This window comes from Streptomyces endophyticus, assembly GCF_035798155.1.
Classification (GTDB): domain Bacteria; phylum Actinomycetota; class Actinomycetes; order Streptomycetales; family Streptomycetaceae; genus Streptomyces; species Streptomyces endophyticus.
Window position 1 is genome coordinate 1 of sequence record NZ_JAOZYC010000088.1, and the last position, 112,888, is coordinate 112,888.

Below are 112,888 nucleotides of genomic sequence, written 5' to 3' on the forward strand. Positions count from 1 at the left end.
TGGCAACCGACGACAACGCGGCAGATGCGCGTGCCAGGGCCCGCGACTCCGGCAAGATCCGTCAGAAGGGCCCTAGCGATGTGCACGGGTGCGGGCAGCCTGCGGCCCGCACCCGCCGTGGCGGGCAGCGAGTGGCCCTTGCCTGCCGGCTCGCGCCGTGCGGGCCCGGCGGTCGCGCCAGCCACCTTCGATGCGGGGCACGGCTGCCAGACGCGGGCGGCTCCCGTGGTGCGCGGCCCAGCGCGCATGCTGCGCAGCTCGGCTCCCGTGATGCGCGGCTCAGCGCGCGTGACGCGCGGCCCAGCGCCCGTAATGCACGGCTCAGCGCGCCGGGAGGCAGCACCCGGGTTCCTCGCAGAGGTCACGCCGTCCTCCCCGTCGCCGCCGCCATCACGGACTCCTCGTTCGCCTCGGCGCGCGGCAGCTCCGCGGAGAGCCGTCCCTCGTGCATCACGAGCACCCGGTCGGCCATGCCGAGGATCTCGGGCAGGTCGGAGGAGACCATCAGGACGGCGACGCCGTCGGCCGCGAGCGAGGACAGCAGGCGGTGCACCTCGGCCTTGGTGCCGACGTCGATGCCGCGCGTGGGCTCGTCGACGATGAGCACCTGCGGGCCGGTGGCGAGCCACTTGGCGAGGACGACCTTCTGCTGGTTGCCGCCGGAGAGCGTGCCGACGACATCGGCGAGCCGGGCGTATTTGACCTGTAGCTTCACCGACCAGTCGAGGGACCGGCTGCGCTCCGCCTTGCGGTTCATGAGGCCCGCGCGGGAGGTGTCGGCGAAGCCGGTGAGGCCGATGTTGCGCTCGATGGACATGTCCATCACGAGGCCCTGGGCCCGCCGGTCCTCGGGGACGAGCGCGAGGCCCGCGTGCATCGCGAGGCTCGGCGCGCCGGGCTTGAGCTTCTGGCCGAGCACCTCGACCTCGCCGCCGTCGAAGCGGTCGACGCCGAACACGGCGCGGGCCACCTCGCTGCGGCCCGCGCCGACGAGCCCGGCGAGGCCGACGATCTCGCCGCGCCGCACCTCGAAGGACACGTCGGTGAACACACCTTCGCGGGTCAACCGGCTGACCTTGAGGGCGACTTCGCCGAGTTCGGTGTCCTGCTTGGGGTACAGCTCGTCGAGGTCGCGGCCGACCATGCGGCGCACGAGGTCGTCCTCGGTGAGCCCGTCGACCGGCTCGCTCGCCACCCACGCGCCGTCGCGCAGTGTCGTCACCCGCTGGCACAGCTCGAAGATCTCCTCCAGGCGGTGCGAGATGAACAGCACGGCGGCGCCCTGCTCGCGCAGCGTGCGGACGACGCCGAACAGGCGGGCCACCTCGCTGCCGGTGAGCGCGGCGGTCGGCTCGTCCATGATCAGCACGCGGGCGTCGAAGGACAGCGCTTTGGCGATCTCGACGAGTTGCTGGTCGGCGATGGACAGTCCGCGGGCCGGCTGGTCCGGGTCGAGCTCCACGCCGAGCCGCTTGAACAGGGCGGCGGTGGCCTCCTTGACCGTGGTGTGGTCCACGCGGCCGAAGGAGCGGCGCGGCTGGCGGCCCATGAAGATGTTCTCGGCGATGGACAGGTCGGGGAAGAGCGTCGGCTCCTGGTAGATGACGGCGACACCGGCGTCGCGGGCGTCGGCGGGGCCGTGGAACTCGACCGGGGAGCCGTCGAGCAGAACCGTCCCGGTGTCCGGGCGGTGCACCCCGGCGAGGGCCTTGATGAGCGTCGACTTTCCCGCGCCGTTCTCACCGGCGAGGGCGTGCGCCTCGCCGGCACGCAGGCTCAGTGACACACCGCGCAGGGCGCGCACGGCACCGAAGGACTTGCTCACCCCCTCCAGGGCGAGCACCGGAGTCGTCTCCGGTTCAGGTGGCGTCATGACAGGTCTCCAGGGGTCGAAGGTCACCCGACGTGAAATGTTTCAGTGAAACGTTCCGGAAGCTAGCCACGCCCCGGCGCCTCGGTCAAGGGGTCTGGGCGGCCCGAATACGTCGACGTACGAAACGATTCCGTAACGCACAAGAGTCGTCACGCACCCCCTTGACGCACCTCACGAGGGGGACTAGCTTCGCTGCATAATGAATCGATTCACAGACGATTCAGCTGTCGGCTCGCAGACCCGTGTACTCAGAGGTGGACATGCCTGACATCGCTGCCGTGAAGGCCGCACTCGCCAACCAGCGGATCGAGACGCCGTCCTGGGGCTACGGCAACTCCGGCACCCGGTTCAAGGTGTTCGCCCAGGCCGGTGTGCCGCGTACGCCCCGCGAGAAGCTCGACGACGCCGCGAAGGTGCACGAGTTCACCGGCATCGCCCCGAAGGTCGCGCTGCACATCCCGTGGGACAAGGTCGACGATTACGCGGCTCTCTCGGCGTACGCGAAGGAGCGCGGTGTCGAGCTCGGCACCATCAACTCCAACACCTTCCAGGACGACGACTACAAGTTCGGCAGTGTCTGCCACCCGGACCCGAAGGTCCGCCGCAAGGCGCTCGACCATCTCCTTGATTGCGTCGACATCATGGACGCCACGGGTTCCAGGGACCTGAAGATCTGGCTCGCCGACGGCACCAACTACCCGGGCCAGGACGACATCGTGGCCCGCCAGGACCGCCTCGCCGAGTCCCTCGCCGCCGTCTACGAGCGGCTCGGCGACGACCAGCGCCTGCTGCTTGAGTACAAGTTCTTCGAGCCGGCCTTCTACACGACGGACGTGCCGGACTGGGGCACCTCCTACATGCAGTGCCTCAAGCTCGGCGACAAGGCGCAGGTCGTGGTCGACACCGGCCACCACGCGCCGGGCACCAACATCGAGTTCATCGTGGCGCTGCTGCTGCGCGAGAAGAAGCTGGGCGGCTTCGACTTCAACTCCCGCTTCTACGCGGACGACGACCTGATGGTGGGCGCCGCCGACCCGTTCCAGCTCTTCCGCATCCTGCACGAGGTCGCGAAGAACGGCGGCTTCGACCCCGAGACCAACGTGGCGTTCATGCTCGACCAGTGCCACAACATCGAGGCGAAGATCCCGGCGGTCATCCGCTCCGTGATGAACGTGCAGGAGGCCACCGCGAAGGCGCTGCTCGTGGACCGCGAGGCGCTGAGTGCCGCGCAGGCGACGGGCGACGTCCTGACCGCGAACGCCGTGATCATGGACGCGTACAACACCGACGTGCGGCCGCTGCTGGCGGAGTGGCGCGAGGAGCAGGGACTCGCGGCGGACCCCGTCGCCGGGTACGCCGCCTCCGGGTGGCAGGAGCGGATCGTGGCCGAGCGGGTCGGTGGGGAGCAGGCGGGGTGGGGCGCGTAACCGTCTTCTCGTCGTTCGGCTCACTCAACTCCTCAGGTACTTAGGACCTTTCATGGCTACGCACCCCCAGGTCGCCGCCCTCATCGACCGCTCGAACCGGCTCGGCGCCGACCCCCGCAACACCAACTACGCCGGCGGGAACACCTCCGCCAAGGCCACCGAGACGGACCCGGTCACCGGCGGCGACGTCGAGCTGATGTGGGTCAAGGGCTCGGGCGGCGACCTGGGCACGCTCAAGGAGGCCGGGCTCGCCGTCCTGCGCGTGGACCGGCTCAAGGCGCTCACCGAGGTGTACCCGGGCGTGGAGCGCGAGGACGAGATGGTCGCCGCGTTCGACTACTGCCTGCACGGCAAGGGATGGCTCCCGGGGGGAGAAGGCACAGCGCCGTCCATCGACACGGCCATGCACGGCCTGGTGGACGCGGCGCACGTCGACCACCTGCACCCGGACTCCGGCATCGCGCTCGCCTGCGCCGCCGACGGGGAGAAGCTGACCGCCGAGTGCTTCGGCGCGAAGGTCGTGTGGGTGCCGTGGCGGCGCCCCGGCTTCCAGCTCGGCCTGGACATCGCCGCGATCAAGGCCGCCAACCCGGAGGCCATCGGCTGCATCCTCGGCGGCCACGGCATCACGGCCTGGGGTGACACGGCCGAGGAGTGCGAGGCCAACTCGCTGTACATGATCCGCACCGCGGAGACGTTCCTCGCCGAGCGCGGCAAGGCCGAGCCGTTCGGCCCGGTCGTCGACGGGTACGCGGCCCTGGGCGCGGCCGAGCGTCGGGCACGGGCCGCCGAACTGTCCCCGCTCATCCGGGGGTTGGCGTCCACGGACCGCCCGCAGGTCGGCCACTTCGACGACTCGGGCCCCGTCCTGGACTTCCTGGCGTCCGCCGAGCACCCGCGCCTCGCCGCGCTCGGCACCTCCTGCCCGGACCACTTCCTGCGTACGAAGGTCCGCCCGCTCGTCCTCGACCTGCCGCCCACCGCCGAACTCGACGCCGTGGCCGAGCGGTTGAGGGAGCTGCACGCCGACTACCGGACCGAGTACGCGGCGTACTACGAGCGGCACGCGAACCCCGACTCCCCCGCGATGCGCGGCGCGGACCCGGCGATCGTGCTCGTGCCCGGTGTCGGCATGTTCTCGTTCGGCAAGGACAAGCAGACGGCGCGGGTGGCCGGTGAGTTCTACCTCAACGCGATCAACGTGATGCGCGGCGCGGAAGCCGTCTCGACGTACGCGCCGATCGAGGAGTCGGAGAAGTTCCGCATCGAGTACTGGGCGCTGGAGGAGGCCAAGCTCCAGCGGATGCCGAGGCCGAAGCCGCTCGCCACGCGGGTGGCCCTGGTGACGGGCGCCGGCTCCGGCATCGGCAAGGCCATCGCGCACCGGCTCGTCGCCGAGGGCGCGTGCGTGGTCGTCGCCGACCTCAACGCGGACGGCGCGGCGGCGGTCGCCGAGGAGCTGGGCGGCCCGGACAAGGCGGTGGCCGTGACGGTCGACGTCACGTCGGAGGAGCAGATCGCGGACGCGTTCAAGGCCGCGGCGCTGGCCTTCGGCGGTGTCGACCTGGTCGTCAACAACGCGGGCATCTCCATCTCGAAGCCGCTCCTGGAGACCACGGCCAAGGACTGGGACCTCCAGCACGACATCATGGCGCGCGGTTCGTTCCTGGTCTCGCGCGAGGCGGCGCGGGTGATGCGGGTGCAGGACATGGGTGGCGACATCGTCTACATCGCCTCCAAGAACGCGGTGTTCGCCGGCCCGAACAATGTGGCGTACTCGGCGACGAAGGCGGACCAGGCCCACCAAGTGCGGTTGCTGGCGGCCGAGTTGGGTGGGGACGGGATCCGGGTCAACGGGGTCAACCCGGACGGCGTGGTGCGCGGGTCCGGGATCTTCGCCGGGGGCTGGGGGGCGAAGCGCGCCGCGGTGTACGGGGTGGAGGAGGAGAAGCTGGGCGAGTTCTACGCGCAGCGGACGCTGTTGAAGCGGGAGGTGCTGCCGGAGCATGTGGCCAACGCGGTCTTCGCGTTGACCGGGGGGGACCTTACGCATACGACCGGGTTGCACGTTCCGGTGGATGCGGGTGTGGCGGCGGCGTTCTTGCGCTGACCCGTCGTGGGCGCGCTCGACCGTCCCGGCGCGCCCACCCGCACGGGGCTCCGCCCCGGACCCCGCTGCTCAATCGCCGCAGGGGCTCCACATACCCACCCGCGGGACGGCGCACGCTCTCGCCGCCTTGGGCAGTCTGCCGCCTGGGGCGGCAGGGTGGGCAAGGCGGCACCCCGGTGCCGCGCACGAAGACGGACGGCGCCACCCCCACCGCGCACTGACAAAGGCCAACCCCATGCCCACCACCCCCTACGCCGCGATAGACCTGGGCGCCTCCAGCGGCCGGGTCATGACGGCCCATGTCACCCCGGACACCCTGGCCCTCACGGAGGCCCACCGGTTTCCGAACACGCCGGTCCGCACCCCCGACGGCCTGCACTGGGACATCCTCGGGCTGTACGCGGGGATCCTGGAGGGCCTCCGGAGGACCGGCCAGGTCCGCTCGATCGGCATCGACAGCTGGGCCGTGGACTACGGCCTGCTCGACGCGGACAACGTCCTCCTCGGCAACCCGTACCACTACCGGGACACCCGCACGGACCACGCCGCCGAGAAGCTGTGGGCGACCATCCCGCCGGAGGAGCTGTACGCGGCCACCGGCCTCCAGTACGTCCCGTTCAACACGATCTACCAGCTCACGGCCGCCCGCGACACGGTACAACTCGCCGCCGCCCGCCGCCTGTTGATGATCCCGGACCTCCTCACGTACTGGCTGACCGGCCGGCAGGGCACCGAGCTGACCAACGCCTCCACCACCCAGCTCATCGACCCCCGCACCGGCGACTGGGCCCACGACATCGCCGCCCGCGCCGGCATCGACGTGAAGCTCTTCGCCCCGATCCGCCGCCCCGGCGACCCCGCGGGCGAGCTCCTCCCCCACGTCCTCGACGAGGCGGGCCTCACCGGCCCCGTCCCGGTGACGACGGTCGCCTCGCACGACACCGCATCGGCCGTGGCCGCGGTCCCGGCGACCGAGGAGAACTTCGCGTACATCTGCACCGGCACCTGGTCCCTCGCCGGCCTCGAACTGGACGCGCCCGTCCTCACGGAGGAGAGCCGCGCCGCGAACTTCACGAACGAACTGGGCATCGACGGCACGGTCCGCTACCTCCGCAACATCATGGGCCTGTGGCTGCTCCAGGAGTGCCAACGCACCTGGAACCAGCCGGACTTGACCGCACTTCTCGACGAGGCCGCGAGGGCGACCCCGCTGCGCTCGGTCGTCGACGCGGGCGACCCCGCCTTCCTGCCGCCCGGCGGCATGCCGGACCGGATCGCCGCCGCCTGCCGCGCCACCGGCCAGCCGGAGCCCCGCACCCGCGCCGAGATCACCCGCTGCATCCTCGACTCGCTCGCCCTCGCCCACCGCCGCGCCATCGAGGACGCGGCCCGCCTCGCCGACCGCCCGGTCGACGTGGTGCACGTCGTCGGCGGCGGTGCCCGGGGCGCCCTGCTGTGCCAACTGACCGCCGACGCCTGCGGGCTGCCGGTCGTGGCGGGTCCCGCCGAGGGCGCCGCGCTGGGCAACGTACTCGTTCAGGCGCGGGCCGACGGGGTCATCGGCGACCGGGCCGCGATGCGCCGGCTCGTCGCGGACACCCAGCCGCTCGCGCGCTACGAGCCGAGCGGCGACCGGGCCACGTGGGACGCGGCAGCGGCACGCGTCCGCACCCCGTGACCAGCCCCCGTTCACGACGTACGCTGCACCCGTCCGATGATCACCCGTCACTCCTCACACATCACCCACAGCCCAGCCGCGCCACCCGAATCCGACCGACCGAAGGGGCCCCGATGCGTGTCGCGCTCTTCCTGACCTGTGTCAACGACACGCTGTACCCGGACACGGGCCGCGCCGTCGTCAAGCTCCTCAACAGACTCGGCGTGGAGGTCGACTTCCCCGCCGCGCAGACCTGTTGTGGTCAGCCGCACTACAACACCGGATACCGCCGCGAAGCCGAACCACTGGCCACCCACTACGCCGACACCTTCGGCCCCGGCCTCGCCTCGGGTGATTACGACGCAATCATCACGCCGTCCGGATCGTGCGCGGCGATGGTGCGCGAGCTGTACCCGCGGATGGGCGAACGGGCCCGTTCGGAGGGCCGCGGCGACACCCTCACCACGGCCCTCGCGCCGGTGGTCCCGAAGACGTACGAGCTGACCGAATTCCTGGTCGACGTGCTGAAGGTGACCGACGTCGGCGCCTACTACCCGCACACGGTGACCTACCACCCCACCTGTCACGGCCTGCGCTCGCTCGGACTCGGCGACCGGCCCACCCAACTGCTCAGCAAGGTCAAGGGACTTGAGCTGGCCGAGCTGCCGGGCGCGGCCGAGTGCTGCGGCTTCGGCGGCACCTTCGCAGTCAAGAACGCGGACGTCTCCGCGGCGATGGGCACCGACAAGGTCCGCAACGCCGAGTCGACGGGCGCGGAGGTGCTGTGCGCGGCCGACAACTCCTGCCTGATGCACATCGGCGGCACCATGTCCCGCCTGAAGGTCGGCATGCGCCCGGTGCACATCGCCGAGATCCTGGCCGCCACGGAAGAGGAGCCCCTGGTATGAGCGGCACTTTCGTCGGGATGCCGGCCTTCCCGAAGGCCGCGCACGACGCCGTACGCAACACCACCCTGCGCGCGAATCTGAAGCACGCCACGCACACCATCCGCGACAAGCGCGAGCGCGCCGTGGCCGAACTCGACGACTGGGCGCACCTGCGCCAGGCCGGCAAGGAGATCAAGGACCACACCCTCGCCCACCTGGAGCACTACCTCCTCCAGCTGGAGGAGTCGGTCACGGCCGCCGGTGGCACCGTGCACTGGGCACGCGACGCCGACGAGGCCAACCGCATCGTCACCGCGCTGGTCAAGGAGACCGGTGAGTCGGAGGTCGTCAAGGTCAAGTCGATGGCCACCCAGGAGATCGGCCTCAACGAACACCTCGCGACCGAGGGCATCAACGCCTACGAGACCGACCTCGCCGAACTCATCGTCCAGCTCGGCGACGACAAGCCCTCGCACATCCTGGTCCCCGCGATCCACCGCAACCGCGGCGAGATCCGCGACATCTTCACCCAGGAGATGGCCAGTTGGGGCCGCCCGGCCCCGGAGAACCTGACCGACACGCCCGCCGAGCTGGCCGAGGCGGCCCGCCTGCACCTGCGCGAGAAGTTCCTGCGCGCCAAGGTCGGCATCTCGGGCGCCAACTTCATGGTCGCCGAGACCGGCACCCTCGTCGTCGTCGAGTCCGAGGGCAACGGCCGGATGTGCCTGACGCTGCCCGAGACACTGATCTCGGTCGTCGGCATCGAAAAGATCGTGCCGACCTGGCAGGACCTGGAGGTGTTCCTCCAGACCCTGCCGCGCTCCTCGACGGCCGAGCGCATGAACCCCTACACCTCCACCTGGACGGGCACCACCGACTCCGACGGCCCGCGCTCCTTCCACCTGGTCCTGATCGACAACGGCCGCACCGACACCCTCGCCGACGAGGTCGGCCGCCAGGCCCTGCGCTGCATCCGCTGCTCCGCCTGCCTGAACGTCTGCCCCGTCTACGAGCGGGCCGGCGGCCACGCCTACGGCTCCGTCTACCCCGGCCCCATCGGCGCCATCCTCAGCCCCCAACTCCGCGGCACGCAAAGCGAGATCGACGCCTCGCTCCCGTACGCGTCCTCGCTGTGCGGGGCCTGCTACGAGGTGTGTCCCGTCGCCATCGACATCCCCGAGGTCCTCGTCCACCTGCGCGAACGCGTCGTGGCCGGCGGACCCGCCACCCGCAACGGCAACAAGGTCATGCTCCGCCCGGCCAAGGGCCACGCCGCCGAACGCGCCGCGATGCGCGCCGCCACCTGGGCCTTCACCCACCCGGCGGCCCTCGCCACCGGACAGCGCCTGGCCTCGCGCACGCGCCGCCTCCACCCCCGCACCCTCCCCGGCCCCGGCAAGGCCTGGACGGCCACCCGCGACCTGCCCACCCTGCCCGCGGAACCCTTCCGCGACTGGTGGAAGCGGACCAACGGCGGAAAGGACACCACCAAGTGAGCAGCAGAGACGTCATCCTGGGCCGGGTGCGCCGCGCCCTCGGCGGCCCCGTCGAGGCACCGGACTCGTACGCCACCGCCATCGACCGCGGCTACCTGCGCGAACACGGCACCCGCAGCACCGAGCAGACGGTGGAACTCCTCGCGGAGAACCTCGCCGACTACCGGGCCATCGTGCACCGAGCCACCAGCGAGGAGCTGCCGGCCACCATCGCGCGGCTCCTTGCCGGACACGGGTCGCGGACCGTGGCGGTGCCGCCCGAGCTTCCCGAAGCGTGGCTCGCGCACACCAAGACCGAGCGCGTGGCCGATGACCCGAAGCACACCCCCGCCGAACTCGACCAGGTCGACAGCGTCGTCACCGCCTGCGCCGTCGCCGTCGCCGAGACCGGCACCATCGTCCTCGACGGCTCCCCCAACCAGGGCCGCCGCCGCATCACCCTGGTGCCCGACCACCACATCTGCGTCGTCCGCGTCCCCGACCAGGTGGTCTCCTCCGTCCCGCAGGCCCTGGAACGCCTCGACCCCACCCGCCCCCTGACCTGGATCTCGGGCCCGTCCGCCACCAGCGACATCGAACTCGACCGGGTCGAAGGCGTGCACGGACCCCGCACCCTGGAGGTCGTCCTGGTGAGCGGCGGCTGAGGGGCGAGGCTAGCGTTGGTGGCATGATCCGGTTCGACCATGTCACCAAGCGGTACGCGGACGGCACGACGGCGGTGGACGACCTCTCGTTCGAGGTGAACGAGGGTGAACTGGTCACGCTCGTCGGCCCTTCCGGCTGCGGCAAGACCACCACGATGATGATGGTGAACCGGCTGATCGAGCCGACGTCGGGTCACATCCACGTCGAGGGCGAGGACATCTCCGGCGTCGACCCGGTGCGGCTGCGCCGCCGCATCGGCTACGTCATCCAGCAGGTGGGACTCTTCCCGCACCGCACGATCCTCGACAACACGGCGACCGTGCCCGCGCTCATCGGCTGGAAGAAGTCGAAGGCCAGGGCGCGCGCCGCCGAGCTGCTCGACCTGGTGGGCCTGGACCCGTCCACGTACGGGAGCCGCTACCCGGAGCAGCTGTCGGGCGGCCAGCGCCAGCGCGTCGGGGTGGCCCGCGCGCTCGCCGCCGACCCGCCGGTCCTCCTGATGGACGAGCCGTTCGGCGCGGTCGACCCGGTGGTGCGCGAGCAGTTGCAGGACGAGTTCCTGAAGATGCAGGCCGCCGTCCGCAAGACGGTCCTCCTTGTCACGCACGACATCGAGGAGGCGGTGCGGCTCGGCGACCGCATCGCGGTGTACGGGCAGGGCCGCATCGAGCAGTACGACACGCCGGGTGCGGTGCTCGGCTCGCCCGCCACCCCGTACGTCGCCGAGTTCGTCGGCGCGGACCGGGGCCTGAAGCGCCTGTCGGTCACCGAGATCGAGCCGGTCGACCTGGAGCAGCCGTCGGTGGCCCGCTTCGAGGAGCCGCCCGCTCGCGCCGCCGCCCGGATGCGCGAGGACGGGGTGCGGTGGGCGGTCGTCCTCGATGAGGGCGGTGACCTGCACGGTTGGGTCGGCGTCGACGAGGCGTCACTGGCCGGTCCGGACGGTCGGGTCGGCGATCTGGCGCACCGGATGCGGGCGTGGGTGCCGGTCGGCGCCCCGCTCAAGCAGGCGTTCGGCGTGATGCTCCAGCACGACGCGGGGTGGGTCGCGGTCCTCGACGGCGCCCGCTTCCTCGGCGTCCTGACCCCGGCCAAGCTGCACGAGGCGCTGCGGCGGTCGGTGGACGCGGACGCGCAGGGCGTGGCGCGGGACGAGGTGGAGTTCGACTCGGTGGCGGACGCGTGACCAGGCACCACGGACACGGCCGAAGGTAACCCTAACGTTGAGGTTGAGAGTCTGGCCCGTGGCTGTTCATCGCCCGCAGATTCTCGTCCTGTACGTCGCCGTCGATCGTCCGGTCGGGGCGGTACACGTTCAGCTCCTCGGCCGACCTCCCGCTCGTGATCTCCTGCGCGGCAAGCCGGCCGAGCACCGGGGCGAGCGTCACCGCGCTGTGCGACACCAGGTGGTACAGGCCGGGCGCCGCCTCTGCCTCGCCGACCAGCGGAAGCCCGTCCAGCGGCACTGGTCGTACGCCGATGCGCGCGTCGGCGATCCGGGCTTCGCCCAGGCCCGGCACGACGGTGCTCGCGCGCCGGTGCAGCTCGGAGGGCAGGCCGTCGGTGGCCGTCCCCTCCAGGCGCGCGTCGACCTCCCACGACAGGGCGAGCACCCCGCCGTCCGCCGTGGGCCGCAGGTCGATGCCGGGCGCCGAGAGGATCGCGGTCAGTGGCTCCTCGGCCAGCGGCGCGCTCTCGGCGACGAGTCCGGGCACGTGCCGCAGCGGAAGGCGGGCCCCGGCGAGCGCGGCGATCTGGTCGGCGGCGGGCCCCGCGCAGTTCACGACGGTGTCCGCGCCCCAGCTGCGCTCCCCCGACTCCGCCCCGACGACCCGCGCGCCGCTGCGGAGCAGGCCGGTGACGCGGGTGCCGTAGTGCGCTTCGGCGCCGTGCCTGCGTACGGCCGCGTCCAGCAGGGTGTGCACCAGGCGCGGCGCGTCGAACCAGGCGGTGCCGGTGTGCACGACGACCTCGTCGACGGTGCAGGCGGCCGGGTCGACGGCGGGTGCGAGCTCGCGCAGTTCGGAGGCCGGGGCGGTGCGGCAGTCGTGTCCCCATTCCCGTACGCGTGAGGCCCGTTCGTGCAGGGTGCGCTGCGCGTCGTCGCTGTCGGCCCACTGCACGAGCGGCACGGGATGCCGCCAGGTGGGCCCGTCGAGTTCCTCGGCGAGGGCGCGGTGGCCGTCGGAGCCCTGGCGGTTCAGCCGGTAGTAGGTGTGCGGGGTCTTCAGGTGGGTGACGTCGGCGGCGAAGGTGGCGCTGGAGGTGCCGGAGGCGGGGTCCGCCTCCTCCAGGACGACGACTTCGACGCCCGCGCGGGCGAGGTGGTAGGCGACGCAGGCGCCCAGGACGCCCGCTCCGACGACGACGGCTCGATTCATACGGCTTCCTGTACGTGTCGCTGGTCCGGCCGGTGTGTTCTCCGGCCTCCCGGTTTCCCAACCGGGCCGCGCACACACCTCTCAGCCGCCCTGCCGCAGCAGTCCCTTGTCCTCCAGGTAGGTCCGCGCGACGTCCTCGGGCAGCCGGCGCCAGCTGTCGACCTGCTGGTTCATGGAGGCGAGGTCGTCGGTGGTGAGTACGGAGTTGAGCGCGCCGAGCGCCTTCGCGACCTTCTCGTTGCCGGCCCTTGAGCGGTTGACGACGGGCACGAGGTAGTCGGCGTTCTGCAGCTTCTTGTCGTCGTCGAGCAGCACGAGCCCGAAGTCTCCGAGGGTGGCGTCGGTGGTCGTGGTGAGCACCATCTGGTCCTGCCCGTTCTGCACGGCGTTCTTGGCCTGCGTGGTGCCGACGCCCTTGGGGTCGATCCCGGTGACGTCGATGCCGTAGACCTTCTCCAACCCCGGCTGGCAGTACGGCCGCTGTACGCATTCGTCCCCGGCGGCGATCCGCACCTTCAGCCCGGAGGCGCCGAGGTCGCTGAGCGTCTTGAGCTCATGCTTCTTCGCGTAGGCCTCGGTCACGGCGAACGCGTTCTGGTCGACGGCCTTCCCCGCGTCGAGCACATCGAGCCCGCGCGGCGCGGCGAGCGCCCGCAGGCTCTTCATGGTGGCGTCGAGGTCGGGCGAGCCGACGGGTTTCGCGTCGGCGCCGTGGGCCTTGGCGTTGAGCCAGTCGGCGAAGGTGGCGGCGTACTCGGGCACGACGTCGATCTGCCCGGATTCCAGAGCGGGCTCGTACAGTTCGCGGTTGCCCACGGACAGCAGCTCGGTGTCGTAGCCCGCCTGCTTCAGCAGCAGCGCGTACATGTTGGCGAGCAGATCGCTCTCGGTGAATCCGGCGGACCCGATGACGAGGTGCTTGCTGTCACCGGGCGGCGCGGTCACCTCGCCGCGGTCTTCAAGCGAGGGCCCACTGGCACACCCGCCGACGAGCAGCACGAACCCCAGGAGCAGCGCCACCCGACGCAAGAACCCGCCCATCAGGCCCTCCTCCCCCGCAGCCACCCGGGACCGAACCGCTCGGCGAGCTCGAACAGCGCCTCGACGACGAGCGCGAAGACGGCGACGAGCACGGCGCCCGCCACCACCTGCGGCGTACTGGCGAGGTTGAACCCGGCGGTGATGATCCGCCCGAGGCCGCCGCCCCCGGCGATGGCGGCGATGGTGGCGGTGGCGACGAGCTGCACGGCGGCGATCCGCACACCGTTGAGGATCATCGGCAGCGCGAGCGGCACCTCGACCCTCAGCAGCATCTGCCGCCCCGTCATCCCCATGCCCCTCGCGGCCCGCACGACCTCCCGGTCGACGCCGCGCATCCCGACGTACGCGTTGGTGAGCAGCGGCGGCACCGCGAACAGCACGAGGGCGACGACGGTGGGCCCCTCGCTGTACTGCCCGAGCGGCGTGAGCAGCAACAGCACGAGGACGGCGAAGGTGGGCACGGCGCGCCCCACGTTGGCGATGTTGACGGCGAGCGCCCCGCCCTTCCCGAGGTGCCCGAGAACAAGTGCGATGGGCAGCGCGATGAGACAGCTGATGACGAGACAGACGACCGTCAGGGTCACGTGCTGGGCGAGCCGGTGCCAGATGCCGTTGTCGCCGGCCCAGTGCGCGGAGTCGGCGAGCCAGTTCCAGGAGTCGGAGAGGAGGTTCACGCGCGACTCGCTCTCGTCCAGGGAGTGAGCACCCGCCCGATGGCAAGCAGCACCACGTCGGCGACGAGCGCGATGACGACGCACAGCACGGAGGCGGTGAGGACCTGTGCCTTGAAGTACGTGTTCATGCCGCTGTAGATCAGGTTGCCGAGACCTCCGTAGCCGACGATGGCGCCGACGGTCACGAGCGAGACGGCGGACACGGTGGCGATGCGCAGCCCGGCAAGGGCCGCGGGCAGCGCGAGCGGCAACTCGACGGTCAGCAGCAGCCGGATCGGCCCGTACCCCATGCCGCGCGCGGCCTGCCGGGTGTCCTCGGGCACGGACCGCAGCCCGGCGAGGATGTTCCGTACGAGGAGGGTGAGCGAGTAGAGCACGAGCCCGGCGATCACAAGGGTGGCGGACAGCCCGTACACGGGCAGCAGCAACGAGAACATCGCGAGCGACGGGATCGTGTAGAGCACGGTGGTCAGGGCGAGCACGGGCCCGGCGGCCCACCCCCACCGCCGCGCCAGGAGCGCCAGCGGCACGGCGATCACGACAGCGATGGCCACGGCCACGACGGTGATCTCCAGATGCTGCACGGTGGCGTCCACCAGCATGTGCCGACGCGTGCTCAGATACTCGCCGCAGATCCAGTCGTTGCGGGCGAGACAGTCGTCGGGCGGCGAAGTGCCGGGCCCACCGTTCACGAGGCGCACCCGACCATTCCAGTGCCTGGCCCCCGACTCGGCGCGCCGAGTGACCCGTACGGGCGGCGCTCCGGTTTCCCCGGGCCGCACACCTGACGCGGCGCGGCGCCGGGGCTAGGGTCTGCCTCATGAGCAATCTTGACCGCGAGCCAGTGCCCTCGGTGTGCGGCGGACGTGGCTTCGTCGTGGCGGAACCGGTCCGTGAACTCCTCAGCCCGCGCCGCGTGCGGCTCGGCGGGTCCACGGAGGTGCGCAGGCTGCTGCCGAACCTGGGCCGCCGCATGGTCGGCGCGTGGGCCTTCGTCGACCACTACGGCCCGGACGACATCGCGGACGAGTCCGGCATGCAGGTGCCGCCGCACCCGCACATGGGCCTGCAGACGGTGAGCTGGCTGCACGAGGGCGAGGTGCTGCACCGCGACTCGACGGGCAGCCTCCAGACGATCCGCCCCCGCGAACTGGGCCTGATGACGTCGGGCCGCGCGATCTCCCACTCCGAGGAGAGCCCGCGCGCCCACGCCCGTTTCCTGCACGGGGCCCAGCTCTGGGTGGCGCTCCCCGACTCCGACCGCCACGTGGACCCGCACTTCGAGCACCACGGTGCGCTGCCGACGGTGACGGCGCCCGGCCTGACGGCCACGGTCATCCTCGGCTCACTCGACGGCGCGGCGTCCCCCGGCACGACGTACTCCCCCATCGTGGGCGCGGACCTCACCCTCGCCCACGGCACGGAGACCCGCCTCCCCCTGAACCCGGACTTCGAGTACGCGGTCCTGTCGATGTCCGGCGAGGCCCACGTCGACGACGTCCCCCTCGTCCCCGGCTCGATGCTCTACCTCGGCTGCGGCCGCACCGAACTCCCGCTGCGCGCGGCGTCGGACGCGGGCCTGATGCTGCTCGGCGGGGAGCCGTTCGAGGAGGAGCTGGTGATGTTCTGGAACTTCATCGGCCGCAACCAGGACGAGATCACGCAGGCGCGGGAGGACTGGATGACGGGGTCCCGGTTCGGCGAGGTGAAGGGGTACGACGGGGCGCGGCTGGATGCGCCGGAGCTGCCGGCTGTGCCGTTGAAGCCGCGGGGGCGGGTGCGCTGATCAGCGGTTTTGCCAGAGTCGCGAAGGCGGATTCGGCCCTCCGGCAGAGCACCCTGCCGTCCAGCGCCCCATCGACCGCTAGTTCCGCCTTCAACCGCATGCAGGCATAGCCAGGTGCGGCGCCATGTCTAGCCAGACGGATGCTGGCTCAACTGACGGCTCGCCAGATCCTGGATGGCTCCCTTCACTGGGCTGAGCCCGCGCTGCTTCGGCAGATTGGTGGCCGCGTCGCGACGGAAGGGCGGATGCGGTGCGACGGGGCCGTCCGTGGAGTCTGCCGCTGGAAGACCGCGTACTGCTCGTGACAACGTACTGGCGCACAAACTTGACGATGCGCCAGCTTGCCCCGCTCTTCGGTATCTCGAAGTCCGCGGCCGACCGCATCATTGACCACCTCGACCCCCGGCTCGCGCTCCAGGCTCGTCGGCGGTTCCGCAAGGACACCGTGCTCATCGTGGACGGCACTCTGTGCCCACTCGCGACCATGCGATCGCCGAACAGCCCCAAAACTCCCGCTACTCGACTGCCCATCAGGCCCGACCGATCCGACTCCATGAGTGCACTGCGCTTGACACGTCTCGACGATCCAGAGACGGGGCAGCAGCACGAACCCGGTGGCACCCTTGGGGCGGGCGACGGTCTTGACGGTCATATCGAGGGTGGTCTTGGCCCAGGTGATCAGGGTGCCCCCGTAGGCACGATCGGCCCAGGTGGTGTTGAGATGTTCCGCGCGCAGGCGGGTCAGCGCGACCCGCCTGCCCGGATCGTAGCCGGGGGAGGTCCTGGCGACGGTCGCTGATCTTGTCCCCACCTGCCCCCTGGTCCGGGGGCAGGTCACGTACTGCTGAACAGCCGGTCCAGATGGACGTCGATCGCGGCGAGCGCGTCCTGGGGCTCGATCACGTCGAGTTCGATCAGGGAGGTGAAGCCGGTGAGGGCGAGGAGCAGGTTGGTCTCGGTCGCCGGGTCGCGGCCGGAGTCGATGTGCCCGTCGGCGATCGCCTGGCGGACCAACTGCTCGACGAGGGCCCGCCCTTGGAGGAGGCCGCGACGCGCCTGCTCGTGCACGGCCTGGTCGTGCAGCGCCTCCAGGACGTAGGCGGCGCTCATCCGGCTGGTCGCGCGGGCGTCGGCATGCAGGGGGAGCATTTCCGCGAGCGTCAGTCGCAGCACGTCACGGGGGTGCGGACGGTCACCGAGCTCTTCGAGCCCCTGGTGCACGCGCACCGAGGTCTGCTCGGATGCGAAGTCCATGGCGAAGGAGAGCATGGCGGTCCGGGAGGCAAAGTAGTGCTGCAGCTGCCCGAGTGACATGCCCGCCTCCTGCGCCACCACGCGCATCGTCAGCTGTGTGACGCCGCGCTGCTCCACCACCCGCCACAGCGCGCGGGCGATCGCTTCGCGGCGCCCCCGGTGATCCACCTGTTTCGGCATCGCCGACCCCTCCCTCGTACGCCCAGAACTGTTCCAATACATTTGACATAATACATCTGACCCATAACCCTGGGACCCACTCGAGGGAGGGAAGGAATCGTCATGTCCGAACAGCCGAAGGTACGGACCACGGAAGGCGTGGTGCAGGGGCTCCGACGACCGGGGCACGCGGTGTTCCGCGGCATCCCCTACGCCCAACCCCCGGTCGGAGCGCTCCGTTTCGCCGCGCCCGCGCCGCCGCACCGCTGGGAGGGGACGCGGCAGGCGGTCGAGTTCGGCCCCGTGGTGCCGCTGTCCCTGCCGATCGACGTACCCCCGCAGGGCAGCGACTGGCTGACGCTCAACGTCGGCACTCCGGATCCCGGCGCGGCGGGACTGCCGGTGCTGGTGTGGATCCCCGTAGGCGGCTACCTCTCGGCGGCGTCGAGCGACCCGATGTTCGACCCGGCAGCGCTGGCCGGGGCGGGAGTCGTCGTGGTGACCATCAACTGCCGCGTGGGCGCGGAGGGATTCGCGTTCCTCGACGACGCGCCGCCCAACCGCGGATTCCTCGACCAGATCGCGGCGCTGGAGTGGGTGCAGCGCAACATCGCCGCCTTCGGAGGCGACCCCGGCCAGGTCACCGTGGGCGGTACGTCCGCCGGGGCGGGGTCGGTCGCCGCCCTGCTGACGATGAAGTCCGCGCGCGGACTGTTCCGGCGGGCCATCGCCCACTCGGTGCCGGGGCTGCACAGCACCCCCGCGCTGGCACGGCAGGTCACCGCCGCGTTCGCGGACCGGCTCGGCGCGACGGCCCCTACCGCCGAGGCCCTGCGCGACATCGACCCATGGCACCTGGCCGCCGAACTCACCTCCTTCAACGCCGGCCTCCACGCGCACCGGGAGAGCTGGGGACGCCTCACGGAGGCCGGCACCGCGCTGTGCCCCGTCGTCGACGGCGAGGTCCTCCCGGAAACGCCCTGGCCCGCGCTGACCGGCGCACGCGCGAGCGGGACCGAACTGCTCGTCGGTCACGCCCGGGACGAATTCCGGTACTTCAGCGTCGTGAGCGGACGGTACGGCACCTTCACCGAACAGGACGCCCACGCAGCCCTGGAACTGCTCGCCCCGCCGCCGGACGGCCCGCGGGCCTACCGTGCCGCGTTCCCGCAGGCGGGTCCGGAGGAGCTGGTGGAGACGGTGTACTCCGACGCCGTCTTCCGCATGCCATCACAGAAGCTGGCCGAGGCGAACGCCGCGGCCGGCGGCACCTCGTACCTGTTCGAACTGTGCTGGACCGCCCCGGCCCTCGGCGGCATCCTGGGCGCCTGCCACAGCCTCGACCTGCCCCTGGCGTTCGCCACGCTGGACAGCCCCGTCGCCGCCCAGCTCATCGGCGAGGAACCTACTCCCGAAGCCGTCGCGCTCTCCCGCGAACTCCAGGACGCATGGGTTCGCTTCATCACCACCGGCGACGCGGGCTGGCCCGCCCACCGGCCCGACGGGCACCTCACCCGCGTCCTGGATGCCGAGCCGAAGACTCTGCCCTACCCCGAACAGGCATCCCGCCGGATCTGGGAAGGCCACTCCCCCACCCCGTTCGATCATTCGTAATCGCCGGGTCGGCTCCTACGACTGCGACGCCGCCACTCACCTGCCCATCGGGGGCAGCGCGAATTGGCGTACAGCCAGGCAACACCCGGCCCGCTTGGCATCAGATCCCACCCGAGAGTGACGGACGACATCAAGAGCCGGGAGAGGCCGACGAGAGAGGGCCAAGGTCCCGGATGATCCCGGCCAGGGCCCGGATGGGCTCGCTCTCCGCCTCCCTCCGCCACTGATGCTCCACCGTCGCCTGGCCCGCGACCATGAGGCACTGCCGGTCGGCCTCGATGCGCCACGGGCGACCCCACGCCGGGCTTCCAGCGGAGGCCGTACACACTGAGCCACCCGCTCGGCTCGGCTACTTGCCGGGGCCGATCAGGTGCCCATCGGAGCAGTTGTTGGCGTGATCGCCCGCATAGTCACCGAGCATGGGGGCGACGGCGACTTCCTGGAGGCAGGTGACCGCGGAGCTGGAGTTCCAGTCGTCCGAGACGCCGACCCCCGATCCCAAGTTGCTGTCGGCGTGGGCAGGTGCGGCGAGTCCGGTCACGGCGAGGGCGAGCCCCGCAACGCTGATGATCTTCTTCATGATCTGTGAACGATGCGCCGGCTCGCCGGTTGCGCCGTCAGGGGCGTTGTCACCCTCACAACAGCGGAGAACCCCCGGCCAACCGGGGGCTGCCCACAGTGCGCCCATGAACCTCTGAGCCCCCCTACTGATCCATGACCTCGCACAGCCCAGCCAAGCTCCCGTCAGACATCGACGACGGCAGCGACCCGGCGAAGTCGGCGCAGGAGCTGTCGACCGAGGAAGCAACAGCCTCCTCAGGTGCTTCGTGGAGTGCCTCAAGCGCAGCCGCGGTGTCCTGGATCCCGTTCGCGGGGTCATCGCCGAGGAGCGTCGCCGCGCATGCGGGGTCCCCAGGAGTGCACGCGGCGTCGGCGGCCGAGGAGGGGGACGCAAGGGACAGCACCGCGCCGGCGGCGACAGCAGCGGTACACACGGCAGAGCGAAGCAGAGATCCACGCATTGAGGGGCTCCATCTGGTCCGAAGAAAGCGCAGGGGCGCGGGGCGCGCCACGGCGGCGCTCCCTGCCGCGGTAACCCTCGTCCCACTGCAGCGGACACGGGTGATCACTCAAATCGCCCCAGGGCCTCGGACAGGCACGCAGAGCAAGGTTCAGTTCACATTCGAACAGAATGAACCTTGCCGCGATGAACATGCCCGCCGCCCCGTTGCCATGGTGGGCGTGCGGGCTTGTGGCGGTCGTCCTCGCCCTGCTGATCGTGGCCATCATCAAGAACGCCCGGGACGTCGACCACATGCAGGGCCCGAACCGATGAGCAAGCCCTTGCGCCTCGTCCTTGCCTGGCACACCAGGGAAGCCCCCGGTCCTGGAGTGGGCCGATCTCATGCGGCCCAGGAGGGGCGAGGCGGCCGGGCTCATACCTGTACCGGGCCTCTCGGGGTTACCACAATGTCGGCTTCCATGACGATGCGGGCAGCCACCCCGTCCGGGGTCATGATCGAGGTGTCGATGACCATGACCGGGATTCGCTTGAGCCGTAGCCACTCGACCGCGTCGTCGAAATACACGGTCTCCATGTGAGTGTGGTTGCCCAGCACGTCCAAATACGTCTGCGCAATTCCACTCCGTCTCCGCCGCACCGCGAGCACGGACGGATCAGCCTTCAGGACCACGCAGAGATCCGGCACGATCCAGGGCTCATGGACCCGCCAAATGTCCTCCAAATTGGCCGCATCGATACGCTGATAGACCAGACATGACGCGATATGCCCGTCGCTCACCACGGTCGCGCCGCGCGCCAGGGACGGGCGCACGATGACACGCTCCTGGTCGTGCCGGTCCGCCGCCAGTCTCTCCGCCATCCGCAGGCCGGAATAGCGATCCGGATTCTTGCGTAGCGCCCGCCCCTCCTCACTGTCGGACGGCTCGGCCACGGCCGTGAACGGTAAGGAGTTGGCGCCGAGCAGCTCGCACACCTGTCTCGCAACCGTCGTGGTGCCGACGCCACGGGGGCCGTCGAGCGTCAAGTGGTATCCGCGCGGACGGCGCGGGAGTCCCAGCTTGGGGAAGATGACCGGTTGTGGCTTCAGCGGCGGACGCATCAAGCTGCTCCTCGGGATCAGAGGGAATCTGCGGTCGATCCTGGGACAGGTAAGGCAGGCCCGAGGACGCCGGGAGAAGGAATCGGCCTCGGAGGCTGGTACCTGTCTGGTGGCCGGGGAAGGCAGCCGGACAGGGGGCATGGGGTGAGTTCCTGCAGCAGCTCGTCGCAGCTCATGCTGCGGAAGGCCTTGAGGCGACGCCACATCTGCGAGGCGAGGAACGTGGACAGGTTCGGATGCCCGTCCGGGAGGGGTCCGTTGGGCTTCGCGACTACGTGCACCCCGCACAGCGGGAAGCTCGCGGCGAGGAACACGGTAGGCCGGGCGTCACGGCCCGGCTCTGCTCGTCCTGGTAGAAACAGCCGTGGTGTGGACGGGAGTCGACGGATCACGAGGCAGGCCCGGTTCTGCGACGGTGGGGCTGCGGATCGCCAACCCCCTGCTCCTGGCCGGCAGCGCCGTCGTGGTCGGCGGCGGGTTCGCCGTGTTCGCGGCGGCCCGGTCGGACCTGGCCGAACTGTTCGCGGCGATGGGCGTGCTCGGCGTCGGCGGCTTCTCGGCCGTGATGCCCGGCGTCAACCTGGCCGTCACAGCCGAGAGCGAGACGTCGAGCGCCATGAGCTTCAACTACGTTGTCCGCAGCGTCGGTTACTCCCTGGGCAGCGCCATCGGCGGCCTGATCCTCGCCACGGGCACCGGCCCCGGCCACCTCTTCCCCGACGACAGCGCCTACACCACCACGGCGCTGGTCGGCATCGGCGCCATGGCGATCACGACGCTGACAGGCCTCGCTCTCGCCCGCCGACGCTCGTCCAAGACCAACCCGTAAGCCAGAATGCACTCATCCCGACACTGGAGGTTCCATGCCCAAGGGCTACTGGGTCAGCGTCTACCGCACCATTTCCGACCCTGAGAAGCTGGCTGCCTACAACAAGCTGGCCGGTCCGGCCGTCAAGGCCGGGGGCGGCCGGGTCCTCGTCCGCGGCGGCCGAGTCGTGGCGTATGACGCCGGAATCGCCGAGCGCACCGTCCTGATCGAGTTCGACAGCTTCGAGCAGGCCGTCGCGGCACGCGAGAGTGCGGCCTACCAGGAGGCGCTGGTCGCCCTCTCCGACGGCGTCGAGCGCGACTTCCGCATCGTCGAAGGCATCGACTGACCGAGGTCCAGTCGGATCTTCACTGAAGTCAGCGTGGTGAGACGTCCTGCTCCAGGATTCGCAGTGAAGGTGACATTTTCCGGAGCAGTCCCGACCCGAGCTGAACGCCCGGCAGATCATTCCGTTGCGACCTCTTAATAGGACTCCGTTAAGTCTGGGTGGATCTTGTTGCTGTTCGCTGCCCGGAATTGGGGAGTGGGCGGTGGCAGGTGGTGCAGGTGCCGGTCCAGCACCTCAGGACGTCTTGGAGCAGGTCGAGGACCTGGTAGTGGGTGAGGCCGGCTTGGGGACTTTTGGGGAGAGCCGTTGTTCGGTGAGGAAGGCATGGGCTGCGGTCACGAGGGTGACGTGGTGATGCCAGCCCGGCCAGGAGCGTCCCTCGAAGTGGTCCAGGCCCAGGCCGTGCTTGAGCTCTCGGTAGTCGTGTTCGACCCGCCAGCGCAGCTTCGCGCAGCTGACGAGGTGCTTCAGCGGGGTCTGGACTGGAAGGTTTGAGAACCAGTATTCGGTGGGTGTTTCGGAGTTCGAGGGCCACTCGGCCAGCAGCCACAGGTCGGGCAGAACGCCGTCCCACCAGCCTTGTTCGGCGGAGGCCCGGGCTCGCAGCGGGCGAGTGATGGAGTTGCTGGCGGGGCGGACACGCAGGGCTGCGAAATGTGAGCGCATCGGACCGTGGGAGCCGTGGCGCCAGGTGATTTCGGTGAAGGCGGACCGTCCCAGGTTGATGGCGTGGGCGGTCACGGCCGGTGGGGCCTGGCGGTAACGGGGCTGGGGCCAGCAGCCGTTGATGCCCTTGCGGGCGGGCGCCTCGGGCACGGCGTCGAGAGGGTGGGCCGTGTCGGAGCGGATGGAAAGCACGTAGTCCAGGCCGCGTTCGGTGAGTTCGTTGCGGAAGGTTGCGTTCGTTCCGTAGGCCGCGTCGGCGAGTACGACGCGGGGCGGGACGCCCCAGCCGGTGAGTTCGTCGAGGATGTCCAGGGCGAGTCGCCATTTCTCGCGGTGTCCGATCTCGGCCGGCACCTTGCAGGCCGCGCGGCGCTCGGCGTCGTCGGCCCACTCCTTGGGCAGGAACAGGCGCCACTGCAGGGGGCACGACGCCGTGGCGGTGCAGGCGTGCACGCTCACCGCGACCTGGCAGTTGGCCCGTTTACCCAAGGCTCCGCAGTACTGCGGAGCGACTGCGACGGACATCCGGCCGTCCTTGGGGAAGGACACGTCGTCGACCACCCACGCCTCGGGGCTGATCCGCGCACTCATTCGCTCAGCGATACGCCGACGCACCGGCAGCGGGTCCCAGGTGGACTGGTTCACGAACTGCTGCAGGTTCTGCTCGTTGCCGTCCGGGAGCCGCGACGCCATCGCCTGGATCGACTTCCGGCGCCCGTCCAGCATCAGACCCCGCAGATAGCAGTCAGTCTTGTCCCGCTGGTCCTTGCGCGGTGCTGAGGCAAACGCATCGGCGACGAAGAAGGCCAACTTCGCCCGGACACGGTTCACTTCATGTGCTTCCACCTATCCAACGTGCTCCCGAGCAGGCTAAACGGAATACCTAACGGAGTCCTATTAATTTGCGCCTAAGGGCCGAAAAGGCCTCCTCAACGCATCAATCCGCGTGTTGGAAAGGGGAGCCACCTGCGCCCGCCACGGGGTCGAGCTCTCGTCGCGCGCGCCAAGACCTCGCGGAGCGGCACGGGCTTTTCGTGCCTTGCCCTTTTCTTGTCGGCTGTCTGACTGACTCATCGCCTCGTCCCTTCCTCACCTGAAGGAGGTGCCGGTCGTGGCAGTTGGCCAACAGGGCTCCGCCCATCACCAGGCCGGGCACGACAACCGCCCGCTCCCGCTGATCGCCAGCCAACCAGGACGCGGGGCACTGTCGGCGAGGCCCGAAGCCTTCTGCCTGGACGGTCGGGAGGCGGGTGCGGGCTGGACTCTGGCGTGTATCTGGATCGCTCCGCCGGCCTCAACCCGGGCAGTTGGGCACTCGCTATCCGGGCGAGCCGGGCGAACTCCAGGGCGAGGCGCTGTCGAGCCTTCTTCAAGATCTCGCGACGGTCGATCTCGAGCGCCCGCACGTGCTGGTGCGGCTGCGGTGGGCTGCTTGCTGTGCCGAATTGGCCGCGCTGTGCGAGGCATTGGCGGCACCCACCCCGGTCACTCCCGGGTTCTCGTCGTGCCCGTCAGCTCCGCCCTGGGGCCACCCGGACCTCGCACTCGCCGACGCGGTGCGCGCTGCGGTCCTGAATTGGATCGGCCCAGACTCGAGTCGGACCTGGTCTCGGACCGGTCGCCGGGGCGGTACGTCAGCGGGGCCAGAGCGTTGCTCCGGTACCGCCGATGCCGCGTGTGCGGTGCCGCTGCGGCCCGCCAGGTGGCGGGACGAGGTCGAGGCCTGACGTCCTATGCGGGCTCGTGTCGCGGACTTTTCATCTGAGGGGATCTACCCCCCTATGCCACCCCTTGCGCGTCTGCCCCGCTCCAGGAGGCCCGCCATGACCAAGGTTCTGCTTCAACTGCCTTTCTGGTTCCGCCCCTTCGCCGGGAGTCCGGACTCAGTCCGGTCCAGTTCCATCCAGTCCGCCACCGAGTCCGATGGTGTCCGATCCGACACCGCCGAGTCCGATGCGGTCCGGTCCGAGTCCGGGTCCGACCCTCGCCGACGACGGTCCGGACCGCGTCGCGGTGTCCGGCTGTTGGTCGCCGTGGCCGTGCTGTCGGTCGTGTGCGCGGCGTACGGCGCTTCCGCATACGCCGCCGGTCCCGACTCCTACTTGGCGTTGGCCAAGTCCGTGAACGAGATCCTCGACAACATCCGTAACTGGATCATGGGCATCCTCGCCGGCCTCGCAACGGTGTTTCTGACCGTCGGCGGCGTCCGCTACGTCATGGCCGGAGGCGACCCCGGCGAGGTCGAAAAGGCGAAGACGGCCTTCAAGAGCGCGGGATGGGGCTACGGCCTGGCCGCGCTCGCCCCGCTCGTCGTGGAGATCCTCAAAGGAATCGTGGGCAACTGATGGCCGCCTCAGTGTCTTCCGCATCTCTCGTGCCCGGCCGCCGCCCTGCGTGCGCGACTCGTCCTGCCCGCCCTGGGCGCCTTCGCGCCGCCGGGCGGCGATATCGGCGTACAGCGATCGTGCTCGTCACCCTCGCTCTGGCGGTCGGCACCCTCCTGGCACCCGCCCAGGCCGACCCCAGCCCCACACCGACTTCCCGTCCACCCTCCACCTCGCTCCCAGCGGATCCACGCTCCCCGGCGCCGTCCAACACCCCGTCCCCCTGCACCTCACCACACTGCATCCGCACGCCGACGACGAATCCCGGCAAGCCGGAACCGACCGCGGAACCGACCCCGACCGAACCCAGCAGCCAAGGCATCAGTGCACCGGGCGGCATCAGCGGATGGATCGCCAAGGGCATCACCAGCGCGCTCAATTCCTTCTTCCGCGGCATCGTCGACGCGGCCCTCAACCCGTTGCTCGACCTGCTCGGCAGGACGCTGCTGACCACCCCGAGCCCCTCGTCCTTGCCACGCCTCGGCGAGCTGTGGGCGAACTCCTGGCAGATCGCGATCGCCTGCTACGCGCTGCTGGTGACCGCGGCCGGCGTGGTCGTCATGACGTACGAATCCGTGCAGACCCGCTATTCCCTCAAGGAGGTGGCGCCGCGCATCCCGCTGGGGTTCCTCGCTGCCGGGCTGTCGCTGTTCCTCGCGGGCAAGGCCGTCGATCTGGCCAACGCCCTCTCCGTGGCTGTGATGGGTGGCGGCGTGGACACGGGCACGGCCGGCGCCGCTCTCCAGGCCTACGTCTTCGCGGGCCTCAACGCCAACACCGGCAGCGTCTTCTTCGTCCTGATCGGCTTCGCCATCGCCGGCACGCTGGTGGTGCTGCTGGTCGGCTACGTTGTCCGGCTCGCCCTCACCGTGATCCTCATCGCCGGGGCCCCGCTGGCCCTGATGTGCCATGCGCTGCCGCAGACCGAAGGCGTCGCCCGCTGGTGGTGGAAGGCGTTCGGTGGGGTCCTCGCCATCCAGATCGTCCAGTCCCTCGTGTTGATCACTGGGCTGCGGCTGTTCCTCACGTCGGGCGGGTTCGCCGTGTTCGGGGGCGGTCGCAGTGGCCTGGTGGATCTGCTCGTCGCGTTGGCTCTGTTCTACATTCTGTTCAAGGTTCCGTTCTGGGTGCTCGGCTCGCTGCGGGGCGGTCATGGTCGCCGCTCAGTCGTCGGCGGTCTCGTACGCGGCTATCTCACCTATCGGACCTTCGGGGCGCTGCGCGGCCTCACGGGTAGGGCCGGTGGTCGGGGCACGGGCGGAGGGGCGGGGCCTTCGCCCTTCAGTGGCGGCCCGGCCGGCCCACCCAACTCCCCACCGCCGTCCGGAATTTCGCCCGCAGCGGCCCTACGACGCACCCGCGAGGCGGCACGTCTCTCGCAGCCGACACCGAGCAGCGCGATTGCCCGAGGCCCGCAGCGGGCGGCCCGGCTCCCGTCGTACGGTCCGCCGGCACCGGGCGCACGCGCGCAAGCCGGGGGTTCCGCGCGCGCCGATGGCGGGCCTCCGCCCCTGCCTACGTTCCGGAGCCCCGGCGAACCGGCCGCGACTGACAGCCGCCCGGACGCGTGGCGCCGCCCAAGTCACCCGCCCGGCACGCCGGCCTTCCGGGCTCCGGTCTTCCCTGCCCGGGGGCTGCCCGCTCGGCAACCACCGGGCGCAGGCAGCACTCCCACAGGTCCCGGGGCACGCCGCCCCGTCCCGTGGCCGAGCATCCCACCCAGCGTGCGGCCGATGCGGGCCAACAGGCCCCCCGCACCCGCCACATTCCGTCCCCCGATCCCCGAGAACCCAAGCGGTGCCAGGCCACTGCCACAGCGCCCTGGCCCACCCCCACCCACGGCGTTCCGTGCTCCCCCGTCCGCTCTCCGGCCCACACCCACACCCACACCCGCCAGCAGCCACCCGCGACGCCGCCTCCCGCCCCCGCCCCACACAGGAGGTGAAAACCCATGAGCGTCCCCAACTCCCCCTCACCCACCCGCTACTCCGTGCGCATCCCCGCCGACGTGGACCGGGAAGACACCGTTCTCGCGCACCTCACCGCCCGCCAGCTGCTGCTCCTGTCCGTCACCGGGGTCGTGCTCTACGGGCTGTGGACCGTGTCCCGCCCCTTCGTCCCGGTCGCCGTGTTCCTCGTCGTGGCCCTCCCCGTGGCCGGCGCCGTCGCCATCCTGGCCCTGGGGCAGCGCGACGGCGTATCGCTGGACCGGCTCCTCCTGGCCGCGATCCGGCAGCGCACGACACCGCGCCACCAAGTCGCCGCGCCGGAAGGGATCCACCCACCGCCTCCCTGGCTCGCCCGATCCGCCACTGCCCCCGACGGACGGAGCCTGACGGACACCCTCGCGGTGCCGCTCCAGTTGCCTGCCCGTGACGTCACCAACACCGGAGTCATCGACCTCGGCCCGGACGGCCTCGCCGCGATCGGCGTGTGCGGCACGGTCAACTTCGCGCTGCGGACCGCCACCGAACAGGAGGCACTGGTCGGCGCTTTCGGCCGCTACCTCCACTCGCTCACCGCCCCAGTGCAGATCCTCGTACGTGCCGAACGCCTCGATCTGAGCGCGCAGGTCGCCGAACTGCGCGAGTGCGCACCGGCCCTGCCGCACCCGTCCCTGGAAGCAGCGGCACGCGAGCACGCCGACTATCTCGTCACTCTCGCCGACCGCGTCGACCTCCTACGGCGTCAGGTGCTGCTCGTGCTGCGCGAGCCCCTGCTCTCCCATCCCGGGGTTCCGGCCGAGGGCGACAGCGCAAGGCCCCGTGCGCTCACCGCGCGTGCGCGGCGCAGGCACGCCCGCCGTCCCTCTGCCAGCGACGCGACGTGGCGCGCGGCCGAGGCCCGCCTGGCACGTCGACTCACGGAGGCCGTGGAGCTGCTGGGTCCCATCGGCATCACCGTCACACCACTGGATGCGGGCCAGGCCACCGCTGTTCTGGCGGCCGCCTGCAACCCGGACGGGCTCCTGCGCCCGTCCTCCGCGCTCGCCGGCGCCGATGAGGTCATCACCGCAACCGCCGTCCCGTACGAGGATCGTGAGGGGAGGGAACCCCCGTGAAGCGCACCCGCGCTCGCGCCCGTACCCGCCCAGCCGCAACCGGCCGGTCAGCGACGGAGCAGGGAGCGGCCGGCGGCACCGCCGCCTTCACCCCCGATGCCCTCACCGTCGCACCCCGGCACCTGGAGGTCGGTGGTGACTGGACGGCGTCGTTCGCCGTCACCGGGTTTCCGCGCGAGGTTCAACCCGGCTGGTTGCAGCCGCTGTTGACGTACCCGGGACGGGTGGACGTGGCCCTGCACATCGAGCCGATCGACCCGGTCACCGCCGCGCAGCGACTGCGCCGGCAGCTGGCCAAGCTCGAGTCCGGCCGCCGCTACACCCAGGACAAGGGCCGGCTGCTCGACCCGCAGGTCGAGGCGGCAACCGAGGACGCCTACGACCTGAGCGCCCGTGTGGCCCGCGGCGAGGGAAAGCTCTACCGGCTCGGCCTGTACCTGACGGTGCACGCGGGCAGTCGCGACCAACTCACCGACGAGGTCGCCGCGGTGCGGTCGCTGGCGGCAAGCCTCCTCCTGGACGCGAAGCCCACGACATACCGGAGCCTGCAGGGCTGGCTCACCTGCCTGCCCATGGCCCTGGACCTGATCAGGATGCGGCGCACCTTCGACACGGCGGCGCTGTCGGCGGCCTTCCCCTTCACCAGCCCCGATCTGCCGCCGCCCGACCCGACCTCCGTCGCCGCGCCGAGCGGAGTGCTGTACGGCTACAACGTCGGCAGCCAGGGACTCGTCCACTGGGACCGGTTCGCCCTCGACAACCACAACGCGGTCGTCCTGGGCCGCTCCGGCGCCGGAAAGTCCTACCTGGTCAAGCTGGAGGCGCTGCGCTCGCTGTACCGCGGGATCGAGATCCACGTGATCGACCCGGAGGACGAGTACGCGCGGCTCACGCAGGCCGTCGGCGGCGCCTATGTGCACCTGGGCGCGGGCGACGTCCGCGTCAACCCGTTCGATCTCCCCCTGCGCACCCGGCCCGACGGGCGGCTCAGCGCGCCCCGGGACGCTCTCGTACGCCGGTCGCTGTTCGTGCACACCGTCCTGTCCGTGCTGCTGGGCGGCACACCAACCCCGGCGGACCGCGCGGTACTCGACCGCGCCATCGCGGCCACCTACCAGCGGGCCGGGATCACCGCCGATCCGCGTACCTGGACCCGGCCCACTCCCCTGCTCGCCGACCTCGCCACTGTGCTGCAGCAGACGAAGGACCGGGCGGCGACCGGCCTGGCGGACCGGCTGCACCCCTTCGTCCGGGGCGCGTTCTCTGAGCTGTTCGCGGGCCCGACCACCACGCGCCCAGAGGGCCACCTCGTCGCGTTCTCCCTGCGGGACCTGGCAGACGAACTCAAGCCCATCGGCACCCTGTTGACCCTCGACACGGTCTGGCGGCACGTCTCCGACCCGGCACTGCGCCGACCGCGCCTCGTCGTGGTCGACGAGGCCTGGATGCTCATGAAGGAGCCCGCCGGGGCCGAGTTCCTCTTCCGCATGGCCAAGGCGAGCCGCAAACACTGGGCGGGACTGACCGTGGCCACCCAGGACACCGCCGATGTCCTCTCCACCGACCTGGGCAAGGCCGTCGTCGCCAACGCCGCCACCCAGATCCTGCTGCGCCAGGCACCGCAGGCCATCGACGAGATCACCCACGCCTTCAACCTCTCCGACGGTGAACGCCAGTTCCTGCTGACCGCCGACCGCGGGCAAGGCCTGCTGTCCGCCACCCAACGCGTGGCCTTCCAGGCCGTCGCCTCCGCGACGGAGCACTACCTGGTGACCACCGACCCCGCCGAACTCGCCGCGTACGAGGAGCAGGACTCCCGGTACCCGCGCAACGACGACAGCGTCTCGATCGAACTCACCACCGAGGAAGGCGATTTGAACGACTCCCCCATCGACGACGAGGACTCGCTCGATCTCGGCCCTGCCTGAACAGTGGCCACCCACGCAGGCTGATCACGCCTCCATCCCCACACCCATCCAGGATCCGCCACCCACCAGGAGTCTTCCGTCATGTCACCGCCCGGTGCGTCCCCGATCGAGGACTACCTCCGCGATCCGCAGGGCGCCGTCCACGCCGTACTCGGCCTCATCGAACGATGGGGCGCGCAGTGGGGGCCGGTTGCCGGAGCCGCCACCGTCCTCGGTGTCGCCGGCGCGGTCGTGGCCCGCTCCTGGTGGCGGCGCCGTCATCGACGCGTGCTGGCCACCCGCGCCCGCGTGATCGCCATCCTCTCGCCGCCCACAGCCGACCCGGACGGCGCGGCCGCACTCTGGGCGAACCTCGCGGGCCTCCTCGGAACCTCCCGGCGTCGACGTCTCACCGGACGGGCTCCCCACGTGGCGTGGGAATACGTCTTCGACCGGGAGACAACACAACTCCAACTGTGGGTGCCGGGCACAGTGCCACCGGGCCTGCTCGAGCGTGCCGTCGAGGCCGCCTGGCCCGGCACCCGTACCGACACCCACCCCGCACAGCCCCCGCTCCCCCGAGTCGCCCCGAAGGACCGCCAACTCAGCGTCGCCGGAGGCGAATTGCGGCTGGCCCGCAGCGACGCGCTGCCGCTCCGCTCCGACTTTCCTGCCGACCCCCTCCGCGCCCTCTTCGGCGCCACGGCCGACCTCGCCCGGCAGGAGCAGGCAGTCGTCCAGATCCTGGCCCGACCGGCGACCAGACGCCGGGCGCGCCAGACACACCGTGCGGCCCGGCGCGTAGGGGCCGGGCACTCCCCGCACCGCATCGGCCGCCTCCTCGATCTCCTGACGCCGGGCCCCCGCACACGCAAGCACACCGGCCCCAAGATCCCCGACCGGCAAGCGGCACTGGAGACGTCCGCCCAGGACCGCGCGATCGTCACCAAACAACGCGGTCCCTTGTACGAGGCCCTGCTCCGCTACGGCATCACTGCCACCGTCCCCGCGACGGCATCCACCGCCGACCGGGAGCGCACGCGGGGCCGTCTTCGGGGCCGGGCATACGCCATTGCCGGCGCGTTCGCCCCGTTCACCGAGCACAACCACTTCCGCCGCGTGCGGCTGCGGCGCCGGCTGCCTCGCGTAGCCGAACGGCGCCTGGACCGGGGCGATTTGATCGCCATCCCCGAACTGTCGGCGCTCGCGCACCTGCCGTGGGACCAGACGGTGCCCGGCCTGCAACGAGCGGGCGCCCGCTCCGTGCCCCCACCGCCCGGTATTCCGGTCACAGGATCGACCGTCCGCCCGCTCGGCCGCACCGACACGGGACCACCTCGCCCGGTGGGGCTGTGGGTGGCGGACGCCCGCCACCACCTCCACGTGCTCGGAGCCACCGGGGCGGGCAAGTCCGAACTGCTCGCCCGCATGGCACTGGCCGATGCCGACGCCGGACGCGGCGTCGTAGTGATCGACCCCAAGGGTGACCTGGTCACCGATGTCCTGGCGCGTCTGCCGGAGCAACTCGGCTCCAAAGTAGCGCTGTTCGACGCCGACAGCACGGACCGCCCGCCCATTCTCAACCCTCTCGAAGGCGAGGACGTCGCGCACACCGTCGACGACGTCGTCTCCGTCTTCTCACGGGTCTACGCCGCCTCCTGGGGCCCGCGCACCGACGACATCCTGCGGGCCGGTCTGCTCACCCTGCGCATGCTGCCCGGCACACCGACCCTCACGGACCTGCCCCGGCTGCTGTCCGTCACCGCGTTCCGGCGCCGCGCCGTCGCCCACATCTCCGACGACATCCTGCGCGGCTTCTGGACCTGGTACGACGCCCTCTCCGAGGCAGGGCGCGCCCACGTGGCAGCCCCGCTGATGAACAAGCTCCGCGCCTTCCTGCTGCGGCCGTTCGTCCGCGCGGCCATGGCCTCCGGGCCGTCCACCGTCGACATGGGCCAGATCCTGGACGGCGGCGTCTGCCTGGTCCGCATCGCCCGCGATTCCCTGGGCGCGGAGACGTCCCGGCTCATCGGCTCGCTGGTCGTCGCCAGGACCTGGCAGGCCGCCACCCACCGGGCACACCTCCCTCCGGCAAAGCGCCGGGACGCCTCGCTCTACATCGACGAGGCACACACCTTCCTCAACCTGCCGTACGCCATGGAGGACCTGCTCGCCGAGGCACGGGGCTACCGGCTCTCGCTCACGCTGGCACACCAATACCTGCGCCAACTCCCCAGGGACCTGGCGGAGGGTGTGAGCGCCAACGCCCGCACGAAGGTCTTCTTCAACGCCTCCCCCGAGGACGCCCGGCACCTTGCCCGCCACACCGAGCCCCGGCTGACGGACCACGACCTGTCCCACCTCGACGCGTTCCACATCGCCGTACGGCCGGTGGTGAACGGCGCCGAGCTGCCCGCCTTCACCGCGGTCACCGAGAAACTCCCACCACCGATCCGCGGACGGGCAGAAGCGATCCGCCGCGCCGCCCGCCGCAACGCCCCGCCGACCCAGGCACCCCAGCCCGCCACTCCACCCCCCGGAACCACACCCCAGGACCCCCGACGTGCGCACTGATCCGCCCCACCACCACGACCACCACGAAGGAGTGCACCGTGAACACCCCACCCACCCCGCAGCGCTCCCTGCGCGCGCACCGCCCTCACCGCCCCGCTCCGCGCGCCGCCACGAACGCCGAGTACATCGCCCGCCTCGCCGGGCGCCTCACCGAACGCGACCAATGGCTGGCCCGCATGCTCTACGAGCACAAAGTCCTGACCACCGGCCAGATCACCCAACTCGCCTGGCCCTCCACCCGCAGCGCGAACCTGCGGCTGCTCCGCCTCTACCAGTGGCGCGTCGTGGACCGCTTCCAGCCATTCGCCACCTACGGATCCGCCCCCATGCACTACGTCCTCGACATCGCCGGCGCCGCCGTCCTCGCCCGCCAGGACGGCCTGGAACAAGACGAGTTCGGCTACCGCCACGATCGGGCGCTCGGCCTCGCGCACTCCCTGCGCCTGGCCCACACCGTCGCCACGAACACCTTCTTCACCACGCTCGTCGATCGCTCCCGCCACTCCGGCAACGGCGGCCGGCTGACCGCCTGGTGGTCCGAGGCACGCTGCCGCGGCTTCTTCGGTGACATCGTCCGCCCCGACGCGTACGGCCGGTGGCGCGAGCGGGGCGCCGAGTTCGAATGGTTCCTCGAATACGACTGGGGCACCGAACGCCCCGCCGACCTCGTGGGCGAAAAGCTGCCAGGCTACGCACACCTCGCCGCCACGAGCGGGATCACCACTCCGATCCTGTTCTGGACCCCGACCGCACGCCGCGAGGAGCGTGTGCGCCGTGCCCTCGACATCGCCGCCGCCCTCTTGGAAGAACCATCTCTGGTCCCCGCGGCCACCACCTGCACCGACCTCGTCCCCGGCGAGGAATGCGCCGACCCCGCGGTACGCAGGTGGCTGCCGCTGGGCGCCCCGACATCGGACCCCGGACTCCGCCTGTGCCTGACAGAACTCCCCACCGCCTGGTCCGAACTGCCCGCCCCCGGCACCGCAGCGGCCGCTCGACAGCCCGACCCCGAGGAGGACCCTGAGGACCACGAAGCCATGCCCGGGCCCCCGCGCCCGCCGTCACCGCAGCCGCCCAGCACGCCCACCGGCCCTCGCCCGCGCAAAGTGCCGTGATGCGCGCCGCGGGCAGTCTCCTGGGCGTGACCGCGGCCGGCATCGTCCTCATCGCCGTGGTCGCCGGTGCAGGCGCGGGCAGCCTGCTGGCCCCCTTCGGCGCCAACGCTCCCGGCGCCCACGCCCTGTCCGACATCCCGGCCCGCTACCTCACCCTGTACGCGAATGCGGCAGCCACCTGCCCCGGTCTGGACTGGTCGGTCCTGGCCGCCGTAGGCAAGGTCGAGTCCGACCACGGCCGCTCCCCGCTGCCCGGGGTCAGCAGCGGCGCCAACTCCGCGGGCGCACGCGGCCCGATGCAATTCCTGCTCCCCACCTTCACGGGCGTCATCGCCCGGCACCCCGCCCTCCGGCAGGGCCCAAGAGCCCCGTCCCCGTACGACCCGGACGACGCGATCCCCGCCGCAGCCGCCTACCTCTGCGACTCCGGCGCCCGGCACGGCGCGAACATCACCCGCGCCCTGTGGACGTACAACCACGACAACGCCTACGTCGCCCAAGTCCTCGCCCAGGCGGAGCACTACCGCCACCGCACGCCGAGCCCCGCGGCCGCGCGTGCGATCGACTACGCCCAGGCCCAGCTCGGGCTCCCGTACACCTGGGGCGGCAACGGCCCTGAGCGCGGCGACGCTGGCTTCGACTGCTCGGGCCTGACCCGCGCCTCGTACGCGGCGGCGGGCATGGATCTGCCGCGCACAGCCCAGCAGCAGTACGCGGCCGCTCATCCCCTGCCCTCCCACGCACCCCTGCGGCCGGGCGACCTCGTCTTCTACGGGACCGACCGCGCGCACATCACCCACGTCGGCCTCTACGTCTCAGCCAACCGCATGATCCACGCACCGGGCCGCAACAAGCCGGTCAGGATTGCCCCGTACCGGTATCGCGGGGACAACTATGTGGGGGCCGCACGACCTACGCTGCCCACGCCGTTGCCAGAGCTCAGAGGTTCGCCCGGCGGCGCGGCAGCCGTTCGTTGAGCCGGAGGACGTGGCCGCACCGCCGGGGCACGAGGCGAGTCACCACACGCGGAACCCGTCCCGGTGCTGGGCCCGTTGCAGATAGGCGATCCATTGGGTCCAGTAGTCGAGTTCCTCGGCGTCACCGCCGACGATCACCTTGACCTCTTCGGCGTTGTGGACGCGGTAGCTCTCCAGTGCCGCGGCGATCTCCTCGGGGGTGACCAGCCAGCCGTCGTTCGAGCAGAACTTGTGCAGCGCGATGCCGAAGGCCGGTTCGAGGTGCCAGGACAGGTGCGCATGAAGTTGCTTCCAATAGGCCACCACCTCCGGGCGGACGGGAAGCCCCGACCCTGGGGTCCGGTCGCCAAAGGCCTCGATCTCCTCACGGGAGACTCCGTCAGGCTCGTGCGGGAAGGGCGGAGCTTCATAGCCGGTGACCACCATGCCGAGCTGTTCCATGACCTCGCAGTAGTGGGACATCCCCCAGATGTTGAGCCGGAAGTACGAGGTGTCGGCCTCCCTCAACGCCTCGTACGCGCGCTCCACTTCCTCCTGAGCTGTCACGCAATCGGCATGGCCGGGCGGCAGGTTGAGCGTGTCTCGCGCCCTGACCGCCGCATTGAACGCCTCCTCGGCCGCGCGGACCGTGGCGGCCTCGTCGTCGGGCACGGTCTCGATGAACATGTCGTAGCCCATGGTGGGCTCCTTGAGTGATCGGGTACGGCAGGTGCCCGGCACGGCGCGCGGCCGACGCCGGGCGGGGGCGGCTACCAGACGCGGATGCCGCCGTGGTCGCGGGCCTTGGCGAGCACAGCGAGCCATTCGACCCACCAGGGCAGCCCCTCACGGGCGTAGGCCTGCGCCTCCGGCGTGGCTGATGTCCACCACCCGAGCGCCGAAGCGATCTCGTCGGGTGTGACGAGCCAGCCGCCGTGGCTGAGCTTGTAGCAGGGAATCCCGGCCGGATCGTCCGCCTGCCCGTCGAAGAGGGCACTGACCGCGTCGGCGAACTGCTCAAGTTCGGGCGGGGCCTCGGCGGAGTCCGCGGCCAGGAACTCCGTCACGCGCGCGGCCGTGGTGCCGTGGTCCTCCGGGTGCGGTTCCCGTGGCGGGCTCAGGTGCTCGATCATGCCGAGCGCGTCCATGACCTGGAGCATCATGGCCAGTCGGGTGCACTCCACCCGCAGGGGCCTGCCCTGCGGTGCATCCTCAAGTTCCAGTTCGAAGCACATGGTTGACCTCCTTTGATGTTCGGGGTGTCAGTGGTCGGGGAGGCCGCGCCCCGGTCATCGGGACTCTGGGGCGGGACGCGGCCGGTCGGTGGGCTCACACCGTCCGCAGGCGCATGAGGCGCTCATGGGCCCGGGACTTGGTCTCGTCGTCGGTGCCTTCCAGCAGCGCCGTGGCGCGGGCGATCTCCTGCGTCATGGTCTTGCCGGGGCGGCGCGGGGCGACGTGATCGAGGTAGTCGGTCAGCGTGCGCTCGGCCGCGTAGGCGGTGCGCCCGATCCGCTGGGCCTCGATGGTGAACATGTCGGCGAGCAGGTCGCGACGCCGTTCGTCGGCGCGCACGGTGCGGACGCTCGCCTCATCCTTCGACGGCCACAGCTCACCGACGAGCCGGTCGAATGCGTCGATCGCGAGATCCGTCCGCGCGAGCGCCGTTTCCTCGGCCGCCCACTGCTCGTAGTAGGCGATGGACAGCTTGAGGGTCCGCCGGGCTTCCTTGATCCGGTCGGTGGCGGATTTGGTGTGCCGCACGGTCCACCGCGTGTACGCGTCGCGAACGGCGAACCGCTCGGTGTTGCCGCACACCGGCCGCCACGGCGTGACGACGGCGGTGAACGGGGAACGCCCGTCGTGGGAGTTGATCACAGCGACGAACGGGGTGATCTCGTCGTTGATCCCGTCGGCGTCGATCGTGATGGTGCGCGGCAGCCGGATCGAGACGAACACCTTGCGGCCCTCGCGCAGCGCTCCGGCGGATTCCCAGATGACTCCGAAGTCGTTCACGAGTTGTTGCAGGAACTCGAATCCGGACCGGTTCTGGATCGGCGCGTACTGCGCGCCGACCACGCCGAGCGCCGCGCCCGTGTCGTCACGGACGGTGTGGAACTTGCCTGCGTGCTGGCGCAGTTCATCGCGCCACTGGTAGAAGGCGGGGACCCGCTCAACCTGGAAGTCGATCCCGGCGAGGCCGAGCACGGCGTCGATGTCGGTGATCCCGCCGGGGATGACGTTGCCGAGACCGTGCCATGCGGGTGTGGTGGTGTACAGGGCGGCGGTGCCGAGTGAGGTGTCGAGACCATCCTTGCCGATCACCTCGCCCCGGTCGAACCCGACGGTCGCCGCGTAGGTGCCGTCGTCGCGGCGGACAGCTCCGACCTCTGCGATGCGGGCGGTGCGCTCCGCGTAGAACCTCTCGTTGACGTCAGTGGACATTGCTCCTCCTCCATGGTCACGAGATGAGAGGAGTGGACCCGACCTGGATCGAACCGGCGCTGACGTTCGGTTATAAGCCGACCGCTCTACCACTGAGCTACGGGCCCTGTTGTGCGTGAGGTGTTCTGACGGCGCCCGCACTCAGTCGCAGGCAGCCGAGCGGGTGATCGACTCGCGGCGCGCGTGGTGCGGACCGGAGCGCTCACCCCAGGGGTCCACGAGCGCGAACCGGGCGGCGGGAAGACCGAGTTGGTCGGCAAGCGCGCACTCGCGGCACTGGCACGGGAGCGCGAGCCACAGACCGTGATGGCTCTTGATCGAGCCGTGGTAGATCACGAGGTCACCGGGCTCGATCATGTCGAGCGACCGGAACAGCGAATCGGACATGGCGCCCCCTCAGGCAGCCAGAACCGGAAGAGTTGCGGTGCGCGGGTAGATCTCCCACGCGGTGGCGAGCACGTGCGCCTCGCTCGGCCGGTACGCGGCGATGCGGCGGAAGCGGCCATGGATCAGGAGGAAGGCGCAGGTCGGCTCGCGACGGTAGATCGTTCGGTAGGTCTCGGCGGCCACGCGGCCGAATGGGGAGGCGTAGCGCCAATTGGCCGGGAGGCCACGCGCGGCGAGGAATTCGGTGGAGGTTATCCGAGGAGCAGCGATCTCACGAACTGCGGTGCTGAGCTTGACGTTCATCACGAACCCCCAAGACCGGAGTGCCAACTTTCTTGGCACTTTCAGTGTCTCGCTCGGGCCGCTTGATCGCAACAAAGTTGGCAGTGATTCTTTACGTGACGCGCCCGCTTCCCCAGCAGCCGACGTGAGACGATTCCGACCATGACGCCACGTCCCGACCCGCGCGTTGAGGCCCAATGGCTCCGCAAGTTGGAGCGCGCGACCATCGCCCACGAAAAGGCCCGCCGCGCATTGGACGAGGTGATCGCCGACGCTCGTACGGCAGGCGTGCCCTTGATGACCATCGCGAAGCACACGCCGTACAGCCGGGAATGGGCCCGGAAAATCGCGCACCGAATCGATGCGGAACGCACCAGACCCGAACCGACGGACTGAGCGCAACAGCCGACACCCTGGAAGCCGAGACCACGACCGCGCCGCCGGCGCACATGAAGGTGACTATTACTACGCAACAGCATTGAGTTGCGGTCACCAAAGGTAGGGACTTTGCATCGCTGAACTGCGAGTCCCAAGCTGTGCAGGGCTACCGCTCTAGAGGGAAGACCGCTAGGAAGGCCTATTGGTAGCCCCATCGGCGGCGGGGTCGCCTTTCTCCTTTGGGTGTAGCTCTCTTCCGGGGACGGCCCCGATGGTTTGAGCTGGGAGATCGTGGTTGTGGGTGATAGCGGCGTGGTCGGGGTCTCTACCGTGTGGGTGGAGGAGGCGACGCTGATGGGGTCGTTGATCGGGGAGTTGGAGGCGCGGGAGGCGGCGGCCCGGTCCCGGGTGGAGACGCTCGTAGCGGAGCTAACCCGGCTGACGGCCCGTCTGGACGGCTCACGCCCCGACTCCTGGCGCTACCTGGTCGACGACGCCGGCAAGCCGGCGGACGCAACCGGATACCGGTGAGGGGCATCGCCCGCGGGGCTCTTCCGACGTCCGTCCGACTCGCCCGCCGCCCCACATGCGCAGTCGTACGTCAGCCCGCCCGCTCATAGGTAAGGACGGTCTTCGGGTGGTTGCCGATCTTGCGTAGGCGCAGCGGGCCGTCCGAGGACTTCACGTCGAAGGAGTACTCGGTCTCCTTCGGCGGGCAGTTAACGGTCCTGGTGCCCTGATCGAGCTTGAAGTTGCTCATGGACAGGTCGTGCTGGTCGATGCCGGTGACAATGGCGCTGCCCTTGCATCGCGGGCCGGTGCGGGACTCGATGACCGCGCGTGCCCATCTGCCCGACCCGACCTGATGGATGGTCAGCTGCTGGCTGCCGTCCGTGGCTCGCCACCGGCCCACGAACCAGGGGTGGATGGGCTTGTACTTCATGGCCACCTTGGCGAATCCGGAGCCTTTGCGCCAGGTCAGCGTGGCGGTTCTCACCCAGCTGGGAGCGACGAAGTCCACTCGGGCGCCACCGTCGCGGATGCGGACCTTCGGCCAGACGATGGTGTTCTTGGTCGGGTCGGTGGTCCAGGAGGAGAGGTCCCCGGTGGCGACGGCCGCGATCACCTCTTGCGGTTCTTCGCCGTCCCTGCAGTACGCGCCGAAGCCGGCCGCGAGCCACACGGTGTCCCGGTACGCCTTTGCCCTGATGCCGCCGCACGGTCTGGTGCCGGTCTCATAGACCGTCTTCCGGGCGGACCAGGCGTCGTCGGAGGCGTCGCGATGCTGTGCCTCCAGGCCGCGGCGAGTGAAGCGGAGCGACACCTGCCGGCCGTCGGACAATTCGAGGACGGTGTGGTCGTCGTCGTCCTCGACGACCCGTGAATCAGGCTTGTCCTCGGGTTCGCGGTGGGACTTCGTGCGCTTCGTGCTGCTGCCGGACGGTCCCTTGTCCGATTGCTCGGCACAGCCGCCGACGGCTGCGCCGAGCACCAGCACCGCTACCGCCCACGCCCCTGCGCTCTTCGTTCTCATGCCGTGTCAGCTCCCGTGTACGCCGCGCCGCGATGCCCGGGCCGGTGGGTGGCACGAACTCGGCGATGCTAGTCGGTGGGCGGCCCGCCCCGTTCGGCCCCCGGCACGGTGCGGCCCCGGCGGTTCCGTCACTCGTCGAGGACGGCGGCGACCCCACTCGGGCCCGGGCCGCCGCCTCCCGCGCCTCCAACTCCCCGATCAACGACCCCATCACCCACAACCACGATCTCCCAGCTCAAACCTCGGGGCCGCCCCCGGAAGAGAGCTACACCCTTCTCCTTTTCGGCCGCGCACCGAGCCGAGGGAGACAAGCACCCAGCGGGTGGGGCTACCTGCCGAGGAGGACGTCGGCGAGTTCGGGGATCTGCCGCACGGGAAAATGAAGTAGGGCCGCATCGGAGAGTCCGTTTGGCTCCAGGGGGACGTTCATCCGCCAGCATCCGGGGCGCCACCGCAGGCCGACTCGCCTGGCAAACAGCGGCTCAGTGGCCAGCAGATCGACCAGACGCATGGCGTCGAGGAGCGGGAGCTTGAGCAGAGCCCACCCGCGGTGAAAGGCGATGAAGTTCTCAGCCCCGTAGCCCAGGGGGCGGTCGGCCTGGGCACGTACTGCTGCGGTTGCTTCGCCGACGTCCTGGCAGCAGGCGAGCGTACGGAAGCCCAGCCGCCACAGGTCCCGGATCACCGGCACCAACGCTTCGTCGATCTCCACGTGTTGGCCGTCGCGGGTGGTGAGTGTCTCGTAGGGGTGGACGATGGGGTCGGCCATCGTTTGACCTCCCTATCCGTTCTGTCGGTACGCGGCCCACCGGCCGGCCGCGTCCGCAAGATCGCACATCCATGCGATGTCGGGCGCATCCTCGGCGATCTCCGCCCAGAGTCGCGCCTGCGCCTTCGCGAAGACCTTGAGGGCGTCGCCGGTCGCGGTGGACCAGGCGGGAACCTTCGCCGCCCATAGTTCGGCGTCCACAGGATCGTGTCCGGCCGCGACGAGCCAGATGACCCAGTAGGCGGTGTCGATCCACGAAGCGCCGCGGGTGGGCCAGGCCCAGTCGACGACGCGAGCCGCGCCCTCGACGATCAGCACGTTGTCGGGGTGCCAATCGGTATGGAGCAGCGCGTCACCGTTCAGCAGTTCGGCGTCGTCGGGGCCGTCCAGGTAGGCGGCCAAGCGCTGCCCGATCTCCTTGAGGTCGACTCCGGCCGGGGCCTGCACCCCCCAGAGCGTGGTGAGCGCCTCCGCGACGAGCGGCAGGTCCCCGGAGCGCGGGTCGTAAGTGGCGCGGCGACCCTCGATGTACTCGTAGCCGAGCAGGTTCCACTGCTCGTCGCTGATCGTCCAGAGCAGCCGCGGGGCGATGGGAGCCACGTAGGGGTTGATGGCAGCCTCGCGCTGCTGTGTCCACACCCGGGGGTGGTCGCTGCGCAGCCCCTTGACGAAGACGCGCCCGACGCAGGTGTCGAGGGTGACGGCGATCTCGCTGTTGAGGCCGTCGGCGACGCTCATTGCCGCGCGGATGGGCCCGGTGCGAGCCTCGACAGCGCTTCGGGTGGCGGGAGGAAGGTCTTCCCAGTACAGTCTCATGGTCACCACGGCGGGAGTCTAGAGGGATTTAAGCGGTCAGTGAGGCCGCCCGCGCCGCGGGCGGCCGCCGGTTCAACGAGTGGCTCAGTTGTAGGGGTTGTCGTCTCCGCAGCCCCGCATGACATCGCCGCCCGCAAGAATGTCGAGGTCGTCGACAAACTCCACGTCAGCCACCTCCTTGCTCATGCCTTGGCCCTTCTCCTTGTCCTTTTCGGCCGGGCGTTCGGTGATCTCCACGGCAATGGCGCTCATAGGTGTACTTCCTTCCGTCAGGAGTGCTGGCAGTAGCGGTTCAGTGGCGCGTCGGCCCGGCGGTACAGCTTCACGAGGGGCATGCACGTGGTGCACGTCTTGTGCAGGGCACAGCTCGTACAGGCGTCCTGCCGCTGCAGCGCTCGATCGGCGATGGAGCCGAGCCGTGCCAACCCCGCGACCCCCTCGGTGAGCAGAGGGATGGGGTGGTCGCGGGAGACTTTGCAGACGCTCGCCAAGCCGAAGGGAGTCACGTTCAAGGACGTGTGGCCGGCGTCGCATCCGGTGAACGGAGTGGCGGGGCGGGGTTGATTGGGGGCCTGTTCCGTGAGGGGCCCGGAGCCGCCGCTGAAGGTTGGTGACATCTGAGCGTATTCGCGCACGTGAGTCGTGTAGCGGTGGGCGAGCTCCCGCATCGCGTCGGCCTCGTGGATGTTCCGGCGCGTGGTGATCACGCTCAGGGACAGTGGCAGGCCGGCTTCGGTGGCGGCGGCGAGGCCGCGCATGAAGTTCTTGAAGGCACCACGGCGTTGGACGAATCCGTCGAAGGTCTCTGTTGTCGCGCCGTACACGCTCAGCGTGATCCGGTAAGGGCGGCGGGTGGTGAGCAGGTCGAGCATGGGCTGGCGGTGCAAGGTCGATCCATTGGTAAGGATCTCGACCATCATGCCGAGGTCGTAGGCGCGCGCGTACGTCTGCGGGAACAGGCTGTCGATGGTGCACTCGCCGCCGCCGAGTTCGAGCCATACGATCCCGGCGTCACGCAGAATGCTCAGCAGCCTCTCGCGCTGCCCCCAGGCCAGACCCTCATGCCGCTTGGCCCCGTAGACACAGTGGTCACAGTCCCAGTTGCAGCCGTTGTTGACCTCGTAGGAGGCGCGGCCATGCCCATGCGGTGACGGAGCACGCACGAGAAGCGCCTCGCCGGCAGGTCGCCCGTGAAGGTTGAGGCCCCAGCGATGGCTCGCGGCGTCACTCAGCCAGTCGGGCAGTGATCCGTCAGTCGCGGCGAGCTGGCGTATTTCCCGGTAGCGGTGGGACCCGATTTTGATGCCTCGGAACGATCCGGGGCGCAGGACAAGGTGTCCTGCGAGGAATGGGGTCACGATCAGTTCGTAACTGGAGCTGGGCATGGCACGCTCCCTCAAGTCGTCACGGGTCGAGCAACCGCCTCTGGGGCGCGGGCAGATGAGGCACAGGCCTGGCGGTCAGGGGGCGAGGTGGGCACGTACGGTCTTGCCACCCTCTTCCCGAAGGAACCATGAGAGGTCTCCGCCGAGCGCGCGGATGAGGTGCAGTCCCCGCCCGCGTTCATCCTCGACGCCGGCGTCGGCCTGCGGGCTCTCGGAGATGTGCGGGAAGGAAGCGACCGGGTCTGAGACGTCGATGCGGAGCGTGTCGTCTTCCAGGATCGCCAGCTGAACGCGCAGCAGGTGGCCGACGGTTCTGCCGTGACTGATGGCGTTGGTGACGAGCTCGGAGACGATCACGGTGGCGTCGTACTGGTCACCGGCCCATCCCCACAAGGAGAGTTGACGCCGGGTGTGCAGTCGGGCCAGCCGCACGGAGCCGTAGATCATCGTGTAGTCCATCTGCCACTGACAACGGGCCGCCGCGGTGACAACCGGTGTCGAATCCAGCGTTCCCACGATCACAACTCCTCTTGCTTCCAGGTGCCGATGCCCGCGGCTTCGTCGGGCCTCCGACACCAAGAGACTGGACCGGTGGACCGGTCCAGTCAAGCGGAATGGCGCAATTGCCAATTCCGGAAGCAGCCTCAACTCACGGCCTTCGGGGGCCGGTTCGGGAACGGCGAGGTCTAGCGACCGCCGCCCATGGGATACGTCTGCACGTTCTCCCACAAACCCTCGGGCGTTACGCCGAGTTCCACGACCAGAGCCCGCCCCTCGGCGTCCTGCGCGGTGTGCAGGACCTCCGCCACGGCGAACGGCTGCTGACGCGACAGCGCCTCGGCCTCGTCAGCCGTACCGAGACGCACCGCCGTCACATCGGCGCCCTGAGATGGCCTGCGCCCCGTCATACGGGCGATGTAGCGGGTGGTGCCTTCGATGATCTGCTTCCGGTCCGACAGCCTCGGGCAGCGGTCGGCGATCTCGGGCGGGAACCAGGCCGCGACCAGCGACAACGGTGACCCGTCGGCCAGTTCGATCAGCCGGTCACGCCGCAGAGCCTGAGCTCCGTCACTCAGACCGAGCGCCGCCGCCACCCGCGCCGACGGCACCTCGCGCGTCGGCGTCCCAACGATCCGGTATGCCCGGCCGCCGGCCGTGCGCGCTGTTCCTTCCTCGCGACCTCCGGCCGGACGTGCCACCGGTATCGGCGAAGGCCTGAACCCCTGGCCCTGCCGGGCCACCACCAGGCCGTCGTTCACCAGCAGGTCGTACGCCTTGATGACCGTGGCGCGCGATACGTCCCACTGCGCGCACAAGTCGCGCTGCGACGGCAGCAGATCGTCGGAGCCGAACTCGCCGTCCGCGATGCGCTGGCGCAGCGAGTCCGCGATCAACTCGTACTTGAGAACTGCCACTGCGACTCCCGATGCTCTGGACAGGTTGACCGGTCAGGCTGGACCATCCAGGGTATGCCCTCCGTTCCGCAGCTCAGCCCCGAGATCGTCGAGTTCTACTCGCAGACCGTGGACGAGTCCTCGCGACTCACTCGAAGCGCCGACGGCCTGCTCGAACTCGTTCGCACGCAGGAAATTCTGCGCTCCCACCTTCCCCCGGCGCCAGCCACGGTCCTCGATGTCGGCGGTGGTCCCGGCATTCACTCCAGGTGGCTGATTGAAGCGGGATACACCGTGCACGTGGTGGACCCGATCCCCCGCCACGTCGAGCAGGCCGCCAAGGCCGGCGCGAGCAGCGAGCTGGGCGACGCCCGCAAACTCAGCGCCGACACCGGTTCCTTCGATGTCGTCCTCCTGCTCGGCCCGCTCTACCACCTGCTCGACCGCACCGAGCGGGACCAGGCGCTTACCGAAGCCGTACGTGTGGTCAAACCGGGTGCCCTGGTGGCCGCTGCCGCCATCGGCCGCTACGCCTCCCTGTTCGAGCACGTCGCCACCACTCTGCTCGACAAGGAACACGTTCGGGACGCCGTGCAGGACATCCTCGCGACCGGCATTCACGAGCCGGGCCGCAAGGGCTTCACCGCCGCCTACTTCCACACACCGGACGGACTCGTCGAGGAGATGACCACGGCCGGCCTGGAGGGCGTCACCATCCACAGCGTCGAGGGCCCCTCCTGGGGTGCCCTGAAGGCCACCGAAGAACACACGCGCGAGTCGATGCAGAACTCGCCCATGTTCCAAGCCGCGTTGCATGCCGCACGCCTCGCTGACTCCTACCCGGAGCTTCTGGCCGCCAGCTCTCACATGCTCGCCGTGGGCAAGACACCGAGTTAGGGCCTGTATGTGGTCGTGATCAACGGGCGGTTCGTATGAGAACTACTGCCGCGGGCGCTCCGGATACCGGCCGTACGCGCGAAGCTAGCGCTGGGCCTCGACGAAGCGAACAACTTGGTCACCGGCGAGGGCCTTCTCTTCTTTCGTTGGCAGCGTGACGGTGCCGAATGATGAACTTTCGGCGGATCCTGCCATGTGGGTCAGGAGGCGGCGGAAGCTGTCGATCTGACGGGTGAGGGCGTCGATGTCGACGAGGTCTCCCTCCAGTTCCGCGAGGAGGTAGAGGGGGCCGGTGACCAGTGCAACGGCGGGGATGCGCTGCTCATAGAGCGGCTCGCCTTCACCGAAGTGGATGAGTGCTCCTGGCTTCAGCGGAGTGGAGGAGTCGATGTCGACGCCACTCCACGTCGCGCGGGTCAGTTCTGCCAGTTCGCTTGTCGTCGCGTACAGCATTTCCGGCTCGAGCGTGCCATCGGGTTCGTAGTGCCCGGAAGCGGGATTGATCCGGAAGTGCTTGGCGCCGAGGTGTTCGATGGCCAGTCCGGCGACGGCCGTGAGGCCGTCGGCGTCGGGGGACCAGAGCTCGGGGTGGGCATCGAGCCACGCGGTCGTTGCCTGTCCATGCTTGGTGACGGCGGGGATGCGCAGATGCCCGGCGGTGTAGACGAAGACGATGGTCCTGTTGTGAGCGGTGGTCGCCGCGTCGCGTGCGAGCGCGAGGAGTCCGAGGTGCCCGTTCTCCTCGACGGCGTTGCCGCCATCGCTGTGCGTGACCACGAGGACCGCCTCGTCGGCGGCGGGCCCGGACCCGGCAGACACCGCCCACAGGGTGTCCATGGAGGTGTCCGGGGTCTTGGTCGCGTCCAGTGTCAGGGTGGCCGTGTCGCCGCGCTCGGCGGCGGCGAGAACGGTGTCGCGCTCGGATTCCGGTACCCAGACGGCCGGGATGCCCTGGTAGTCACGGGTGAAGGGCAGATACTGCCCTCGTGCCGCGTCATCCGCGAGCCCCTTCCAGACACCGATGACGCCCACGACGCCGGCCTCGCGGGCCTTCGTCAGATCGGTTCCGGCGAACTCGGATCCGATGACGGGGTTGGCGATGGTCTCGAAGGGGAGCTCGCCCGACCAGGTGTCGAGCACGAGCTTCGACGGCACGTCGAAGTTGTGCACCTCGATGACGGCGATCTTCCCGGCAGCCGCTTCCCAGTTCTTGCGCACACCGGTGACGGGTGTCAGGGGCGCTGTCGCTCCCTGAGGTCCGGTCTCGCCGGAGTAGGGCCAGACCGAGGAGAGGGGGACGTCTCTCTGACCGATCTTGAGGGCGCTACCGCCATCCGCGAGGTCCCAGCGCTCGAAGGAGTGGGTGTCGCGTTCAACGGTGTATCCGAGCGCGGAGAGTTCGCTCGCCACGTCCTCGGTCAGGGTGTGATGGGCGTCGGTGCCGGAGTATCTCGGTCCGAGCTCGTCCAGTCGTTGGATCTGGTGCGCGTAGTCCGTCATATAGTCCTCCTTTTCGCCGAAGCTCTCACGTGCCCGCTGCCTGGGCCACACGAGGTCAGCCGGTCGGCCCGTAACTCACCGGCTGGCGGTCAGGCCGAGGACCACGCCGCGGACGGCGGCTTCGCGGACGGCTGCGGGATCGTCGTAGAACGGGGACTGGGTGATCGCGCCGACGTTGGCGGCGATGACGGCCCACGTGAAGGTCTCCGGGCAGGCCAGTGGCCGACGGCCGGCGAGTTCCAGTACGCCACTGCGGGTCCGCCGGCAGCACCTGCAGCCACTTCGCACATCCCGATCACGACCCGGAACGCGCCCTGGGGTCGTCCGCTGTGGCCATGTCGTCAGTGGTCGACCGGAGATTCGCCGCGCGTCCAGGCTGCGGCAGGGACGTCATCGCTCATTCAATCGCCACACCCACTACCCCGGATGAGCCAAGCGAGGGACTCTTGCGGACCTTGTCCGGCCGTGTCGACGACGACGTGCTCCCGGTCCCAGGGTTCGTAGTCGCGGTCGAGGACCTGCTGCCAGTCGGGCATGGGCAGGCCGGGGATATCGCTCGAGCGTGTGGTCACGCGTTGCCAGTGCTCGGCCGGATCCGAGCAGATCACTTCGACCTCGACGGTAGTGGCGCCGGCCTTGGTACCCACGCCCCGCCAGGCGTCGCGAGTGACGGTCAGGGGATTGACGGATTCCGCGATGACGGTGAGCCCCTGCTGCAGGTGTTCCTCGGCGAGGGCATATCCGACCGTGTAGCCGACCGGACCGAGAGGATGCTGGGCGAGACCCGAGCGGACGATGGCCTGCTCGATCGTGTCGATGCACAAATGGACTGCGCCGATGCGTTCGGCCAGAAGGCGCGCGAGTGTGGTCTTGCCCGTGCCGGGCAGTCCGCCGATGACGATGAGCATGTGCTCATGGTGCCAATCCCGTCAGGGTCCTGGATTGTCTTCGTGGCACTCATCCCGGCAAGTAGGGCCCTGGTGATGGTCGTCCGCGAGCGTCGTGCACGCCGCTGAGTCAGCTCGCTCATCCCTCCGGTACTCCGCCGGTTCCTCCAGCGGGCGAGCCGCGTCGATGCAGTGCCTCGCACAGGGCGATCGTCTCCGGGCTCGGCTCCTCGTCGAGTTCGGCCAGCTCTGCGCTCAGGAGGTCCAGCGTGTGCGGGATGTCCGACTGCAGGCCTAACCGTGCCTGGACGCGCGCGATGTCGCGGTAGATGGCCTCGTTGTAGCGGTCGAGCGTCCTGGCGCGTTCGAGCATGGTGAGGGCGAGGCGGGGGTCGGATGCGCGCAGGGTACGGGTGAGTGCGGCGAGGCCATCGAGCACGTCGCGGCGCACTGCCTCGCGCGGGGCTTCGCACCACTCCGCGACGATGTCGGTCGCGAAGTCACCGGCGTAAAGACTGGTGCCGCGTTCCAGGGCGTTCAGACGCAGCTCATGGTTCTCCGCTGCGTCCGACTCGCTCAGTGCATCCTCCAACTCCCAAAGGTCGACGGAGACTTGGTTGTGGTCCAGGGTGTACAAGCCTTCGGCTTGGTGGACGATATCGCGGACCTCGTCGTGCGTGGCCGTGCGCAAGGTGCGACGGAACTGGCTGAGTGTGGCGTGGAAGCTGTTGTACGGGTGCTCGCTGGGGGCATCCGGCCAGATTGCGGCGGTGAGCGTTTCTCGCCGGACCCCGTTTCGATGCAGCGCCAGGTACGCCAAGATCTCGCGCTGCTTCGGGGCTAGAGACCCAGCGAGGCTTCTGTTGGCTGCACCGCGGGCGGGGTGATGCGTCAGGCGTACGGGGCCCAGCACCGTGAGAGTGAGGACAGGCGCCGTCGCCGTCGGCCCCTGCCCTGCTGACCGCGTAGCGACGTCCGCCTCCGACCCCGTTGCTTCACTCTCAGTCGACGGGGTCGGAGGCGTCTCTGGCTCCGACACACGAAAGAGGTCGCGGAGAGCTCGCGCGTCGGGAGGCCGCAACGTGAACAGGCGTGCACCGGTCAGCGTCACGGCGTCAGACGAACTGTCAGCCGAGACGGTTCCGTCATGTCCCACGCAGAGAGTTCGTCCTGGACGCCACTGCCCCAACAACACCCCGGCCAGACCGAGCGAGGAGCCATTGTCGAGCAGCGCCTGCAGACGTCCGTCAGAGTCCGGAGCGGGACTGGTGATCAACAGGAGACCGGTGTCCTTGGCGCTGCCAAGTGTTGGGTCCGTGGCGTCGTCACGTGCCCGGCGCGTCCGGCTGAGCAGCTCAGCCTCCAACGCGTTCAGAGCCGTGTCCAGATCCTCGACGATACGTAGACCCGATGCGTACGAGCGCACTGGAACCTGCTCACCGAAGAGCTGCGCGGCATCCTGGGCGGGGGCCATGACCTCGAGATGTCCGGAAGCCATTCGCTCCACAGCTCCGTCGATCAAGAGGGCGCGGACGGCTTCCACGGCTCCAGTCCCGACCAGGCCAAGACCCCGGCTGCGGGCCACGTCCCACGCGAGGGAGTGGCCTTCCCACGCCCCGGTAACCGCTCCTGTGATGGAAGACATGGGTTCTTCGCCGCGGTGTCGGGATCGGGCGCGGAGCTCTTCGTCAGGTGTGCGGGGTGTCGTGGCTGTTCGCTCGGCGGTCTCCCCGGGCTCCGGGGCGGGAGCCGTGCGCAGGGCGCGGACCACGGGAGCGATCTCCAGGTCGTCGCGTTCGCGGCCGCGGCGCTGGTGGCGGGCTCGCCGTCGCAGGCGCGTGGTTGTCAGGACGGCAGCGGTCAGTGCGGCCAGGCCCAGACCGACGTATCCCCCTGTTGGTAGGTCGAGCCCGGGCCGTCGATGCCCCTCGTGGCCAGGTAGTCGGGGAACGTTCGAGTCGGTGCCCGTAGTCGGGCCCGCGCTCGGTTCACGGGACGGTGGGGGTGTCGCCCTCGGCGGAACCTCAGGGCCCGGAGCCGGCGAACTCGCCGGCAGCTGGAGGATCCAACCGGGGCGGATCAGGTCGGGGTTGGTCAAGGCGTCTCCGTCGGGCTGAGGGCGGCCCCGATTGAGCGCGTAGATCTCCGGCCATCGCGCCCCGTCACTCAGAGAACGATCGGCAATCCTCCACAGGCTGTCGTGGATACCGTGCTCGGGCGGACGCACGGTGACGGTGCGCGGTGGGCGCTGTGCGGCGTCGTCCGTGTCGTAGGGAGCCGCGTCGAGCCTGCCTGCCCCGCCTCGCACTTCCCCCGAGGTCACCTCGAAGGGACCTGGACGCACCAGTAGGCCCGTCGTGGCCCGGGTCGGTGCAGGTCTGGCGAGAGCTTCTGGACGGTTCAACACAAGTGCTGTGACGGCGGTTCCGACCAGCAGCGCGGCAACCACGTGCACCGATCTATGCGGCCCCCGAGCCTCGGGCCACGAAACTCCGCTGATCATGCCCCATGCGGTGCGTACGACATCGATCGCAAAGGTGCACCAGACCGTCCAGAGCACACACGCAAGCACGTTGAGCAGGAACGTGGCGTTCATCGGGGCGCGCAGGATCATCTCTACTTCAGCCCACGAGGAGATGCGATGCGGCAGCGGCCACCCGACGTAGCGCCACAGCCCCCACGGAACTCCCGTAACCAACACAGCCAGCGTGACTGCGGCCAGCAGCCCCCGCAGGAACCGGATCACGCGATGCCCTGCCCCTCGGACGCCCGGCGGTGTCATGGCACTGCGGTGCCGATGTTCCGCACCGGGTGTGCCGACCCCGAAGCCGACACCGTGAAGGACTGGATGCCAACTACGCGCAGGAGTTGGGCGGAGGAGCGTGCAGAGACCCGCACGGTGACGGTGTCCCCAGTGGCCGTGACCGTACCTGTGTCACCCGTGGCGGCGAGATGGCGCTGGGCCAGATCGCGGGCCTGGTCGGGGATCAGTCGGAGTGTGCCGTCCGCCCGGTAGGCGGACAGGTCCAGCGCCTGAGCACCTCGGCGGGCCGCCTCCTGGGCCTCACCGATGGCGCGCACTTTGGCGGCCAGGGCGAGGCCTCCGTCCAGCACGAGCCCAGCGAACATCAGCACGGCAACCGTGATCAGGACAACGAACACGGTCGCCTGGCCCTCGTCGCGCCGCATCGTCTTGCACGGGCGAACAGCGGAGAGAGGCGAGGGAGTCACGGGGACCCCGCTCCCCACGAGGCCGAGGCACTGGCGACACGCGGCACGGCGATGTGTTCGGCGGTCTCTGACTGTGAATGAGCAAGCGTGCTTCCGCGGTACACATCGACCGGCGACGCGAACTCTGCGCTGAGCGCCATGACACCGGGCACGCGCAGCGGCGCGAGGCCACTGAGGTCAACGTCGCAAGTCACGGAAGCTTGCACGGTGCCACCTGGCTGCAGACTTCCCTGCAAACGGACCGCCAGTCCGCGGCATGTGATGCCCGCGCCGTGCAGAGCTTGGGCGGCCGTTGACCGAGCGTGCGCTGCTGCGGTCGCCTCGGTGCGTTGGGAACTGGCCGCCCTGGCCGCTTGATGGGCGGCGTCCTCGACAAGCAGGCGCACGCCCGCCATCCGTCCACAGAAGACGAGGAACCAAAGAGCCAGGAGCAACACCGGGATGGTCAGGACGAGTTCGATGGTTGCCGAGCCCGTGTCGTCTCGGCTGCGGTGCGTCATCGAGTGTCTCCAGAGCCGTTCATGACCGTCTCGACCGGGCCGACAGACCGCGCCCGAACTGGCAAGTGCAGGAAGGGCAGAACAGAGCCGGCTGTGCCGTAGACCCGCACCTCTACGAGGCGGGGGCCGCGCGTCAGGTCGAGGTGCACTCCGCGGAGAGGACCTCGGCCCAGCTGGTTCAGGACCCGGGCGCCTTCCGCCCGGCCGGTCTCCACCGTTCCGTGCTGTACGCGAGTGGCTGCCAGCGCGTGGGCGGCGGTGGCCTGGGCGATGTGGGTGGCGTGCAGGTAGACAGCCGCCTGGGCCATGAGCAGGACGACGGTGAACACCAACGGCAGGACGAGAACCATCTCGATGGTGCCGCCACCCGCGTCGGACCGCAGTCCCGACCGAGGCAGCCGAGGGGAGCTGGCTATTTGAAGGTGACACTGCGGGCCGCCGCCAGGATCTGCGGTCCGAACAGCCCGGTCACGGTCAGGGCGAGCGCCGCGAGGAAGGCGATCCAGATGACCTGTTCGGTCGTCATCCCGCCCGCATCGCGCCGCAGGGCACGCACTACAGCGCTGAGACGGCTTCGCAGGGAGCGGGGGCAGGTGAGCGGCAACATGTCCGTGGTTCTCCAAGAGTGATCGAAGAATGTTCACAGCGAGGCCTCGATTTGGACGAGGGCCGGATAGAAGACGAAGAGCACGAATCCGAAGCCCATCAGCACTCCCGGGAGAGCCATGCGCTCGGTGGCCGCGTTGGCCCGGCCCTCGGCTTCGGCGGCATCGCGGCTGCGGAGCGCGGCGGCCTTCGCGGCGAGGGACGCACGGATTTTGGCTCCCTCGGTTCCTGCGAGGGATAGGGATGCCGCCAGTTCACTCAGCTCGCTCACACCGACTTCGTCGCCGAGCTGGCCAAGCATCGTCCAGGGTGAAGTGCGGGTCAGGCGTGCGGTGTTCAGCGCGCTGCGTATGCGCTGGAACGGCTGCCCGTGGCCGATCTCGGCGGCGTCGGTCAGCGCGCCCTCCACTCCGGCACCTCCGGCGAGCAGGATGTGGATGAGGTTCAGGTACGCGCTCAGGGCGTGGCGGAAGGCTGCTCGTCGGTGCTCTGCCCCTGCAGTCACACTGACGTCCGGCAGGAGGAAGCCGCCAACAGCCAACGCCAGCGCGCCGCCCAGCGGAATCGCCCAGGGCAAAGGGTGTCCGCCGATGGTGAGGATCAGTTCGACGGCCGTCGGCAGACACAGTCCGGCGAGCGTGAGCGCCGCCTTCTCCCCCAGGTACGCCTCCACCGGCCGGCCGATGACCGTCAGGTCCTTGCGCACGCTGCTCGTAGGCAGCCCCAAGGCACTCAGCACGCGGGCGAAGGGAGCGCCCAGGCGCTCTGCCCACCCCTGCTGACGGGTGCCTGGGCCCTCAGGCGGAGAAGGCACGGCGTGGATGCGTGAGATCAGTTCGGTCAGGGGCGGGGGGAGCGGGAAGATCCAATACGTCAGGGCCCACAGCCCCAGGCCGACTCCCATAGAGAGAGCCAAGAAGGCGATCATGTCGACAGCTCCTGTCCTACGCCGTCTCCGATATCCACTGCCCCGACGATTGGCTCGGGGTCCGCGAGGATCCGGTCGGGCTGCTCGATCCGTACCATCCGGCGCAGCCACGCGAAGGCCCCTGCGAACACAGCACCGATCAGCAGCAGGACCAGCTGTCCGCCCCACGTGCCGTACGGGCTCAGGAAGGCGGGGTTGAGGAGGACCAGCCCGCCCGCGAAGGAGATCGTGGTGATCACGACGACACGAAGGGTCGTGCGTACGCGGGCTCGGCCGGCATCGATCCGCTGCCGCATCTCGACGTGGGCTCGGGCCGTTGCGGCCAATGCATCGAGAACGGGAACGAGTTGGCGGCCCTGTCGTTCGGAGGCGAGTATGAGGGCGGCGATCACCAGGTCGGCCGTGGTGTCGGCCAGATCGGCCGCGAGGCATCGCAGTGCGTCGGGCAGGCGTTGGCCTGCGGCGAGCCGGACGGCGAGGGACCGCACCTGCGGACGGACGGCCTCGGGGGCGGTGTGTGCCGTGGCCACGATGGCCTGTTCAAGGCCGGCCGCGGCGGCCAACGTGTCGCGGAGCATCTCCGTCCAGCCGGCGATTCCTTCGACCCGCGCGACCTCCTGCCGGTGAGCGGTGCCCTGTCCCAGCAGCCTGGGCAGACTCCACGTGGCTGTCGCCGCCAGCAGACCGCCCACCACCCAGCCCGTCACCGCGCCGCACGCCAGTCCGACCACCCCTGCGGCAGCCAGCCACCGCCTCCGGTGTTCCGTACGCAAAGGTGCTCGCTGCGCTCGGCGACCCGCGCGCTCCGTGTCCCCTCCGGCCGGGCGCCGTACCGTCCGCACGAGGGCGAACGCCCCGACGCCGAAGCCGAGTCCGAGCAGTCCCAGCAGCGCTGCGTAACCTGTCATGCCCTCACCCCCACTCGGCCTCGCCGACCCGCCCCAGGCGTTCGGGGTCGAACCCGACAGCCGCCAGATCATCGAGGGTGTCGGCTCGCAGGGGCGCGCCTGGGAGCGCGCGCAGGTCCGGTCCAGGACGGAAGACCTCGTTGGAGACGATCTGTTGACCGTCGGCATCGACGATCTCGCGTATGGAGGACACCACCCGCTTGGCCGGATCGTCGCGCGGCTTGTCGAGGTGTACGACGAAGTCCAGTGCGGAGGCGACCAGCAGATTGGTGGCTTCCAGGGGCAGGCGCTCCGGTCCTTGGACGGCGTAGGCGGCCAGCTTGGTGAATGAGCCACGGCTGGTCGAGGAGTGCAGCGTGGCCATGGAACCGTCGTTGCCCTGGCTCATGGCATTGCACATGGGGATCACTTCCGGCCCGCGCACCTCACCGACGATCACACGGTCCGGAGACATGCGCAGCGCCCAACGCACCAACTCGGCTTGGCTGATGGCGCCCTGGCCCTCGATATTCGGCTCGCGGGCCTGCAGTGCGACGACATCAGGGTGGGCCCGGATGTCGGTGTCGAGGCCGAGTTCGAGTACGTCCTCGATGGTGACCAGGCGCTCCCACGACGGGATCTCGGCGGCGAGGGCCCTCAGCATCGTCGTCTTGCCGATGGCGGTGCCTCCGGTGATCAGGACGTTCTTCCTGGCGCGAACCATCGCGGCGAGGAATGACTCCAGGTTCCGGTCGAGCGCGCCCGCGTCGCGCAACTGGGCGAGCGTGGCGCGCTGGAGGCGGTGCCGCCTGATCGACACCGATGGGCGTGCGGTGACGGCCATGACAGCGAATACCCTGTCGCCGCTGGGCAGTAGGAAGCCGACGCCGGGGCTGCCTCGATCGAAGCGTCGCTCCTCGACGCCGGCGCGGGCCGCCAGGTCGCGGATGAGGGCGACCAGTTCCGCATCGGAGTGGACCACTGGCCGGAAGCGCTCGCGGCGGCCGTCGGCGAAGCGGAGGAAGACGCGGTCGCCGTTGATGTTGATGTTCTCGATGTCCGGGTCGCGCAGCAGGGGTTCGAGACCCGCGAGTCCGAGGGATTCGGCCAGCACGGACGTGATCACCTGCTGTTCGGTGTCCGGTGACACCACGTCCTCGCCGCGCGCGAGTTGAGCGCGGGTGTGTTCCTCAGCGATGTCGACCAGGATCGTCCTGGCCTGTGTCCGGCGTTCCTCCTCGGACATCGCGGTACGTCCTGCATCCTCGTCGGCGCGGATTCGCCGGGCCAGCCGGGTGGGGAGTTCGTGGCGTAGTCGGCGGTACAAGAGCTCGGCGGCCGGACTCACTTCTTCGCCCGCTACGTCAGCGACTCCGTGCGCCGGCGGGCGACTCCACGGCAGGCCCGGTTGGATCACCGCGGTGCCGGGCGGAAGCGGTCGCGCGTGCTCGGGCTTCGGCTCCCTCGTCGCGCTCATCGCTGCACTCCGCTCGGAACAGCCGGTGCATTCCGCACTGCCGCGGCCATCAAGCGCACCCCTGGTCCGGCACCAGCTCCGGCCTGCGCATGCCTCGTTGGCAGCCCCCGGATTGCCTTCCCGCCGAACGAGGGCGCGGCGACCGTCGCGGCGATCCGTGCCATCGCGCCGGCGAGCGGTGTGCGCGCCGAGGCGCGGCGTGGCCCCGAACGCCCGCCCAGCAGCGCCGCTCCCCTGCGGTCTTCCGGGACACGGCCGAGCACATCGAGGCTCAAGGCCTGCTCGATCGCGCGGGTCGCATGGCCGTCACCAACCAAGAGGAGGCACACGGGCGGTGCCCAATGCGACACCTCGTCCCACCGGGCCGACACGTGCGACAGGGCGTCGTCATGGGCACGGGCGACCAGCAGCAGGACGTCCGCGGCATTCACGATCTTCAGAGCCGGGGAATCGGGATCGGCTCGCCCGCAGTCCGCGACCACCACGGCACCCGGGTCGTTTGCGGCCCTACGTAGCTCGTCTGTACGGGAGTTGGCGAGCTGGCGGAGAACGGCGCGCGCCTGCTCCGCCCCTGCGGGGCCGACCACCACAGGCAGGCCGCCCGGGAGCCGCTGGGTGTGTTCTTCGATCTCGGTCGACCTCTGGGTCCTCCGTGCGGCAGCCGTCAGAGTGACCAGGCCCGGGGAGAGGGCGAGTCGGAACCTGGCGAGCAGGTCCCCACCGGCCGGATCGCACTCCACCAGCACCGGCCGCTGTCCCGCGGGCCACCCCGCGGCCAAAGCCAGCGCGGCCGTGGTGACTCCGGGAGAACCTTTGAGGCTGCACAGCGCCACGAGTGTCATTTCCGGACCCCGTTCACGATGACGACGGTGACTTCTCCCTCGCGTGCAGTGGCGAGTTGCCGCGCGGCGTCCGTATCCATCTGCAGGGAGGCCACGGTGGTCTGCTCGTTCGGTGGTGTCTCCACCGCTGTGACGGTGGCGCTCCAGGAGGTGGACGACTCTGCCGTCGAGGAAGTGCTCCCGGATTCACGCGACGTCATGACGACCGTGACGCGGTTCCCAGGTTGCAGTCCCGGTGGGAACTGGCCGGCCTTCAGGCCGACTGCCACGATCGCCGCACCGGGTGGCGGCACCCGGGCCTCGCCCACCACTGCCTCGGTCAGCAGTGCGCCCTCGGGGAGGCTGTAGGCGACAGGCCGCCCCTCGACCCTCGAACGGGAGCGGGCTGACAGAGCCGGGAGACCACTGTCCGCCGTGATGCTGACTTCGCGTAGGTCCCGTGCGCGCAGCTCGTGTCCGACCGCGACCGGGTGTGCCAGGGCCAAGACTTCTTCGCTGTCCCCCAGCCGCGTACCCACGAGCACGCCAGCGGTGGCACATCCCACCACGAGGAGAAGCCCGAGCAGCAGATGCCGCGGGCGACGGATCCGCGGCAACGCAGTCAGCCTCGCCGGGGCGCGCCTCAGCGGGCGCGTCTTCGACTTCCTGGCGTTGCTGCTCGGCTTCCCTGGATTTCTGGGGTCTCCGCTTCGCGGCGTGGGCGGTGCACCGTGCCTCGCTGTCGAGTGCGGGGACACTCGGGGTCCCACCATCTGCTGCCTCCCGGCACATGTCTTCTAGGCAGCGCGCGGTCGGCGCGACGCCCGTCGTTGATGTCTGCTGGCGCATATCTGCTGGCGCTTCTCCGCCACCGGGCCCTTGGGGCATGGCGAGTTGGCGACACCTCGCGCTCAGCCGCCAGTGTTCAGCGCCTGGCTCTCGGCCACACGAACGGTGGCGTTCGACGTGGTCGTCAGGTCCGGGAACGTGCCGGACTGGCCGGCACCCTGCCAGGTGACCTTCCAGTGCACGGTGGCCGAGACGGCGTAAGCGCGGTGCGGCCGGCCTGCCGGCGTGGTGCGGTAGGTGTGCCCGCAGTCGGGGGACGGCCGGCTCGCCTCGACCGCACGCGTATACGGTGTGCCGGGTCCTCGGCAAGTCACCGAACCGCCGTCGCCAAGCGTCCAGACGGTCTTCGTCGGCCGGGCCACCGCAGTCACGGAAACGCCCGGGACCGAGGCTGTCGCGGACACTCGCCGCCAGTCACCACGCGCCAACCACAGCCAGGTCGGCAAGTTCGCCAACTGCTCGCCCCGTGGACTCATGGCCATCTCTGGCGCAGCAAGCCGGAGTTGGGCACGGGCACGTCGTGCGAGCTCGGCGGGCGCCACGACAGGGGCCTGGGCCGGGCCGCCAGCACCATCTGCCGCATCCGGAATCCACACGGGCGGCCGGTAGAAAGCGTCCCGTGTCCCGCCGCTGGTGCACCGGTACACGTACCAACCGCCGTTGTCCTGCGGTGCTGGGTCCTCCCCAGCGGCCCCGAGCCCGTGCATGAGCCTCACCTGCACTACTCGGGACCGCTGCCTTCCCGCCGAGCGGGGATAGGCGGCCGAGGCCACCTCCGGCGGGGGCTTGTAGTTACTGCGCTCGTAAGCGCAGTCGGCGAGGTTCGGGTCTCGGGGCGCGGCCTTGCCACCGCTCCCCTTCCCGCTCTCGCCTTCTCTTCCGCCGTCCCCGGTACGGGGAGGTGTCTTGGGATGCGTACGCCGGGAACCGTGACTCCCGCCGTCCCCCTTGCCGACGCCGAGTTCACAGCCCGGATGGGGGTTCTGCGAGCAGTCCACTGTGCCCCAGCCACTGTCGCCGAGAGCAGGAACGGCACCGACGAGTACGAGCACCGCGGCTGTGCCGGCGACGCAGAGCTGTCGATTCAGCACGACCCGACCCCTTCCACGGCGAATCGTGTGACCTTCCAGGCTCCGTCGTCCTGCTTCTTCACCTCAGCGGTGATCTTCTGTCGCCCGCCGGGACGGTGGTCCGCCAATCTCCCTGTCCCCTTGCGGTACTTCAACCAGTGGGTGGAGTCACCACAGTCAGAGATCAACGCCACGATCGGAGCGGCACGGGGACTGAGCCTGGCGGCTTCGGGCGCGTTGCGCGGTGCCCCCTTGGTGACGAGGCCGTTGCGGCGATCCGCATACATGCCGCGTGTGATCGCACCAAGAGCTGCCCCAGTGGCGTGACGGGCGAGCAGCGGTGACCGCCAGTCGGAGGTCCGCGCCGCGGCTGCCATGTCCCGCCACATACTGAGGTACGCGGCTGTCGCTCGCCGCCGGGCGATGGCCGCCTCAGACGGGCTGCTGGAGGTGGCTGAGCCGGTCGGCCCAGCACTCGGGCGGCCGGCACTGCTGCTCGTGTCCTTCGCGCTGCCGTGGTTGCCGGAGTCGGTGCATCCGGCAACCACCAACAGCAGCAACGTCGCCGTGGCTCCGGAGTGGAGAGCATGGCACCTCACGCCCGGCCCGTTCGTGGTTGGCACAACGGACACCTCCCCCATCGGCTGGAGATTCGGATGGTGTTTCCCGCCGACCACACGCGGCACGGTCGGCGCATCCATTCCTCTACTCCGGGCCCACGCCCCGACTGCAAGGTGCGTACACGTACGGACTTCAGAGTCAGTACGCGTTCATTGCCGATCCTTTACCTCGGGGACGGTCTTTTCCTCCGAGTCGATGTGATGACGGGTCAACCACGGGGCCGCGTTGCGCGGGCCGTCCTTCAGCAGCCGCGACAGCATGAAGTCGCGCAGGAGCCGCTGAAGCGGACCGGGGATCGCACGCCTCTTCATGCTTGCGCTGGTGGCTACGAGTTCCTCAACGCGTGGGCGCCGCAGTTGCTCGTAGCGCGTGAAGGCCGCGTCCACTCCGGGCATGTCGCGCAGACACTTGGCGAGGACCACGCTGTCCTCCAGAGCCATGGACGCTCCGTGCCCGGCGTTGGGCGCCGCCGCATGAGCGGCATCACCGATGATCACCATCGGGCCGGCGTGCCAGAGCGGCGTGGAGGCAATGTCGAAGACGCTGATACCCACCACGTCGTCCTCGGTGGCACGGATCAGGTCCGACGCAGCTCGGTCGTCTCCGGCCACCCTCTCCAGGCCCCTGCGTTTCCACTCTTCAGGGGTGGCAGCTGCAGGGTTGTCCGGAGCAGACGTCGACCCTGGGATGTTGACGAACCACCATGTGTCTCCGCCAGGCGTCGTGAGGTACGCGAAGAAGGCCCTCTTGCCGTACACCATGCGCATGGTCTCGTCCGGAGCACTCACGGGAGCCTTGCTCGCGTAGCCGCACACCAGGTCCTCGCCCGTGTAGCGGGGGCGGGGAGCAACGGGGTCGATCATGCGCCGGACCACTGAGTGGATGCCGTCGGCACCCACCAGGAGGTCGCCTTCGGCTTCACTGCCGTCCTTGAAGGTTGCCATGATGCGCCCCGCTGGAGTGCGTACCGCGGAGACGAGCTGCTTGCCGGATTCGACGCGGATACCGCGCCGCCCGGCCTCCTCGGCGAGCACGCGACACAGCTCGGCACGCCGCAGGGTGCGCGGTTCGGACAGCCGTCCGAAGCGGTCCTGATCGATCCTCGCGTCTCGGAGGCGTTTCCCTGATCCCGTGGCGAACTCAATGCTCGTCACAGCGAATGACCGCTCCACCACGAGCTGGTGGGCGTCGACGGCACGGAGCGCATCCATACCGTTGGCGAACAGGGAGAGGAACGCGCCGCGCTCACTGACGCCGTCGGGATGGGCTTCGTACACCACGGAAGTGATTCCGGCCTTCTGCAGCGCCATCGCGGTCGTGGGGCCCGCGACACCTCCACCGACGATCAATGCGTGCATCAGGGTTCTCCGTTCGGATCTGCTGTGCGGAGGGCGTCAGCAAGCACGATGAGCTCACGGACATCGGCTTCCAGGGACGGGTTCGGGGGCACGGCGACAGCGACGGCGTGTGCGGAGGCGAGCTCCCCTGACTCATGGGCGCGGAGCGCATGCCGCAGACGGTGGGAGAGTTCCGCGTCGCTCAGGGCGCCCCGGTCGGCGTCTGTTTGCGATGGGTTGATGTATGGGCTGATGCGAACCAGGCCGTCGCGGCACTCAATGGCTCGACGGTAGTAACGGCGGTGCACTGCCCGGGGGTTGAGCGCGTTGCGCCATGCACTCATCGGGACGCGCGGCAGCACATTCTCCGGGAACAGTTCGTGGAGGGCAGACCAGAGGGGCTTCAGCCGGCGATAGTGCAGGAGATGACGCCACCACACCCGCAAGGCCATCACACGCATCGCGGCGGCCGGGTACGTGACCCCGGCCAGGAACAACACAACGCCGGGAAGCATCAGAAAGACGGCAGCGAACCATCCCAGAGAGGTCGACGCAGCCCCGGCGGTGTCCAGGTTGGTGGATGCGTCGTCACCGCCGGTCCAATGGAGGACGACCGCCACGATGTACAGGGTGTTGGCCAAGGCGAAGGCGATCATGCCGATGGCCGCGATCTGCAGGCCTCGACGCAGTCGAGGGCCGGCTCCGCGCGCGTAACACCGGTTCCAGAACCAGGCCCTGGAGAAGGCGAAGACGAGATAGGCGTCCGCGGCTATGTAGAAGACGGCCACGCTCGTCACACGGTGGTCGCGCGTTCCTACGCCCTCAGGCGTGCTCAAGGCCGCTGCCACGAGGACTACGAACGTCAGCGCCAAGGGGACCCCGTACAGCCTGGCTCGCCGCCCCGCCTCGCGCTCTTCCAACGCCGAGTACAGGTAGAAGCAGATCAAGCCGTGCATGGACACGATGTCCAGCGAATGCTCAATCAGGCGGGACACCATCGGAGTCGTGCCGAGCAATCCCGCTCCAGCGTCCGCGGCACGGCCGAACGGAAAGGCCAGCGTCCACCCGGTGATGAGGCCGCACAGTGACCAGAGCGCCCGATCCTGCGGCGCCCGGCGCAGCCGCAGGACTGTCCACACCAGGACGAGCGGCGCAATGATCCCGTACATCGTGAGCATGCCACTCATAGCCACCCCAGCCGGTCGCTGAGCGCCATGTCCATGCGTTGGGCAGCGGTCTGGGCAGCCACTCCCGAAACGACGTGGTCGAGGACGGACGCCCACTCCAGAATGATCGTCGCCACCGTCTCGGCCTCGCGTTCATCAGCGTGGTCGTACGCCGAACGCCCCAGTGCGTGCAGGATGCGACTCTCGTCGGGGAACGGCACGGGCCCGTCCGGACTCTCCGCCCCACCTCGACCGAGGGATAAGGGAAGTTCGAGTGGTGTGCGGTTCTCGTGCCCCGCAAGAATGTGGCCGATCTCGTGCAGGATGATGTGCCGCTGGTGGGCCGGGCTGGTCTGCTGCTGGTAGACGATGTAGTCCGCCAGATCATGACCGATCCACAGCCCGTACGGCCCGGATACGGGAATGTCGAAGGGCAGGAGTCGAAGATCTCTACCCCGCTGTTGCGCAAAGCGCCGGCATAACTCGTCCACATCCAGAGGCGGCCGGATCTCCAGCTCATTGAGTAATCGTCGGCAGCGTCTGCGTAAGTCGCGCTCACTCATCGATCTCGAACTCCTCCATATATGCATGAAGTTCCGGAGCCACGGATTCATGTGGTTCATCTGATGTACCGGGTGCACCTGGTACATCTGGTGCACCTGAACCACGTGTCAGCTATCGGGCTGTGAGGTGTCTCGATTCACGGTCTCCTGGCCTGCGCTTGGCGGTCCATGACGGATATCGGTCAGTACTCGTTCGACGATCTGCGTCACCACGGCCAAGGATTCAGGGCTGAGCTCCAGCGCGCGAAGGGCGAGGTTCCTGACCTGTGGATGGTGCCCCACCTTGGCCAGGGCGATCTCCTCCTCGGCCTGGTCCTGTGGCGTCGGATCCAGGAAATACGATGCCGATACGCCGAAGAACTGTGCCAACGCGGTCAGTAGATCCAGTGACGGGTTGCGCTTGGAACCGTTTCTCAGAGCCGACAGATACGCGCCACTGACTCGCAGGCCGGGCTGGACCCGCCGCAGCTCCGCGGCGACCTCGTCGTGGGTATACCTACGTCCCGTCGGCTCTTGCGGACGGATCTCGTCAAAGAGCATTTCAAGCCTCTCGGCCAATGTCGGCCGCCCCGCAGCACCCGGCACAGATCATCCCTCCTGAACGCGGACCCCTACCTGCACCCCTTCATTTCCCTTTACTCAAGAACCAGTTGACAGAACCGCACTGCCGCACTCTAGACTCGCCCCCCATCGAATTCAACCAGGAGTTGCGCATCAACTCCGCTCGATCATCCGAGAGTTGTCAATTCGTGAATAACTGAAGCACGAACTATCGCTTGGGACGTGGGCGCTGGAAGATCCGCCGCGATACCGGTCCTGTTTCCGCCGGCGCCGTGAATCGGCAATCCGAGACGCCCGCCGCTACAGCGTGAGCTCGTGCCGACGCCACGAGGGGACGATGGCCATGGCTCAGCACGCAACGCCGCTCCACGGCTCACGGACCGATGACTGCGCCGCACAGCCACCACCCAGCGGTGAGTCCCTCGCACCAACCTCGCCTGCCGAAGCGCAGAAGCAGTCCTACCGCTGCACCGTGTGCGGCGAGTCGCTCGTCGACGCGGTCACCGGAGCGCTCTACCGGCACACCTGGGACCGACGCGCCGCAGCCACCGTGGACGACGCACGCCGCGATCGACGCTCACTCGCCCTGATCCTCGCCGACGTCGACCGCTTCAAAGCGATCAATGACACCTACGGCCACCCCGCAGGTGACAACATGCTCCACGCCATCGCGGAGGTGCTCCGCCGCGGCAGCGGTGACACCGGCATCGTCGGCCGCTACGGGGGCTGCGCCGGAGACGAGTTCCTCATCCTGCTGCCCGACCTGGACCTGAACCACACCCTGACGCTCGCCCGCAGGATGCGGGACCAGGTCCGCAGCCTCGCCGTCCGCGTACTCACACAGCGCGGCGTCTTCGCGACCCTGGCCGGCCAGACCATCTCCATGGGCATCGCCGTCGCCACCGACCTTCCTCGTGGCGCATTGGCGGATCTCCTGCTGGACTGCGACACGGCCCTGCGCCAAGCCAAGCAGAACGGCGGCGACCAGGTCCGCGTCGCACTCCCCCACCCCGACATCCGCACCGCCGACATCACCAGACAGCCGTGGACCTCCCACGACGCCGGAGTCGGCTACGACATGGGAATCCGCCTCATGCTGGCGCCCCATCACTGTCTCCCGCGCGCAGCTGAACGGGAGTTGGCGCTATCGCCCCTCGGCGTGGAGCACGTCTACACGGTCCTCTCCACGCTCCTCAACCGCTGCTCCGCACCCCTGGACACACCATGAAGACCCACCGGCAAACAGACCTGCTCCACTCCACGGCCTGGACACCCGAAGAGGGTGCGGAGGCAGTCCCCGCGGGAACCTGGTGGGATGCGGTTCGCGTGCCACAGGCCCTGGGTGTGAACGTCGTCCGCGCCTTCCGCACCTTGGCCCCGACACGGCTCGGCCCCGTCATCGCCGACCTCGACATGAAGGTCCCCAGCCTCTACTTCCTCACTCCCCTCGGCACAGCCACGGCCTGGAACGTCCCGCCATCACGAGGTCTCGGTCACCACAGCTTCATCGTGATCCCCGACACCGGCACCACCAGCCCTCCCGGGCCGTACTGGCTGGTCAGGCCGCAGGACACCACCGGCCTCACCGATCCACGCGCCTTGCACCGCTTCCTCCACTGCGCCGAACCGGACACACACCCGCCGGCGTGACGAGAACACACGGCCATGCGACGCCCGCTCGGCATCAACAACCGGTGGCACTCCGGATTCGCACGCTGGCGAACCGCTCTGCTCCGCCGCGACAAGCCGGAACACCACACCGACGTACCACCACCGCCCCACTCGACACCTCATTCGGTGGCCCAACGGTCCCGCTACGCACTGCGCCTACTGCGACGCGAGTGGCTCCCGGACGTACTGGAGGCCCTGACCCCCGGCCCCCGCCAATACGGCGAGCTACTCAAAGACGTGCGCAGCAACGGCAACTCCGCCCAGACGGCCCAGAATTCGAGCCGGCGCTACCTGCAAGAGTCCGTCCTGACCCGCACCCTCACGAAGATGCGAGAACTCGACCTGATCGACAAGGACCGGGAGACGGACTTCCCGTACCACACCACCTACCGCATCACCTCGGCCGGACAAGAACTCCTCGACGCCCTCGTGCCCTTGATGCACTGGGCGGAACGCCACACCCCGCCCCACCCGACACCTCCGGACGACGGCCCCGAGTAAGCACCAACACCCAGCCGCGGCACAGAGCCAGCACGCTCAATGAACCTCCCACGCAGGAAACCCGCCCCGAGCCAGGAGCCCAGCCGACCGGGAACACCCCAACTCCCCGAACTCGACTCCTGGCTCCGAGGCGCATGCGCCCTCACCGTCGCGGGCGTGGCCGCATACGCCTCCTACGTCCATCAGCGCACCTTCGCCCTACAAGGCGGCGCGGACCCGATCAGCGCATCACTGTGGCCCCTGTCGGTGGACGGCCTCCTCCTACTGGCAACGACGGCCCTGCTCCGGCAGACCCGCACCGGCACACACCGCGCACACCACCTCGTATGGCTGTCATTCCTGCTCGGCATCGCAGTGTCCCTGGCAGCCAACATCGCGGCCGCCCCGACACTGGCGTGGAAACCGGTGCTGGTGGCCGGCTGGCCGCCGGTCGCGCTGCTGCTTTCGGTGGAGCTGCTGGTGCACCGGCCAGCGGACGTGCCGGGGCCGAGTCACGTGCGCAGGGCGGAAGCCAAACCGGAACGTGCTCGCCACCAGGAAGATCCTCTACTCGAACGAGCTCGCCAAATCGACGCCAGACATCGAGAGTTGAACAAGCGCTCCGCATCTGCCGAGGTCCTGCGCAAGGAGTTGCACATCGGGGCATCGAGGGCCCGACAGTTGCACTCGCGACTTCGGAAGAACGGGGACAGTACAGATCCGGTTCCCGGGCCTCGTGGGCGTGCCACCCCTGACGATCGACAGCACCCCGCCTGACGCAACCTACCCAATCGCATTCCACATCCTGCCGCGCCCCATCTACTGCTCAGTCGCGGCGAGCGCGACCTGATGGTCTTCTCCCTCGTCGCGGGTGAAGACATCCCGTCGAGTGCTGCCGCGGTCGAGGGCGACGTGATAGCGGCCGGGTGGGGATGACGGACCGGAATCCCCTCGACGACCTCACCGCCACTACGCACCGCGATGCTCAGAGAGACACGTGTACATCACCTCGTCCTCCCACCCGCCCGTCTCAGCAAAGCTCAACACCGCGGCCCTCGACGGGGGTTCACAAACCGGAGCCTCCGTCACCAACGGCGCCCTCTGGCCCGTCCGGTCGACCGGCAACATGTCCTGACACTGATAGGCCGGCGGCTCCAACAACAGGATCGCGTCACGTTCAGCCCCGGAATACGAGCCCGTGTAGACCAGGCAGAACGAAGCCCCCGCATCACCGCCCGTGGACGGCGTTTGAATAACGCGAACCTGCTCCAACGCGGCAGCTTTCGGCTCGACTGCCGGAGTCGACGGGTCCTCCGTCGGCTCCGGTGAGGATGACGCCGACGAAGGCGTGTCAAGCGCGGAGTTGGCTGGGGTGTGAACTCCTCCGGCCGCGCGGTCCGTACGTTCGTGCCCATCGCCGTCGACCAGCGTGAGGATGCCGACCGAGGCGAGGCCGCCGATCACGGCAGCGCCGAGTACCACGACGGCGAAGAGGGGCACGCGGCGCCAACGCAACGGTTCGTCGCTCTGCGGTAACTGGACGATCGGGATGTTGTCGAGGGTGTCGCCATTGTGGAAGCGGGCGAGGTCGCCCTCGTCTGGGCGTGGCGGCTGGCCTGTCATGGTTCCCCCTGATGCTCGCGCGAGGACGGGAGTCTCCCGCGGAGGTGGTCACACACAGGGAGATATCGGCTTTTCGGCATGACTCGGCCTGCTTGTGTTGCGAGTCGGTCGGATCCGAAAGGGCAGGCGGACCGCCGTGCAGACATCACGATCACCGAGGGGCCGCCCTACCGGAAGGGACTACAGCCCCTGACGCCACGGCTGCGACCTTGATGCCTCGCCTTCGCCAATGAGCGTTCACCACCCAACCCGACCTCTTGCGAACGGCCTCGGACTACTCAGCTCGGTGATGGTCCAGGACGGCCCTCGCGCGTCAGCAGATAGGTCTCACCCTCCACCCGGATCCGGTTCTCCTCGTCCACGTAGCAGTCCAGTCGCCGCGGCAGGCCCCGCAGGTACGCGACGGTGGTCGCGGTGAGCCGGACCCGGCCTCGGCCGAGGCGGGCGAGGCCGTCCGGCCCGGCGACCGCGGCGATTCGGGCGACGTGGACGCGGGGCAGGTCTGCGGTGTACGTGGTAGTGACACCGGCTGCGCGCTCCAAGGCCTGCAGGACGTCCCCGAAGTGGGCGTGCTCCAGGACGGCCCGCACCGCCGACACGAGGCTGAACAAGCCCGAATCGACCTGGTCGCAGGCGAAGATCCGGCCGGGGCGCGCCCGTGCGTAGGCGAACCAGGTTCCGGCGCGCGAGGGCAGAACGTACCCGACCGGGTAGCCACCGGGGAGGCCGTCCCGCACGCACACGTACATGATCTCGGCGGCGTCGCTGCGCTCCTGAGTGAGGAAGAGGCCTCGCTGCCTGAGCAGCGTGGTGAGTGGTCGGTCGACAACGGTCACGTGCGCGTTCCCTCCGCGAGTCGGTGCTGCGGCGGCCGCTCCCCTGTGCCGGCCGCCGCACTTGCACACCGTCACGTAAGGCGCTCCAATACCAATGAAATCTTGGTGAAATACGTGGCGCGGGCGGGGGATTCAGAGTGGGCGCGGATTCACGGCGGCACCAGGAGCAGTCGGCGCCGCCCCGGCTACGGCTGTCGGTGCTCGGACCGCTGCAGGCCTGGTGCGACGGTGTGCCGGTGCCCCTCGGGCCGGTTCGGCGGCAAGCGGTGCTCGCCGCGCTCGCACTGCGTCCGGGGCGACTGGTCAGTCGTGAGCAGGTACTCGACGCAGTATGGGGCGATAGACCACCCGGGTCGGGACACAAGGTACTGCCCAGTTATGTCTATGAGTTGCGCCGCTCGCTCGACGCGTCGGGAGTCGGGCCCGAGCAGTCGGCCATCCGCGGGGAACGGGGCGGGTACCGGTTCGCCGCGGAGGGGGCCCGCCTCGACGTGATGGACCTGGCGGAGCTGGTCGAGGGTGCCCGGCGCACCCGGGAGGCCGGCGACACAGCCGCCGCAGAACGCCAACTCGCTGATGCGCTCGACCTGTTCGACGGTGAGCCGCTGGCCGGCCTGCCCGGGCCGTACGCCGCATCCGAGCGGCAGCGGCTCCTGCAGCGCCGGCGCACGGCGCACCTCGAATGGCTCGACTGCCTGATCCGCCTCGGCCGCTGCACGCAGGCGCTCGACGCGCTCGCGAGCCTGCCCGCGTCCGACCCGTACGACGAGTCCCTGCCTGCCCTGCGCATGCGGGCGTTGTACGGCTGCGGGCGTCAGGCCGAGGCACTGTCCGAGTACGAGGAGCTTCGGATCCGGCTGCGGGACGAACTCGGCGTCGATCCCGGGGAGGATCTGCGCCGCGTGCACGAGGCGGTGCTGCGCCACGACGATGCCGCACTCGGCAGACCAGCCGAGACACGCACTCCCCACGTCCAAGCCAGCGCCACAGCTCCCGCCGAACTCCCCCACGTGCCCTATGGGTTCACCGGTCGGGTCGATGAACTCGCCCACCTGGACGCACTGTTGCCGACGGTGGAAGGAAGTGTTCCCGGACCGGCGCGCACCGTGGTGATCTCCGCCATCGGTGGCGCGGCCGGCATCGGCAAGACCGCGCTGGCGGTGCACTGGGCCCACCAGGTACGTGATCGTTTCCCGGACGGTCAGCTGTATGTGAATCTGCACGGGTTCGACCACGAACGGCCGCCGCTCGAGCCCAGCGAGGCCCTGGAGCTGTTCCTGCGGAGTCTGGGAGTGGAGGCGTCGCAGGTTCCGGCGAGCGTCGATGCGCAGGCGCGCGCGTTCCGGACACTGGTCTCCGATCGGCGCGTGCTCGTCCTGCTCGACAACGCCGCGTCCGCCGAACAGGTGCGTCCGCTGCTGCCGGGCGGCCCGTCCTGCTGTGTCGTCGTCACCAGCCGCAACCGGCTCGGCGACCTGGTGGCGCTCGACGGGGCGCAGTCGCTGCCACTGGACTTTCTGGCGCCGGACGAGGCTTGCGCGCTGCTCAGTAGGGCGCTCGGCGCGGACCGGATCGCCGGGGAGCCGCACGCGGCGGACCGGTTGATCGACCTGTGCGGCGGCCTGCCACTGGCCCTACGTGTGGCTGCCGCGCGGCTCGCGGGCGATCCGGGGCTCGGCCTCGGCGATCTCGCGGATGACATGTCCCACGGCACCAGGCTCGAGGCTCTGGAGCTGGACGGCGACATCAACTCCCCGCTGCGCAGGGCCTTTTCCGTCTCGTACGGGGTACTGGCACCCCCTGCGCAACGGCTGTTCCGGCTGCTCGGTCTGTTCCCCGGAGCGGAGTTCACGGCATCCGTCGCGGCCGCACTGCTCGACGTACCAACCTCGCGTGCGCGGCGGCTGCTCGGGACACTGGCCGCCGCCCACCTCATCGAATCGGCCACGCCGGGGCGTTACCGCTTCCATGACCTGCTGCGCGAGTACGCGCGCGAATGCACACGGGTGGAGGAGAGCGCCGAGGAGCGTGCCGCGGCACTCACACGCGTCCTGCTCTGGTACGTGCACGCCACGCGCGCCACCGCGGGCACGTGGTTCTACCCGATCCTCCCCACCGCCCTCGACACCGGCGGGTCGTCGGACAGCATGCCGTCGCTGCCGTCGACCGCCGAAGCCGCGCGGTGGCTGGAGGAGGAGCGGGCCAACCTGCTCGCCGCGATCCATCACGCGGGCCACCACGGCCCGTACCCCATCGTCACCCACCTGCTGTCCTCGCTGCTCGGCTACTTCTGGCTCCACGTGCCGCGAGCGACCTGGCAGGCGCTTGCGCATACGGCTCTGGACGCGGCGGCGGCCGAGAACGATCTGCACGGCCAGGCCGTCCTGCACAGCATCCTCGGCATCACCCAGTGGGACCGCGGCCGCCCCGACAGGGCGATGGAACACTGCACCCGCGTGCGGGAAATCAGCAATGAACTCGGCTGGCCCGAAGTGGAGGCCATGGCCACCGGCGTCAACGGCTACGTCGACTGGAGCACGGCCCACCTGAACCGCGCACACGAGGGCCTCAGCGCGGGCCTGGCCATCACCAGAGACATCGAGAACCACTACTTCGAGGCCTTCGGGCTGCTCGGCCTGGGGATGACCGCGCGCGATCTGGGCCGACTGCACGAGGCCGCCGACCACCTCGAACAGGCACTGCGCCGCAACAGGAACGTCACGTGGTGGTCCGACAGCCTCGCCCTGCAGGTCCTGGGCCCGGTCTACTGGGAACTCGGCCGCCTCACCGACGGCCTGGCCGCCCTCGCCCCCAAGGTGACCACGGGCGACAACGGCGGATACCGCATCGGGCACGCGATGATGCTCGACGCCGCCGCGAAGATCCACGTCGAACTCGGCAACTATGACGCGGCGTTGGAGGCGACGGAACGGGCCCTGGGCATGTTCCGGAGTCCGGCGCGCCACTGGATCCAGTCCGGCATCCTCACCACGGTCGCGTCCGCGCACCGCGCCCAGTCCCGCTTCGAAGCCGCCCTCCGCGCCGCCACAGAGTCCCACGCCCTCGCCCGCAAGGCGCACTTCCGCCGGGCCGAAGCAGACAGCCTCATGGCTCTGGCCCTCACCCGTCACGACCACGGTCACCCCAGCGACGCCGCCCGCCCCGCCGAGGAGGCTCTTATCCTGTCCCGCAGGTACGGCTTCCGCGTGGTGGAGGGCCAGGCCCTGACCATCCTGAGCGCGGCCGCGCTGGCCGAGTCGGCCTACCCCGAGGCCACATCCCTCGCGGAGCGCGCCCTGACCACCCACCGCGCGACCGGTCACCGCCTGGGCGAGGCCCGCGCCCTGACGGCCCTCGCCCACGCCGTCCAACCGAGCAACAGCGCGGCAGCCGCCCGCCTGCGGGAACAGGCAACGTTGACGTATACGGAAGTGGGGGTACCGGAGGCGGTGTACGGGCATCTGCTCGGATGACCGCGAGAGCTGCACGTAGCCGCGCGGTGTCGCCCGGGGCGCCGAGAAGACATCCTGTGCCACTAAACAGTCGTCACTTCAGGCCATGCGGCATATATGCACTCGTAGATGAGTCCGCCGGGGACGCCGACGCGCAGCAGCCTGCGGCTGCTGAAGTCATGGGTGGTGTCCCACGAAGTGGTGTAGTCAGTCCAGCTCATGGGATTCCGTTTTTTGTGTGGGAAGCCGTCGTGGTGGGGTCGGCTGGTCGGTGAAGAGTTCGGCCAGGACCGCGGCGGCGAGCCGATCCAGAGCGGCGGGGTTGGGAAAGACCTGGACGACGTCGGCCCGTCGTTTGACCACGGAGGATTACCTCGGTGGTCGGCGCAAACCTTTCGGCGAGCGTCGGCCACCAGACTGCCTATCGGCGGCCAGGGCGCGTGCCACGTGGCGGATGTGCTGCACGGCTATCTTGAAGGTCCAGCTCAACCCGCATAGTCAGGTTTGTGGACATTGTCGAGGTGAGGTGTCGAGGTTCGAGATCGGTCACCACACCAGAGAAAGACCAAGTAGTGGTTCTCGGCTGTCAGCCGCTGAACGCCCCGCCCACCGTGCGCGCCCGCGCCCGCAGCGCCGCGTGCAGGTCCCGTACCGCTCGCGGAACAGCGCCCGTGCGGCATTGCAGCACCACCAACACGCGGGTGGTGTCATCGACGAGCGGGCGGTACGTGATCAGTCCTGCTCGCTCCAGGGGATCGCCCGCCACGCTGAAATCGGGCAGCAGGGTAACGCCCAAGCCCTCAGCGACGAGGATCTTTCCCAGCTCGGCGCCGTCGGTGGAGTAAGCAAAAGTCGGGCTGGCGCCCCCGAACATGCGGTGGGCGTAGCGGTGCATGACGTAGCCCGTGCGCATCCCGATCAGAGGCGCCCCTGCCAGGTCGGCAGGGGTCAGGGCGCTTTGCTCGGCGAGCGGGTCGTCGGAGCGCAGGCACACCACCGGGCGGCCGCGCAGCAGCTCGGTCGTCTGCAGGTCGGGGGGAGTGTCGTCGCCCTCGAGGTAGTTGACCAGGCCGAGGTCGAAGCGGCCCTCGCGCAGTCCTCGGTGGATGTCGTCCTGCTGCGAGCCGACCATTTCGACCTGGGTCGCCGGGTGGTTGGCATGGAAGTCACGGACGGCGGGTGCCAGGAGTGGAACCGTCGCTGCGTTCACGGTGCCGACGCGCACCATCCGGCTGCTGTGGTGCTGGGCGTGTGCCGCGCTGCGCAGGCGGTCCACAGACTCCAGGACGCCGATGATGTGAGGCAACAGCTCGCGTCCCCCGTCGCTGACCTTCGCCCCGGAGCGATGCCGGTCCAGCAGTGCGACGCCCAGCTCGCGTTCCAGGTTGCGAACGGTCTCACTCAACGCCGGTTGGGATATGTGCAGTTCGGATGCGGCGCGGCGCAGCGAGCCCAGGCGGGTGACCGCCTCGATGTACTCCAGCTGTTCGGTCCGCACCCGGCTCCCCCTCGTCGCCAGCCAGCCAGCCAGCCAGCCAGGAAGGGAAACCCTATCAGGGGCTCGTGATTACCGACTCGACGCACCGGTGGCGCGGCTGCTTGAATCGGAGCATGGATGCAGGACGGCAGGAACTCACGCGGCGACGCCACGTTGACCTCGCGCGTGTCTGTAGCGCTTCCTGTCTTCTTTCCCGCTGAGTCTTCTCGCGGCCTCCCACGCACATACGCGTCCCTCCCGACTGCGTGCCAGTTGAGGCCTGTTGGCGTGCGCCCATCAGCAGTCGCCAGCAGCTCCTGCGACGCCCTGGTACGCGGCCTCGCCTGCCATTAACTCCTTCTCTTTCAAGGATTCACTTTGTCCTTTCTCCTTACGGTCACCGGTAGCGCCTCTTCGTCCGGTTCCTCCCGCACTGCCCGTCTTGTTGCCCATCTGGGGCGGCAGTTCGCTGACGATGGTCACGAGGTCCGTCACCTTGACGTGCGCAGTCTGCCGGCCGAGGCATTGCTGTCGGCCGATGCCGCCCACCCGGAGGTTGCGCGGGCTGTCGAGCTCGTGGCCCGCGCCGACGCCCTGATCGTGGCGAGCCCTGTGTACAAGGCCGCCTACTCGGGCGTGCTCAAGACGTTTCTCGACCTGCTGCCGCAGTACGCCCTGCGTGGCAAGCCTGTGCTGCCGCTGGCCACGGGCGGCTCACCGGCGCACGTCCTGGCGGTCGATTACGCGCTGCGTCCCGTCCTCACTTCGATGGGCGCCGACGTAGCGCAGGGCTGGTTCGTCCTCGACCGCCACATCTCGATCCAGGACGAGCATTCGGTCACTCTCGCCTCGGAGGCGCATGACGCGCTCACCCCGGTGATCTCCCGATTCCGCGCCACAGTGCCCAGTTCCGGGCTCGCCGCCGCCTGACCAGAGACTTCGGCTTTCCCTATCGCACTGCTGCCCCTCACTCGGCGGAAGATCCCACACGATGACACGCACACCACACTCCACACGCGTCACTCCGTTCGGTCCGGAAACCACCGATGCCGAAGTGCTGCAAACCGTGCAGGCGTTGGCCGCCCAATTCGGCTCCACCGACGCCCGGCGCGACGCCGAGCGCATCCTGCCGTACGACGAGATTCGGACTCTGGGCGAATCCGGGCTGTTCACGCTGACCGTACCGAAGGCGTACGGCGGGCCGGGACTCCGCACGCGCACGCTCGGTGAGGTGTTCACCGAACTGACCGCGGGCGACGCGAGTATCGGGCAGATCCCGCAGAACCACTATTTCTTCGTCAACGTCCTGGCCAGTGCCGGGACGCCGGAGCAGCAGGCGTTCTTCTACGCGGAGATCCTGCGCGGCCGCCACTTCGCCAACGCTCTCTCCGAGCGCGGGTCGCGCACCGCACGCGACTTCGACATCGGCTTCGCTCCGCAGCCCGACGGCAGCCGGATCCTGGACGGCACCAAGTACTACGCCACCGGCTCTCTGTTCGCGCACTGGATCCCTGTCTACGCCACCGACGAGGAGGGCCGGGTGTACGCGGCCTGGGTGCCGGCCGACGAGCCCGGTGTCACTGTCGAGGACGACTGGAACGGCATGGGGCAGCGCACCACCGGCAGCGGCACCGTCCGCTTCGACAAGGTCCGGGTGCCCGCCGAACGGATCGTGCCGGTGTACACGATCTTCGAGAAGGACGAGGTGTTCGGCGCGTTCGGTCAGTATCTGCACGCAGCCATCGACACCGGCATCGCGGTCGCCGCGCTGCGCGACGGGAAGCGGCTCGTCCAGGAGCTTGCCCGGCCACGCAAGGAGACCGGCCTGGACCGGGCCGCGGACGAGGAGGCGATCATCGACCTCTTCGGGGAGCTTGCCCTGCGCGTGCGCACAGCCCGTGCGCTGCTGCGCGAGGCGGGCGACGCCGTGGACGCGGCCCGCGCGGATCTCACGACTCGTACAGCGGCGGAGGCTTCGGCTGCCGTCGCAGCGGCCCGCGCGCACTCCGACGAGGTCTCTCTGAAGGTCTCCAGCGGCATCTTCGAACTGATCGGCACCCGCGCCGCCGACCGGGACCTCAACCTGCACCGGCACTGGCGCAACGCCCGCACTCACACCCTCCACGACCCCCGCCGCCTCAAGCTGCGCTATCTCGGCGGCTGGGAGCTCAACGACACCCCGCCACCGGCCAACGGCCTGGTCTGACCCCCGCACCGCCCAAGGACTCCCATGCCTCTGACGTTCCACTGGTTCCTGCCCACGAACGGCGACAGCCGCCACATCGTCGGCGGCGGCCACGGTGTGCCGACCGGCGCGGCCGGCGGCGACCGCCCTGCCTCCCTTGCCTATCTCTGCCAGGTCGCCCGCACCGCGGAGCAGCTGGGCTTCTCCGGCGCTCTCACCCCGACCGGCGCCTGGTGCGAGGATGCCTGGCTGACCACCGCCATGCTCGTCGAGCAGACCGAGCGCCTGAAGTTTCTGGTCGCCTTCCGGCCCGGCCTGGTCGCTCCCGCGCTCGCCGCGCAGATGGCCGCGACCTATCAACGCCACTCCGGCGGGCGGCTGTTGCTCAACGTCGTCACCGGCGGCGAGGACCACGAACAGCGCGCCTACGGCGACTTTCTCGACAAGGACGCCCGCTACGCCCGCACTGACGAGTTCCTGCACATCACCCGCGCCTTGTGGCGCGGCGAGAGCGTCGACTTCGACGGGGTGCACGAGCGGGTCGCCGCGGCCCGCCTGGCGCGGCTGCCCGACCCGGTGCCGCCCGTCTACTTCGGCGGTTCGTCGGCGGCGGCAGGGCCCGTCGCCGCCCGGCACAGCGACGTCTACCTGACCTGGGGCGAGCCGCCCGCCCAGGTCGCCGAGAAGATCGGCTGGATACGCACGCTGGCCGAGGCGGAAGGCCGCGAGGTCCGCTTCGGTATCCGGCTGCACGTCATCGCCCGCGACACGGCCGACGAGGCGTGGGCGCAGGCCCGGCGGCTGCTGTCCGGCGTCGACGAGAAGGCCATCGCCAACGTCCAGACCGGGCTTGCCCGCTCGGGCTCGGAAGGGCAGAAGCGGATGCTGGCGCTGCACGGCGGCACCACCGACGGCCTGGAGATCTACCCCAACCTGTGGGCCGGCATCGGTCTCCTGCGCGGCGGCGCCGGCACCGCCCTGGTCGGCTCGCACACCGAGATCGCCGACAGAATCGCCGAGTACCACGCGCTGGGCATCGACGAGTTCGTGCTCTCCGGCTACCCGCACGTCGAGGAGGCGTACTGGTTCGGCGAGGGCGTGCTGCCGGTGCTCGCCGAGCGCGGGCTGTGGCACCACCCCGAGGCCGCGCGCCGGGGCACGACTGCGGCGGCGCCGTTCGCCTCGTAACACGGTTTGACTGATGGGATGTTGAGGCCCCCGGAGCGAGACTCCGGGGGCCTTCTGCCGTCCTATCGCCGGTGGCGGGCCGCCGGATGCGACGCGGGCAGCCGGTCACCGCGCCCGAACAGCTTCTGCCGCAGCGTGCCCTCCTCGTACGCCGTCTTCAGCAGGCCCCGCTTCTGCAGCACCGGTGCCAGCTGGTCGGCGAAGTCCGTGAAGGTGCCGGGGCTGGTGACGTAGGCCAGGTTGATGCCGTCGACACCGGCGCCGCGCCACCGCTCCAGCTCGTCGGCGATCCGCTCGGGCACCCCGGCGACCGGCCGGGTCCAGGCGCGCGCCCGCAGCACCTCGCCGAATGTCCAGGTCTTGTCGGGCGCCCCCTCCACCAGGGAGCGTACGAACCCCTGCACCCCGTTGGTGTCGATCTCGCCGACCGGGGCATCGAAGTCGACCTGGGAGAGGTCGAGTTGGAGCGATCCCGACATGTGCGCGGCGAACCCTTCGAGGCTCGTGTGCTCCCGGTAGTCGGCGAGTTTACGTTCCGCCTCCTCCTCGGTGCTGCCCACGAGGAGCGTCAGCCCCTGGAAGAACAGGATGTCGCCGGCGTCCCTGCCGTGCGCCACGGCCCGCGCCCGCACGTCCTCCACCTGCGTTCGGGCGCCCTCTGGCGACACGGCCCCGAGGAACACGGCCTCCGCGTTGCGGGCCGCGAACTCCCGTCCCCGCTCGGATGATCCGGCCTGGAAGAGGATCGGCGTGCGTTGCGGCGACGGCTCCGAGAGGTGGGGGCCGTTCACGCGGTAGAAGCGGCCCTCGTGGTGCACGTCGTGGATGCGGGCCGGGTCGGCGTACACGCGCCGCTCACGGTCGCGGACGACGGCGCCGTCCTCCCAGCTCCCCTCCAGGAGCTGGTAGAGAACGTCCGCGTACTCCTCGGCACGCTCGTAGCGCTCGTCGTGCAGCGGCAGCCCGTCGAGGCCGAGTCCCTTCGCCGCCGACTCCAGGTAGGACGTGACGATGTTCCAGGCGACACGGCCCTTGGTGAGGTGGTCGAGAGTGGAGAGGCGGCGGGCGAAGTTGTACGGGGGTTCTTGGAGGACCGACTGGGTGAAGGCGAGCCCCAGGTGTTCGGTGGCGTGGGTGATCGCCGCTATGAGCAACGACGGGTCGTTGACCGGGATTTGGAGCCCTTCACGGACCGCCGTCTCGCGCGACCCCCGATACGTGTCGTAGGTGCCGATGACATCGGCGAGGAAGAGCGCGTCGAAGTGGCCTCGCTCCAGGGTCCGGGCAAGGTCCGTCCAGGTCTCCAGGTCGGTGTAGGAGGTCTGGCGGGTGTCGTCGCGCACCCACTGCCCGTGGTTGATGTGGGAGACGCAGTTCATGGCGAAGGCATTGAAGCGCAGGGGCTTCGGGGCGGCGGTCATCGGGTGGCTCCAGAGGGGGCAGCGGGGTGCGGGTGGACGGCGGCCAGCAGGGCACGTGTGTAGGCGTGCCGGGGCGCGGCGAAGAGCTCCTCGGCGGTGCCCGACTCCACGACAGCGCCGCCCTTCATCACGAGGACGTCGTCGCTGACATGCCGGACGACGCCCAGGTCGTGGGAGATGAAGAGGTAGGCCAGACCGAGGGAATCCTGGAGGTCGGCGAGCAGGTCGAGGACCTGGGCCTGTACGGAGACGTCGAGCGCTGAGACCGGTTCGTCGAGGACCAGGACGGCCGGTCGGGGGGCCAGCGCGCGGGCCAGGGCGGCCCGTTGGCGCTGTCCGCCGGACAGGGACAGCGGATGCCGGTCGAGGGTGTCCTGCGGGAGCCCGACCTGCCCGGCGAGTTCGCTCACCCGGTGTGCCGCCTCGTCGGGCGTCGCGACCGGGTGCCCGGGGCGTCGCAGCCGGACGGCGTCGATGAGCGAGCGGCGTACGGTCCAGCGGGGGTCGAACGCGGACAGCGGGTCTTGGTGCACGAGCTGGATGCCGTGCCTGCGCGGGCGCCGTTCCCGTTCGGGCAGCTCGCTCCAGGGTTCGCCGTGCAGGGTGACGGTGCCCGCGTCGGGGCGGGTCAGGCCGAGCGCGATCCGGGCCGTCGTCGACTTGCCGGATCCCGACTCCCCCACGATGCCGAGGGTGCGGCCCGCCGCGAGCGCGAAGGACACGTCGCGCACCGCGTCCCGGCCGCCGTACGCCTTGTGCAGCCCGTCGGCCGTGAGGACGACCTCGTGCGGGCCGCGGGTGGGCGCGGACGAGGTCGTCCGTGCCGCCGTGAGCCGCGCCCCCTTCGGATGGAGCGCGGGATCGGCCGCCAACAGTCCCTGGGTATAGGGGTGCTGCGGGTTGTCGAGGACGTCGCCCGCAGTTCCCTCCTCCACGATCTCGCCGCCGCGCATCACCGCCACCCGGTCCGCCAGGCGCCGTACGGCCCCCAGGTCGTGCGTGATGAACAGCAGGCCCCGTTCCCGGTGGCGGGCCGCCGCCAGCAGGTCGAGGATCTGCGCCTGCACGGTCGCGTCCAGGGCCGTCGTCGGCTCGTCCGCGATGAGCAGCGGCGGGTCGAGGGCGAGCGCGGCGGCGATCAGGGCGCGCTGGCACAGGCCGCCGGACAGCTCGTGCGGGCGCTGGGCGGCGCGCAGTTCGGGCTCCGGGATGCCGACCTGCTCCATCACGTCGAGGACGCGGGCCCGGCGCGCGGCCCGGTCTCCGTGGCCGTGCAGCCGCAGCCCGTCCTCGATCTCCTTGCCGACCGGGCGCAGCGGGTCGAGCGAGACGAGCGCGTCCTGGAGCACGAAGCCGATACCCCGGCCGCGCACGCGCCGCCAGCGCCGTTCGCCCCAGCTGCGGACGTCCTCGCCCTGCCAGTTCAGCTCGTCGGCCGCCACCCGTGCACCGGCCCCGGTCAGGCCCACGAGGGTGCGGGCTGTGACGCTCTTGCCGGAGCCGGACTCGCCGACGAGGGCGACGGTCTCGCCGCGGCGCACGGTGAGGGAGACATCGCGTACGACGTCCCGGTCACCGAAGCCGACGGTGAGGTTTCGTGCGGACAGCAACACATCGGATGTGTCAGGGGGGTTGGCGGTCATCAGCTGCTCCTCGTGTCGAGCCATGCCTGCAGACGGCGGCCGAGAACGGTCGTGGACAAGGTGGTCAGGACGATGAACAGGCCCGGGAAGAACGAGGTCCACCAGGCGTACTGGAGGAAGGTACGGCCGTCCGCGAGCATCGCGCCCCACTCCGCGGCCGGTGGCTGCGCGCCGAGGCCGAGGAAGGAGAGCGAGGACGCCCACACCACGGACTGGCCGATGCCGAGCGTGGCGAGGGCGGCGAGCGGGCGCAGCACGTTGGGCAGCACGGTGCGCCGTACGACGCGTGCGGGCGAGTGGCCGAGGCCGCGCGCTGCCTCGACGTAGCCGGAGCGGACGACGGTGGTGGCCTGGGAGCGGATGAGGCGCGCGTACCCGGCGGCCTCGCCGATGCCGACGGCGATGGCCGCGGTCACTGCGCCGGTGCCGAAGACGGCGATGAACAGGAGGGCGAGCAGCAGTCCCGGGAAGGCGAAGAGGACTTCGAGGACGCGGCCGACGGCGAAGTCCACGCGGCGCCCGCCGAGCGCCGCGCCCAGGCCGAGCACGATGCCGAGGCCGAGGGAGATCGCGGTGGCGGCGAGCCCGATGAGGAGGGACTGGCCCGCGCCGTGCACGACGCGTGTGTAGACGTCGCGGCCGTTCTGGTCCGTGCCGAACCAGTGCGCGGCCGAAGGCGGCTGGAAGAAGTCGGCGGGCCTGATCGCGTCGGGGGCGTGGGAGGTGAGCAGGCCGGGGACGAGCGCGGCAACGACGACCAGGATCAGGAAGAGGCCGGCGGCGGACAGGCCGGGGCGCAGGCGCGGCCGGGCGCGGGCCGGGGCCAGGGACGTGGTCAGGGCGGTCACGGTCAGATCTCCCGAGGGGTGCGGACGCGCGGGTCGACCACCGCGTACAGCAGGTCGACGGCGAGGTTGACGAGGACGTACACCGTGGCGATGAGCAGCACGATCCCGGTGACGAGCGGCAGGTCGCGGGCGATCACGGCATTCAGCAGCGCCCGGCCGATGCCCTGGCGCGCGAAGACGGCCTCCACGACGACTTCGCTGGAGAACAGGGCGCCGACCGCCCAGCCGGACAGGGTGAGCGGCGGCAGCAGCGCGTGCCGCAGGGCGCGCCGGGCGCGCACGGCCCCGGGGCTCATGCCCCGCAGCCGCGCCGACGTGATGAACGGCTGGTCGAGGGTGGTGAGCAGTGCGCCGCGCGTCACCTGTCCGAGATATCCGGCCAGCGGTACGGCGAGGGTCAGCGAGGGCAGCACGAGCCCGGTGAGTCCGGTGCCGCCCGCGACCGGGAACCAGCCGAGGCGGAACGCGAACACGTACAGCAGCACCACGCCGAGCCAGAAGTGCGGGAGCCCCGCGGCGACCGTCTCCAGGCCGGAGCCGAGCGCCCGGCCGACGGCGCCCTTGCCGGTCGACAGGAACACGACGACAGAGGCGAGGAGCCACGCGAACAGCAGGGCCAGGGCGGTCAGTTGGAGCGTGGACGGCAGCTGCTCGGTGATGACGGTGCCGACGGACTCCTTCAGGGAGGTCGACACCCCCAGGTCGCCGGTGAGCAGCCGGCCGATGTGCTGCGCGTACTGCACGTGGATCGGCTGGTCGAGGCCGTACGCATGACGTGTCGCGGCGATGGTCTGTGGTGTCGGGTTGGCTCCGGAGCCACCGCCGAGCAGCACGAGCACCGGGTCGCCGGGCACCAGGTGCAGGGCGAGGAAGGTGACGGTGGCGGCCGCCCACAGCACGAGTGCGGCGCCCGCGACCCGCACGAGGACCCGCCGGTACAAGGGAGTGGTCTTCATCGGGAGCTCACCCACGTGTCGTAGAGGTAGGGCAGGGACAGGGCCGGCTCCAGGCCGGCGCCGCGCACCGAGGCGTCGTGGGCGGCGAGCCGGGTCGTCTGCGGGTAAAGGGTCAGCTGGTAGGCGCCCGCGGAGATCAGCCGCTGCGCGGCGGCGTAGAGCTTCTGCTGCTCGTTCGGGTCCGTGGTGGCCTGCGCGGCACGGAACAGCCGGTCGAGGGCCGGGTCCTTCGAGTACGACGCGTTGGAGTGGATCCCGCCCTTGACGGCGTACTCGCTGCCGAAGACGGTGTGCAGCACATCGGGGGTGTTGGTGTTCCAGTAGCCGTCGCGCAGGTCGTAACTACCCGCCAAGTAGCGGGTGTTGACGGTCGCCGCGTCGAGTCGCAGCAGCTTCAGCTGGAAGCCGACGTCCTTGGCGGTGGCCTGGATCTGCTCCATCAAGGCCAGCTGGTTGGGGCTGATGTCGGACTTGAGGAGCACCTCGGCGGTCAGCCGCCTGCCGTCCTTGACGCGGTAGCCGTCGCCGTCGCGCCTGCTCCACCCCGCCTGGTCCAGCAGGGTGTTGGCCTTCTTGGGGTCGTAGGGCCAGGCGTTCTCGTACGCGTCCTTGTAGTGCGGCGTCACGTAGCTGAGCGGGCCGCCCGCCTGCCGGTACTGGCCGAAGAAGACGCTCTTGAGGCCGTCGGCGACGTCGGCCGAGTGCAGGAACGCCTTGCGGACGCGCAGGTCGTCGAAGGGGGTGCGGGCGGTGTTCAGGGCCAGGTTCGTCGGATTGCCCGGACGGTCGCGCACGGCCACCTTCAGGCGTTCGTCGTGCTCGGCGGTCCGCTGGTCCTCCGGCGGCAGCGCGTCGATCACGTCGACCTGCCCCGACTGCACGGCCGCGAATCGGGTCGCGGGCTCCGGTATGAACCGCCAGACGACCTTGTCCACATACGCCGGCCCCTTGTGCTTCGCGTACGGGGGCGGTGAGTTGTAGCGCGGGTTGCGGACGAGGACGACGTCGGACTGCCGGTTCCACTTCTTCACGAGGAACGGGCCGGTGCCGACGGGTGCCGCGCAGTTGGCCTCCTTGCCGCGGGCGAGCGCTTTCGGTGACTCCATGCCGAGGAAGGCCTGGGCGAGCATGTTCAGGAACGGCGAGTACGGGCGGTCCAGGTGGACGCGGGCCGTGAACGCGTCGACGACGTCGGTTTTTTGATAGGGCGCCAGGTACCCGCCCGCCGTCCCTGATTGAGTGTCGGGGTCGACCATGTGGTCGAAGTTGGCCTTGACGGCCGCTGCGTCGAAGCGGGTGCCGTCGGTGAAGCGGACGTCGTCGCGCAGGTGGAAGGTGTAGGTGCGGCCGTCCTTCGAGATGTCCCAGGCCGTAGCCAGCCACGGTCGGGCCTCGCCCTTGTCGTCGAGGGCGACGAGCGAGTCGAGGACCTGCTGGGCGACGTAGGCCTGCGGCATGTCCCCGGCGACGTGGGGGTCCAGGCAGGTGGGTTCGCGGTCGGTGGCGTAGGTGAGGGTGGCGCCGGCGGCGGGCCGTGCGGTCAGCGACGTGGCGGCCTCACCGGTGCCGCAGGCGGTGGCGAGCAGCAGGAGCGGAAGGCCGAGGAGGAGACGGCGAAGGCGGAGGGGGCGGTGGGGGCGGCGAAGGGGGTGGGGCGGTTTCACGGGGACTCCGGGGTGAGGGGGGCGGTCAGAAGAAGCCGTTGAGCGGGGGCGGGTTGCCGCTCAACAGCCAGTCGCCGACCACCCGTGCCTTGTGCGCGATCGGGTTGTGCGAGGCGACGGTGCGGGCATTGCGCCAGTGCCGGTCCAGGTGATGCTCGCGGAGCGTGGCCGACGCACCACCGACGTCGTAGAGCCGCTCGCCGGCGCTCAACGCCGATCGCGCGGCGGTCACCTGGGCCTGGGCCACCACGACGGCCGCCGCGTGCAAGGCGTCCGGATCGCCGGTGATGCCGTCGTCGGACGGGGTCGCGAGCGCGGCGTCGATCGCCCCGGCGGCGTGCAGCACCACGGCCTCGGCGGCCAGCGCTCCGGCCGCGATGTCGCCGACGGTGTGCTGGACGAGGGGGTCCTCGACCGCCCGCTCGACACCGGCGTGTTGCACGGCGCGCGCCTTCTCGCGTGCGTACGTCACCGCGTCGGCCAGTGCCGCCTTCGCGATCCCGGCGTGCACGGCGGCCAGGAACAGCTGGTAGTACGGCCCCAGATGGGTACGGCGCTGCCGGCCCGTCGCGTCGACGGCGACCTCGTCCTCGTACGCGAGCACCTGCCGCAGCCGCGTCGTGCCGGACGCGGTGGTGCGCTGCCCGAGCGCGTCCCAGTCATCGAGCAGTTCGACGCCCTCGCGCGCACTCGGAAGCACGACCCGGACCCGGCGCTCCTCGTCGTCGAGCGCGATCACGACGATGTGGTCGGCGAAGAGCGATCCGGTGGAGTAGAACTTGGTGCCGTCCACTCGGTAGACGTCACCTTCCTTCGTTATGCGCGTGCGGATCTCACCGGGGTGCGCGGTGCCGCGCTCCGACGCCGCGTTCCCGAACAGCTCGCCGGCCGCGACCACGGGGAACCAGCGGTCGCGCTCGGCGGCGGTGCCCTGGCTGATCAGCAGTTCCACGAACCCGAAGTGCGGCCTCAGCGCCTGCGCCACGTTCGAGTCCGCCTCGGCCAGTTCGACGACGAGCCGGAACAGGTCGACGAGCGTGGCCTGTGCGCCGCCGTGCTCCCGGGGGACGCGCAGCGCGCCGAGACCGCTGCGCCGGATCAGTTCGACGCTCTTGCGAGGCAGCTCGCGCTCGGCCTCGAGAGGCGCGGCGTCGTTGCGGATGCGGTCCAGGAGGTCGCGCGGGGCGACGGAAGGGAGGACCAGTGGGACGCGTGGGGACATGGCGGGGCCTTTGGACGTGGGCGAGGCGCGGGTCGGAGGCGCGCAAGGGCGAGCGGCGGCACAGGGTGGCACCGCAGGGCAGGAGGGCACACGAGTGGGAATGCGCGGCGGGGCCGCACGGCGCGCAGGCCGGCCGCTCGACGACGCCGCCACCGGCCTGACAGCCCAGTTCGGGCAGGTCAGGTCAGGTCAGATCTGGCGAGGTCCGGTCGGATCGTGCCTCGACACGGGGCACATCGATCCGTACGGCAGGCACGGGGAGTTGACGCCTAGAAAGAGACTGAGGCTAGGCGAGAACGCAACGACAGACGGCACTCGAAACACGCGACAGGTCGACGTGACGTCGCCGTGTGAGTTCTTGCCGGTCGTCGGACATGACCACGATTCAACCAGGCGGTTTGCCTGCCAGTCGAGTCGGCATTGACGAAGCACCTATCGGGAATCCCTATCACGGTGCTCCGGGACCGGGCGCCGGGAGCGCGAACTCCTCCCAGATTCGGTCGACCCCATCGCGCGGCCAGACCTTGCTGATCCCAGGTCACGCGGCAGCGGTGCGCGCCAGATCAACGGCTGGGCTTCTGGACGCGCCGTAGTGCAGGCACGCGGGCGGGGCGAGCCGGCCGCGGGCGGGGCGAGCCGGCCGCTGCTCGTGGTCCGCGACGGCCTCTGTCCCGAGGGACTCCTGCGCGACCGGGACACGGGGCTCGCCGATGCCGTACCTGCCGGCCTTGCGCAGAAGCGACCGGAGCCGGACCTTGCTCAGCGCGGCAGCCGCGGCCGTAGTGGGAGCTGCGGCGGGGACAGCGCGGACCTCCGGGTGAGCCAGGCCCACGTCCTTGGCCTGGAAGGCCGCCAGGGCGGCCGGAAGGAACTCGCTTAACACGGACCGGAGTTGGTTGGCCAGCTGGTCTTCGTGCTGATAGATGCCTTACTGGACACGGCACACCGGTCGCGTGATGGCCGCCGCATGGCCGGTGAAATGCCAGAACCCGCCCGAAGTTCGAGGACGCGTTCGAGATGCTGCCCGTGATCACGGCTCGCGAGGGGTCAGAGCCATCCGTAGCGGCGGTTCTCCAGGGCTGCCATGTCCCAGACCACTGACACGCCGTCCTGTTCTGCGTCCGCGTCCGCATCCTGCCAGCCGCGGCAGAGGGCAATGAGGCGTACGCGGCCGACGCGTACTCACACAACCATGTCTCGATCCGCAACCCCAGTCCGGTGCCATGCGGCTGACCGCGTTCGGCGATCACCGGACGGATCCCACGCTGCCGTCCGACCGTTCCCGCCACGGCGGGGACTTTGTCGAGCAGGGGCAGGAGCTGAGTGACGTCGTTGCGGTTCCCGCCGGTCAGCGACACCGCAAGCGGGATCCACTGGCCGTCGGTGAGCACGTGGTGCTTGCTGCCCGGCCGTGCACGGTCGAGCGGGCTCAGCCCGCCTTTGGGCCCCGCCGGGCGGCCCGCACGTGCGAGGAGCCGAAGCCCAACTCCTGTGACAGGTACTCCCATTGGATGCCGGTGTGCAGTACGAACAGGATCCCGCACAGTGCCCGTCGGTCCGGGACCCGTGGTCTGCCCTCGCCCTTCTTCGGCCCGGCTTCGGCAGCAACGGCTCGAACAGCGACCACAGTTCGTCCGACACGATCCATTGCCGCGGCCGACGCTCTCCCATGACCAGACCTACGAGCAGACAGACCGAAACGCTCATGATCAGCAGCTTTTGTCGGAGCCACTTAGGCCCTGATCATCGTGCCCGTACGGCGGCTACCGAAGTACCAGTCGGGTGAAATCCCCGCCCCGAAGCCAGTGGCCGCCGTAACACGGCGGTCTGATCCGTAACTCGGCGAAACATCGCGGAGACACCTGATCAAGCACGTGGAAATATTCGCTGCCTACGGTCCCCGGCATGGATGCAGCACTGTATGCAGCGATGTCGACACCGTCGCCGCAGCCGTCATCACCCAGGCGGTCCGGCCGGAATCTTCGTGAGGAGACGTACGCCGAGCTGCGGCGCATGCTCCTGATGGGCAGGTTCGGGGTGCGCACCCGGTTGGTCGAAGTGCAGCTCGCCGAACAGCTCGCGGTGTCACGCACCCCGGTACGCGAAGCACTGGTCCGGCTGCTGGCGGACGGATTGGTGGAGCGCCACCCGGACGGCTATTACGCGGCCCGACCCAACCTCGCCGAACTGCGGGACCTGTACGAGCTGCGCATCACCGTGGAGCTGCGCGGGATCGCCCGCGCGCTGGAGTCCGGCTCGGTGGTCCACAACGTGCAGGTGCTGGAGCCGCTGCGAGAGCACTGGCGGGCGCTGCGAGCCGACATGCCGGAGCCCGACCCCGGTTTCGTCCTCGAAGACGAAGCCTTCCACCACGCGCTGCTGCACTCCTCGGGCAACTCCCGGCTGACCGAGACCCTCACGTCGGTGACCACCCGCATCCGGCCGGTGCGGATGTACGACTACCTCACCGAGGACCGCATCGAGCGGACCGTCACCGAGCACCTCCAGATCGTCGAGCACGTGCTGGCACGGCGCCTGCCCGAAGCGCTCACCACGCTGCGCAAACACATCGGGGAATCCCTCGACGTGATCGAGGAGCGCGCGGCCCACGCCCTCGCTCAGATGGCGCTTCGGGGCGACTGACCGACGACCGTCCGGCTCAACTGCCGCCGTGCTCATACCTGTCCGCTACCCGCGCTTCCCCGCCCCCCTTGGAGGTCCCGCGATGTCCGCACCCCCGGACTCGGCCCGGCCACCGGGCACGTCCGACCCTTCCGTGCCCCCGTCCCGCAGCGCCCAACTCGCCGACGAGTTCGAGGATCGACCGGTCCCGCCGGCGCACCGGCGCTCGCTGCTGTCGGTGTCGTCGGTCTGGTTCGGCTTCCCGATGGTGCTGACGAACGCCGTCTTCGGCGGAGTGATCGTCTACAGCCTGGGATTCGCCCGCGGCATGCTGGCGATCCTGCTCGGCTGTCTGATCCTGGGCGGCTACGTCGGTGCGCTCAGCTATCTGGCCGGCCGCACCGGCAACACGTTCGCCCGCGTAGCCGTGATCACCTTCGGTACCCGCGGCGCTCGCCTCGCCTCGGGGTTCCTGGCGACCGTGGTCATCGGCTGGTTCGCCTTCCAGGTCGGTTTGACCGGGGCGACCCTCAACACCGCGCTCGGCTGGAACACCGAGGTCACGGTGCTGGTGGCCGGTGTGCTGTACGTGGCCGTCGCCTATGCCGGGATCCGCGCGCTGGCGGTGATCGGCTGGATCGCGGCACCGCTGTACCTGGTGCTGGGCGGCGTGGCCATCACGCTGGCGCTGCGCGATTCGGGCCCGGGTTCCGTACTGTCCTATGGCGGCCAGGCCCCGGCCGGCGGAGCCCTGACGTTCGGCGCCTGCGTCACCATGGTGGTGGCCGGGTTCATCGACTCCGGCACCATGACCGCGGACTTCACCCGCTGGTCCCGCAACGGGCGCGAGGCCGTGCTGGCTGCGCTCACCGCCTTCCCGCTGGCCAACCTGCTTGCACTGATCGTCGGCGCCGTGATCGTCGGAGCGGGCGCGGCAGCCGATCCCGGCTCGGCGGGCGGGAACTTCCTGGGCCTGCTCACCGACCACCACAGCGGGCTGTTGACCTCGGCCGCAGTGATCTTCGTCTTCGTCAACCTCGGCTCGGTGTCCGCGCACTGCCTCTACAACGCCGCGGTCGGCTGGAGTCAGCTCACCGGGGCCACGATGCGCCGCCTCGTGCTGATCATCGGAGCACTGGGACTGATCGTGGCACTGGCCGGGGTGTGGGAGCACTTCGAGACGTGGCTGACGCTGCTCGGCGTCTTCGTCCCGCCCATCGGCTCGGTCCTGATCACCGACCAGCTGCTGCTCCGCCGCCTCGCCGAGGCCCGGCCGGACGGCCCCGTGCTGCGGTTCAGCGCCTTGGCCGCGTGGGCGGGTGGGGCCGCGGTGGCCGCGTTCGTGCACTACGAGGGGCCGCAGTACTGCGAAGCCGTCGCCGGACTGCTGGCCGGCGCCGCCCTGTACCTCGCTGCGGAACGCCTCGTTTCCGGCTCCCGCACACCCCACCGACCCGAAAGGACGTGACCGTGGCCACCGTTGACGCCACCCCGTACACCTGGCCCTTCGACGGGACCCTCGCCGTCTCGCGTACCGCCTTGTTGTGCATCGACTGGCAGACCGACTTCTGCGGCCCCGGCGGATACGTCGATGCCATGGGCTACGACATCTCCCTCACCCGGGCCGGGCTCGAACCCACCACACGGGTGCTGGCCGCCGCCCGCGCGGCAGGGATGCCGGTGGTTCACACCCGTGAGGGCCACCGGCCCGACCTGTCCGACCTGCCCGCCAACAAGCGGTGGCGGTCGGCGCGGATGGGTGCGGAGATAGGCGCCGACGGGCCCTGTGGCCGGATCCTGGTCCGGGGTGAGCCCGGCTGGCAGATCGTTCCCGAAGTCGCCCCACTCGATGGCGAGTTGGTGATCGACAAGCCGGGCAAGGGCTCCTTCTACGCCACCGACCTGGACCTGGTGCTGCGTACCCGCGGCATCACGCACCTGGTGCTCACCGGGATCACCACCGACGTGTGCGTGCACACCACGATGCGCGAGGCCAACGACCGCGGCTACGAGTGCCTGCTGCTGTCGGACTGCACCAGTGCCACGGAGCGGAGCAACTACGAGGCCGCGCTGCACATGGTCACCATGCAGGGTGGCATCTTCGGCGCGGTGGCCACGAGCGACCAACTGCTGGCAGCGCTCAAGGAGTCCGCGTGAGGGCCGGCGCCGCGGCGCGCGTACGGCGGGCGCTGGCGCTGCTGGCCGAGGACGCGCGTCCGGAGGCATGGATCACGCTGCGCCCGGCCCGAGAACTGCTCGCCGAAGCCGCCGTCACCGACGCCCGCACGGCTGCGGGAGAACAACTCCCGCTGGCGGGCCAGGTGTTCGCCGTCAAGGACAACATCGACGTGGCCGGACTGCCGACCACGGCCGGCTGTCCCTCCTTCGCCTATCAGCCGCGGGTCTCAGCCCCGGCGGTGGCCCGGCTGGCGGCGGCCGGGGCGATCGTGGTGGGGAAGACCAATCTCGACCAGTTCGCCACCGGTCTGGTCGGCACCCGCAGCCCCTACGGCGCGGTTCGTGCGGTACACGATCCGGCCCGGATCAGCGGCGGATCGAGCTCCGGTTCAGCGGTCGCGGCGGCCCTGGGCATCGTGGACTTCGCGCTCGGCACCGACACCGCGGGGTCGGGCCGCATCCCGGCCGCGTTCGCCGGCGTCGTGGGCCTGAAGCCGACCATCGGGCTTGTGCCGACCGACGGCGTCGTGCCCGCCGCCCGGCCCTTCGACTGCGTCAGCGTCTTCGCCCCGAGCCTGCGCATCGCCGAGACGGCGGCGGCCGTCATGGCGGCAGGCGCCGACACCGCGACGACCCGCACCTGGCCGGCCGACGCCCCGCTGGCCGCGTCGCCGACGCCCCGGATCGCCATACCCGAGGCCTCGGCTCTCGACGGGCTGAGCGACACCTGGCGGGCCGCCTTCGCCGACGCGGCGGAGCGGCTGCGGGCGGCGGGAGCAACCTTGGTTCCGGTCGACATCGAGCCGTTCCTGCAGGCCGCCGAGCTGCTGTACGGAGGCGGGTTCGCGGCTGAACGCTTCGCCGCTGTAGGCGCGTTCATCGCCGCGGACTCCGACGACATCGATCCCAGCGTGCGGGGCATCATCGGCGGCGCCGAGCACCTGCCGGCCCACCGCTATGCCGAAGATCTGGGACGGCTGGCGCAGTTGCGGTGGCAGGCCATGGAGCGGATCGAGGACTGCGAGGCGCTGTTGCTGCCCACCGCTCCCGAGCACCCGACGCTCGCCGAGGTGGCCGCCGACCCGATCGGGGTCAACAGCCGCCTGGGCCGGTTCACCAACTTCGTCAACCTGCTGGACCTGTCAGCGGTGGCGGTCCCGGCGGGCACGGTGGACGGCGGGCCCTTCGGGGTCACCGTCGTCGCACGGGCCTTCGCCGACCGGGTCGCCGCCGACATCGCGGCCCTGTTCGCACCCGAGCCGGCCGCGGACAGCCCGGACTCGGGGTGGGGCCCGCCGGGCCTGCCGCTGGCCGTCTTCGGCGCCCACCTCACCGGACAGCCCCTGAACTCCCAACTGACCCGGCTCGGCGCCCGGCTGCTCCGCCCGGTGCGCACCGCCGCGCACTATCGGATGGTCGCCCTACCCGGCACCCCGCCCCGCCCAGGACTGCTGCGGGTCCCCGCCGCCCGCCAGGGGCGGTCCTTCGCCGGTGAGCTGTGGGCCCTGCCCCCGGCGGCGTTGGGCCGGTTCCTGGCCGCGCTGCCGGAGCCGATGACGCTCGGCCGGGTGCGGCTGGACGACGGCACCACCGCGACCGGCTTCCTGTGCGAGTCGCACGCCGCAGTCGAGTCCCCGGACATCTCCGAGTACCAGGACTGGCGGATCTACCTGCATCACCACGACACCTCCGCGGCAGCCGGATCCGACGAAAGAAGCCCGGTGTGAGCACCGACAGCACCAAGACGGCCGCGGCGACCAGCCTCACCGGGTCGGCCACCGGTGAGCCGACCCACCCGGTGGACCGCCGTCCCCCGCTGGTCCACCTCGGCGCGCTCGGCGCACAGCACGTCGCCGTCATGTACTCCGGCTGCGTCGCCGTACCGCTGGTCTTCGGTGCGGCGGCCGGCCTCGACACCCACACCATCGGTCTGCTCGTCGCCGCCGACCTGCTGATCGCCGGACTGATCACGGTCGTCCAGAGCCTGGGCCTGAGCCGCCTGTTCGGCGCCCGGCTCCCGGTCGTGGCGGGCGCCTCGTTCACCGCGGTCACCCCGATGATCACCATCCAGGGGGCGTACGGCCTGCCCGCCGTCTACGGCTCGATGATCGCCGCCGGTGTCTTCGGCATGCTGATCGCCTGGCCGTTCGCGCGGCTGGTGCGGTTCTTCCCGCCGGTGGTGAGGGGCACGGCCGTGACCGTCATCGGCCTGTCCCTCGTCGGCAAGGCGGTCGATCTCATCGCCGGCAGCGACCCCGACGATCCCGGCTACGCCTCGACGGACCGACTCGTGCTCGCCGCGGGGGTGGTGGCACTGATCGTCGTGCTCACCCGGTTCGCCCGGGGCTTCCTCGCCCAGACCGTCGTCCTGGTCGGGCTGTTGGTGGGGACCGGCGCGGCAGCCGTGCTGGGCATGACCGACTTCGGCGCGGTCGCGGGCACCGACTGGTTCGGCGTCCCCGACCCGTTCCGCTTCGGAGCCCCCGAGTTCCCGGTGGCCGCCGTGGTGTCGATGTGCGTGGTCATGCTGGTCATCTTCGCGGAGTCCACGGCGTACCTGATGGCTATAGGCGAGATGACCGGCCGCCCGGTGGGCCGGGCCGAACTCGCGCGCGGCCTGGCCGCCGACGGCCTGTCGAGCGCCGCAGCCGGGGTGGCGACCTCCTTCCCCGACACGGTCTTCGCGCAGAACGTCAGCCTGATCCGGATGACCGGGGTACGCAGCCGCTTCACCACCGCGGCAGCGGGCGTACTCCTCGTTCTGCTCGGCCTGATGCCCAAGCTCGGCGAGGTGGTGGCCTCGCTCCCGGGACCGGTGATCGGCTCGGTCAGCCTGGTGATGTTCGCGATGATCGCCCTCACCGGTATCCGCAGCCTCAGCCACGTCGACTACGACGGCACCCACAACGGCATGATCGTGGCGCTGGCGCTGAGCGTCGGCATGATCCCGGTCGTCGCACCCCACCTGTACGACGGCTTCCCGTCGTGGTTCCGGATCATCGCCGGCGGTTCCATCTCCAGCGCCGTCATCGTCGCCTTCTTCCTCAACATCTTCTTCCACCACCTCGCCTTCAACCGCCGCCCTGTCCGCAGCAATCCCGACGGCACCACCGCCACCCCCACGAAGGAGCGCACATGACCCCGGCCCCCGCCGACACCCCTGCCACCGTCGATCTGCTGCGGATGCCCACCTCCGGGCCCGGCGACCTCGCCCCTCTCGAAGCGCTTCGCGCCTTCGGCCACTCCCCCACCGACGTACTCGCCGTGGTCGGAAAGACCGAAGGCAACGGCTGCGTCAACGACTTCAGCCGCACCCTGGCAACCGTCCGCTGGGAGCCCGTCCTGCCGTCCGACACGATCACGGTCTTCTCCGGCGGCACCGAAGGCGTCCTGAGCCCGCACGTCAACCTGATCGTCGCCGACCCACGCCCCCGCCCCGGCCACGACCGCGGCCTCGTCGCCGCCGCCGGCCGCACCCGCGACCTGGCGCCCGACGAGGTGGGCCGCGAACCCCAACTCGCCGCGGTCCGCGACGTGGTGACCGAACTGACCAAACGCCTGGGTCTGGCCCCCGAGGAGGTGGACATGGTCCTGGTCAAGTGCCCACTGCTCACCTCCGATCGCATCGCCGCCTGCCGCGCCACGGGCAGCGAACCGGTCACCGACGACACCTACGAATCCATGGCCCGCTCCCGCGCCGCCGCCGCACTGGGCGTCGCGCTGGCGCTCGGTGAATGCTCCGAGGACCAGGCCCTGGCCGCTCTCGCGGACCGGGACACCACCCAGGTGTGGTCGTCGCGTGCCTCGGCCAGCGCCGGCGCCGAACTGACCGACTGCCATGTACTCGTACTCGGCACCAGCCGCCATGCCAGCAGCCCGCTGCGAGCCGTCCACGGAACCATGCGCGACGCCATCGACCTGGCTTCCCTGCGCACCCTGTTCGACCGGATCGCCGCCGAAGGCGGGGAACTCGTGCAGGTCTTCGCCAAGGCCGAGGCCGACCCCTACGGCCTGGTGCGAGGACAGCGACACACCATGCTCACCGACTCCGACCTGCACTCCACCCGCCACGCCAGAGCCGCGGTCGGCGGCCTGCTGTCCGCGCTGGCCGGCACCACCGCGCTGTACGTCTCCGGCGGCGCCGAACACCAGGGACCGCCCGGCGGCGGCAGCGTCACCCTCGTCTACCGGGTACCCGACGCATGAGCCGACCCCGCCTGGTACTGATCCACGGCGCCGCCACCACCGCGCGGATCTGGCGCCGGATGCTGCCGCACCTCACCGACTACGAGGTGGTCTGCCCGGACCGGCCGTGCTCCGGTGACCTGGACACCGAAGTCGCCGCGCTCGCGGAACCATGCACGGACGCGGTCATCGCCGGCGTCAGCGGTGGGGCCACGCTCGGCCTCGAACTCGCCGCCCGCGGCGTGCCGTTCCGCGCCGCCGTCCTCCACGAACCCGCCGCCGGTTCGCTGGCACCCGGGCTGCTCGCCCACGTCGCCGAGGGCCTGCGCACCAGTGGCGTCACCGGGTTCGGCCGCGCCCTGTACGGCCCGGAATGGACCGAAGCCGACGCCCCGACGGAACCGGGAGTAGTGGATCGCGAGTTCGCGATGTTCCGCGCCTTCGAACCCACACCCCCGCCCCGAGACTGCGGACCCGTCCTGCTCACCGTCGGCGCGCACTCGCCCCCACCACGCCACGCCTCCGTCACCGCCCTCGGACACCACTGCAACCTGCCCTGGACCACCATCCCCGGCACCTCCCACGCCGCACACCTGGAATCCCCCCAAGCCTTCGCCACCACCATCCGAACCCACGCCCACACCAATCAAGCTGATGCGCCTCAATAGGACTCGAAGGCAGTCGGCAGGGATCCGGGCTGCCGGCTCGGTGCGTTCGGCCGGATGGGACGGTTCGTCGACCGGGTTGTGCTTGGCGCCGGGGTCGGCGTTCAGGTCGTAGAGCTCATGCGGACCGTGTGGCTAGCGGTGGGCGTACGCCGGCACCACGACCCGACCAAGCGGCGTCACGCCCGCACCCTGCCGGTCGCCGCGAACCGGTCCTCTGCCGTTACCACCAGCACTGGGTCGAGCGCCTCGCCACTCGGTATCGCCCTGCTGACCCCTGCTCATGCAGAACGCCGGGGCAGACCGTCCCCGCGCCGGGTTCCAGCACGCGTACATACCTCGCCGGCACCGCCGAACGCGTCTTCGCGGACGAGGCCGGCGTCCGGCTCTTCTGGATCCTCGGCGTCGCCCACTTCGTGCTCTCCGACAGCCCCTACAAAGCTGAGCCCCGCCGGATCGGCAAGCGGCTGCTGCCCCGGCTTCGGGCGCTTTGACTTCCTGTCGACCTTCGAGCCATACTCCCGCTCATGTCACGCAGCCCCGTCACCTCCGAGCGAGCCACCATTGAGTTGGCTCTCATCGGCGTGACCGGGCTCAGCGTCGCCGACATCCACTGTTGCTGACGCCTGCCCGAGCGCACGCGAACGCACCGGCCGACCTCCGCGACACCGCGGACGGGGCCCGTACCGAACTGCCGTGCCCGGGCGCACTTTCGTCCGCAGGCGCGGCAACACCCCTCTTCCCGGCCGGTTCTCGTACTCCGTGACCGCCGCATGTGATCGCTCGCGTCGCCGCCTGCGCAGTTCCCCTTTCCAGGCAGCACTTCGAGAGGTCACCTTCCGATGCGTCAACCGTCCGTCATATCGCGCCGACTGACCACGGCACTCGCCGTGTCCGCTCTCGCCGTGGGAGCCGCCGCCTGCGGCCCCGAGGACAGCAAGGGCGGCGCCTCCGGAGCGGCGGCCGCACCCAAGAAGGGCGGCACCCTCTCCGTCCTCAACAGCGAACCGCAGTCGGACTTCGACCCGGCCCGCCTCTACACATCCGGCGGCGGCAACGTCCCCTCGCTCGTCTTCCGTACGCTCACCACCCGTAACCGGGAGGACGGCGCGGCCGGTGCGAAGGTCGAGCCCGACCTGGCGACCGACCTGGGCACGCCCAGCAAGAACGCCACCGTGTGGACGTACCACCTCAAGGACGGCCTGAAGTACGAGGACGGCTCGAAGATCACGAGTGCCGACGTCAAGTACGGCATCGAGCGGTCGTTCGCGGCCGAACTCTCCGGCGGCGCCCCGTACCTGCGGGACTGGCTGGTCGGCGGCGCCGACTACCAGGGCCCGTACAAGGACAAGAAGGGGCTCGACTCGATCGAGACGCCCGACGCGAAGACGATCGTCTTCCACCTGAACAAGCCGGAGGGCGAGTTCCCCTACCTGGCCACGCAGACCCAGACCACCCCCGTGCCGAAGGCCAAGGACACGGGCACCAAGTACGAGGAGCATCCCGTCTCCTCGGGCCCGTACAAGGTCGTCAGGAACGAGGGTGACGGCGAGCGGCTCGTCCTGCAGCGCAACCCGCACTGGTCGGCTGCCACCGACAAGGAGCGCAAGGCCTACCCCGACAAGATCGACGTCCGCTCCGGGCTCGACTCCGCCGTCATCAACCAGCGGCTCTCCGCCTCGCGCGGCGCCGACGCCGCGGCCGTCACCACCGACACCAACCTCGGCCCGGCCGAACTCGCCAAGGTCGCCGGGGACAAGGACCTCGCCGCCCGCGTCGGCACCGGCCACTTCGGCTACACCAACTACATCGCCTTCAACCCGAAGGTGGAGCCGTTCGACGACCCGAAGGTACGCAAGGCCATCGCGTACGCCGTCGACCGCTCCTCCGTGGTCAACGCGGCAGGCGGATCCTCGCTCGCCGAGCCCGCCACCACGTTCCTGCCCGACCAGAAGTCCTTCGGCTACACGCCCTACGACCACTTCTCGGCGGGCAAGTCGGGCAACGCGGCCAAGGCCAAGCAGCTCCTGAAGGAGGCCGGTCACCCCAAGGGCCTGACCGTCACCCTCACGCACTCCAACGCGAAGGACTTCGCCACCAGCCCGGAGATCGCCACCGCGCTCCAGGAGGCGCTGAAGAAGGCGGGCATCACCGTCAAGCTCAAGGGCCTGGAGGACAACGACTACAACGACACCATCCACAACGTGAAGAGCGAGCCCGGCTTCTTCCTCGGCGGCTGGGGCGCCGACTGGCCGTCCGGCGGCCCGTTCTTCGCGCCGATCTTCGACGGGCGCCAGATCGTCAAGGGCGGCGCCAACTTCAACGCCTCCCAGCTCAACGACCCTTCGGTCAACAAGGAGATCGACGAGATCAACAAGCTGACCGACCTGAAGGCCGCCGCCAAGCGCTGGGGCGCGCTCGACAAGAAGGTCGGCGAGCAGGCCCTGACCGTGCCGCTGTTCCACCCGGTCTACAAGCGACTCGTCGGCGATGAAATCAAGAACGTCGTCATCAGCGACTGGACGGGCCTCCTCGACATCTCGCAGGTCGCGGTCAAGTAACCATGACCGACGCACTCCTCACCGAGGCGACCGAGGACGCGGGGGCCGCCGGCGACGGCGCCCCCGCCTCCGGGGGCCGCCCCTTCTGGCGCCGGCTGCGCGCCCGCCGCTCGGCCCTCGTCGCCGCCACGCTCATCGTCCTGTTGGTCCTGGTCGCGCTCGCCGCACCACTGCTCACCGCCCTCGAAGGGCAGAACCCCACCACGTACCACCCCGATCTCGTCGACTCCGCCACCGGCGGAGTGCCGATCGGCTCCTTCGGGGGGATGAGCGCCGATCACTGGCTCGGCGTCGAACCCCTCACCGGGCGCGATCTGTTCGCCCGCGTCGTGTACGGGGCCCGGGTCTCGCTCGGTGTCGCGCTCGCCGCGACGCTGGTCCAGGTGGCCCTCGGGGTCGGCATCGGCCTCGCCGCCGGGCTCGGCAACCGGTACGTCGACCAGGCGCTCAGCCGCGTCACCGACGTCATGGTCGCCCTGCCCATCATGGTGACCGCGCTCGGCGCGCTCGCCGTCGTCCCCGCCGGATTCCCGCGACCGGTCCTGATCGCCGTCGTCATCGGCCTGGTCGGCTGGGCCGGTACGTCGAAGATCGTGCGGGCCCAGACGCTCGCGCTGAAGTCCCTCGACCATGTCGCCGCGGCCCGGCTCAGCGGGTGGGGCCCCTGGCAGGTGGCCCGCCGCGAACTGCTGCCCGCCCTCGCCGCGCCCGTCATCACGTACGCGGTCCTGCTGTTCCCGACGAACATCGTCGTCGAGGCCGCCCTGTCGTTCCTCGGCGTCGGCATCAAACCGCCCACGCCGTCCTGGGGCCAGATGCTCACCGACGCCGACACCTGGTACCAGGCCGCCCCCACCTATCTGTTGATCCCCGCCCTGCTGCTCTTCGGCACGGTGCTCGCCCTGACCGTCCTCGGCGAGGGCGTCCGCGTCGCACTCGACCCGCGCGCCGAGTCCCGGCTGCGGATCGGCACCGGCCACAAGAAGGAGACCGAGGCATGAGAGGTTTCCTCATCCGCCGCGCCGCAGGCGCGCTCTTCGTCCTGTTCGCGCTGAGCGTCGTCGTCTACGCGGCCTTCTACGTGGCCCCCGGAGACGTCGCGCAGATCGCCTGCGGCCCGCGCTGCTCACCCGCGCAAGTGGCCCAGGTGAGCACCCAACTCCACCTCGGCGACCCGCTGTACGTGCAGTACGCGCACTTCGTCGAGGCGCTCTTCGCCGGCCGCGACTACTCCACCGGCACCGGCGTCCTGCACTGCCCGGCGCCCTGCCTCGGACTCTCGTACCAGAGCGACCAGCAGGTCACCGAGCTGATCCTGACGAAGCTCCCGGCCACCGCCTCGCTCGTCGCCGGCGCCTTCGTGCTGTGGATGCTGCTCGGCGTCGGCACCGGACTGCTGTCGGTGTGGCGGCGCGGCCGGCCGACCGAGCGGATCCTCACCTGGATCACCCTCGCGGGCCTCGCCACCCCGGTCTTCGTGATCGGGCTGCTGCTCATCATCATCCTGGTCACGGCGCTGCAGATCCTGCCGTTCCCGGACTACGTGCCACTCACCGACGACCCCGAACAGTGGGCCTGGAACCTGCTGCTGCCGTGGATCTCCCTGGCCCTCGTCTCCGCGGCCCCGTACGCGCGGATGACGCGCTCGGCGATGCTGGAGACCCTCGCCGAGGACCATGTGCGCACCTTCCGCGCGTACGGGGTCGGCGAGCGCACCCTCGTCGGGCGGCACGCCCTGCGCGGCGCCCTCGCCCCCGTGATCGCGCTCGGCGCGCTGGACATCGGCTCGATGTTCGGCGGGGCCGTGCTGACCGAGTCGCTCTTCGGGATCCCGGGGGTGTGCCGCGAACTCGTCGCGGCCGTCAAGAACGTGGACCTTCCGGTCGTCGTCGGCCTGGTGCTCGTCACCGGGTTCTTCGTCGTCCTCGCCAATGCCGTCGCGGACGTCCTCCAGGCGATGGCCGACCGACGGGTGGTGCTCGCATGAGCCTGGTCGAAGTCACCGATCTCTCCCTCTCCTTCGGCGCCGTGCGGGCGGTGGACCGGCTGTCGTTCTCGCTGGAGCCCGGCCGCGCCCTCGGCGTCGTCGGCGAGTCCGGCTCCGGAAAGAGCGCCACGGCCCAGGCGCTGCTCGGCCTGCACCGGGGAACCGGAGCCGAGGTCACCGGATCGATCGAGGTCGCGGGCGTGGACGTGCAGGCCGCCGACGACCGGGAGCTGCGGGCCCTGCGGGGCGCGAAGGCCGCGATGGTCTTCCAGGACCCGCTGTCCTCGCTCGACCCGTACTACGCGATCGGCGACCAGATCGCCCAGGTGTACCGGGTGCACCACCGCGTCTCCCGGCGGGCGGCGCGGGCCCGCGCCGTCGAGGTCCTCGACCGGGTCCGGATCCCCGACGCGGCCCGGCGCTCCCGCGCGCGGCCGCACGAGTTCTCCGGCGGCATGCGGCAACGTGCCCTGATCGCGATGGCGCTGGCCTGCGAGCCGCAGCTCCTCATCGCCGACGAGCCGACCACCGCCCTGGACGTCACGGTGCAGGCCCAGATCCTGGACCTGCTCCACCAGCTGCGCCGCGAGACCGGGATGGGCCTCCTGCTGGTCACCCACGACGTGGGCGTCGCGGCCGAGTCCGTCGGCGACGTGCTGGTCATGCGGTCGGGGCGGGCCGTCGAACGGGGGCCGGTCGGCGAGGTACTGCACGCTCCCCGGGAGCCGTACACCCGCGCACTGTTGGCGGCGGTGCCCCGCATCCCGGACACGGGCGGCGCGCCGGCCGAGGAGGCACCACCGACGGCCGAGGTTCCCGACGCGGGCGAGCCGCTCGTCGAGGCCGTCGACGTACGGCAGGTGTTCGGCAGGGGCGGCCGCGCCGTGGCGGCGGTCGACGGTGTCTCGCTCACGGTCCGGCGGGGCGAGACGCTCGGCGTCGTCGGGGAGAGCGGCAGCGGCAAGACCACCCTCGGCCGCATGCTCGTCGGCCTCCTCGCTCCCACCTCCGGCACCCTCACCCGCCGGGCCCGTGTGCAGATGGTGTTCCAGGACCCCGTCTCCTCACTCAACCCCCGCCGCTCGATCGGGGAGGCCGTCGCCGACCCGCTCCGTGCCTCGGGGTGGCGCGACGAGGCGGCGATCCGGGGCCGGGTCGGGGAGCTGCTGCGCCGGGTCGGGCTCGACGCCGGTCAGTACGGGCGCTACCCGCACGAGTTCAGCGGCGGACAGCGCCAGCGGGTCGGCATCGCGCGGGCACTGGCCTCCGAACCGGAACTCCTCGTGTGCGACGAGGCCGTCTCCGCGCTCGACGTCACGACGCAGGCCCAGGTCACCTCGCTGCTGGCCGAGTTGCAGAAGGAACTCGGCCTCGCCCTGGTCTTCATCGCCCACGACCTCGCGGTCGTCCGCCAGGTCAGCGACCGGGTCGCCGTCATGCGCCAAGGCCGGATCGTCGAGGAGGGCCCGGCGGACCAGGTGTACGCAGCCCCGCGGGACGCCTACACCAAGGAGCTGCTGGCCGCCGTACCCACACTCGACCCCGAACTGGCCGCGACGCGCCGCACCGTGCGCGCCGAGCTCGCGTCACGGCCTCGTGAAGGTGACCTGGTCGGCCTGCACTGACGCGTCGGACTGCAGGAGGCAACCGCCTCGGAGCGCCGCCGGTCGAGGTCCGGGGGCCGCCGACGGAGGCCAGGGCGAGGTCGACGACGGTGGTGCGGATGACGTCGGAGTCGTGGATGGCGTAGTCCTGCAGGTCGCCCAGCTGATGAACAGGGCCAGTTCGCGGTGGTGGGGGCGGCGTCCTTCTTGACGTCGTCGGTGGCCTGGGCAGCCTGGGTGCTCTGGCTCTGGCCGACCACCGATGGTCAGGCTGAGGCCGATCTTGACGATCGCCGTACTGCGGGAGAGGACTCCTAGCGACGGTTGTACTCGGCGGTGGCCATCCGCGTCACCAGACCGGCGGCCTGCGGGGGGAAGTCTGGACGCGCGTGAACCCCTACGGACGGTTCGAGCTCGACGTGAATCGGCGCCTCGACCTGGACATGACCGCCCGGAGCATGCCGGGCCCGCGCACCCCCGCCCATGAAACGGCCTCGGCCTCGGGGTGATGGCCCCGTCGCACTGGTGCGGTTGGGGCGTCAGGGCGTGGGGACGTGCTGGGTGAGAAAGAGGGCGGCGCGGTCGAGTGCATGATCGGCTTCGTCGAGGGTGCCGCCGGCGAAGGCCTGGAAGACGTGCGGGGCGTCGGCGGTGATGTCGAGGATGACGTCGACTCCGGCCTCGCGTGCGCGGGCGGCGAGGCGGGTGGAGTCGTCGAGGAGGATCTCATTGGTGCCCACCTGGATGAGGAGCGGGGGGAACCCGGTCAGGTCGGCGAAGAGGGCCGGACTGAGCAGGGGCTGCTCGGGGTCCTGGCCGGCGAGGTACATGGCCCCGGTGTGCATCACGGCCTCGCGGGTGAAGATCGGATCGATGCCGTCCTTGGTCGTCATGCTCTCCCCGGTCCGGGTGGCGTCCAAGCCCGGGGAGAAGGTGACGATCGCGGCGGGCAGCGGAAGCCCCGCGTCGCGGGCGGCCAGGGCGGTGGTGACCGCGTAGCCGCCGCCGGCGGAGTCCCCGGCGAACGCGATGGCGGACGGGTCCAGACCGCTGTCGAGGAGGGCGCGGTAAGCGCTCAGGTTGTCTTCCAGACCAGCCGGGAACGGGTGCTCGGGGGCCAGCCGGTAGTCCACTGAGTACGAGTCGAACCCGGTCTTCGAGACGAGTTGCGCGGTCAGCGACAGCGCGGTCTCGGGAGAGCCGAAGACGAAGCCGCCACCGTGGAAGTACAGGATCGTGCCCGGTCGTGCGCCGTTGTCCGGTGTGACGTGCAGGGCGGGCCGGCCGCCGAGCGCGGTCTGCGTGGTGCGGGCGTCGTCCGGCACGACCATCGTGTCCATGAGTGCCCTGAACCCGGCGCGCAGCTCTTCGACGGAGCGCCGGCCCTCGGGCCGGGGCTGGCGGAGCATCGCGTCGACCTTGGCCAGCTGTTCCTTGCTCATCTGCTTCCTCCTGCGGAATGGCTTCCTCTACACTATATGCCGTGGCATATAAAACGGATGGCATCGCCGACCTCCAGGGATTCTTCGCGGATCTAGTCCGCTGCGAGACGCGCCTGTACAACGCGCTGAACGACCGCCTGCGCGAGCGGCACGAGATCGTGACGTCACAGTTCGAGTTCCTGCGGTTCCTGCGCGAGCACCCGGGGGCCCGCGTGGCCGACCTCGCCGCGGAATTCGCCATCGGCGTCGGCGCGACCAGCAAGAGCGCCGACCGCCTGGAGAAGCAGGGATGGATCGTCCGCCAGGCCAACCCGGCGGACCGCAGGTCCTCACTCCTGGCGCTGACCGACGACGGCTCACAGCTCCTCGATGCCGCCGAGGCAACCTTCATCGCGGGCCTGAGCGAGCTGGTCCAAGGCGCCCTCGACCAGTCCACGACGACGGCCGTCGCCCGGGCCCTCCGCCGGCTGCGCTCCGCACTCGAACGCGACCAGGTCGGCAGCCCCACCGGCTGAAAGCGGCAAGCCCAGCCAACGGCTCGACGCCCGGCTGCCGACAGAGCCGGACGCCGACCGCATCTCCAGCCGCCCTCCGAGATGTTCCGCCTCGTACTCGACACCCAGCACGTCCTCGACGTGCTCGACATCTGCCAGCCGCTCGACGGCACAGCGGCGGCGCCAGCACAGCTGACGCCCCGCAGCCCAGACCCGCTGGGCGCCCCGCCGGGGCCGCCAGAGCGATCCCGTAACTACGAGCGAGAACAAAAGTCGACGTACTGTAGATTCTGAGCCGACCGCAGCGGACAGCCGGCCGGAAGAGAGCCGATCAGGGAGAAGACCGTGGCAAGGCGCAAGGAGACGCTTCGGAAGGGTGACCTGCGCGAGCAAGCCCTTCTGGACACAGCCGAAGCGCTGCTCCAGCACACAAGTTTTGAGGACCTGACGGTCGAGGCGATCGCCAAGGGCGCCGGCATCTCGCGCGGCTCCCTGTACTTCTACTTCGGCAACAAGCACGAAGTCCTCGCTGCGCTCGTGGAGCGCACCATACGAGCCGTCCGGGCCACAGCCGATACCGCTCAGGACGAGGCCGCCGCACCTGACGCTGCCATGGAGCGGGCAGTGCGCGGAGTCGAGCAGGTCTGGCGCGACCACGGCACCGTCATGCGTGCGGCCGTCGACTACTCAGCGCTGCACCCTGTGATCGCTGGTGCCTGGAACGACACCGTCGAAGCTTTCGCCCGCACCATGACCCAGGTACTGCGGCGCGCAGGCGTCCCTGGGGGTGACGGCCCCGAGGATGCCGCCGCCCTGGCTCACGCTCTGTGCTGGATGACGGAACGCACCTTCTACCGTGCCGCCTGCTCGCCCGAGCCGGACCTGGCCCGAGCGACAGCGACCACCATCGGGATCTGGCACCGCATCATGACCGGCTGAGCGGCACCTGCACGAACGGTCCGGGGCTCGGGTCGGTCAAGTCGGGCGGTGCGCAGCCAGATTTCTCGGCAGGTGGCGCCCGCTCGCTGGAGTTCGTCGAGGGAGACGCTGGAGGCTCGGTAGAAGCTCCGCTCGATCATCCAGCACAGTGCGCGGGCCATCTCCGGTGCCTGCTGAGGACCGTTGCCAGATCACCTCGGTGCGCCGGATCGCGGTCACGATGGCCTCGCGGGGGGCGGCGGGATCTTCGGTGGCCGCCAGCGACTTCCGGCGCAAGGACTTCACCGTGCGGGCGACCAGGGCGGTGATCACGTCCTGTTTGGAGCCGAAATAGAAGTGCAGCGAGCCCGGGAGATGCCGGCGCCCTCCGCGATTCCGGCGATGGTCATCGCCTCGAAGCCAATCCCGTCGAGCAGCTCCTCGGCAGCATCGAGGATCGCCTGCTCGCGCAGATCACCCTTGCGCGGGGCCGCCGAGCATCTGCGCTGCGCCTTCACCTACATTCCCCTCACGTTGCTTCCCGGCTCCGCGCCAGCACGGTCGGCGGGCAGGGCATTCGGGCCGGCTGCGAGCCGCGGCTTCGCGGCCGGCCCCACCATCAGACGGCCCCCGCCGTGCTGGGCGCCGCGCCGGCGCAGTGCATCGCCATCCCTGCGTGGTGGAGCACCCCGTCGATGAAGATGCCGTCCGCACTGAACGCGGAGTCGTCCTGGTAGAAGATCCGGTCCCCGGTGATCTGACAGCTGCCGGTGCAGGCGCTTTCGACACTCCCGCGGGCCTCGTCGTACGGGCCGCCGGGCAGCAGTTGATGCCGGACCTGGCCGTCGGCGGTAATCCACATGCCCAGGTACGGGTGGGCGTCGCCGTGCGTGTTCACCATGAGTCTGCCCCTTTCCGGGAAGGCAGGCCGTGGTCAGTTCGAGGCGATCTGCTGGCCGTCGGGAAAGTCGGTGGTGCGCGAAAGGGACTCCCACGTACGTATGTCCTCGTCCACCACCTGCCGCCCGGCGGCGACCAGGCGCAGAGCGTCCGAGCCGAGCACCAGGTGGGCGGGCGGCTTCGGCACATCCAGAATCTGCAGCACCGCGGCGGCGGCCTTCTCGGGGTTGCCGAGCTGATTGCCGCTCGCCTTGACCCGGGCTTCGCGGATCGGGGCGAACAGCGCGTCGTACTCCTCAATGGACCGCTCGGAACGGGTCATCGAGCGCCCGGCCCAGTCGGTACGGAAGGAGCCCGGCTCAATGGCCGTCACGTGGATCCCGAAAGAGGCGACCTCCTTGCCGATGGCCTCCAGCATGCCTTCCAGGGCGAACTTGCTCCCGCAGTAGGCCGACATGCCCGGCACAGCCATCAGACCGCCCATCGAGGTGACCGCCATGATGTGACCGGCACGACGACGGCGCATGTACGGCAGCACCGCCTGGATTGTGGCAGCGGCACCGAACACGTTGGTCTCGAACTGGGCCCGCACGTCGGACAGCGGCGTCTCCTCGAAAACACCTTCCAGGCCGTAGCCGGCGTTGGCGATGACCACGTCGATCGGGCCGACCGACGCCTCGACGTCCTCAACGGCCGCGAACACCGCAGCGTCGTCGGTCACGTCCAGCTGCCGAGCATGCGCTCGACCGGGCGCCAGCACGTCGAACGCCGCCAGGTCCGACTCCTTGCGGACGGTGCCCACCACAGTGTGGCCGGCATCGAGGGCACCCTGCGCAAACGCCCGTCCCAAGCCGCTGCTCACGCCGGTGATCAGGAATGTCTTCATCTCACTCGCCTTGCTCTCTCGGGGGTTGTGGTCGGTCAGTACACCCGCCCACATCTTTAAATCTACATCATGTCGAGTTTAGTCAACGTGACGTAGATAGAGCCTCCGGCGGTACGTAGACGTCGGCCGCCATCGGTGGCGTGGATCCCAGCGAGGCGGCGTCCATCCGCGGGCGCGGGGGTCGGAGTTCACGCCCTTGTTCGTCGAACGAAGTCGAAGGCGCAGTACGGCAACCGGATCCGCCCGACCCTTCCTGCTGGACGGCCCCGACCAGTACCGACTGCCCGCGCCGCCCGCCCTGGACTCCGCGCTACCGCGCCGACCTGGCCGAAGTCCGTGCGTACGGGGCCGCGAACAGCACCGTACGCACGGAGCGGCAGACCGAGACCGCCACCTTCTGGTTCGGCTCCTCGCTGACGCTCTGCACCGAGCCGCTGCGCGTCGCCCTGTTCCACGCGGCCCTGGTAAACACGCAGATCGCCACCTCCGACAGCAAGTACGCCTACCTGCGCTGGCGCCCGGTCACCGCGATCCGCACCGGCACGATCGCCCCCGACCCCACCTGGACGCCGCCGCACGTCACTCCGGCCCATCCCGACTACCCCAGCGGCCACACCACCTACGCGGGGGCGGCGGAAGCGATCCTCTCCACACTCGCTCGGCCGACGAGGCCGGCCTCGCCCTCGGCAAGCAGGTCGCGGCGCACATGCTGCGCAATGCGGCACGGCTGTCGGCAGGCTGTGAGCACCCGACTGAGCATCAAATAAAGGGGCTTGGCTGACACAAGGTCGACAGCGTCACTCGGCGGGCAGTGTCAATCGACGTGGGACACGATCAGGCCGACACGCCGACGACGACGCGGTTCGGTCCGTTGCCCCTCGCGGCTGACGGGCTGTCACGATGGCCGGTGAACGCAGGACGACGTTGTCCGGGTAGAGCCGGCACGACGACGTCGTCCTGACCGGTGACATCCAGAGTGACATCGCCGCTCTCCGCCTGGAGCAGTCCGGACGCACTCAGTGCGGCCCACACGTCCGCGCTTGGGACGTCGCCGGTGGTCGCGGCGTCTGCGGTGGGGGCCAGGCGGTGGGCGAAGCGATGGCCGCGCAGGGCCTGGCCGACGTCGACGCGGGTGGTGGTGTCGTCGTGGGTCACTCCGATGCGGGCAGTGCGGGTCCCGTCGACAGCCACCCCTGTCTCGATACGGCCGGTGAGCGGCCCCGGCGTTCCGGTGACGGCGGGAGGTGCTCGATGAGCATGCGAGGTGCGTCGTAGTAGTCCTGCACCTCGGCCCCGCACGTGCCGGTTTCGACAGTGACGGGGTCTGGGCGCCAGGTCAGCAGGTATCGCGGCGCGGTGAGGGGTGATGCGTGACGACTGTGCGACGGAGGGCGCATCGTCGTGATCTCCAGCGGCACGACCGTCACCGCACGGCCGACCGGCGGGCTGTACGCGGCCGGCAAGGCCGCGCGCGACCGGCTCGTACGGGCGGCCGCGAAGGAACTCGGGCCGCGCGGGATCACCGTGAACAGCGTCCTGCCCGGCGCGACCCACACCGACGCCCTGGAAGCAGGCGCGAGCGCCGAACGGCTGGCGGCCACCCGCGCGCAGACACCGCTGGGACGCCTCGGGGAACCGGACGACATCGCCGCGGTCGTCGCCTTCCTCGTCTCTCAGGACGGCCGCTGGATCACCGGCCAGACCCCCCACTCGGGCGGCGGCCTGCTCTGACCGGTACGCCCCGACCACGGGCTGCCAGTCGGGACCCACTACTCGACGCGCATCCTCTGAAAACCCGTCAATTCGCCTGCACCACAAGGCAAGTTCGCTCGCCGCTCGCCATGCTTCGACGAACGGGCGTCCCCGCCCCGCCCGAGTGGCGTGGGCTCGCCTCAGGAGCGATCGTCGTACGCCTCCCTCGCCTTGTCGATGTCGTCGATGTGATCCAGCGCCCAGTCAAGGAGGCCGCGCACGGTGTCGAGCAGTGTTCGACCGAGTGTCGTGAGTTCGTACTCGACTCGCGGCGGGACGACCGGATGGACGGTGCGTTCGATCAGACCGTCGCGTTCCAGCCCGCGCAGGGTCTCGGTGAGCATGCGCTGGCTGATGCCCGGGACCGAGTTCTTGATCTCCGTGAAGCGCCGTTTGCCCGGCCCGAGTTCATTGATGACGGTCAGCGACCACTTGGATCCGACCCGGTCCAGGACGTCGCGGACCCGACAGGTGGTGTCGTCCCGGCGGGCCAGCACCGTCATCGGGTCGCCGTCCTCGGCTGTCATGGTTACCTCCGGCTCACTGAGGCAGTAAAAAGTGCCGTCTTACGCGGTCGGACCATGGTTTCGCAGACTGAGGCCAGTGACCAGACCGAGCCGATCCGCTGCAGAAGGACACCCAATGACCGTACAGGCCCCCGTGGTTGACGAGACCTTCGCCAAGCCCGCCGACGAGGCACAGCTCGACCGCGCCGCCGAGGCCCTGCGCGGCAACGGCTTCACCGTGCACATCGTGGACACCGTCACCGACGCGCGCGAACTCGTCCTCTCGCTCGTCCCGGCCGATGAGTCGGTGTTCACCGCGTCGAGCGAGACCCTGCGGCTGACCGGGATCACCAAGGCCATCGACGAGTCGGGCCGTTTTGATTCCGTCCGGGCCGCCGCGGGCGATCTGGGCGACGACCCGACCGCCCACATCCGTCTCGGGGCGACACCCGATGTCGTCGTGGGCAGTGTGCACGCGGTCTCCGAGGACGGCGTGCTGCTGGCCGGCTCTGCCAGCGGCAGCCAGCTCGCGCCGTACGCATCGGGTGCGCGCAAGGCGGTCTGGGTGGTCGGCGCACAGAAGATCGTCCCCGACGTGGCCACCGGGCTGCGCCGCATCCGGGACTACAGCCTGCCCAAGGAATGGCGACGGCTGCACGAGAACTACGGCCAGACCTCGTTCATCGGCAAGATCCTCATCCTGGAACGCGAAGCCTTCCCCGATCGGGGCGTGGTCGTCCTCGTCCGTGACAGCGTGGGCTTCTGACACACCTTCAATCGTTGCCGGCGGTCTCCAGTTCCACCCCTTGGGGATCAAGCGTGGAAACCCCCGCGAGAGTGCGGACAACGCACGGACGGGGGCGGGGTTGGCCAGGCAAGCCGAGCTGGACCGGGAGATGGCTGAGCAGTTGGTCGCCCGGGCCCGAGTCGAGGATGGCGGCAGCGCTCTTGGTGCGGGCCAGGCCGGTGACCGTATGGCCTTCGGCGGACAGAAGTTGGGCCAGGCGCCGCCACCAAAGCCGGTGGCACCGATGACGAAGACGTTCATGACGAGGCTCCTCATGTCCAACGCCCTCGCCCTGCAACGTCTGTTGCCGATGAGCGACCGAAAGAAAGACGTGGAGACACGGGCGCTGCGGCACCAACGCGGGGGTGAAGGCTGCCTTCACGGCCACCAACTCCTCCGGGTGGCGGCTGCTGAGGCACGGATCAGTACGGCGAGGGGTTCGCGACCGCCTGCGAGGGCATCGACGCCACGCCCAGCTGCCCCGCGCGGTTCGCGCGGGCCGGTTCGATAAGAGTCCGGCCCGCCTCCGCGAGCACCGCTCGCCGCCCGATCCGGTGGAAGAGCTCGGAACCCAGGTCACGCTCCAGCGCGCGGACGGCCGGGGACGGGAAGGGCTGCGACACGGACAACATGGTGGCCGCGCGGTTGAAGCCACCGGACTCGACGATCGCCAGAAAGCACTCGATCCGGTGGATGCCCATCGGCTTTCCCACATGGGCGGATACGCGCAGTGGCCGGGCCGGGCGCCTCTTCCGCGACGCCGTGCCCCGCGCGGGTTACGACCGTTTCTCGCGGCCCTCTAGGGCGCTGATGGCCGTAGCGGTGAGGCTGTTGGCGATGTGGTCGTGCATGAGCTGGGCGGCCTGGTCTGCCTGGCCGTCCACGATGAGGTCAACCAGACGGCGGTGTTCCTCGAGGTCCCGGGTGCGGGGTTCGTCGCCGGGCGGCAGATCGAGGCCGAGACGCCGGTAGCGGTCGGACTTGTCCCACAGGTCGTCGAGCATCTTGATGAGGACATCGTTGCGGGAGGCCCGGTAGAGGGTCTGATGGAAGACGCGGTGGGCGGCCAGGGCTCCCTCGCCCCACTGGCGGGTCACGGGCAGCAACTGGTCGACGGCCGCCCGCATCGCGGTGATGTCCGCCTCCGTGCGGCGCTTGGCGGCGAGTTGCGCCGCCGTGGGGTCGAGCGAGAGGCGAACCTCGAAGAGCTGACGGGCCTCGTCGGCGGTCATGGTCGACACCCGCACATCACGGTGGGTCTCCACGGTGAGCAGCCCCTCACTGCTCAGGCGGCGAATCGCCTCACGCAGCGGGGTGATGCTCATGTTCAGCGACTCGGCGAGGTCGTACTGCGCCAGCCGGGATCCGGCCGGAAGGCTTCCGTTGAGGATCTGGTCGCGCAGTTCCGCGTAGGCGAGGTCGCTCTTGCTGAGGAACATGTTCTGGCTCGGCATGGCCTCTTGACCGTTCCCTTTCCCGAGATCCCCCCACCCCTTGACATCCCCCGGTGGCGCCACTCACTCTAACAGCCGTCACATCTTATAAGTTACGAGAAAGGCCGCCGCCTTGAAGATCACCAACGTGTACGAGGGCGTCGTCCCCATCAGCTCCTCGATCCGCAACGCGTGGATCGACTTCTCCTCCATGGACTGCTCGATCGTCGCGATCGAGAGCGATGTCATCCGCGACGGGAAGCCAGTGGTGGGCTACGGCTTCAACTCCAACGGCCGCTACAGCGCGGGCGAGATCCTGCGCCGCCGGGTCCTCCCCCGCCTGACCGCGGCCGAGCCCGGCAGCCTTCTCAACGAGGCCGGCGAGCTGGATCCCGCCAGGGCGTGGGAGGTGATGATGCGCAACGAGAAGCCCGGCGGGCACGGCGAGCGCTCGGTCGCGGTCGGCGTCGTGGACATGGCCCTCTTCGATCTCGCGTCGAAGATCGCGGGCCAGCCGCTCTACCGGTACCTGTCCGAACGCCACGGCGACGGCCAGCCGGACGACTCGGTGTTCGTCTACGCCGCCGGCGGCTACTACGCCCCCGGCAAGACGCTCGTCGACCTGCAGAACGAGATGCGTTCCTTCCTCGACCAGGGCTACGACGTCGTCAAGATGAAGATCGGCGGCGCCGACCTGGCCGAGGACCTGCGTCGCATCGAGGCCGTCATCGAGGTCCTGGACGGCGACGGTTCCCGCCTGGCCGTCGACGTCAACGGCCGCTTCGACCTGGCGACCGCGCTGGAGTACGGGCGGGCCATCGAGCCGTACAACCTGTTCTGGTACGAGGAGATCGGCGATCCGCTCGACTACCACCTGAACGCCACCGTCGCCGAGCACTACGCCGGTTCGATCGCCACCGGTGAGAACCTCTTCTCGCTGCAGGACGCCCGCAACCTGATCCGCTACGGCGGTATGCGCCCCGACCGCGACACCCTCCAGTTCGACCCGGCGCTCAGCTACGGCCTGACCGAGTACCTGCGCATCCAGGACATGCTGGGGCAGCACGGCTGGTCCTCGCGGCGCTGCGTCCCGCACGGCGGTCACCAGTTCTCGCTGCACATCGCGGCCGCCCTCAAGCTCGGCGGCAACGAGTCCTACCCGGGCGAGTTCCAGCCCACCGGCGGCTTCGCCGACAACGCGGTGGTCGAGAAGAGCCGGGTCGGCCTGACCGATATCCCCGGCATCGGCTTCGAGGGCAAGGCCGCCTTCTACAAGGTGCTGCGCGCCCTGCACAGCTGAGCCTCACCGCACCGCGACCGCGCGCCCGCTCCGAGGCGGGCGCCGTCGCGCCGGCGCAGCTCCACCCACGCGCCACGTACGACCCCGGGGGCGTCGAGCCGCAGCGCACCGTTCCCGGCACCCCACGGGACAGGGCAACACACGATCGTCGTGCAAGGGAGCACCTACGATGACATCCACCGCCGCCACCGACCGCCCACCCCGCTCCAGGCTGAACCGCCTGCTGCGTGAACTGTGGTTCCAGGTCGTCCTGGCCGCCGTCCTCGGTATAGCCGTGGGGCTGCTCGCACCGGGCATGGGCGAGGAACTGAAGCCGCTCAACGACTGGTTCATCGCACTGGTCAAGATGATCGTGGTCCCGGTCGTCTTCTGCGTGGTCACCACCGGCATCGCCTCCATGGACAACCTGCGCAAGGCCGGCCGGATCGGTGTGAAGGCGATCGGCTACTTCTTGGTGCTGTCCCTGGTGTCGATGCTGATCGGCCTGGCGGTCGCCAACATCTTCCAGCCCGGCGCAGGATTGAACGTCGACCCCTCCACGCTGCGCGCCGAGGACGTACCGGAGACGGCCACCGAGCACGCCACCTTCACCGGCTTCATCTCCTCCCTCATCCCCACCTCGCTCCTTGGGGCGATCACGGGCGACGCGATCCTGGCCGCGCTCATGGTCTCGATCGTCTTCGGCGTGGCCCTGAACATGGCAGGCGAGGACGGCGCCCCGCTGACCCGCGGCATCAAGGCCCTGTCCGACGTGGTGTTCCGCATCGTCGGCTGGGTGATGCGCCTGGCGCCGCTGGGCACCTTCGGCGCCCTGGCCATGGTGGTCGCCACATACGGAGCCGAAAGCCTCAAGCAACTCGCCTACCTGATCCTGCTGTTCACCGCGACCTGCGTCGTCTACGTCCTGGTCGTCCTCGGCGCCATCATGCGGGCCTGCCGGCTGAGCCTGTTCGGTCTCATGCGCTTCCTCAAGACCGAACTCCTCGTCGCGTTGAGCACCTGCTCCAGCGAAGCCGTCCTACCGCAACTGGTACGCAAGTTGGAGACCCTCGGCGTCGGCCGCCCGGTCGTCGGGATCGTCATCCCCTCCGGGTTCTCCTTCAACCTGGACGGCTCTGCCGTCTACCTCACGATGGCCTCGATGTTCCTGGCCCAGGCCATGGGCATCGACCTCTCCTGGCAGCAGCAGCTCGTCATGGTCGGCGTCATGATGCTCACCAGCAAGGGCACCGCGGGCATCGCAGGCGGCGCGTTCATCGTGCTCGCCAGCACCGTCACCGCGGTCGGCCACATCCCGCTGGCCGCCCTCTCCCTGATCGTCGGCGTCGACCGCATCCTCAACGAGGGCCGCGTCTTCATCAACGTCCTCGGCAACGCGGTGGCCACCATCGTGATCGGCAAGTGGGAGAAGGACTTCGACGCCGAACAGGCCCACTCCGTGCTGCACCCGGACAAGGACAGGACGCCGCCCCCGCCGCCCGCAGCCCTCGACACCACCAAGGTCGGCGCCGACAACTGACCCACCCACCAACACCTACCTGGCCACGGGGCCTTGACCGCCCCGGCGCCACGCACCAGACGAGGAACGATCCGATGAGCGCGCCCAGCGTCTCCTACGCGATCACCATCCGCTCGAAGTCCCCGCGGGCGGCGGCACCGTGTCGCAATTGACCGCCACCGTGGAGACCTTGGGCGGCTCGGTCACCGCACTCGACGTCATCTCCTCCGACGCCGACCGCCTCGGCATCGAGGGCGTCACGCTCGGGAAGGTCTCCGACCGTACGTTCCTCATGCACCTCGGCGGCAAGATCGAGATGCAGTCCAAGCACCCCATCCGCAACCGTGACGACCTGTCCATGGTCTACACGCCGGGCGTGGCCCGCGTGTGCATGGCGATCGCGGAGAACCGCACATACTCGCCGCCCCGGCCGACGCGGCCCCGCGGGTTCCCTGGTCACGCCCGCCATCGCACGAAGCGTCAGCCTGGGCGCGCCGCTCCGTAATGGGGTCGGCACAGACACAGCCCGGCGGCACCTCACCGGGAGCGCACCACACCCGCGAACCTCGCCGAACCGCTCCCACTCGCGTTCAACATCTCGATGCAGCCCTCCGGGATGTCGCTGTCGATCGCCGCGACGCGGCTGCCGCAGGTCGGACAGAAGCCGCGCTTCGCCTCACCGGGGAAGGTCGCGTACCAGGTTGGCTCACCACCCTCGCCGGTCCAGTTGATCGTCTTGAAGCCCACCCACCACATCACGGGCGTACCGCCAAGTTTCTGGCAGTGTTCACACGCACAGGTGTGGGGGAAGGCTGCAGGGCCCAGGGCGGTGAAGCGGAGGCGACCGCAGAGGCAGCCGCCAGTGCGATCCTCGGACTGCTCGGTTCGCTGGGCGTCAGCGGTGGGGGTGGCGTTCATCAGGCGATCCCCCAGACGTCAGACGACCCAGCGGCGACTCTGCGGGGCCCGCTCCGTGCGCATGCGTACACCGCTCCCACCCCGCATCACCGAATGCGATCAACACCGACGAATCGGACCCTGAAGGGAAGAGGAGTCCTCCACTGGAGATGCGCCATGTCCATTCACGAGCAGCACCCATGGGCGGAGCCGCTTGCGCTGCGACTGGGACTTGCTGAGGTGAGAGCTCCGACGGGCCGCACTCCGAGGTCTCCTGTTCTCGGCTCGCCCGATTCTCCGCTCCTCAGGCCGCATCTCGGCACGGGTGTCGCGATCACCTCGAAGAGAGTCGTTCGCGGCACTCGGCCTGGATGCGGACCGTCCGTAGCGTCGATGGGGCAAGCGACCGGCATTCGAGGAAAGGACCAGCGATGACTGACCTTCCAGCCCCCACCACGCCGTACCTGGAGCCCGAGGCCAGGGAGCTCGCCGACGCCACCGACCCACACCCGCGGATCTACGAGCTTCCGCCCGAAGAGGGGCGCAAGATCCTCAGCGACCTGCAGAACGGCGAGGGCGTCGAGCGCCCGGACGTCGACGAGGAGTGGGTCGACGTCGACGCCGGAGAGTGGGGCACCGTCCGCACCCGCATCATCAAGCCCAAGGGCACCACGGGCCCGCTGCCCGTTGTCTTCTACATCCACGGCGCCGGCTGGGTCTTCGGCGACGACAAGACCCACGACCGCCTCTTCCGCGAGCTCACCGTCGGAGCCGGAGCCGCTGGCGTCTTCCCGGTCTACGACTGGGCGCCCGAGAAGGGGTACCCGACGCAGGTCGAGCAGAACTACGCCGTCGGTCAGTGGCTGCAGAAGAACGGCGCCGAGCACGGCCTCGACACCTCCCGCGTCGCCGTCGCCGGCGAGTCGGTCGGCGGTTGCATGTCCGCGGTCTTCGCACAGATGAACAAGGACCGCGGCGGGCTCGCGCTCAAGGCGCAGATCCTGCTCTATCCCGTGACCGGGCCGGACTTCGACACGCAGTCTTACCACCAGTTCGCGGAGCACTACTACCTCACCCGCGACGGGATGAAGTGGTTCTGGGACGCGTACACGACCGACGAGACCAAGCGTGAGGAGAAGTACGCCTCGCCGCTGCGGGCGACCCTGGAGGACCTCGAGGGGCTGCCGCCCGCTCTCGTCATCACGGCGGAGGCCGACGTCCTGCGGGACGGAGGCGAACTGTACGCCAACAAGCTCCGTGAGGCCGGCGTCGAGGTGACAGCCGTCCGCATCAGCGGGACCGTCCACGACTTCATGCTGCTGGACAGCCTGCGGGACACCCCGGCCACCAACGTCGCACGGAAGCTGTC

At 70.0% G+C, this 112,888-nt stretch carries 106 protein-coding genes, 1 tRNA gene and 6 pseudogenes (1 of these 113 cut by a window edge); 52 read left to right on the forward strand and 61 right to left on the reverse strand.

The features are described from left to right. Window positions 1–361: 361 nt before the first annotated feature. Window positions 362–1,873: a sugar ABC transporter ATP-binding protein gene (locus tag OKJ99_RS10825; RefSeq protein WP_326015693.1), complete on the reverse strand. Its 1,512-nt coding sequence runs from the start codon at window positions 1,871–1,873 to the stop codon at window positions 362–364. Between the two features lie 260 nt (window positions 1,874–2,133). On the opposite strand from OKJ99_RS10825, the gene rhaI reads away from it, so the two are divergent. The 7 genes from rhaI to OKJ99_RS10860 all read left to right on the forward strand — a co-directional run bounded on the left by rhaI (window position 2,134) and on the right by OKJ99_RS10860 (window position 11,281). Continuing rightward, the gene (rhaI, locus tag OKJ99_RS10830) at window positions 2,134–3,300 is read left to right on the forward strand and encodes an L-rhamnose isomerase (protein WP_326015694.1); all 1,167 of its coding nucleotides are present in this window, start codon (window positions 2,134–2,136) and stop codon (window positions 3,298–3,300) included. A gap of 52 nt (window positions 3,301–3,352) precedes the next feature. Next, on the forward strand, window positions 3,353–5,410 hold the full coding sequence (locus tag OKJ99_RS10835) for a bifunctional aldolase/short-chain dehydrogenase (protein WP_326015695.1): 2,058 nt from the start codon (window positions 3,353–3,355) through the stop codon (window positions 5,408–5,410). A gap of 235 nt (window positions 5,411–5,645) precedes the next feature. Next, window positions 5,646–7,088, forward strand: coding sequence for a rhamnulokinase (locus OKJ99_RS10840; RefSeq protein WP_326015696.1), 1,443 nt, complete (start codon window positions 5,646–5,648; stop codon window positions 7,086–7,088). A gap of 113 nt (window positions 7,089–7,201) precedes the next feature. Continuing rightward, window positions 7,202–7,975: a (Fe-S)-binding protein gene (locus OKJ99_RS10845; RefSeq protein WP_326015697.1), complete on the forward strand. Its 774-nt coding sequence runs from the start codon at window positions 7,202–7,204 to the stop codon at window positions 7,973–7,975. Next, the gene (locus tag OKJ99_RS10850) at window positions 7,972–9,450 is read left to right on the forward strand and encodes a LutB/LldF family L-lactate oxidation iron-sulfur protein (protein WP_326015698.1); all 1,479 of its coding nucleotides are present in this window, start codon (window positions 7,972–7,974) and stop codon (window positions 9,448–9,450) included. Before OKJ99_RS10845 ends, OKJ99_RS10850 begins: the two co-directional genes overlap by 4 nt. Next, entirely contained in the window at window positions 9,447–10,094 is a 648-nt protein-coding gene (locus tag OKJ99_RS10855) for a LutC/YkgG family protein (protein ID WP_326015699.1), read from the forward strand. The genes OKJ99_RS10850 and OKJ99_RS10855 overlap by 4 nt, the downstream gene beginning before the upstream one ends. Before the next feature lie 23 nt (window positions 10,095–10,117). Continuing rightward, the gene (locus OKJ99_RS10860) at window positions 10,118–11,281 is read left to right on the forward strand and encodes an ABC transporter ATP-binding protein (protein ID WP_326015700.1); all 1,164 of its coding nucleotides are present in this window, start codon (window positions 10,118–10,120) and stop codon (window positions 11,279–11,281) included. 31 nt (window positions 11,282–11,312) lie between these two features. Here the strand turns inward: OKJ99_RS10860 and OKJ99_RS10865 are convergent, their stop codons facing one another. The 4 genes from OKJ99_RS10865 to OKJ99_RS10880 all read right to left on the reverse strand — a co-directional run bounded on the left by OKJ99_RS10865 (window position 11,313) and on the right by OKJ99_RS10880 (window position 14,883). After that, window positions 11,313–12,476, reverse strand: coding sequence for an NAD(P)/FAD-dependent oxidoreductase (locus OKJ99_RS10865; RefSeq protein ID WP_326015701.1), 1,164 nt, complete (start codon window positions 12,474–12,476; stop codon window positions 11,313–11,315). Between the two features lie 81 nt (window positions 12,477–12,557). Continuing rightward, a complete protein-coding gene (locus OKJ99_RS10870; RefSeq protein WP_326015702.1) occupies window positions 12,558–13,517 on the reverse strand; it encodes an ABC transporter substrate-binding protein in 960 nt (319 codons plus the stop codon). Next, window positions 13,517–14,191 carry an ABC transporter permease gene (locus OKJ99_RS10875; protein ID WP_326015703.1) on the reverse strand — a complete coding sequence of 225 codons (675 nt, stop codon included), beginning with the start codon at window positions 14,189–14,191 and terminating at the stop codon, window positions 13,517–13,519. The genes OKJ99_RS10870 and OKJ99_RS10875 overlap by 1 nt, the downstream gene beginning before the upstream one ends. Then, window positions 14,188–14,883, reverse strand: coding sequence for an ABC transporter permease (locus OKJ99_RS10880; RefSeq protein ID WP_326015705.1), 696 nt, complete (start codon window positions 14,881–14,883; stop codon window positions 14,188–14,190). Before OKJ99_RS10880 ends, OKJ99_RS10875 begins: the two co-directional genes overlap by 4 nt. 128 nt (window positions 14,884–15,011) lie before the next feature. Between OKJ99_RS10880 and OKJ99_RS10885 the strand changes: the two genes are divergently transcribed. Together OKJ99_RS10885 and OKJ99_RS10890 are read left to right on the forward strand one after the other, a co-directional pair. Further along, window positions 15,012–15,977 (forward strand): pirin family protein, encoded by a 966-nt coding sequence (locus tag OKJ99_RS10885; protein WP_326015706.1) that lies wholly within the window; start codon window positions 15,012–15,014, stop codon window positions 15,975–15,977. 174 nt (window positions 15,978–16,151) lie between these two features. Then, window positions 16,152–16,511: pseudogene (locus OKJ99_RS10890) on the forward strand (helix-turn-helix domain-containing protein); the annotation flags it as partial. A 300-nt stretch (window positions 16,512–16,811) separates the two neighbouring features. Here OKJ99_RS10890 and OKJ99_RS10895 read toward each other — a convergent pair. Then, entirely contained in the window at window positions 16,812–17,411 is a 600-nt protein-coding gene (locus OKJ99_RS10895; RefSeq protein WP_326015707.1) for a TetR/AcrR family transcriptional regulator, read from the reverse strand. A 102-nt stretch (window positions 17,412–17,513) separates the two neighbouring features. Here OKJ99_RS10895 and OKJ99_RS10900 point away from each other — a divergent pair, with 102 nt between their 5' ends. Then, on the forward strand, window positions 17,514–19,004 hold the full coding sequence (locus tag OKJ99_RS10900; protein WP_326015708.1) for a carboxylesterase/lipase family protein: 1,491 nt from the start codon (window positions 17,514–17,516) through the stop codon (window positions 19,002–19,004). 349 nt (window positions 19,005–19,353) lie between these two features. Here OKJ99_RS10900 and OKJ99_RS10905 read toward each other — a convergent pair whose 3' ends face one another. Beyond that, entirely contained in the window at window positions 19,354–19,584 is a 231-nt protein-coding gene (locus OKJ99_RS10905; RefSeq protein ID WP_326015710.1) for a hypothetical protein, read from the reverse strand. A gap of 612 nt (window positions 19,585–20,196) precedes the next feature. On the opposite strand from OKJ99_RS10905, the gene OKJ99_RS10910 reads away from it, so the two are divergent. Further along, the gene (locus OKJ99_RS10910) at window positions 20,197–20,340 is read left to right on the forward strand and encodes a hypothetical protein (RefSeq protein WP_326015712.1); all 144 of its coding nucleotides are present in this window, start codon (window positions 20,197–20,199) and stop codon (window positions 20,338–20,340) included. A gap of 100 nt (window positions 20,341–20,440) precedes the next feature. Here OKJ99_RS10910 and OKJ99_RS10915 read toward each other — a convergent pair whose 3' ends face one another. Continuing rightward, entirely contained in the window at window positions 20,441–21,127 is a 687-nt protein-coding gene (locus tag OKJ99_RS10915; RefSeq protein ID WP_326015714.1) for a dTMP kinase, read from the reverse strand. Between the two features lie 415 nt (window positions 21,128–21,542). On the opposite strand from OKJ99_RS10915, the gene OKJ99_RS10920 reads away from it, so the two are divergent. Then, complete coding sequence (locus tag OKJ99_RS10920; RefSeq protein WP_326015716.1) at window positions 21,543–21,956, forward strand: MFS transporter; 414 nt, start codon at window positions 21,543–21,545, stop codon at window positions 21,954–21,956. 34 nt (window positions 21,957–21,990) lie between these two features. Then, window positions 21,991–22,284 carry a DUF1330 domain-containing protein gene (locus OKJ99_RS10925; protein WP_326015718.1) on the forward strand — a complete coding sequence of 98 codons (294 nt, stop codon included), beginning with the start codon at window positions 21,991–21,993 and terminating at the stop codon, window positions 22,282–22,284. 234 nt (window positions 22,285–22,518) lie between these two features. On the opposite strand, the gene OKJ99_RS10930 is transcribed toward OKJ99_RS10925, so the two are convergent. Next, entirely contained in the window at window positions 22,519–23,796 is a 1,278-nt protein-coding gene (locus OKJ99_RS10930) for an IS701 family transposase (protein WP_326015720.1), read from the reverse strand. A 977-nt stretch (window positions 23,797–24,773) separates the two neighbouring features. Between OKJ99_RS10930 and OKJ99_RS10935 the strand changes: the two genes are divergently transcribed. The 7 genes from OKJ99_RS10935 (at window position 24,774) to OKJ99_RS10965 (ending at window position 34,968) form a co-directional block, all read left to right on the forward strand. Then, window positions 24,774–25,295 (forward strand): pilin, encoded by a 522-nt coding sequence (locus OKJ99_RS10935; RefSeq protein WP_326015722.1) that lies wholly within the window; start codon window positions 24,774–24,776, stop codon window positions 25,293–25,295. A gap of 119 nt (window positions 25,296–25,414) precedes the next feature. Next, complete coding sequence (locus OKJ99_RS10940) at window positions 25,415–27,289, forward strand: hypothetical protein (protein WP_326015724.1); 1,875 nt, start codon at window positions 25,415–25,417, stop codon at window positions 27,287–27,289. Further along, window positions 27,286–28,395, forward strand: a complete 1,110-nt coding sequence (locus tag OKJ99_RS10945; protein ID WP_326015725.1) for a PrgI family protein — start codon at window positions 27,286–27,288, stop codon at window positions 28,393–28,395. The genes OKJ99_RS10940 and OKJ99_RS10945 overlap by 4 nt, the downstream gene beginning before the upstream one ends. Continuing rightward, window positions 28,392–30,323: a VirB4 family type IV secretion system protein gene (locus OKJ99_RS10950; RefSeq protein WP_326015727.1), complete on the forward strand. Its 1,932-nt coding sequence runs from the start codon at window positions 28,392–28,394 to the stop codon at window positions 30,321–30,323. The genes OKJ99_RS10945 and OKJ99_RS10950 overlap by 4 nt, the downstream gene beginning before the upstream one ends. Window positions 30,324–30,404: 81 nt before the next feature. Beyond that, window positions 30,405–32,876 (forward strand): helicase HerA domain-containing protein, encoded by a 2,472-nt coding sequence (locus OKJ99_RS10955; protein ID WP_326015729.1) that lies wholly within the window; start codon window positions 30,405–30,407, stop codon window positions 32,874–32,876. Window positions 32,877–32,914: 38 nt separating this feature from the next. Then, window positions 32,915–33,991: a replication-relaxation family protein gene (locus OKJ99_RS10960; RefSeq protein WP_326015731.1), complete on the forward strand. Its 1,077-nt coding sequence runs from the start codon at window positions 32,915–32,917 to the stop codon at window positions 33,989–33,991. Continuing rightward, on the forward strand, window positions 33,991–34,968 hold the full coding sequence (locus tag OKJ99_RS10965; RefSeq protein WP_326015733.1) for a C40 family peptidase: 978 nt from the start codon (window positions 33,991–33,993) through the stop codon (window positions 34,966–34,968). Before OKJ99_RS10960 ends, OKJ99_RS10965 begins: the two co-directional genes overlap by 1 nt. A 39-nt stretch (window positions 34,969–35,007) precedes the next feature. Here OKJ99_RS10965 and OKJ99_RS10970 read toward each other — a convergent pair whose 3' ends face one another. The 6 genes from OKJ99_RS10970 to OKJ99_RS10995 all read right to left on the reverse strand — a co-directional run bounded on the left by OKJ99_RS10970 (window position 35,008) and on the right by OKJ99_RS10995 (window position 38,082). Continuing rightward, entirely contained in the window at window positions 35,008–35,646 is a 639-nt protein-coding gene (locus tag OKJ99_RS10970) for a hypothetical protein (protein WP_326015735.1), read from the reverse strand. A 71-nt stretch (window positions 35,647–35,717) separates the two neighbouring features. Further along, entirely contained in the window at window positions 35,718–36,182 is a 465-nt protein-coding gene (locus OKJ99_RS10975) for a hypothetical protein (protein ID WP_326015737.1), read from the reverse strand. Between the two features lie 94 nt (window positions 36,183–36,276). Continuing rightward, window positions 36,277–37,392 (reverse strand): DUF932 domain-containing protein, encoded by a 1,116-nt coding sequence (locus OKJ99_RS10980; RefSeq protein ID WP_326015739.1) that lies wholly within the window; start codon window positions 37,390–37,392, stop codon window positions 36,277–36,279. Between the two features lie 33 nt (window positions 37,393–37,425). Further along, window positions 37,426–37,499, reverse strand: a tRNA-Ile gene (locus OKJ99_RS10985). Between the two features lie 34 nt (window positions 37,500–37,533). Next, the gene (locus OKJ99_RS10990; protein ID WP_326015741.1) at window positions 37,534–37,779 is read right to left on the reverse strand and encodes a hypothetical protein; all 246 of its coding nucleotides are present in this window, start codon (window positions 37,777–37,779) and stop codon (window positions 37,534–37,536) included. A gap of 9 nt (window positions 37,780–37,788) precedes the next feature. Then, complete coding sequence (locus tag OKJ99_RS10995) at window positions 37,789–38,082, reverse strand: hypothetical protein (RefSeq protein ID WP_326015743.1); 294 nt, start codon at window positions 38,080–38,082, stop codon at window positions 37,789–37,791. Between the two features lie 141 nt (window positions 38,083–38,223). Between OKJ99_RS10995 and OKJ99_RS11000 the strand changes: the two genes are divergently transcribed. Then, on the forward strand, window positions 38,224–38,457 hold the full coding sequence (locus tag OKJ99_RS11000; protein WP_326015745.1) for a hypothetical protein: 234 nt from the start codon (window positions 38,224–38,226) through the stop codon (window positions 38,455–38,457). A 432-nt stretch (window positions 38,458–38,889) separates the two neighbouring features. Then, window positions 38,890–38,970: pseudogene (locus OKJ99_RS11005) on the forward strand (dehydrogenase); the annotation flags it as partial. A gap of 70 nt (window positions 38,971–39,040) precedes the next feature. Here OKJ99_RS11005 and OKJ99_RS11010 read toward each other — a convergent pair. The 7 genes from OKJ99_RS11010 to OKJ99_RS11040 form a co-directional block, all read right to left on the reverse strand. Further along, complete coding sequence (locus tag OKJ99_RS11010) at window positions 39,041–39,973, reverse strand: hypothetical protein (protein WP_326015747.1); 933 nt, start codon at window positions 39,971–39,973, stop codon at window positions 39,041–39,043. Between the two features lie 328 nt (window positions 39,974–40,301). After that, complete coding sequence (locus OKJ99_RS11015; protein ID WP_326015749.1) at window positions 40,302–40,742, reverse strand: hypothetical protein; 441 nt, start codon at window positions 40,740–40,742, stop codon at window positions 40,302–40,304. A gap of 12 nt (window positions 40,743–40,754) precedes the next feature. After that, complete coding sequence (locus OKJ99_RS11020; RefSeq protein ID WP_326015751.1) at window positions 40,755–41,480, reverse strand: phosphotransferase family protein; 726 nt, start codon at window positions 41,478–41,480, stop codon at window positions 40,755–40,757. 162 nt (window positions 41,481–41,642) lie between these two features. Then, window positions 41,643–41,810: a hypothetical protein gene (locus OKJ99_RS11025; RefSeq protein WP_326015753.1), complete on the reverse strand. Its 168-nt coding sequence runs from the start codon at window positions 41,808–41,810 to the stop codon at window positions 41,643–41,645. A 17-nt stretch (window positions 41,811–41,827) separates the two neighbouring features. Next, window positions 41,828–42,943 carry a radical SAM protein gene (locus OKJ99_RS11030; RefSeq protein ID WP_326015755.1) on the reverse strand — a complete coding sequence of 372 codons (1,116 nt, stop codon included), beginning with the start codon at window positions 42,941–42,943 and terminating at the stop codon, window positions 41,828–41,830. A 75-nt stretch (window positions 42,944–43,018) separates the two neighbouring features. Next, a complete protein-coding gene (locus OKJ99_RS11035) occupies window positions 43,019–43,459 on the reverse strand; it encodes an ATP-binding protein (protein WP_326015757.1) in 441 nt (146 codons plus the stop codon). A gap of 170 nt (window positions 43,460–43,629) precedes the next feature. Beyond that, window positions 43,630–44,358 carry a GntR family transcriptional regulator gene (locus tag OKJ99_RS11040; RefSeq protein ID WP_326015758.1) on the reverse strand — a complete coding sequence of 243 codons (729 nt, stop codon included), beginning with the start codon at window positions 44,356–44,358 and terminating at the stop codon, window positions 43,630–43,632. A 54-nt stretch (window positions 44,359–44,412) separates the two neighbouring features. On the opposite strand from OKJ99_RS11040, the gene OKJ99_RS11045 reads away from it, so the two are divergent. Further along, on the forward strand, window positions 44,413–45,234 hold the full coding sequence (locus tag OKJ99_RS11045; RefSeq protein ID WP_326015759.1) for a class I SAM-dependent methyltransferase: 822 nt from the start codon (window positions 44,413–44,415) through the stop codon (window positions 45,232–45,234). Window positions 45,235–45,318: 84 nt separating this feature from the next. On the opposite strand, the gene OKJ99_RS11050 is transcribed toward OKJ99_RS11045, so the two are convergent. From OKJ99_RS11050 to OKJ99_RS11130, 17 genes are all read right to left on the reverse strand, one after another. Further along, window positions 45,319–46,734 (reverse strand): hypothetical protein, encoded by a 1,416-nt coding sequence (locus OKJ99_RS11050; RefSeq protein ID WP_326015760.1) that lies wholly within the window; start codon window positions 46,732–46,734, stop codon window positions 45,319–45,321. 75 nt (window positions 46,735–46,809) lie between these two features. Beyond that, window positions 46,810–47,022, reverse strand: a complete 213-nt coding sequence (locus OKJ99_RS11055; protein WP_326015761.1) for a hypothetical protein — start codon at window positions 47,020–47,022, stop codon at window positions 46,810–46,812. Window positions 47,023–47,135: 113 nt separating this feature from the next. After that, window positions 47,136–47,642 carry an AAA family ATPase gene (locus OKJ99_RS11060; RefSeq protein WP_326015762.1) on the reverse strand — a complete coding sequence of 169 codons (507 nt, stop codon included), beginning with the start codon at window positions 47,640–47,642 and terminating at the stop codon, window positions 47,136–47,138. Between the two features lie 118 nt (window positions 47,643–47,760). Further along, window positions 47,761–49,164: an AfsR/SARP family transcriptional regulator gene (locus OKJ99_RS11065; RefSeq protein ID WP_326015764.1), complete on the reverse strand. Its 1,404-nt coding sequence runs from the start codon at window positions 49,162–49,164 to the stop codon at window positions 47,761–47,763. 1,235 nt (window positions 49,165–50,399) lie between these two features. Beyond that, window positions 50,400–50,852, reverse strand: coding sequence for a pilus assembly protein TadG-related protein (locus OKJ99_RS11070; protein ID WP_326015765.1), 453 nt, complete (start codon window positions 50,850–50,852; stop codon window positions 50,400–50,402). Next, window positions 50,849–51,352 carry a TadE family protein gene (locus OKJ99_RS11075; protein WP_326015767.1) on the reverse strand — a complete coding sequence of 168 codons (504 nt, stop codon included), beginning with the start codon at window positions 51,350–51,352 and terminating at the stop codon, window positions 50,849–50,851. The genes OKJ99_RS11070 and OKJ99_RS11075 overlap by 4 nt, the downstream gene beginning before the upstream one ends. Next, on the reverse strand, window positions 51,349–51,768 hold the full coding sequence (locus OKJ99_RS11080; RefSeq protein ID WP_326015871.1) for a TadE family protein: 420 nt from the start codon (window positions 51,766–51,768) through the stop codon (window positions 51,349–51,351). The genes OKJ99_RS11075 and OKJ99_RS11080 overlap by 4 nt, the downstream gene beginning before the upstream one ends. 224 nt (window positions 51,769–51,992) lie before the next feature. Continuing rightward, a complete protein-coding gene (locus tag OKJ99_RS11085) occupies window positions 51,993–52,886 on the reverse strand; it encodes a type II secretion system F family protein (protein WP_326015768.1) in 894 nt (297 codons plus the stop codon). Then, window positions 52,883–53,794 (reverse strand): type II secretion system F family protein, encoded by a 912-nt coding sequence (locus tag OKJ99_RS11090; RefSeq protein WP_326015770.1) that lies wholly within the window; start codon window positions 53,792–53,794, stop codon window positions 52,883–52,885. Before OKJ99_RS11090 ends, OKJ99_RS11085 begins: the two co-directional genes overlap by 4 nt. A gap of 4 nt (window positions 53,795–53,798) precedes the next feature. Further along, a complete protein-coding gene (locus tag OKJ99_RS11095; protein WP_326015771.1) occupies window positions 53,799–55,019 on the reverse strand; it encodes a CpaF family protein in 1,221 nt (406 codons plus the stop codon). Window positions 55,020–55,246: 227 nt separating this feature from the next. Next, window positions 55,247–56,092 carry a MinD/ParA family ATP-binding protein gene (locus OKJ99_RS11100; protein ID WP_326015772.1) on the reverse strand — a complete coding sequence of 282 codons (846 nt, stop codon included), beginning with the start codon at window positions 56,090–56,092 and terminating at the stop codon, window positions 55,247–55,249. Further along, window positions 56,089–56,577, reverse strand: coding sequence for a hypothetical protein (locus tag OKJ99_RS11105; protein WP_326015773.1), 489 nt, complete (start codon window positions 56,575–56,577; stop codon window positions 56,089–56,091). The genes OKJ99_RS11100 and OKJ99_RS11105 overlap by 4 nt, the downstream gene beginning before the upstream one ends. Window positions 56,578–56,982: 405 nt before the next feature. Next, complete coding sequence (locus OKJ99_RS11110; protein ID WP_326015774.1) at window positions 56,983–57,282, reverse strand: hypothetical protein; 300 nt, start codon at window positions 57,280–57,282, stop codon at window positions 56,983–56,985. Window positions 57,283–58,760: 1,478 nt separating this feature from the next. Continuing rightward, a complete protein-coding gene (locus tag OKJ99_RS11115; protein ID WP_326015775.1) occupies window positions 58,761–59,969 on the reverse strand; it encodes an FAD-dependent oxidoreductase in 1,209 nt (402 codons plus the stop codon). Next, entirely contained in the window at window positions 59,969–61,126 is a 1,158-nt protein-coding gene (locus OKJ99_RS11120; RefSeq protein WP_326015777.1) for an MAB_1171c family putative transporter, read from the reverse strand. The genes OKJ99_RS11115 and OKJ99_RS11120 overlap by 1 nt, the downstream gene beginning before the upstream one ends. A 5-nt stretch (window positions 61,127–61,131) precedes the next feature. After that, window positions 61,132–61,677, reverse strand: coding sequence for a hypothetical protein (locus OKJ99_RS11125; protein WP_326015779.1), 546 nt, complete (start codon window positions 61,675–61,677; stop codon window positions 61,132–61,134). A 108-nt stretch (window positions 61,678–61,785) separates the two neighbouring features. Further along, window positions 61,786–62,262, reverse strand: a complete 477-nt coding sequence (locus tag OKJ99_RS11130) for a helix-turn-helix domain-containing protein (RefSeq protein WP_326015781.1) — start codon at window positions 62,260–62,262, stop codon at window positions 61,786–61,788. 319 nt (window positions 62,263–62,581) lie between these two features. Here OKJ99_RS11130 and OKJ99_RS11135 point away from each other — a divergent pair, with 319 nt between their 5' ends. From OKJ99_RS11135 to OKJ99_RS11150, 4 genes are all read left to right on the forward strand, one after another. Beyond that, a complete protein-coding gene (locus OKJ99_RS11135) occupies window positions 62,582–63,466 on the forward strand; it encodes a GGDEF domain-containing protein (protein WP_326015782.1) in 885 nt (294 codons plus the stop codon). Between the two features lie 98 nt (window positions 63,467–63,564). Beyond that, window positions 63,565–63,888 (forward strand): hypothetical protein, encoded by a 324-nt coding sequence (locus tag OKJ99_RS11140; RefSeq protein WP_326015784.1) that lies wholly within the window; start codon window positions 63,565–63,567, stop codon window positions 63,886–63,888. 15 nt (window positions 63,889–63,903) lie between these two features. Then, entirely contained in the window at window positions 63,904–64,410 is a 507-nt protein-coding gene (locus OKJ99_RS11145) for a winged helix-turn-helix transcriptional regulator (protein WP_326015786.1), read from the forward strand. Between the two features lie 156 nt (window positions 64,411–64,566). Further along, window positions 64,567–65,166, forward strand: coding sequence for a DUF2637 domain-containing protein (locus tag OKJ99_RS11150; protein ID WP_407700671.1), 600 nt, complete (start codon window positions 64,567–64,569; stop codon window positions 65,164–65,166). Between the two features lie 192 nt (window positions 65,167–65,358). Here the strand turns inward: OKJ99_RS11150 and OKJ99_RS11155 are convergent, their stop codons facing one another. Both OKJ99_RS11155 and OKJ99_RS11160 read right to left on the reverse strand, forming a co-directional pair. Next, window positions 65,359–66,012, reverse strand: a complete 654-nt coding sequence (locus OKJ99_RS11155; RefSeq protein ID WP_326015789.1) for a hypothetical protein — start codon at window positions 66,010–66,012, stop codon at window positions 65,359–65,361. Window positions 66,013–66,290: 278 nt separating this feature from the next. Next, window positions 66,291–66,848, reverse strand: coding sequence for a hypothetical protein (locus OKJ99_RS11160; protein WP_326015791.1), 558 nt, complete (start codon window positions 66,846–66,848; stop codon window positions 66,291–66,293). A gap of 266 nt (window positions 66,849–67,114) precedes the next feature. On the opposite strand from OKJ99_RS11160, the gene OKJ99_RS11165 reads away from it, so the two are divergent. Next, complete coding sequence (locus tag OKJ99_RS11165; RefSeq protein WP_326015872.1) at window positions 67,115–70,321, forward strand: AfsR/SARP family transcriptional regulator; 3,207 nt, start codon at window positions 67,115–67,117, stop codon at window positions 70,319–70,321. A 62-nt stretch (window positions 70,322–70,383) separates the two neighbouring features. On the opposite strand, the gene OKJ99_RS11170 is transcribed toward OKJ99_RS11165, so the two are convergent. Together OKJ99_RS11170 and OKJ99_RS11180 are read right to left on the reverse strand one after the other, a co-directional pair. Then, window positions 70,384–70,521 (reverse strand): hypothetical protein, encoded by a 138-nt coding sequence (locus OKJ99_RS11170; protein WP_326015792.1) that lies wholly within the window; start codon window positions 70,519–70,521, stop codon window positions 70,384–70,386. 365 nt (window positions 70,522–70,886) lie between these two features. After that, window positions 70,887–71,798, reverse strand: coding sequence for a LysR family transcriptional regulator (locus OKJ99_RS11180; RefSeq protein WP_326015793.1), 912 nt, complete (start codon window positions 71,796–71,798; stop codon window positions 70,887–70,889). 357 nt (window positions 71,799–72,155) lie between these two features. Between OKJ99_RS11180 and ssuE the strand changes: the two genes are divergently transcribed. From ssuE to OKJ99_RS11195, 3 genes are all read left to right on the forward strand, one after another. Continuing rightward, on the forward strand, window positions 72,156–72,707 hold the full coding sequence (gene ssuE, locus OKJ99_RS11185) for an NADPH-dependent FMN reductase (RefSeq protein WP_326015794.1): 552 nt from the start codon (window positions 72,156–72,158) through the stop codon (window positions 72,705–72,707). 61 nt (window positions 72,708–72,768) lie between these two features. Then, window positions 72,769–73,983, forward strand: coding sequence for an SfnB family sulfur acquisition oxidoreductase (locus OKJ99_RS11190; protein WP_326015795.1), 1,215 nt, complete (start codon window positions 72,769–72,771; stop codon window positions 73,981–73,983). Window positions 73,984–74,007: 24 nt separating this feature from the next. Next, window positions 74,008–75,150: an LLM class flavin-dependent oxidoreductase gene (locus tag OKJ99_RS11195; RefSeq protein ID WP_326015797.1), complete on the forward strand. Its 1,143-nt coding sequence runs from the start codon at window positions 74,008–74,010 to the stop codon at window positions 75,148–75,150. A gap of 62 nt (window positions 75,151–75,212) precedes the next feature. Here OKJ99_RS11195 and OKJ99_RS11200 read toward each other — a convergent pair whose 3' ends face one another. The 9 genes and pseudogenes from OKJ99_RS11200 to OKJ99_RS11235 form a co-directional block, all read right to left on the reverse strand. Continuing rightward, window positions 75,213–76,571, reverse strand: a complete 1,359-nt coding sequence (locus OKJ99_RS11200) for an LLM class flavin-dependent oxidoreductase (protein ID WP_326015798.1) — start codon at window positions 76,569–76,571, stop codon at window positions 75,213–75,215. Then, window positions 76,568–78,214: an ABC transporter ATP-binding protein gene (locus OKJ99_RS11205; RefSeq protein WP_326015799.1), complete on the reverse strand. Its 1,647-nt coding sequence runs from the start codon at window positions 78,212–78,214 to the stop codon at window positions 76,568–76,570. Before OKJ99_RS11205 ends, OKJ99_RS11200 begins: the two co-directional genes overlap by 4 nt. Further along, on the reverse strand, window positions 78,214–79,062 hold the full coding sequence (locus tag OKJ99_RS11210; protein ID WP_326015800.1) for an ABC transporter permease: 849 nt from the start codon (window positions 79,060–79,062) through the stop codon (window positions 78,214–78,216). The genes OKJ99_RS11205 and OKJ99_RS11210 overlap by 1 nt, the downstream gene beginning before the upstream one ends. A gap of 2 nt (window positions 79,063–79,064) precedes the next feature. Further along, complete coding sequence (locus OKJ99_RS11215) at window positions 79,065–80,018, reverse strand: ABC transporter permease (protein ID WP_326015801.1); 954 nt, start codon at window positions 80,016–80,018, stop codon at window positions 79,065–79,067. Further along, window positions 80,015–81,682: an ABC transporter substrate-binding protein gene (locus OKJ99_RS11220; protein ID WP_326015802.1), complete on the reverse strand. Its 1,668-nt coding sequence runs from the start codon at window positions 81,680–81,682 to the stop codon at window positions 80,015–80,017. The genes OKJ99_RS11215 and OKJ99_RS11220 overlap by 4 nt, the downstream gene beginning before the upstream one ends. 25 nt (window positions 81,683–81,707) lie before the next feature. Next, the gene (locus OKJ99_RS11225) at window positions 81,708–82,904 is read right to left on the reverse strand and encodes an acyl-CoA dehydrogenase family protein (protein ID WP_326015804.1); all 1,197 of its coding nucleotides are present in this window, start codon (window positions 82,902–82,904) and stop codon (window positions 81,708–81,710) included. Between the two features lie 286 nt (window positions 82,905–83,190). After that, window positions 83,191–83,280, reverse strand: coding sequence for a putative leader peptide (locus tag OKJ99_RS43740; protein ID WP_407700672.1), 90 nt, complete (start codon window positions 83,278–83,280; stop codon window positions 83,191–83,193). A 162-nt stretch (window positions 83,281–83,442) separates the two neighbouring features. Further along, window positions 83,443–83,787 carry a hypothetical protein gene (locus OKJ99_RS11230; protein ID WP_326015877.1) on the reverse strand — a complete coding sequence of 115 codons (345 nt, stop codon included), beginning with the start codon at window positions 83,785–83,787 and terminating at the stop codon, window positions 83,443–83,445. Window positions 83,788–84,091: 304 nt separating this feature from the next. Next, window positions 84,092–84,575, reverse strand: a pseudogene (locus OKJ99_RS11235) (transposase); the annotation flags it as partial. A 234-nt stretch (window positions 84,576–84,809) separates the two neighbouring features. On the opposite strand from OKJ99_RS11235, the gene OKJ99_RS11240 reads away from it, so the two are divergent. The 12 genes from OKJ99_RS11240 (at window position 84,810) to OKJ99_RS11295 (ending at window position 98,727) form a co-directional block, all read left to right on the forward strand. Further along, window positions 84,810–85,547 (forward strand): GntR family transcriptional regulator, encoded by a 738-nt coding sequence (locus tag OKJ99_RS11240; RefSeq protein WP_326015805.1) that lies wholly within the window; start codon window positions 84,810–84,812, stop codon window positions 85,545–85,547. Between the two features lie 82 nt (window positions 85,548–85,629). Further along, a complete protein-coding gene (locus OKJ99_RS11245) occupies window positions 85,630–86,994 on the forward strand; it encodes a cytosine permease (RefSeq protein WP_326015807.1) in 1,365 nt (454 codons plus the stop codon). A gap of 2 nt (window positions 86,995–86,996) precedes the next feature. After that, window positions 86,997–87,683, forward strand: a complete 687-nt coding sequence (biuH, locus tag OKJ99_RS11250) for a biuret amidohydrolase (protein ID WP_326015808.1) — start codon at window positions 86,997–86,999, stop codon at window positions 87,681–87,683. Beyond that, window positions 87,680–89,431 (forward strand): allophanate hydrolase, encoded by a 1,752-nt coding sequence (atzF, locus tag OKJ99_RS11255; protein WP_326015809.1) that lies wholly within the window; start codon window positions 87,680–87,682, stop codon window positions 89,429–89,431. Before biuH ends, atzF begins: the two co-directional genes overlap by 4 nt. Then, a complete protein-coding gene (locus tag OKJ99_RS11260; RefSeq protein WP_326015811.1) occupies window positions 89,428–90,843 on the forward strand; it encodes a uracil-xanthine permease family protein in 1,416 nt (471 codons plus the stop codon). The genes atzF and OKJ99_RS11260 overlap by 4 nt, the downstream gene beginning before the upstream one ends. Then, window positions 90,840–91,910: a cyanuric acid amidohydrolase gene (gene atzD, locus OKJ99_RS11265; RefSeq protein ID WP_326015813.1), complete on the forward strand. Its 1,071-nt coding sequence runs from the start codon at window positions 90,840–90,842 to the stop codon at window positions 91,908–91,910. The genes OKJ99_RS11260 and atzD overlap by 4 nt, the downstream gene beginning before the upstream one ends. Beyond that, window positions 91,907–92,557, forward strand: a complete 651-nt coding sequence (locus OKJ99_RS11270; protein ID WP_326015815.1) for an alpha/beta fold hydrolase — start codon at window positions 91,907–91,909, stop codon at window positions 92,555–92,557. Before atzD ends, OKJ99_RS11270 begins: the two co-directional genes overlap by 4 nt. A gap of 524 nt (window positions 92,558–93,081) precedes the next feature. After that, on the forward strand, window positions 93,082–93,177 hold the full coding sequence (locus OKJ99_RS11275; RefSeq protein ID WP_326015817.1) for an Ms4533A family Cys-rich leader peptide: 96 nt from the start codon (window positions 93,082–93,084) through the stop codon (window positions 93,175–93,177). Between the two features lie 219 nt (window positions 93,178–93,396). Continuing rightward, window positions 93,397–95,115, forward strand: a complete 1,719-nt coding sequence (locus OKJ99_RS11280; RefSeq protein ID WP_326015818.1) for an ABC transporter substrate-binding protein — start codon at window positions 93,397–93,399, stop codon at window positions 95,113–95,115. A 2-nt stretch (window positions 95,116–95,117) separates the two neighbouring features. Then, window positions 95,118–96,116, forward strand: a complete 999-nt coding sequence (locus tag OKJ99_RS11285; protein WP_326015820.1) for an ABC transporter permease — start codon at window positions 95,118–95,120, stop codon at window positions 96,114–96,116. Continuing rightward, on the forward strand, window positions 96,113–97,102 hold the full coding sequence (locus tag OKJ99_RS11290; RefSeq protein ID WP_326015821.1) for an ABC transporter permease: 990 nt from the start codon (window positions 96,113–96,115) through the stop codon (window positions 97,100–97,102). The genes OKJ99_RS11285 and OKJ99_RS11290 overlap by 4 nt, the downstream gene beginning before the upstream one ends. Next, the gene (locus OKJ99_RS11295) at window positions 97,099–98,727 is read left to right on the forward strand and encodes an ABC transporter ATP-binding protein (protein ID WP_326015823.1); all 1,629 of its coding nucleotides are present in this window, start codon (window positions 97,099–97,101) and stop codon (window positions 98,725–98,727) included. Before OKJ99_RS11290 ends, OKJ99_RS11295 begins: the two co-directional genes overlap by 4 nt. 518 nt (window positions 98,728–99,245) lie before the next feature. Here the strand turns inward: OKJ99_RS11295 and OKJ99_RS11300 are convergent. Next, the gene (locus tag OKJ99_RS11300) at window positions 99,246–100,148 is read right to left on the reverse strand and encodes an alpha/beta hydrolase (protein WP_326015824.1); all 903 of its coding nucleotides are present in this window, start codon (window positions 100,146–100,148) and stop codon (window positions 99,246–99,248) included. Between the two features lie 41 nt (window positions 100,149–100,189). Between OKJ99_RS11300 and OKJ99_RS11305 the strand changes: the two genes are divergently transcribed. Beyond that, entirely contained in the window at window positions 100,190–100,663 is a 474-nt protein-coding gene (locus OKJ99_RS11305; RefSeq protein WP_407700673.1) for a MarR family winged helix-turn-helix transcriptional regulator, read from the forward strand. Window positions 100,664–100,987: 324 nt separating this feature from the next. Then, the gene (locus tag OKJ99_RS11310) at window positions 100,988–101,581 is read left to right on the forward strand and encodes a TetR/AcrR family transcriptional regulator (RefSeq protein WP_326015827.1); all 594 of its coding nucleotides are present in this window, start codon (window positions 100,988–100,990) and stop codon (window positions 101,579–101,581) included. A gap of 38 nt (window positions 101,582–101,619) precedes the next feature. On the opposite strand, the pseudogene OKJ99_RS11315 reads toward OKJ99_RS11310, so the two are convergent. From OKJ99_RS11315 to OKJ99_RS11325, 3 genes and pseudogenes are all read right to left on the reverse strand, one after another. Beyond that, window positions 101,620–102,078 (reverse strand): annotated as a pseudogene (locus OKJ99_RS11315) (TetR/AcrR family transcriptional regulator); the annotation flags it as partial. A gap of 101 nt (window positions 102,079–102,179) precedes the next feature. Further along, the gene (locus OKJ99_RS11320; RefSeq protein ID WP_326015828.1) at window positions 102,180–102,461 is read right to left on the reverse strand and encodes an Atu4866 domain-containing protein; all 282 of its coding nucleotides are present in this window, start codon (window positions 102,459–102,461) and stop codon (window positions 102,180–102,182) included. Window positions 102,462–102,494: 33 nt separating this feature from the next. Then, window positions 102,495–103,346 (reverse strand): oxidoreductase, encoded by an 852-nt coding sequence (locus OKJ99_RS11325; protein ID WP_326015829.1) that lies wholly within the window; start codon window positions 103,344–103,346, stop codon window positions 102,495–102,497. Between the two features lie 140 nt (window positions 103,347–103,486). Here OKJ99_RS11325 and OKJ99_RS11330 point away from each other — a divergent pair, with 140 nt between their 5' ends. Further along, on the forward strand, window positions 103,487–104,113 hold the full coding sequence (locus OKJ99_RS11330; RefSeq protein WP_326015830.1) for a phosphatase PAP2 family protein: 627 nt from the start codon (window positions 103,487–103,489) through the stop codon (window positions 104,111–104,113). A 67-nt stretch (window positions 104,114–104,180) separates the two neighbouring features. Here OKJ99_RS11330 and OKJ99_RS11335 read toward each other — a convergent pair whose 3' ends face one another. Beyond that, window positions 104,181–104,537 (reverse strand): hypothetical protein, encoded by a 357-nt coding sequence (locus tag OKJ99_RS11335; RefSeq protein ID WP_326015831.1) that lies wholly within the window; start codon window positions 104,535–104,537, stop codon window positions 104,181–104,183. 204 nt (window positions 104,538–104,741) lie between these two features. Here OKJ99_RS11335 and OKJ99_RS11340 point away from each other — a divergent pair, with 204 nt between their 5' ends. Beyond that, complete coding sequence (locus tag OKJ99_RS11340; protein ID WP_326015874.1) at window positions 104,742–105,077, forward strand: SDR family oxidoreductase; 336 nt, start codon at window positions 104,742–104,744, stop codon at window positions 105,075–105,077. Between the two features lie 161 nt (window positions 105,078–105,238). On the opposite strand, the gene OKJ99_RS11345 is transcribed toward OKJ99_RS11340, so the two are convergent. Continuing rightward, window positions 105,239–105,625, reverse strand: coding sequence for a winged helix-turn-helix transcriptional regulator (locus OKJ99_RS11345; protein WP_326015833.1), 387 nt, complete (start codon window positions 105,623–105,625; stop codon window positions 105,239–105,241). Between the two features lie 115 nt (window positions 105,626–105,740). On the opposite strand from OKJ99_RS11345, the gene OKJ99_RS11350 reads away from it, so the two are divergent. Further along, window positions 105,741–106,370 (forward strand): LUD domain-containing protein, encoded by a 630-nt coding sequence (locus tag OKJ99_RS11350; protein ID WP_326015834.1) that lies wholly within the window; start codon window positions 105,741–105,743, stop codon window positions 106,368–106,370. Between the two features lie 385 nt (window positions 106,371–106,755). On the opposite strand, the pseudogene OKJ99_RS11355 reads toward OKJ99_RS11350, so the two are convergent. Beyond that, a pseudogene (locus tag OKJ99_RS11355) lies at window positions 106,756–107,092 on the reverse strand (LysR family transcriptional regulator); the annotation flags it as partial. A 75-nt stretch (window positions 107,093–107,167) separates the two neighbouring features. Continuing rightward, on the reverse strand, window positions 107,168–107,845 hold the full coding sequence (locus OKJ99_RS11360) for a GntR family transcriptional regulator (RefSeq protein ID WP_326015836.1): 678 nt from the start codon (window positions 107,843–107,845) through the stop codon (window positions 107,168–107,170). A gap of 112 nt (window positions 107,846–107,957) precedes the next feature. On the opposite strand from OKJ99_RS11360, the gene OKJ99_RS11365 reads away from it, so the two are divergent. The 3 genes and pseudogenes from OKJ99_RS11365 to OKJ99_RS11375 all read left to right on the forward strand — a co-directional run. Beyond that, window positions 107,958–109,124: a mandelate racemase/muconate lactonizing enzyme family protein gene (locus tag OKJ99_RS11365; RefSeq protein WP_326015838.1), complete on the forward strand. Its 1,167-nt coding sequence runs from the start codon at window positions 107,958–107,960 to the stop codon at window positions 109,122–109,124. A 169-nt stretch (window positions 109,125–109,293) separates the two neighbouring features. After that, window positions 109,294–110,643: a cation:dicarboxylate symporter family transporter gene (locus OKJ99_RS11370; protein ID WP_326015839.1), complete on the forward strand. Its 1,350-nt coding sequence runs from the start codon at window positions 109,294–109,296 to the stop codon at window positions 110,641–110,643. 74 nt (window positions 110,644–110,717) lie between these two features. After that, window positions 110,718–111,031: pseudogene (locus OKJ99_RS11375) on the forward strand (NAD-dependent malic enzyme); the annotation flags it as partial. 128 nt (window positions 111,032–111,159) lie between these two features. Here the strand turns inward: OKJ99_RS11375 and OKJ99_RS11380 are convergent. Beyond that, entirely contained in the window at window positions 111,160–111,540 is a 381-nt protein-coding gene (locus OKJ99_RS11380; protein ID WP_326015840.1) for a GFA family protein, read from the reverse strand. A 410-nt stretch (window positions 111,541–111,950) separates the two neighbouring features. On the opposite strand from OKJ99_RS11380, the gene OKJ99_RS11385 reads away from it, so the two are divergent. Then, a protein-coding gene (locus tag OKJ99_RS11385) for an alpha/beta hydrolase (protein WP_326015841.1) crosses the window boundary here: on the forward strand, window positions 111,951–112,888 show its 5' portion. It continues 37 nt past the right edge of the window; only the first 938 of its 975 coding nucleotides appear in the window; the start codon lies at window positions 111,951–111,953; its stop codon lies beyond the right edge, outside the window.

Bases quoted from the DNA above. Each gene is read 5' to 3' on its own strand.
- OKJ99_RS10825 (WP_326015693.1), bottom strand. From the start codon at position 1,873: ATGACGCCACCTGAACCGGAGACGACTCCGGTGCTCGCCCTGGAGGGG.
- rhaI (WP_326015694.1), top strand. From the start codon at position 2,134: ATGCCTGACATCGCTGCCGTGAAGGCCGCACTCGCCAACCAGCGGATC.
- OKJ99_RS10835 (WP_326015695.1), top strand. From the start codon at position 3,353: ATGGCTACGCACCCCCAGGTCGCCGCCCTCATCGACCGCTCGAACCGG.
- OKJ99_RS10840 (WP_326015696.1), top strand. From the start codon at position 5,646: ATGCCCACCACCCCCTACGCCGCGATAGACCTGGGCGCCTCCAGCGGC.
- OKJ99_RS10845 (WP_326015697.1), top strand. From the start codon at position 7,202: ATGCGTGTCGCGCTCTTCCTGACCTGTGTCAACGACACGCTGTACCCG.
- OKJ99_RS10850 (WP_326015698.1), top strand. From the start codon at position 7,972: ATGAGCGGCACTTTCGTCGGGATGCCGGCCTTCCCGAAGGCCGCGCAC.
- OKJ99_RS10860 (WP_326015700.1), top strand. From the start codon at position 10,118: ATGATCCGGTTCGACCATGTCACCAAGCGGTACGCGGACGGCACGACG.
- OKJ99_RS10865 (WP_326015701.1), bottom strand. From the start codon at position 12,476: ATGAATCGAGCCGTCGTCGTCGGAGCGGGCGTCCTGGGCGCCTGCGTC.
- OKJ99_RS10870 (WP_326015702.1), bottom strand. From the start codon at position 13,517: ATGGGCGGGTTCTTGCGTCGGGTGGCGCTGCTCCTGGGGTTCGTGCTG.
- OKJ99_RS10885 (WP_326015706.1), top strand. From the start codon at position 15,012: ATGAGCAATCTTGACCGCGAGCCAGTGCCCTCGGTGTGCGGCGGACGT.
- OKJ99_RS10895 (WP_326015707.1), bottom strand. From the start codon at position 17,411: ATGCCGAAACAGGTGGATCACCGGGGGCGCCGCGAAGCGATCGCCCGC.
- OKJ99_RS10900 (WP_326015708.1), top strand. From the start codon at position 17,514: ATGTCCGAACAGCCGAAGGTACGGACCACGGAAGGCGTGGTGCAGGGG.
- OKJ99_RS10905 (WP_326015710.1), bottom strand. From the start codon at position 19,584: ATGAAGAAGATCATCAGCGTTGCGGGGCTCGCCCTCGCCGTGACCGGA.
- OKJ99_RS10910 (WP_326015712.1), top strand. From the start codon at position 20,197: ATGAACCTTGCCGCGATGAACATGCCCGCCGCCCCGTTGCCATGGTGG.
- OKJ99_RS10915 (WP_326015714.1), bottom strand. From the start codon at position 21,127: ATGCGTCCGCCGCTGAAGCCACAACCGGTCATCTTCCCCAAGCTGGGA.
- OKJ99_RS10925 (WP_326015718.1), top strand. From the start codon at position 21,991: ATGCCCAAGGGCTACTGGGTCAGCGTCTACCGCACCATTTCCGACCCT.
- OKJ99_RS10935 (WP_326015722.1), top strand. From the start codon at position 24,774: ATGACCAAGGTTCTGCTTCAACTGCCTTTCTGGTTCCGCCCCTTCGCC.
- OKJ99_RS10945 (WP_326015725.1), top strand. From the start codon at position 27,286: ATGAGCGTCCCCAACTCCCCCTCACCCACCCGCTACTCCGTGCGCATC.
- OKJ99_RS10955 (WP_326015729.1), top strand. From the start codon at position 30,405: ATGTCACCGCCCGGTGCGTCCCCGATCGAGGACTACCTCCGCGATCCG.
- OKJ99_RS10965 (WP_326015733.1), top strand. From the start codon at position 33,991: ATGCGCGCCGCGGGCAGTCTCCTGGGCGTGACCGCGGCCGGCATCGTC.
- OKJ99_RS10970 (WP_326015735.1), bottom strand. From the start codon at position 35,646: ATGGGCTACGACATGTTCATCGAGACCGTGCCCGACGACGAGGCCGCC.
- OKJ99_RS10975 (WP_326015737.1), bottom strand. From the start codon at position 36,182: ATGTGCTTCGAACTGGAACTTGAGGATGCACCGCAGGGCAGGCCCCTG.
- OKJ99_RS10980 (WP_326015739.1), bottom strand. From the start codon at position 37,392: ATGTCCACTGACGTCAACGAGAGGTTCTACGCGGAGCGCACCGCCCGC.
- OKJ99_RS10990 (WP_326015741.1), bottom strand. From the start codon at position 37,779: ATGTCCGATTCGCTGTTCCGGTCGCTCGACATGATCGAGCCCGGTGAC.
- OKJ99_RS10995 (WP_326015743.1), bottom strand. From the start codon at position 38,082: ATGAACGTCAAGCTCAGCACCGCAGTTCGTGAGATCGCTGCTCCTCGG.
- OKJ99_RS11000 (WP_326015745.1), top strand. From the start codon at position 38,224: ATGACGCCACGTCCCGACCCGCGCGTTGAGGCCCAATGGCTCCGCAAG.
- OKJ99_RS11010 (WP_326015747.1), bottom strand. From the start codon at position 39,973: ATGAGAACGAAGAGCGCAGGGGCGTGGGCGGTAGCGGTGCTGGTGCTC.
- OKJ99_RS11015 (WP_326015749.1), bottom strand. From the start codon at position 40,742: ATGGCCGACCCCATCGTCCACCCCTACGAGACACTCACCACCCGCGAC.
- OKJ99_RS11020 (WP_326015751.1), bottom strand. From the start codon at position 41,480: ATGAGCGTCGCCGACGGCCTCAACAGCGAGATCGCCGTCACCCTCGAC.
- OKJ99_RS11025 (WP_326015753.1), bottom strand. From the start codon at position 41,810: ATGAGCGCCATTGCCGTGGAGATCACCGAACGCCCGGCCGAAAAGGAC.
- OKJ99_RS11030 (WP_326015755.1), bottom strand. From the start codon at position 42,943: ATGCCCAGCTCCAGTTACGAACTGATCGTGACCCCATTCCTCGCAGGA.
- OKJ99_RS11045 (WP_326015759.1), top strand. From the start codon at position 44,413: ATGCCCTCCGTTCCGCAGCTCAGCCCCGAGATCGTCGAGTTCTACTCG.
- OKJ99_RS11050 (WP_326015760.1), bottom strand. From the start codon at position 46,734: ATGACGGACTACGCGCACCAGATCCAACGACTGGACGAGCTCGGACCG.
- OKJ99_RS11060 (WP_326015762.1), bottom strand. From the start codon at position 47,642: ATGCTCATCGTCATCGGCGGACTGCCCGGCACGGGCAAGACCACACTC.
- OKJ99_RS11075 (WP_326015767.1), bottom strand. From the start codon at position 51,352: ATGACGCACCGCAGCCGAGACGACACGGGCTCGGCAACCATCGAACTC.
- OKJ99_RS11085 (WP_326015768.1), bottom strand. From the start codon at position 52,886: ATGATCGCCTTCTTGGCTCTCTCTATGGGAGTCGGCCTGGGGCTGTGG.
- OKJ99_RS11090 (WP_326015770.1), bottom strand. From the start codon at position 53,794: ATGACAGGTTACGCAGCGCTGCTGGGACTGCTCGGACTCGGCTTCGGC.
- OKJ99_RS11095 (WP_326015771.1), bottom strand. From the start codon at position 55,019: ATGTCCGAGGAGGAACGCCGGACACAGGCCAGGACGATCCTGGTCGAC.
- OKJ99_RS11100 (WP_326015772.1), bottom strand. From the start codon at position 56,092: ATGACACTCGTGGCGCTGTGCAGCCTCAAAGGTTCTCCCGGAGTCACC.
- OKJ99_RS11115 (WP_326015775.1), bottom strand. From the start codon at position 59,969: ATGCACGCATTGATCGTCGGTGGAGGTGTCGCGGGCCCCACGACCGCG.
- OKJ99_RS11120 (WP_326015777.1), bottom strand. From the start codon at position 61,126: ATGCTCACGATGTACGGGATCATTGCGCCGCTCGTCCTGGTGTGGACA.
- OKJ99_RS11125 (WP_326015779.1), bottom strand. From the start codon at position 61,677: ATGAGTGAGCGCGACTTACGCAGACGCTGCCGACGATTACTCAATGAG.
- OKJ99_RS11135 (WP_326015782.1), top strand. From the start codon at position 62,582: ATGGCTCAGCACGCAACGCCGCTCCACGGCTCACGGACCGATGACTGC.
- OKJ99_RS11145 (WP_326015786.1), top strand. From the start codon at position 63,904: ATGCGACGCCCGCTCGGCATCAACAACCGGTGGCACTCCGGATTCGCA.
- OKJ99_RS11155 (WP_326015789.1), bottom strand. From the start codon at position 66,012: ATGACAGGCCAGCCGCCACGCCCAGACGAGGGCGACCTCGCCCGCTTC.
- OKJ99_RS11170 (WP_326015792.1), bottom strand. From the start codon at position 70,521: ATGAGCTGGACTGACTACACCACTTCGTGGGACACCACCCATGACTTC.
- OKJ99_RS11190 (WP_326015795.1), top strand. From the start codon at position 72,769: ATGACACGCACACCACACTCCACACGCGTCACTCCGTTCGGTCCGGAA.
- OKJ99_RS11195 (WP_326015797.1), top strand. From the start codon at position 74,008: ATGCCTCTGACGTTCCACTGGTTCCTGCCCACGAACGGCGACAGCCGC.
- OKJ99_RS11200 (WP_326015798.1), bottom strand. From the start codon at position 76,571: ATGACCGCCGCCCCGAAGCCCCTGCGCTTCAATGCCTTCGCCATGAAC.
- OKJ99_RS11205 (WP_326015799.1), bottom strand. From the start codon at position 78,214: ATGACCGCCAACCCCCCTGACACATCCGATGTGTTGCTGTCCGCACGA.
- OKJ99_RS11215 (WP_326015801.1), bottom strand. From the start codon at position 80,018: ATGAAGACCACTCCCTTGTACCGGCGGGTCCTCGTGCGGGTCGCGGGC.
- OKJ99_RS11225 (WP_326015804.1), bottom strand. From the start codon at position 82,904: ATGTCCCCACGCGTCCCACTGGTCCTCCCTTCCGTCGCCCCGCGCGAC.
- OKJ99_RS43740 (WP_407700672.1), bottom strand. From the start codon at position 83,280: ATGTCCGACGACCGGCAAGAACTCACACGGCGACGTCACGTCGACCTG.
- OKJ99_RS11240 (WP_326015805.1), top strand. From the start codon at position 84,810: ATGGATGCAGCACTGTATGCAGCGATGTCGACACCGTCGCCGCAGCCG.
- OKJ99_RS11245 (WP_326015807.1), top strand. From the start codon at position 85,630: ATGTCCGCACCCCCGGACTCGGCCCGGCCACCGGGCACGTCCGACCCT.
- atzD (WP_326015813.1), top strand. From the start codon at position 90,840: ATGACCCCGGCCCCCGCCGACACCCCTGCCACCGTCGATCTGCTGCGG.
- OKJ99_RS11270 (WP_326015815.1), top strand. From the start codon at position 91,907: ATGAGCCGACCCCGCCTGGTACTGATCCACGGCGCCGCCACCACCGCG.
- OKJ99_RS11275 (WP_326015817.1), top strand. From the start codon at position 93,082: ATGTCACGCAGCCCCGTCACCTCCGAGCGAGCCACCATTGAGTTGGCT.
- OKJ99_RS11280 (WP_326015818.1), top strand. From the start codon at position 93,397: ATGCGTCAACCGTCCGTCATATCGCGCCGACTGACCACGGCACTCGCC.
- OKJ99_RS11285 (WP_326015820.1), top strand. From the start codon at position 95,118: ATGACCGACGCACTCCTCACCGAGGCGACCGAGGACGCGGGGGCCGCC.
- OKJ99_RS11290 (WP_326015821.1), top strand. From the start codon at position 96,113: ATGAGAGGTTTCCTCATCCGCCGCGCCGCAGGCGCGCTCTTCGTCCTG.
- OKJ99_RS11295 (WP_326015823.1), top strand. From the start codon at position 97,099: ATGAGCCTGGTCGAAGTCACCGATCTCTCCCTCTCCTTCGGCGCCGTG.
- OKJ99_RS11300 (WP_326015824.1), bottom strand. From the start codon at position 100,148: ATGAGCAAGGAACAGCTGGCCAAGGTCGACGCGATGCTCCGCCAGCCC.
- OKJ99_RS11320 (WP_326015828.1), bottom strand. From the start codon at position 102,461: ATGGTGAACACGCACGGCGACGCCCACCCGTACCTGGGCATGTGGATT.
- OKJ99_RS11325 (WP_326015829.1), bottom strand. From the start codon at position 103,346: ATGAAGACATTCCTGATCACCGGCGTGAGCAGCGGCTTGGGACGGGCG.
- OKJ99_RS11345 (WP_326015833.1), bottom strand. From the start codon at position 105,625: ATGACAGCCGAGGACGGCGACCCGATGACGGTGCTGGCCCGCCGGGAC.
- OKJ99_RS11350 (WP_326015834.1), top strand. From the start codon at position 105,741: ATGACCGTACAGGCCCCCGTGGTTGACGAGACCTTCGCCAAGCCCGCC.
- OKJ99_RS11360 (WP_326015836.1), bottom strand. From the start codon at position 107,845: ATGCCGAGCCAGAACATGTTCCTCAGCAAGAGCGACCTCGCCTACGCG.
- OKJ99_RS11370 (WP_326015839.1), top strand. From the start codon at position 109,294: ATGACATCCACCGCCGCCACCGACCGCCCACCCCGCTCCAGGCTGAAC.
- OKJ99_RS11380 (WP_326015840.1), bottom strand. From the start codon at position 111,540: ATGAACGCCACCCCCACCGCTGACGCCCAGCGAACCGAGCAGTCCGAG.